The 110347-nt window shown below is 60.5% G+C and carries 110 protein-coding genes, 5 tRNA genes, 1 pseudogene and 1 riboswitch (2 of these 117 running past the window's edge); of the genes and pseudogenes, 43 read left to right on the forward strand and 73 right to left on the reverse strand.

The genetic code is table 11. From position 1 onward, the window contains the following. The 3 genes in view from ACDZ94_RS22400 to ACDZ94_RS22410 are tightly spaced (at most 39 nt apart) and all read right to left on the reverse strand, a layout consistent with a single transcriptional unit that may run on beyond the window. Window positions 1-188, reverse strand: partial view of an acyl-CoA thioesterase gene (locus ACDZ94_RS22400; protein WP_221295254.1) — the start only. It extends 247 nt beyond the left edge of the window; 188 of the gene's 435 nt are visible here — the first part of the coding sequence; it begins with the start codon at window positions 186-188; the stop codon falls past the left edge of the window. A gap of 39 nt (window positions 189-227) precedes the next feature. Next, the gene (locus tag ACDZ94_RS22405; RefSeq protein ID WP_064453258.1) at window positions 228-1061 is read right to left on the reverse strand and encodes an alpha/beta hydrolase; all 834 of its coding nucleotides are present in this window, start codon (window positions 1059-1061) and stop codon (window positions 228-230) included. Window positions 1062-1077: 16 nt separating this feature from the next. Then, window positions 1078-1617, reverse strand: a complete 540-nt coding sequence (locus ACDZ94_RS22410) for a TetR/AcrR family transcriptional regulator (protein WP_064453259.1) — start codon at window positions 1615-1617, stop codon at window positions 1078-1080. Between the two features lie 63 nt (window positions 1618-1680). Between ACDZ94_RS22410 and ACDZ94_RS22415 the strand changes: the two genes are divergently transcribed. Beyond that, on the forward strand, window positions 1681-1875 hold the full coding sequence (locus ACDZ94_RS22415; protein WP_432750847.1) for a hypothetical protein: 195 nt from the start codon (window positions 1681-1683) through the stop codon (window positions 1873-1875). Window positions 1876-1905: 30 nt separating this feature from the next. Here the strand turns inward: ACDZ94_RS22415 and ACDZ94_RS22420 are convergent. From ACDZ94_RS22420 to uvrB, 6 genes are all read right to left on the reverse strand, one after another. After that, window positions 1906-1981: transfer RNA gene (locus ACDZ94_RS22420), tRNA-Glu, on the reverse strand. Window positions 1982-2060: 79 nt separating this feature from the next. After that, window positions 2061-2136, reverse strand: a tRNA-Ala gene (locus tag ACDZ94_RS22425). Between the two features lie 50 nt (window positions 2137-2186). Further along, window positions 2187-2262 (reverse strand) — tRNA-Glu (locus ACDZ94_RS22430). A 77-nt stretch (window positions 2263-2339) separates the two neighbouring features. Next, window positions 2340-2415, reverse strand: a tRNA-Ala gene (locus tag ACDZ94_RS22435). A gap of 147 nt (window positions 2416-2562) precedes the next feature. Then, on the reverse strand, window positions 2563-4044 hold the full coding sequence (gene gltX / locus ACDZ94_RS22440; protein ID WP_064453260.1) for a glutamate--tRNA ligase: 1482 nt from the start codon (window positions 4042-4044) through the stop codon (window positions 2563-2565). Window positions 4045-4262: 218 nt separating this feature from the next. Next, window positions 4263-6278 (reverse strand): excinuclease ABC subunit UvrB, encoded by a 2016-nt coding sequence (gene uvrB / locus ACDZ94_RS22445; RefSeq protein ID WP_064453261.1) that lies wholly within the window; start codon window positions 6276-6278, stop codon window positions 4263-4265. A 343-nt stretch (window positions 6279-6621) separates the two neighbouring features. Between uvrB and ACDZ94_RS22450 the strand changes: the two genes are divergently transcribed. Together ACDZ94_RS22450 and ACDZ94_RS22455 are read left to right on the forward strand one after the other, a co-directional pair. Beyond that, window positions 6622-7818: an amino acid aminotransferase gene (locus tag ACDZ94_RS22450; protein WP_432750848.1), complete on the forward strand. Its 1197-nt coding sequence runs from the start codon at window positions 6622-6624 to the stop codon at window positions 7816-7818. A gap of 112 nt (window positions 7819-7930) precedes the next feature. Continuing rightward, entirely contained in the window at window positions 7931-8140 is a 210-nt protein-coding gene (locus ACDZ94_RS22455; protein ID WP_016970937.1) for a hypothetical protein, read from the forward strand. Between the two features lie 105 nt (window positions 8141-8245). Here the strand turns inward: ACDZ94_RS22455 and ptrR are convergent, their stop codons facing one another. Next, window positions 8246-9118: a putrescine utilization regulator PtrR gene (ptrR, locus tag ACDZ94_RS22460; protein WP_064453263.1), complete on the reverse strand. Its 873-nt coding sequence runs from the start codon at window positions 9116-9118 to the stop codon at window positions 8246-8248. Window positions 9119-9221: 103 nt separating this feature from the next. Between ptrR and ACDZ94_RS22465 the strand changes: the two genes are divergently transcribed. Beyond that, window positions 9222-10613: an aldehyde dehydrogenase family protein gene (locus ACDZ94_RS22465; protein WP_432750849.1), complete on the forward strand. Its 1392-nt coding sequence runs from the start codon at window positions 9222-9224 to the stop codon at window positions 10611-10613. A 306-nt stretch (window positions 10614-10919) separates the two neighbouring features. Here ACDZ94_RS22465 and ACDZ94_RS22470 read toward each other — a convergent pair whose 3' ends face one another. Genes ACDZ94_RS22470 through ACDZ94_RS22480 form a run of 3 tightly spaced genes read right to left on the reverse strand, consistent with a single transcriptional unit; the run spans window position 10920 to window position 13841 of the window. Continuing rightward, window positions 10920-11936 carry a sensor histidine kinase gene (locus tag ACDZ94_RS22470; RefSeq protein ID WP_221295256.1) on the reverse strand — a complete coding sequence of 339 codons (1017 nt, stop codon included), beginning with the start codon at window positions 11934-11936 and terminating at the stop codon, window positions 10920-10922. After that, the gene (locus ACDZ94_RS22475) at window positions 11929-13410 is read right to left on the reverse strand and encodes an RAD55 family ATPase (RefSeq protein ID WP_432750850.1); all 1482 of its coding nucleotides are present in this window, start codon (window positions 13408-13410) and stop codon (window positions 11929-11931) included. The genes ACDZ94_RS22470 and ACDZ94_RS22475 overlap by 8 nt, the downstream gene beginning before the upstream one ends. Next, window positions 13407-13841 carry a hypothetical protein gene (locus tag ACDZ94_RS22480; RefSeq protein WP_259746347.1) on the reverse strand — a complete coding sequence of 145 codons (435 nt, stop codon included), beginning with the start codon at window positions 13839-13841 and terminating at the stop codon, window positions 13407-13409. The genes ACDZ94_RS22475 and ACDZ94_RS22480 overlap by 4 nt, the downstream gene beginning before the upstream one ends. A gap of 118 nt (window positions 13842-13959) precedes the next feature. After that, a riboswitch (cobalamin riboswitch) is annotated at window positions 13960-14153 on the forward strand. Window positions 14154-14267: 114 nt separating this feature from the next. Here ACDZ94_RS22480 and ACDZ94_RS22485 point away from each other — a divergent pair. The 3 genes from ACDZ94_RS22485 to ACDZ94_RS22495 are packed head-to-tail and all read left to right on the forward strand — an operon-like array spanning window position 14268 to window position 17040. Further along, a complete protein-coding gene (locus ACDZ94_RS22485; RefSeq protein WP_432750851.1) occupies window positions 14268-15278 on the forward strand; it encodes an ABC transporter substrate-binding protein in 1011 nt (336 codons plus the stop codon). Further along, window positions 15275-16279: a FecCD family ABC transporter permease gene (locus ACDZ94_RS22490; protein ID WP_221295259.1), complete on the forward strand. Its 1005-nt coding sequence runs from the start codon at window positions 15275-15277 to the stop codon at window positions 16277-16279. The genes ACDZ94_RS22485 and ACDZ94_RS22490 overlap by 4 nt, the downstream gene beginning before the upstream one ends. Next, complete coding sequence (locus tag ACDZ94_RS22495) at window positions 16276-17040, forward strand: ABC transporter ATP-binding protein (RefSeq protein WP_064453270.1); 765 nt, start codon at window positions 16276-16278, stop codon at window positions 17038-17040. The genes ACDZ94_RS22490 and ACDZ94_RS22495 overlap by 4 nt, the downstream gene beginning before the upstream one ends. A 63-nt stretch (window positions 17041-17103) precedes the next feature. Here the strand turns inward: ACDZ94_RS22495 and ACDZ94_RS22500 are convergent, their stop codons facing one another. From ACDZ94_RS22500 to tspO, 4 genes are read right to left on the reverse strand one after another with little or no spacing between them, the layout of a single operon-like run. Continuing rightward, window positions 17104-17601 (reverse strand): GNAT family N-acetyltransferase, encoded by a 498-nt coding sequence (locus ACDZ94_RS22500; RefSeq protein ID WP_064453271.1) that lies wholly within the window; start codon window positions 17599-17601, stop codon window positions 17104-17106. Continuing rightward, window positions 17598-17822, reverse strand: a complete 225-nt coding sequence (locus ACDZ94_RS22505) for a hypothetical protein (RefSeq protein ID WP_221295260.1) — start codon at window positions 17820-17822, stop codon at window positions 17598-17600. Before ACDZ94_RS22505 ends, ACDZ94_RS22500 begins: the two co-directional genes overlap by 4 nt. A 57-nt stretch (window positions 17823-17879) precedes the next feature. Beyond that, the gene (locus ACDZ94_RS22510) at window positions 17880-18818 is read right to left on the reverse strand and encodes an alpha/beta hydrolase (RefSeq protein ID WP_221295261.1); all 939 of its coding nucleotides are present in this window, start codon (window positions 18816-18818) and stop codon (window positions 17880-17882) included. After that, window positions 18818-19258, reverse strand: coding sequence for a tryptophan-rich sensory protein TspO (tspO, locus tag ACDZ94_RS22515; RefSeq protein ID WP_064453274.1), 441 nt, complete (start codon window positions 19256-19258; stop codon window positions 18818-18820). The genes ACDZ94_RS22510 and tspO overlap by 1 nt, the downstream gene beginning before the upstream one ends. Window positions 19259-19455: 197 nt before the next feature. On the opposite strand from tspO, the gene chrA reads away from it, so the two are divergent. Next, on the forward strand, window positions 19456-20667 hold the full coding sequence (chrA, locus tag ACDZ94_RS22520) for a chromate efflux transporter (protein WP_432750852.1): 1212 nt from the start codon (window positions 19456-19458) through the stop codon (window positions 20665-20667). Here chrA and ACDZ94_RS22525 read toward each other — a convergent pair. Continuing rightward, a complete protein-coding gene (locus ACDZ94_RS22525) occupies window positions 20654-21229 on the reverse strand; it encodes a nucleotidyltransferase family protein (protein ID WP_262665604.1) in 576 nt (191 codons plus the stop codon). The genes chrA and ACDZ94_RS22525 overlap by 14 nt on opposite strands. Window positions 21230-21644: 415 nt before the next feature. Here ACDZ94_RS22525 and ACDZ94_RS22530 point away from each other — a divergent pair, with 415 nt between their 5' ends. Beyond that, window positions 21645-21884 (forward strand): DUF6124 family protein, encoded by a 240-nt coding sequence (locus tag ACDZ94_RS22530; RefSeq protein ID WP_064453277.1) that lies wholly within the window; start codon window positions 21645-21647, stop codon window positions 21882-21884. Window positions 21885-21961: 77 nt separating this feature from the next. On the opposite strand, the gene ACDZ94_RS22535 is transcribed toward ACDZ94_RS22530, so the two are convergent. Together ACDZ94_RS22535 and ACDZ94_RS22540 are read right to left on the reverse strand one after the other, a co-directional pair. Next, complete coding sequence (locus tag ACDZ94_RS22535) at window positions 21962-22261, reverse strand: hypothetical protein (protein ID WP_053257115.1); 300 nt, start codon at window positions 22259-22261, stop codon at window positions 21962-21964. An 88-nt stretch (window positions 22262-22349) separates the two neighbouring features. Continuing rightward, entirely contained in the window at window positions 22350-22583 is a 234-nt protein-coding gene (locus ACDZ94_RS22540; protein ID WP_221295263.1) for a hypothetical protein, read from the reverse strand. 162 nt (window positions 22584-22745) lie between these two features. Between ACDZ94_RS22540 and ACDZ94_RS22545 the strand changes: the two genes are divergently transcribed. From ACDZ94_RS22545 to ACDZ94_RS22555, 3 genes are all read left to right on the forward strand, one after another. After that, on the forward strand, window positions 22746-23477 hold the full coding sequence (locus ACDZ94_RS22545) for a hypothetical protein (protein ID WP_432750853.1): 732 nt from the start codon (window positions 22746-22748) through the stop codon (window positions 23475-23477). Between the two features lie 376 nt (window positions 23478-23853). Next, window positions 23854-24264, forward strand: a complete 411-nt coding sequence (locus ACDZ94_RS22550; RefSeq protein ID WP_064451907.1) for a hypothetical protein — start codon at window positions 23854-23856, stop codon at window positions 24262-24264. A 734-nt stretch (window positions 24265-24998) separates the two neighbouring features. Further along, entirely contained in the window at window positions 24999-26654 is a 1656-nt protein-coding gene (locus ACDZ94_RS22555) for a methyl-accepting chemotaxis protein (RefSeq protein WP_432751531.1), read from the forward strand. Between the two features lie 392 nt (window positions 26655-27046). Here the strand turns inward: ACDZ94_RS22555 and ACDZ94_RS22560 are convergent, their stop codons facing one another. Beyond that, on the reverse strand, window positions 27047-27496 hold the full coding sequence (locus tag ACDZ94_RS22560) for a hypothetical protein (RefSeq protein WP_432750854.1): 450 nt from the start codon (window positions 27494-27496) through the stop codon (window positions 27047-27049). 358 nt (window positions 27497-27854) lie between these two features. Continuing rightward, on the reverse strand, window positions 27855-28598 hold the full coding sequence (locus ACDZ94_RS22565) for a BPL-N domain-containing protein (protein WP_432750855.1): 744 nt from the start codon (window positions 28596-28598) through the stop codon (window positions 27855-27857). A gap of 131 nt (window positions 28599-28729) precedes the next feature. Between ACDZ94_RS22565 and ACDZ94_RS22570 the strand changes: the two genes are divergently transcribed. The 5 genes from ACDZ94_RS22570 (at window position 28730) to solA (ending at window position 32299) form a co-directional block, all read left to right on the forward strand. Further along, entirely contained in the window at window positions 28730-29185 is a 456-nt protein-coding gene (locus ACDZ94_RS22570; protein ID WP_221295266.1) for a VOC family protein, read from the forward strand. Between the two features lie 68 nt (window positions 29186-29253). Further along, window positions 29254-29880 carry a LysE family translocator gene (locus tag ACDZ94_RS22575; protein ID WP_064453284.1) on the forward strand — a complete coding sequence of 209 codons (627 nt, stop codon included), beginning with the start codon at window positions 29254-29256 and terminating at the stop codon, window positions 29878-29880. 11 nt (window positions 29881-29891) lie between these two features. Further along, window positions 29892-30431: an NADPH-dependent FMN reductase gene (locus ACDZ94_RS22580; protein ID WP_082895926.1), complete on the forward strand. Its 540-nt coding sequence runs from the start codon at window positions 29892-29894 to the stop codon at window positions 30429-30431. Window positions 30432-30477: 46 nt separating this feature from the next. After that, the gene (locus ACDZ94_RS22585) at window positions 30478-30828 is read left to right on the forward strand and encodes a hypothetical protein (RefSeq protein ID WP_432750856.1); all 351 of its coding nucleotides are present in this window, start codon (window positions 30478-30480) and stop codon (window positions 30826-30828) included. A 301-nt stretch (window positions 30829-31129) separates the two neighbouring features. Then, the gene (gene solA / locus ACDZ94_RS22590) at window positions 31130-32299 is read left to right on the forward strand and encodes an N-methyl-L-tryptophan oxidase (protein ID WP_432750857.1); all 1170 of its coding nucleotides are present in this window, start codon (window positions 31130-31132) and stop codon (window positions 32297-32299) included. A 38-nt stretch (window positions 32300-32337) separates the two neighbouring features. Here solA and ACDZ94_RS22595 read toward each other — a convergent pair whose 3' ends face one another. The 6 genes from ACDZ94_RS22595 to ACDZ94_RS22620 all read right to left on the reverse strand — a co-directional run bounded on the left by ACDZ94_RS22595 (window position 32338) and on the right by ACDZ94_RS22620 (window position 38062). Then, window positions 32338-32964 (reverse strand): glutathione S-transferase family protein, encoded by a 627-nt coding sequence (locus ACDZ94_RS22595; RefSeq protein ID WP_064453286.1) that lies wholly within the window; start codon window positions 32962-32964, stop codon window positions 32338-32340. Between the two features lie 162 nt (window positions 32965-33126). Then, window positions 33127-35184, reverse strand: a complete 2058-nt coding sequence (locus tag ACDZ94_RS22600) for a methyl-accepting chemotaxis protein (protein ID WP_221295268.1) — start codon at window positions 35182-35184, stop codon at window positions 33127-33129. A gap of 230 nt (window positions 35185-35414) precedes the next feature. Then, a complete protein-coding gene (locus ACDZ94_RS22605) occupies window positions 35415-35714 on the reverse strand; it encodes a DUF3144 domain-containing protein (protein ID WP_064453288.1) in 300 nt (99 codons plus the stop codon). A gap of 89 nt (window positions 35715-35803) precedes the next feature. After that, window positions 35804-36376 carry an ATP phosphoribosyltransferase regulatory subunit gene (locus ACDZ94_RS22610; RefSeq protein WP_221295269.1) on the reverse strand — a complete coding sequence of 191 codons (573 nt, stop codon included), beginning with the start codon at window positions 36374-36376 and terminating at the stop codon, window positions 35804-35806. 219 nt (window positions 36377-36595) lie between these two features. After that, entirely contained in the window at window positions 36596-37327 is a 732-nt protein-coding gene (locus ACDZ94_RS22615) for a tRNA (adenine(22)-N(1))-methyltransferase (protein WP_432750858.1), read from the reverse strand. Between the two features lie 24 nt (window positions 37328-37351). Continuing rightward, entirely contained in the window at window positions 37352-38062 is a 711-nt protein-coding gene (locus tag ACDZ94_RS22620) for a FadR/GntR family transcriptional regulator (RefSeq protein ID WP_064453291.1), read from the reverse strand. Window positions 38063-38400: 338 nt separating this feature from the next. Here ACDZ94_RS22620 and ACDZ94_RS22625 point away from each other — a divergent pair, with 338 nt between their 5' ends. Further along, a complete protein-coding gene (locus ACDZ94_RS22625; RefSeq protein ID WP_221295271.1) occupies window positions 38401-39762 on the forward strand; it encodes an MFS transporter in 1362 nt (453 codons plus the stop codon). A 19-nt stretch (window positions 39763-39781) separates the two neighbouring features. Then, window positions 39782-41116 carry a glucarate dehydratase gene (gudD, locus tag ACDZ94_RS22630; protein ID WP_221295272.1) on the forward strand — a complete coding sequence of 445 codons (1335 nt, stop codon included), beginning with the start codon at window positions 39782-39784 and terminating at the stop codon, window positions 41114-41116. On the opposite strand, the gene ACDZ94_RS22635 is transcribed toward gudD, so the two are convergent. The 4 genes from ACDZ94_RS22635 to ACDZ94_RS22650 all read right to left on the reverse strand — a co-directional run bounded on the left by ACDZ94_RS22635 (window position 41085) and on the right by ACDZ94_RS22650 (window position 43910). Further along, window positions 41085-42035 (reverse strand): DHH family phosphoesterase, encoded by a 951-nt coding sequence (locus ACDZ94_RS22635; RefSeq protein WP_432750859.1) that lies wholly within the window; start codon window positions 42033-42035, stop codon window positions 41085-41087. The genes gudD and ACDZ94_RS22635 overlap by 32 nt on opposite strands. Before the next feature lie 135 nt (window positions 42036-42170). Continuing rightward, window positions 42171-42515, reverse strand: a complete 345-nt coding sequence (locus ACDZ94_RS22640) for an addiction module antidote protein (protein ID WP_432750860.1) — start codon at window positions 42513-42515, stop codon at window positions 42171-42173. Window positions 42516-42546: 31 nt separating this feature from the next. Then, window positions 42547-42849: a type II toxin-antitoxin system RelE/ParE family toxin gene (locus ACDZ94_RS22645; RefSeq protein WP_221295274.1), complete on the reverse strand. Its 303-nt coding sequence runs from the start codon at window positions 42847-42849 to the stop codon at window positions 42547-42549. Window positions 42850-42986: 137 nt separating this feature from the next. Beyond that, window positions 42987-43910: an ABC transporter substrate-binding protein gene (locus tag ACDZ94_RS22650; RefSeq protein WP_064453297.1), complete on the reverse strand. Its 924-nt coding sequence runs from the start codon at window positions 43908-43910 to the stop codon at window positions 42987-42989. Between the two features lie 271 nt (window positions 43911-44181). Here ACDZ94_RS22650 and ACDZ94_RS22655 point away from each other — a divergent pair, with 271 nt between their 5' ends. Further along, a complete protein-coding gene (locus ACDZ94_RS22655) occupies window positions 44182-45420 on the forward strand; it encodes an acyl-CoA dehydrogenase family protein (RefSeq protein ID WP_064453298.1) in 1239 nt (412 codons plus the stop codon). Window positions 45421-45580: 160 nt separating this feature from the next. On the opposite strand, the gene argE is transcribed toward ACDZ94_RS22655, so the two are convergent. From argE to ACDZ94_RS22690, 7 genes are all read right to left on the reverse strand, one after another. Further along, a complete protein-coding gene (gene argE, locus ACDZ94_RS22660; RefSeq protein ID WP_262665633.1) occupies window positions 45581-46732 on the reverse strand; it encodes an acetylornithine deacetylase in 1152 nt (383 codons plus the stop codon). Next, window positions 46729-47406 (reverse strand): DUF1028 domain-containing protein, encoded by a 678-nt coding sequence (locus ACDZ94_RS22665; protein ID WP_221295275.1) that lies wholly within the window; start codon window positions 47404-47406, stop codon window positions 46729-46731. The genes argE and ACDZ94_RS22665 overlap by 4 nt, the downstream gene beginning before the upstream one ends. 9 nt (window positions 47407-47415) lie before the next feature. After that, window positions 47416-48147, reverse strand: coding sequence for a class II aldolase and adducin N-terminal domain-containing protein (locus ACDZ94_RS22670; protein ID WP_064453301.1), 732 nt, complete (start codon window positions 48145-48147; stop codon window positions 47416-47418). Between the two features lie 50 nt (window positions 48148-48197). After that, window positions 48198-49028 (reverse strand): ABC transporter substrate-binding protein, encoded by an 831-nt coding sequence (locus tag ACDZ94_RS22675; protein ID WP_064453302.1) that lies wholly within the window; start codon window positions 49026-49028, stop codon window positions 48198-48200. Window positions 49029-49056: 28 nt separating this feature from the next. Next, window positions 49057-49929, reverse strand: a complete 873-nt coding sequence (locus tag ACDZ94_RS22680) for a phytanoyl-CoA dioxygenase family protein (RefSeq protein ID WP_221295276.1) — start codon at window positions 49927-49929, stop codon at window positions 49057-49059. Between the two features lie 27 nt (window positions 49930-49956). Beyond that, entirely contained in the window at window positions 49957-51474 is a 1518-nt protein-coding gene (locus tag ACDZ94_RS22685) for an amino acid ABC transporter permease/ATP-binding protein (protein WP_432750861.1), read from the reverse strand. Window positions 51475-51794: 320 nt separating this feature from the next. Continuing rightward, a complete protein-coding gene (locus ACDZ94_RS22690) occupies window positions 51795-52769 on the reverse strand; it encodes a LysR family transcriptional regulator (RefSeq protein WP_064453304.1) in 975 nt (324 codons plus the stop codon). 194 nt (window positions 52770-52963) lie between these two features. Between ACDZ94_RS22690 and ACDZ94_RS22695 the strand changes: the two genes are divergently transcribed. From ACDZ94_RS22695 to ACDZ94_RS22715, 5 genes are all read left to right on the forward strand, one after another. Further along, on the forward strand, window positions 52964-53386 hold the full coding sequence (locus ACDZ94_RS22695) for a RidA family protein (protein ID WP_064453305.1): 423 nt from the start codon (window positions 52964-52966) through the stop codon (window positions 53384-53386). Next, entirely contained in the window at window positions 53383-54363 is a 981-nt protein-coding gene (locus ACDZ94_RS22700) for an NAD(P)H-quinone oxidoreductase (RefSeq protein ID WP_221295277.1), read from the forward strand. The genes ACDZ94_RS22695 and ACDZ94_RS22700 overlap by 4 nt, the downstream gene beginning before the upstream one ends. Before the next feature lie 12 nt (window positions 54364-54375). After that, a complete protein-coding gene (locus ACDZ94_RS22705; RefSeq protein ID WP_221295278.1) occupies window positions 54376-54816 on the forward strand; it encodes a type II 3-dehydroquinate dehydratase in 441 nt (146 codons plus the stop codon). Window positions 54817-54920: 104 nt separating this feature from the next. Next, entirely contained in the window at window positions 54921-56171 is a 1251-nt protein-coding gene (locus ACDZ94_RS22710) for a flavin-containing monooxygenase (protein ID WP_432750862.1), read from the forward strand. A 326-nt stretch (window positions 56172-56497) separates the two neighbouring features. After that, window positions 56498-56830, forward strand: a complete 333-nt coding sequence (locus tag ACDZ94_RS22715) for a DUF6124 family protein (protein ID WP_221296118.1) — start codon at window positions 56498-56500, stop codon at window positions 56828-56830. A 504-nt stretch (window positions 56831-57334) separates the two neighbouring features. Here ACDZ94_RS22715 and ACDZ94_RS22720 read toward each other — a convergent pair. Beyond that, window positions 57335-57850: a hypothetical protein gene (locus ACDZ94_RS22720; protein WP_221295279.1), complete on the reverse strand. Its 516-nt coding sequence runs from the start codon at window positions 57848-57850 to the stop codon at window positions 57335-57337. A gap of 169 nt (window positions 57851-58019) precedes the next feature. Then, window positions 58020-58931: a LysR family transcriptional regulator gene (locus ACDZ94_RS22725; protein ID WP_432750863.1), complete on the reverse strand. Its 912-nt coding sequence runs from the start codon at window positions 58929-58931 to the stop codon at window positions 58020-58022. A 142-nt stretch (window positions 58932-59073) separates the two neighbouring features. Here ACDZ94_RS22725 and ACDZ94_RS22730 point away from each other — a divergent pair, with 142 nt between their 5' ends. Together ACDZ94_RS22730 and ACDZ94_RS22735 are read left to right on the forward strand one after the other, a co-directional pair. Beyond that, the gene (locus ACDZ94_RS22730) at window positions 59074-60471 is read left to right on the forward strand and encodes an amidohydrolase family protein (RefSeq protein ID WP_432750864.1); all 1398 of its coding nucleotides are present in this window, start codon (window positions 59074-59076) and stop codon (window positions 60469-60471) included. Window positions 60472-60482: 11 nt separating this feature from the next. Continuing rightward, window positions 60483-60956: a DMT family transporter gene (locus ACDZ94_RS22735; RefSeq protein WP_221295280.1), complete on the forward strand. Its 474-nt coding sequence runs from the start codon at window positions 60483-60485 to the stop codon at window positions 60954-60956. A 114-nt stretch (window positions 60957-61070) separates the two neighbouring features. Here the strand turns inward: ACDZ94_RS22735 and ACDZ94_RS22740 are convergent, their stop codons facing one another. The 3 genes from ACDZ94_RS22740 to msrA all read right to left on the reverse strand — a co-directional run bounded on the left by ACDZ94_RS22740 (window position 61071) and on the right by msrA (window position 62636). Further along, window positions 61071-61472: an ASCH domain-containing protein gene (locus ACDZ94_RS22740; protein WP_432750865.1), complete on the reverse strand. Its 402-nt coding sequence runs from the start codon at window positions 61470-61472 to the stop codon at window positions 61071-61073. Window positions 61473-61536: 64 nt separating this feature from the next. Beyond that, window positions 61537-62013, reverse strand: coding sequence for a GNAT family N-acetyltransferase (locus tag ACDZ94_RS22745; protein ID WP_221295281.1), 477 nt, complete (start codon window positions 62011-62013; stop codon window positions 61537-61539). A 116-nt stretch (window positions 62014-62129) separates the two neighbouring features. Next, window positions 62130-62636 carry a peptide-methionine (S)-S-oxide reductase MsrA gene (gene msrA, locus ACDZ94_RS22750; protein WP_064453318.1) on the reverse strand — a complete coding sequence of 169 codons (507 nt, stop codon included), beginning with the start codon at window positions 62634-62636 and terminating at the stop codon, window positions 62130-62132. A gap of 150 nt (window positions 62637-62786) precedes the next feature. On the opposite strand from msrA, the gene ACDZ94_RS22755 reads away from it, so the two are divergent. Beyond that, entirely contained in the window at window positions 62787-63194 is a 408-nt protein-coding gene (locus ACDZ94_RS22755) for a hypothetical protein (RefSeq protein WP_064453319.1), read from the forward strand. Between the two features lie 109 nt (window positions 63195-63303). Then, window positions 63304-64365, forward strand: a complete 1062-nt coding sequence (locus ACDZ94_RS22760) for an alpha/beta hydrolase family protein (RefSeq protein WP_432750866.1) — start codon at window positions 63304-63306, stop codon at window positions 64363-64365. On the opposite strand, the gene ACDZ94_RS22765 is transcribed toward ACDZ94_RS22760, so the two are convergent. From ACDZ94_RS22765 to ACDZ94_RS22780, 4 genes are all read right to left on the reverse strand, one after another. Then, window positions 64344-65567 carry an amidohydrolase family protein gene (locus ACDZ94_RS22765; protein ID WP_432750867.1) on the reverse strand — a complete coding sequence of 408 codons (1224 nt, stop codon included), beginning with the start codon at window positions 65565-65567 and terminating at the stop codon, window positions 64344-64346. The two genes, ACDZ94_RS22760 and ACDZ94_RS22765, sit on opposite strands and share 22 nt — an antisense overlap. Window positions 65568-65637: 70 nt before the next feature. Beyond that, the gene (locus ACDZ94_RS22770; protein ID WP_407016071.1) at window positions 65638-65877 is read right to left on the reverse strand and encodes a DUF2790 domain-containing protein; all 240 of its coding nucleotides are present in this window, start codon (window positions 65875-65877) and stop codon (window positions 65638-65640) included. Between the two features lie 77 nt (window positions 65878-65954). After that, window positions 65955-66425: a cyanase gene (cynS, locus tag ACDZ94_RS22775; protein WP_221295285.1), complete on the reverse strand. Its 471-nt coding sequence runs from the start codon at window positions 66423-66425 to the stop codon at window positions 65955-65957. Between the two features lie 181 nt (window positions 66426-66606). Next, window positions 66607-67248, reverse strand: a complete 642-nt coding sequence (locus tag ACDZ94_RS22780) for a carbonic anhydrase (RefSeq protein WP_064453324.1) — start codon at window positions 67246-67248, stop codon at window positions 66607-66609. A gap of 111 nt (window positions 67249-67359) precedes the next feature. Between ACDZ94_RS22780 and cynR the strand changes: the two genes are divergently transcribed. Continuing rightward, window positions 67360-68247, forward strand: coding sequence for a transcriptional regulator CynR (cynR, locus tag ACDZ94_RS22785; RefSeq protein WP_221295286.1), 888 nt, complete (start codon window positions 67360-67362; stop codon window positions 68245-68247). Window positions 68248-68296: 49 nt separating this feature from the next. Here the strand turns inward: cynR and ACDZ94_RS22790 are convergent, their stop codons facing one another. Next, the gene (locus ACDZ94_RS22790) at window positions 68297-68485 is read right to left on the reverse strand and encodes a DUF1737 domain-containing protein (RefSeq protein ID WP_064453326.1); all 189 of its coding nucleotides are present in this window, start codon (window positions 68483-68485) and stop codon (window positions 68297-68299) included. Between the two features lie 222 nt (window positions 68486-68707). On the opposite strand from ACDZ94_RS22790, the gene ACDZ94_RS22795 reads away from it, so the two are divergent. Beyond that, on the forward strand, window positions 68708-68875 hold the full coding sequence (locus tag ACDZ94_RS22795) for a DUF2986 domain-containing protein (protein ID WP_432750868.1): 168 nt from the start codon (window positions 68708-68710) through the stop codon (window positions 68873-68875). On the opposite strand, the gene ACDZ94_RS22800 is transcribed toward ACDZ94_RS22795, so the two are convergent. From ACDZ94_RS22800 to ACDZ94_RS22820, 5 genes are all read right to left on the reverse strand, one after another. After that, on the reverse strand, window positions 68846-69829 hold the full coding sequence (locus ACDZ94_RS22800) for a GlxA family transcriptional regulator (protein WP_064453327.1): 984 nt from the start codon (window positions 69827-69829) through the stop codon (window positions 68846-68848). The genes ACDZ94_RS22795 and ACDZ94_RS22800 overlap by 30 nt on opposite strands. A 4-nt stretch (window positions 69830-69833) precedes the next feature. Further along, window positions 69834-70376 (reverse strand): cysteine hydrolase family protein, encoded by a 543-nt coding sequence (locus ACDZ94_RS22805; protein WP_064453328.1) that lies wholly within the window; start codon window positions 70374-70376, stop codon window positions 69834-69836. A gap of 135 nt (window positions 70377-70511) precedes the next feature. Next, window positions 70512-70937: a VOC family protein gene (locus tag ACDZ94_RS22810; protein ID WP_432750869.1), complete on the reverse strand. Its 426-nt coding sequence runs from the start codon at window positions 70935-70937 to the stop codon at window positions 70512-70514. Between the two features lie 110 nt (window positions 70938-71047). Further along, complete coding sequence (locus ACDZ94_RS22815; protein WP_432750870.1) at window positions 71048-71923, reverse strand: LysR family transcriptional regulator; 876 nt, start codon at window positions 71921-71923, stop codon at window positions 71048-71050. A 27-nt stretch (window positions 71924-71950) separates the two neighbouring features. Then, a complete protein-coding gene (locus ACDZ94_RS22820; RefSeq protein ID WP_064453331.1) occupies window positions 71951-73162 on the reverse strand; it encodes a YeeE/YedE family protein in 1212 nt (403 codons plus the stop codon). A gap of 199 nt (window positions 73163-73361) precedes the next feature. Here ACDZ94_RS22820 and ACDZ94_RS22825 point away from each other — a divergent pair, with 199 nt between their 5' ends. The 5 genes from ACDZ94_RS22825 to ACDZ94_RS22845 all read left to right on the forward strand — a co-directional run bounded on the left by ACDZ94_RS22825 (window position 73362) and on the right by ACDZ94_RS22845 (window position 76217). After that, on the forward strand, window positions 73362-73502 hold the full coding sequence (locus ACDZ94_RS22825) for a hypothetical protein (protein WP_259763587.1): 141 nt from the start codon (window positions 73362-73364) through the stop codon (window positions 73500-73502). Window positions 73503-73509: 7 nt separating this feature from the next. Then, window positions 73510-74727, forward strand: coding sequence for an MFS transporter (locus tag ACDZ94_RS22830; RefSeq protein ID WP_064453332.1), 1218 nt, complete (start codon window positions 73510-73512; stop codon window positions 74725-74727). A gap of 90 nt (window positions 74728-74817) precedes the next feature. After that, a complete protein-coding gene (locus ACDZ94_RS22835; protein WP_064453333.1) occupies window positions 74818-75093 on the forward strand; it encodes a metal/formaldehyde-sensitive transcriptional repressor in 276 nt (91 codons plus the stop codon). Continuing rightward, window positions 75090-76004, forward strand: coding sequence for a CDF family Co(II)/Ni(II) efflux transporter DmeF (dmeF, locus tag ACDZ94_RS22840; protein ID WP_221295290.1), 915 nt, complete (start codon window positions 75090-75092; stop codon window positions 76002-76004). The genes ACDZ94_RS22835 and dmeF overlap by 4 nt, the downstream gene beginning before the upstream one ends. Window positions 76005-76037: 33 nt before the next feature. Then, window positions 76038-76217, forward strand: coding sequence for a DUF1289 domain-containing protein (locus ACDZ94_RS22845; protein WP_064453335.1), 180 nt, complete (start codon window positions 76038-76040; stop codon window positions 76215-76217). 34 nt (window positions 76218-76251) lie between these two features. Here ACDZ94_RS22845 and ACDZ94_RS22850 read toward each other — a convergent pair whose 3' ends face one another. Then, window positions 76252-77118 (reverse strand): DNA/RNA non-specific endonuclease, encoded by an 867-nt coding sequence (locus ACDZ94_RS22850; protein WP_432750871.1) that lies wholly within the window; start codon window positions 77116-77118, stop codon window positions 76252-76254. 94 nt (window positions 77119-77212) lie between these two features. Next, entirely contained in the window at window positions 77213-78430 is a 1218-nt protein-coding gene (locus tag ACDZ94_RS22855; RefSeq protein WP_262665677.1) for an MFS transporter, read from the reverse strand. Between the two features lie 121 nt (window positions 78431-78551). Here ACDZ94_RS22855 and ACDZ94_RS22860 point away from each other — a divergent pair, with 121 nt between their 5' ends. Next, the gene (locus tag ACDZ94_RS22860) at window positions 78552-79211 is read left to right on the forward strand and encodes a TetR/AcrR family transcriptional regulator (protein ID WP_432750872.1); all 660 of its coding nucleotides are present in this window, start codon (window positions 78552-78554) and stop codon (window positions 79209-79211) included. Here the strand turns inward: ACDZ94_RS22860 and ACDZ94_RS22865 are convergent. Then, window positions 79123-79407: pseudogene (locus tag ACDZ94_RS22865) on the reverse strand (hypothetical protein); the annotation flags it as partial. The gene ACDZ94_RS22860 and the pseudogene ACDZ94_RS22865 overlap by 89 nt on opposite strands. A 161-nt stretch (window positions 79408-79568) precedes the next feature. Here ACDZ94_RS22865 and ACDZ94_RS22870 point away from each other — a divergent pair. Next, a complete protein-coding gene (locus ACDZ94_RS22870) occupies window positions 79569-81431 on the forward strand; it encodes a DUF3857 domain-containing transglutaminase family protein (protein ID WP_432750873.1) in 1863 nt (620 codons plus the stop codon). A 53-nt stretch (window positions 81432-81484) separates the two neighbouring features. On the opposite strand, the gene ACDZ94_RS22875 is transcribed toward ACDZ94_RS22870, so the two are convergent. The 5 genes from ACDZ94_RS22875 to ACDZ94_RS22895 form a co-directional block, all read right to left on the reverse strand. Then, window positions 81485-84322: a TonB-dependent receptor domain-containing protein gene (locus ACDZ94_RS22875; RefSeq protein WP_432750874.1), complete on the reverse strand. Its 2838-nt coding sequence runs from the start codon at window positions 84320-84322 to the stop codon at window positions 81485-81487. A gap of 96 nt (window positions 84323-84418) precedes the next feature. Continuing rightward, complete coding sequence (locus ACDZ94_RS22880) at window positions 84419-85384, reverse strand: DUF4880 domain-containing protein (protein WP_432750875.1); 966 nt, start codon at window positions 85382-85384, stop codon at window positions 84419-84421. Continuing rightward, on the reverse strand, window positions 85381-85887 hold the full coding sequence (locus ACDZ94_RS22885) for a sigma-70 family RNA polymerase sigma factor (RefSeq protein ID WP_432750876.1): 507 nt from the start codon (window positions 85885-85887) through the stop codon (window positions 85381-85383). The genes ACDZ94_RS22880 and ACDZ94_RS22885 overlap by 4 nt, the downstream gene beginning before the upstream one ends. Before the next feature lie 134 nt (window positions 85888-86021). Next, a tRNA-Asn gene (locus ACDZ94_RS22890) sits at window positions 86022-86097 on the reverse strand. 82 nt (window positions 86098-86179) lie between these two features. Beyond that, the gene (locus tag ACDZ94_RS22895) at window positions 86180-87067 is read right to left on the reverse strand and encodes a LysR family transcriptional regulator (protein ID WP_432750877.1); all 888 of its coding nucleotides are present in this window, start codon (window positions 87065-87067) and stop codon (window positions 86180-86182) included. A gap of 101 nt (window positions 87068-87168) precedes the next feature. Here ACDZ94_RS22895 and lldD point away from each other — a divergent pair, with 101 nt between their 5' ends. Together lldD and ACDZ94_RS22905 are read left to right on the forward strand one after the other, a co-directional pair. Next, window positions 87169-88311 (forward strand): FMN-dependent L-lactate dehydrogenase LldD, encoded by a 1143-nt coding sequence (gene lldD / locus ACDZ94_RS22900; protein WP_064453351.1) that lies wholly within the window; start codon window positions 87169-87171, stop codon window positions 88309-88311. Window positions 88312-88592: 281 nt separating this feature from the next. Further along, window positions 88593-89519: a GGDEF domain-containing protein gene (locus tag ACDZ94_RS22905; protein WP_221295300.1), complete on the forward strand. Its 927-nt coding sequence runs from the start codon at window positions 88593-88595 to the stop codon at window positions 89517-89519. 22 nt (window positions 89520-89541) lie between these two features. On the opposite strand, the gene ACDZ94_RS22910 is transcribed toward ACDZ94_RS22905, so the two are convergent. The 7 genes from ACDZ94_RS22910 to ACDZ94_RS22940 all read right to left on the reverse strand — a co-directional run bounded on the left by ACDZ94_RS22910 (window position 89542) and on the right by ACDZ94_RS22940 (window position 97261). After that, window positions 89542-90315, reverse strand: coding sequence for an iron-containing redox enzyme family protein (locus tag ACDZ94_RS22910; protein WP_259746921.1), 774 nt, complete (start codon window positions 90313-90315; stop codon window positions 89542-89544). A gap of 79 nt (window positions 90316-90394) precedes the next feature. Next, a complete protein-coding gene (locus tag ACDZ94_RS22915) occupies window positions 90395-92857 on the reverse strand; it encodes an EAL domain-containing protein (protein WP_432750878.1) in 2463 nt (820 codons plus the stop codon). Between the two features lie 71 nt (window positions 92858-92928). Next, window positions 92929-94731, reverse strand: coding sequence for an ABC transporter ATP-binding protein (locus ACDZ94_RS22920; RefSeq protein ID WP_221296123.1), 1803 nt, complete (start codon window positions 94729-94731; stop codon window positions 92929-92931). A 10-nt stretch (window positions 94732-94741) separates the two neighbouring features. Further along, window positions 94742-95344, reverse strand: coding sequence for a DsbA family protein (locus ACDZ94_RS22925; protein ID WP_208604477.1), 603 nt, complete (start codon window positions 95342-95344; stop codon window positions 94742-94744). 36 nt (window positions 95345-95380) lie between these two features. After that, entirely contained in the window at window positions 95381-96322 is a 942-nt protein-coding gene (locus ACDZ94_RS22930; RefSeq protein WP_064453356.1) for a rhodanese-related sulfurtransferase, read from the reverse strand. Between the two features lie 117 nt (window positions 96323-96439). Next, window positions 96440-96736, reverse strand: a complete 297-nt coding sequence (locus ACDZ94_RS22935; protein WP_432750879.1) for a BolA family protein — start codon at window positions 96734-96736, stop codon at window positions 96440-96442. A 6-nt stretch (window positions 96737-96742) separates the two neighbouring features. Beyond that, window positions 96743-97261: a DUF2059 domain-containing protein gene (locus tag ACDZ94_RS22940; RefSeq protein WP_003236690.1), complete on the reverse strand. Its 519-nt coding sequence runs from the start codon at window positions 97259-97261 to the stop codon at window positions 96743-96745. Between the two features lie 193 nt (window positions 97262-97454). Here ACDZ94_RS22940 and ACDZ94_RS22945 point away from each other — a divergent pair, with 193 nt between their 5' ends. Continuing rightward, the gene (locus ACDZ94_RS22945; RefSeq protein WP_064453357.1) at window positions 97455-98843 is read left to right on the forward strand and encodes a class II fumarate hydratase; all 1389 of its coding nucleotides are present in this window, start codon (window positions 97455-97457) and stop codon (window positions 98841-98843) included. On the opposite strand, the gene ACDZ94_RS22950 is transcribed toward ACDZ94_RS22945, so the two are convergent. From ACDZ94_RS22950 to ACDZ94_RS22965, 4 genes are all read right to left on the reverse strand, one after another. Continuing rightward, a complete protein-coding gene (locus ACDZ94_RS22950) occupies window positions 98840-99796 on the reverse strand; it encodes a DMT family transporter (protein WP_432750880.1) in 957 nt (318 codons plus the stop codon). The genes ACDZ94_RS22945 and ACDZ94_RS22950 overlap by 4 nt on opposite strands. Before the next feature lie 234 nt (window positions 99797-100030). Next, window positions 100031-101215, reverse strand: a complete 1185-nt coding sequence (locus ACDZ94_RS22955) for a thiolase family protein (protein WP_432750881.1) — start codon at window positions 101213-101215, stop codon at window positions 100031-100033. A gap of 91 nt (window positions 101216-101306) precedes the next feature. Further along, the gene (pap, locus tag ACDZ94_RS22960) at window positions 101307-102824 is read right to left on the reverse strand and encodes a polyphosphate:AMP phosphotransferase (RefSeq protein WP_432750882.1); all 1518 of its coding nucleotides are present in this window, start codon (window positions 102822-102824) and stop codon (window positions 101307-101309) included. A 101-nt stretch (window positions 102825-102925) separates the two neighbouring features. After that, window positions 102926-107773: an NEL-type E3 ubiquitin ligase domain-containing protein gene (locus tag ACDZ94_RS22965; protein ID WP_432750883.1), complete on the reverse strand. Its 4848-nt coding sequence runs from the start codon at window positions 107771-107773 to the stop codon at window positions 102926-102928. Between the two features lie 189 nt (window positions 107774-107962). Here ACDZ94_RS22965 and mnmC point away from each other — a divergent pair, with 189 nt between their 5' ends. Together mnmC and ACDZ94_RS22975 are read left to right on the forward strand one after the other, a co-directional pair. Beyond that, entirely contained in the window at window positions 107963-109963 is a 2001-nt protein-coding gene (gene mnmC, locus ACDZ94_RS22970) for a bifunctional tRNA (5-methylaminomethyl-2-thiouridine)(34)-methyltransferase MnmD/FAD-dependent 5-carboxymethylaminomethyl-2-thiouridine(34) oxidoreductase MnmC (RefSeq protein ID WP_432750884.1), read from the forward strand. A 135-nt stretch (window positions 109964-110098) separates the two neighbouring features. Further along, window positions 110099-110347, forward strand: partial view of an N-acetylglutaminylglutamine amidotransferase gene (locus ACDZ94_RS22975; protein ID WP_432750885.1) — the beginning only. 1524 nt of this gene lie beyond the right edge of the window; the window shows 249 of its 1773 coding nt (coding positions 1-249); the start codon lies at window positions 110099-110101; its stop codon lies off the right edge, out of view.

Raw genomic sequence — 110347 nt, forward strand, 5'->3', positions numbered from 1 at the left:
ACCACGGCCATGGCGCGGTCCAGGCGGCGGTACTCGGTGAGGTCCAGCCCCAAGCGCTGTGAGTGGCGCCAGGCGCAGCGCTCCAGCCAGGACACGTACACCGCGTTATTGGCGTGCCCCAGGCCGTCGATGTCTTCAGCGGCGACCTGCAGATCAATGATAAACGGCGTTGCCAAATCCCAGCTCATGCCTTGCTCCCGTCGATTAATGTCGGCGGGAGCAGTGTATCAGGCGGTTTGCCGCGCCTGTAAACGGCGGCCGGCCAGGAGCGTCAGTACGCCGTCGATCACCCGCGGGTCGGCCAGCACTTTCTGGTGGCCGCCTTGCTCCAGGCGTAGTAGACGGCTGTCGAACCAGGCGTCATGAATGGCTTGAGAGGCTTTGACCGGAACAAAGGTGTCGTCTTCGGCGTGCACGATCAGCCCCGGAATGTTCATCTGGTAGTGAGCGACATCCAAGTGCTTGAGCGGCATGCCGAAGGTCAATTCGACTTCGCGGATGAATGCTGCGCGCGCACGCGCCGGCAACCCCACCCTACCGGCAAAACCACGTAGCACATCGAGGAAACGCGACGGCGCCGCAATGCTGACCAACGCCTCGGTACGCAACCCCAACTGAACCGCCAGCATCGCACTGGCGCCGCCCATGGAATGCCCCACCACTGCATGCAGCGGCGGCAACTCAGCGGCGGCTTCGAGCATGGCGCGAGCAAACAGCAGCACATGCGCTTCACGCCCAGGCGAACGGCCATGGGCCGGCCCATCCAGGGCAATCACCGAATAACCGTTATCCACCAGCGCGGTGATCAGGCTGGCGAACTGCGTGGGGCGCCCTTCCCAACCGTGCATCAGCAACACGGCGGGCCCTTGCCCCCAGCGCAGCGCCGACAGACCGAAACGCAAGGTCATGCGCTCCGATTGCGCCAGCAGCGGCAACTCCCAATCACGCGGCGGCAGGTTGCGAGGCGTCATGAAAGCGCGGCGCAACTTGCTCGCCACCGTGCGCGGCGCCAAGCGACCGACAGTGCCATTGAAACCACGAATCCAGGTTAATGCGCCCACCGTGCGATTCCTCTTTTTAACGTACCGCCGACTTGGCAGCGCGTAAGACGCGGTCCGACAATTCGCCCGGGCCAAGGGCTCGCGCCAACGCCAGGCCGCCGATCATCAGGGCCATATCCGCCAGGGCTTTGTCGGTGTCTTCCGGGCTGGCAGCCAACTGGGCGGCCATCAACTCCGTATGCTCGTTGAGCGCCAGGCGAAACTCATCCGGCAGGCGGCTCATCTCGCCCACCGTTGCCGGGATCGGGCAGGCCTGCTCCGTCGAGTCGCGGTGTTTGCGCGACAGATAGAATGCTGCCACCAGGCCTCTACGCTCCTCGCCGGTCAGTCGTGCGTCCATATCGTCAATGGAGGCACGGCGCCGGGCCAGCAACTGCGTGAAGGCTTCCAGCATCAGCGCATCCTTGCTTTCAAAGTGCGCGTAGAACCCCCCGACCGTGAGCCCGGCCGCCCCCATGACTTCACCGACACTCGGCTCGGCCGGGCCGCGCTGGATCAACGCCGCGCTGGCAGCCTGCAAAATGCGTTCGCGGGTTTGCGCTTTTTTATCGCTCATCGTTGCCTCCGTCGCTCATGGGTTAAATATTATTACCATAATAATATTTCGCAAGCCACCCGCATGACCGCTGGTCCGAGCAGGACAGATGAAAACAATGGAATAAAGCACCTGCCGCAGCCGTTCGCGATGCAGCGAGCCGAAGCCAGCTCGCTGGAAGCCTTGCGCGCCAATGACTGGGTATTCGATGCGGGGTATTGGAGGGGCGTAAAAACCCAAACGCCAGACAAACAAAAGGGCCATTCAATAATTGAATGACCCTTAAAAATCCCGCAGAGCGGGTAATCGTGGCGTCCCCTAGGGGACTCGAACCCCTGTTACCGCCGTGAAAGGGCGGTGTCCTAGGCCACTAGACGAAGGGGACACAAACCTTCTATACAACGTGATCAGGCTGAGTCTGATCAGTTCAAGGACGGTGTGGCCGGAACCTTGAACGTGTAAATTGGTGGAGCTAAACGGGATCGAACCGTTGACCTCTTGCATGCCATGCAAGCGCTCTCCCAGCTGAGCTATAGCCCCGGATTTTTCGCCTCGCGGCGCAGCAGACCTTGCGAGCTGCTTGTTGAAACTGGCGTCCCCTAGGGGACTCGAACCCCTGTTACCGCCGTGAAAGGGCGGTGTCCTAGGCCACTAGACGAAGGGGACAAAACCTTCTGTACAACCTGATCAAGCTAGGCCTGATCAATTCAAGGACGGTGTGGCCAGACCTTGAACCTGTAAATTGGTGGAGCTAAACGGGATCGAACCGTTGACCTCTTGCATGCCATGCAAGCGCTCTCCCAGCTGAGCTATAGCCCCTCATCGGTGAGGACGGGGCGAATCTTAATGGCGGTTTGGAAGTGTGTCAAATTTATTTTCAACAATTTCCAAAATTTTTTGCCGGGATAACAATCACTTACCGCCCAAACCCCGGAAAACCGGGGTTTGACCGTTACAACCCGTTGCTTAGCCGATAGCGCCCAGCAACTTTTCCCACTCTTTGTTTTCTTTCTTCGACACACCCCCAAGCAAATCAAGGGCTTGGCGCAGACGGAAACGCGTGAGGTCCGGGCCGAGAATTTCCATCGCATCGAGTACCGATACCGAACTGGCCTGCCCGGTAATGGCGGCAAACATCAGCGGCATGGCATCGCGCAACTTCAGCTCAAGGGACTCGACCACCGCCTGGATCGTCGCGGTGATCGCCTCTTTTTCCCACTGACGCAGGCTTTCGAGCTTCCACAGGATCAACTGCATCAACTGGCGAACCTGGTCACCCGAGAGCTTTTTGGATTCAAACAGCTTGGCATCCGGGTTCACGCCACCGGCAAAGAAGAAACTGGCCAACGGTGCGACCTGGCTGAACGTCTCCACCCTGCCCTGCACCAGCGGTGCGATCTTCATCATGTACTCGGGATTCAATGCCCACTGCTGCACGCGACTGGCGAACTCTTCCACCGGCAGGTCACGCAGCCACTGGCCATTGAGCCACGACAGCTTCTCGATATCGAAGATCGGCCCGCCCAGCGAGACGCGTGACAGGTCGAAGTTATCGACCATTTCCTGCAGCGAGAACTTCTCGCGCTCGTCCGGCATCGACCAGCCCATACGGCCCAGGTAGTTGAGCATCGCCTCAGGCATGAAGCCCATGCGCTCGTAGAACGTCACCGACGTCGGGTTCTTGCGCTTGGACAACTTGCTCTTGTCCGGGTTACGCAGCAGCGGCATGTAGCACAACTGCGGTTGTTCCCAGCCGAAGTACTCGTACAGCAGAATCAGTTTAGGCGCCGACGGCAGCCATTCTTCGCCGCGCAGCACGTGGGTGATGCCCATCAGGTGGTCGTCGACCACGTTGGCCAGGAAGTACGTCGGCAGGCCGTCGGTCTTCATCAGCACCTGCATGTCCATGCGGTCCCACGGGATCTCGACGTCCCCGCGCAGCATGTCCGGCACCACGCACACACCTTCGCTCGGTACTTTCATGCGGATAACGTGAGGCTCGCCGGCAGCCAGGCGCTGGGCCACTTCTTCTTTCGAGAGCAGCAGCGCGCGGCCGTCGTAGCGCGGGGTTTCGCCACGGGCCTGTTGCTCGGCGCGCATCTGGTCCAGCTCTTCGGCGGTGCAGAAGCACGGGAACGCATGGCCCATGTCGACCAATTGCTGGGTGTACTGCTTGTAGATCTCGCTGCGCTCGCTTTGGCGATACGGGCCGTGCGGGCCACCGACGTCCGGGCCTTCCGCCCAAGTAATGCCCAACCAGCGCAGGGCATCGAAAATCTGCTGTTCCGACTCACGGGTCGAACGCACTTGATCGGTGTCTTCGATCCGCAAGATGAATTCACCACCGTGCTGCTTGGCAAAGCAGTAGTTGAACAGGGCGATGTAAGCAGTACCGACGTGGGGATCCCCAGTAGGCGATGGCGCAATGCGCGTGCGGACGGTGGTCATGGCAGGTCTCGAATGGGCGATAAAACTGAAAATTGAAACAAGGGGGGAATGGTAACAGCCTGGGGTGGTTGGGCTCCAGCGTGGGTGATTCTGGTGGACCGCGGTGCCGCCATTCGCGAGCAAGCCCGCTACCACATTCGACCGCATTCTCATGCTGGAAATCGGTCAACTGTGGGAGCTGGCTTGCCTGCGATGAGGCCACCACCGTCACCGCAAAATCAAACAGCCAACAACCGCTCCCGCAACTTGCCGATCTCATCCCGCGTCTGCGCGGCCGCTTCGAACTCAAGATCCCGTGCCAGCTGGTACATCTTCTCTTCCAACTGCCGAATCCGCTTGGTGATCTCACTCGGCGAGCGCAGTTCGTTTTCGTACTTGGCGCTTTCTTCGGCAGCCTTGGCCATACCCTTGCGCTTCTTGCTGCGCGAACCGGGCACGGTGGCGCCTTCCATGATGTCGGCGACGTCCTTGAACACGCCTCTCGGGATGATGCCATTCTCCAGGTTGAAGGCAATCTGCTTGTCACGGCGGCGCTCGGTCTCGCCAATTGCCCGCTCCATGGAGCCGGTGATGCGATCCGCGTAAAGAATCGCCCGGCCATTGAGGTTGCGCGCCGCACGGCCGATGGTCTGGATCAACGAGCGCTCGGAACGCAGGAAGCCTTCCTTGTCGGCATCGAGGATCGCCACCAGTGACACTTCCGGCATGTCCAGGCCTTCGCGCAGCAGGTTGATCCCCACCAGCACGTCAAAGGTGCCCAGGCGCAGGTCGCGGATAATCTCGACGCGCTCCACGGTGTCGATGTCCGAGTGCAAATAGCGCACGCGTACGCCGTGGTCGGCCAGGTAGTCAGTCAAGTCTTCGGACATGCGCTTGGTCAGCGTGGTGACCAGCACCCGCTCTTCCAGGGCCACGCGCTTGGTGATCTCCGAGAGCAAGTCATCGACCTGGGTCAGCGCCGGGCGGATCTCGATTTGCGGGTCCACCAGGCCGGTCGGGCGCACCAGTTGCTCAATCACGCGCCCCGCATGCTCGGCTTCGTAGTTACCCGGCGTGGCCGAGACAAAGATCGTCTGCGGGCTGATGCTTTCAAACTCGTCAAAACGCATCGGCCGGTTATCCAGCGCCGAAGGCAGGCGGAAGCCGTACTCCACCAAGGTTTCCTTACGCGAACGGTCACCTTTGTACATCGCCCCCACCTGCGGCACGCTGACGTGGGACTCGTCGATCACCAGCAAGGCGTCGTCCGGCAGGTAATCAAACAGGGTCGGCGGCGCCTGCCCGGATTCGCGCCCCGAGAGGTAGCGCGAGTAGTTTTCGATGCCGTTGCAGTAACCCAGCTCGAGGATCATCTCCAGGTCAAACCGAGTGCGCTGCTCCAGGCGCTGGGCTTCCACCAGCTTGTTGTTGGCACGCAGGTATTCCAGGCGCTCGGCCAACTCGACCTTGATACCCTCGATGGCGCCCATCAGGGTTTCGCGCGGGGTCACATAGTGGCTTTTCGGGTAGAAGGTAAAGCGCGGCAGCTTGCGGATCACCTCGCCAGTCAACGGGTCGAAGGCCGACAGGCTCTCGACTTCATCGTCGAACAGCTCGATGCGGATCGCTTCCAGGTCGGACTCCGCCGGGTAGATGTCGATCACATCACCGCGTACGCGGAAGGTGGCGCGGGCAAAGTCCATGTCGTTGCGGGTGTATTGCAAGCTCGTCAGGCGCCGCAGCAGCTCGCGCTGGTCGAGTTTGTCGCCCCGATCAACGTGCAACACCATCTTCAAATAAGCTTCCGGGCTGCCCAGGCCGTAGATGCACGACACCGTGGTGACGATGATCGCGTCCTTGCGCTCCAGCAGCGCCTTGGTCGCCGACAGCCGCATCTGCTCGATGTGGTCGTTGATCGACGCATCCTTCTCGATAAAGGTATCGGAGGACGGCACATACGCTTCGGGCTGGTAGTAGTCGTAGTAGGAAACGAAGTATTCCACTGCGTTATTCGGGAAAAACGCCTTGAACTCGCCGTAGAGCTGCGCGGCCAGGGTCTTGTTCGGCGCCAGCACCAAGGTGGGCCGATTGGTCTGCGCAATCACGTTGGCGATGCTGAAGGTCTTGCCTGAACCGGTCACCCCGAGCAGCGTCTGGTGCGCCAGGCCGGCTTCGATGCCTTCAACCATCAGGCGAATGGCTTCGGGTTGGTCGCCGGCGGGTTCAAAACGGGTGACGAGCTGGAAATCCGACATAACGTACCTCGTGAAGTCACCCCAGACTCAATACCGCCAGGGACGAAATAGCTCAGCAACCCGCGAATAGTCATCGCAGGTTGCAGGAAAAAACCATGATAGCTGTAGAAGTGGTGGCGAATGTGACGGGTTTCAAGGCAATCGTCCTACCTGCCGTCGCTGGCCAATGTTGCAATAAGACTAACGGTCGGCAAATAAACCGAAAAACATGGCCGAAAAGCCGTTTCGGTTGTCGCCCTCAGCCGGGATGGCCTCTATACTAGCTCCCCGTTTGTGCACCGCTCTAGTGCATTCGGCTGGAGCGCGACACGTCCCTCCATTCCCCCATAGAGCTGCCGCAAAAATGAGCCTGTTCTCCGCTGTCGAAATGGCACCACGCGATCCAATCCTGGGCCTCAACGAAGCATTCAACGCCGACACCCGAACCACCAAGGTCAACCTTGGCGTGGGCGTTTATTGCAACGAGGAGGGGAAGATTCCACTCTTGCGTGCCGTTGCCGAAGCGGAAGCCGTTCGCGTGGCGCAACACGCCGCCCGTGGCTACTTGCCGATCGATGGCATCGTGGCGTACGACCAGGCCGTGCAAAAGCTGCTGTTCGGCGCTGAATCGCCGCTGCTGAGCGCCGGCCGTGTCATCACCGCACAAGCGGTCGGCGGCACCGGCGCGCTGAAAATCGGTGCCGACTTCCTCAAGCAACTGCTGCCCAACGCCGTCGTCGCCATCAGCGACCCGAGCTGGGAAAACCACCAGGCGCTGTTCGAAAAAGCCGGCTTCCCGGTGCAAACCTATCGCTACTACGACGCCGCCACCCACGACGTGAACCGTGCAGGTCTGCTCGATGACCTCAACGCCCTGCCGCCGCAGTCCATCGTGGTGCTGCACGCCTGCTGCCACAACCCGACCGGCGTCGACCTGAGCCCGGCCGACTGGCAAAACGTGCTGGATGTGGTCAAGGCCAAGAACCTGGTGCCGTTCCTCGACATGGCCTACCAGGGCTTCGGCGACGGCATCCACGAAGACGCCGCAGCGGTGCGCCTGTTCGCTGAATCGGGCCTGACCTTCTTTGTGTCCAGCTCGTTCTCCAAGTCGTTCTCGCTGTACGGCGAGCGCGTGGGCGCGCTGTCGATCGTCAGCGAATCCAAGGAAGAAAGCGCGCGCATCCTGTCCCAGGTCAAGCGTGTGATCCGCACCAACTACTCCAACCCGCCAACCCACGGCGCGGCGATCGTTGCGGCAGTGCTGAACAACCCTGAGCTGCGCGCCCAGTGGGAAGCCGAACTGGCTGAAATGCGCCTGCGCATCCGTGGCATGCGTGAACAGATGGTCGCTGAACTGGCCAAGGCAGCGCCAGGCCACGACTTCAGCTTCGTCGGCCGCCAGCGCGGGATGTTCTCCTACTCCGGCCTGACGGTTGAGCAAGTCACCCGTTTGCGCACCGAATTTGGTATCTACGCGCTGGACACTGGCCGCATCTGCGTAGCAGCGCTGAACCAGTCCAACATTGATGCGGTAACCAAGGCGATTGTTCAGGTTCTATAAACCTGACGGTGCTGAACGAAGGGAAGCCGCGGCTTCCCTTTTTTAATGCCTGTCGCAAAACACCCCGCTCCCCTAGACTGAACGTCGACTGCCCCTTTGCTGTGAGAGCCTTATGAGAAACGACGACCTGGACCTGCGCGCCGACCGCGACGAATTGCATGACTACACGCCCCGCGCCCCGCAAGCCAAGCGCCAGAAAAGCCTGGTACTGCAAGTGGCCCTCGGCGTGTTCCTCGGTGGACTGGCCTTGTGGCTGGTGCAGTTGGGTGCGACGGCGATCATGGCCAAACTGGCGATGGGCACCTTCCAGTTCGGCGGCTAACAAAGATCACCTGGGGAGCTGGCTAGCCTGCGATTGCGTCAGGCCTGCCGATACCTCTATCACTGATACCCCGTTATCGCAGGCAAGCCAGCTCCCACACTGGATCTACTTCGCTTGCAGAGCGCGCTCTTCCAACAGCTTCACAAAACTGTTCAAACTCTGCGACACCGTGCCCCGGCGCCAGATCAGCCAGGTATGCAGAATGCGGAACGCGTCGCTCAACGGCCACACACTCACCGCCGTAAACCCTGGCATGCTCTCCAACATGCTGCGCGGCATCAGCGCCAGGCCGGCGCCGGCGCTGACGCAGGCGAGCATGCCGTGGTAGGACTCCATCTCGAAAATCTTGCCCGGCACCGCGCCATCCTGTGAGAACCAACGTTCGAAGTGATGGCGATACGAGCAGTTCGAGCGAAAGGTGTAGATGCTCTCCCCCGCCACATCCTGGCCGCGGGTGATCGGCGCGTGATGCAGCGGCGCAATCACCACCATTTCTTCTTCAAACACCGCCACGCCCTCCAGCGTGGCATGCAGCACCGGGCCGTCGACAAACGCCGCCGCCAGGCGCCCCGACAACACGCCCTCGATCATCGTGCCCGACGGTCCGGTGCTCAGGTCCAGCTCGACCTTGGTGTGCTTCTGGTTATACGCCGCGAGCAACGCCGGGATACGCACGGCGGCCGTGCTCTCCAGCGAGCCGAGGGCAAACGCGCCCTGGGGCTCCTCGCCCGCCACCGTCGCGCGGGCTTCTTGCACCAGGTCGAGAATACGCCGCGTGTAGCCGAGGAAATTCCACCCGGCCGGTGACAGACGCAGGCGGCTTTTCTCGCGGATAAACAGCTCCACACCCAAGTCCTGCTCCAGTTGCTTGATACGCGTGGTCAGGTTCGACGGCACGCGATGAATCAACTGCGCGGCGGCGCTGATGCTGCCTTGCTCGGCAACGGCCTTGAAGATTTCCAGCTGCACCAGATCCAAATCATTCTCCAATCGTGAACGTATCGCTTAATATTATTCAGTTTCCATAAAACATGCATCCCCGTAGGCTGAACCCATTCCACTCATTCAGCCGGACGGTGCCATGAACGCGATTACTCAGCAGACTCACGCCTTGTCGATCAACCCCGCCAACGGCGAAACGGTCGGCAGCTACCCTTACGAAACCGAGGCGCAGCTGGACGCTGCTCTCAACCGCGCCACCGGCGCCTTCCGCACCTGGCGCCGCCAGCCAGTCAGCCAACGCGCCGAACGGCTGCTGGCCCTGGCCAGCGTCCTGCGTGACCAAGCCGAAGACATGGCGCAGATGATCACCCTGGAAATGGGCAAACCCATCGCCCAGGCTCGCGCCGAAATTGAAAAATGCGCACAACTCAGCGAATGGTATGCCGCCCACGGCCCGGCCATGCTCGCGCCGGAGCCAACGCTGGTAGACAACGGCAGTGCCCAGATCGAATACCGCCCGCTGGGCCCGATCCTCGCGGTGATGCCGTGGAACTTCCCGGTCTGGCAAGTGCTGCGCGGCGCCGTGCCGACGATGCTCGCCGGCAACACCTACGTGCTCAAACACGCGCCAAACGTGATGGGCAGCGCCTACCTGATGAAAGCGGCATTCCAAAAAGCCGGTTTCGCTGAAGGCCTGTTCGAAGTGATCAACGTGACCCAGGACGGCGTCTCCACCGCCATCGCCGACCCACGCATCGCCGCCGTCACGCTCACCGGCAGCGTACGCGCCGGCATGGCCATCGGCTCCCAGGCCGGTGCCGCGCTGAAAAAATGCGTGCTGGAACTGGGCGGCTCCGACCCGTTTATCGTGCTCAACGACGCCGACCTCGACGCCGCCGTTCAGGCCGCCGTGATCGGGCGCTTCCAGAACAGCGGCCAAGTCTGCGCCGCCGCCAAGCGCTTGATCATCGAAGACGGCGTGGTAGAAGCGTTCACCGCTAAATTCCTCGAAGCCAGCCGCGCACTGGTCATGGGCGACCCCACATTGACCAGCACCTACGTCGGCCCGATGGCGCGCTTCGATCTGCGCGACGAGCTGCACGGCCAGGTCCAGGCCACCTTGGACGAAGGCGCGACCCTGCTACTGGGCGGCCACAAAGTACCCGGCGACGGCAACTACTATGCGCCCACCGTACTGGCCAACGTCACCGACCAGATGACCTCGTTCAAACAGGAACTGTTCGGCCCCGTGGCCTCGATCATCACCGCCCGCGATGCCGACCACGCCGTGGCCCTGGCCAACGACAGCGAGTTCGGCCTGACGGCGAGCATCTTCACCACCGACTCAACAAAGGCACGCGACATCGCCAACCAACTGGAAACCGGCGGGATCTTCGTCAACGCCTTCAGCGTCTCGGACCCTCGGGTAGCCTTTGGCGGCATCAAGAAAAGTGGGTTTGGGCGGGAGTTGTCGCACTTTGGCGTGCGCGAATTCTGCAACGCGCAGACGGTGTGGCTGGATCGCAAATAAGCCTCTTAGGCAGGCCTTTATATTGGGGGCAAGCAAACGACCTGTGGCGAGCGGGCTTGCCCTAATGCCGTTCAGTTAAGCGAACGCAATGCTAAAAGCAGCGAAGATCAAATGTGGGAGCGGCGTTGCGACGATTCGACTTGCCCGCGAAGACGTCTGCCCAGCAAACATTGATGTTGGCTGACCCACCGCTTTCGCGGGCAAGCCCGCTCCCACAGGGGATCTGCGCTTAACAAAACGGCATTGGGGCAAGCCTGCTCTCCACAACAGGCCTGCTCGCCACAGCGACTGTGGCGAGCAGGCAGGTCAGTGAGACAAGGGCAACGTCACCACAAACTCGCTGCCACGGCCCTTGCCTTCGCTTTTGGCGGTGACCTTGCCGCCATGCGCTTCAACCAGCTCGCGAACCACCGTCAACCCGATCCCCAACCCCGAACCGTTGAAACCAATGGCGTGCTCGTCCTGCACGTAAGGGTCAAAGATGAGCGGCAGCGCCTTGGCCGATACGCCGATGCCATTGTCACAAATGCTGATCCTCAACTCGTCCGCCACGCTGACCGACAGCACGATCCGGCCGCCCACCGGCGTGTACTTGGCCGCGTTGGCCAGCAGGTTATGCAGGATTTGCGAAAGGCGCCCAGGGTCGCCACTGAACATCAAGCTGCCGTCAGGCAGATGCGCATCGAATTGCTGCTGTTTTGCCCGCATCACCGGGCCGCACGCATCAATCGCGCTTCTGAGGATCTGCAGCATGTCGACATCACTTCGCTCGATACGCAGCTTGCCCGTGCTCACGCGGGACACGTCCAGCAAGTCGTCAACCAACTGTGAAATATGCTGCACCTGCCCCTCGATCAGCTCACGCATGCGTGGTAACTGGTCGCTCGGCAGGCGCACCATGCGCTCGGCGATCATGCTGATCGGCGTCAATGGGTTGCGCAGCTCATGCGCCACCATCGCCAGGATACTTTTCTGCTGGCCCAGCGCACGCTCGGCTGTCGCCTGCAGGTCTTGCGCGCTGAGCGCCGCGATGACTAACTGCGCGTTCGCCTCGCGAAGCTCCTGGTACAAACGCTGCTCCTCCAGGGGCGGCGGCCTTGCAGCGTCGGATTGCGCCAGGAGGATAGCCAGTACCAGTTGCTGATTGGCCTCGATCACCTGCTCGACGTGCTGGGTATCCACCAGACGGCTGCTGGCATCAGTCAGTTGCTGCTGCAGAGCGGCGAGCACGGCACGCGCCTCAACGGTTTTTTGGCCGAGCAGGAACAGTTCGTGAGCGGCACTGGTCAGCTCACGTTCGTTCTTGCCGCCGCTTTCACTCATGAGTCGGGCTCACACATGTTTGTCTCGCTGAAGTCTTTTTGGTCGGCCGGCCGCCCAGCAACCCCTCCTGCTCAGGCAACATGTCGCGAATCTGCAGGCCGTGATCGTCGATGTGGTACTGGCGTAGCTGATCGGAGTGAGCACTGGCGCGCACCTTGACCACCGCCATGATGCGCAACAAACGGCTCTCGACTTCGATATACCGCTGCACGATGATCGCGTCGGTCAGGAACGCCGTGCCGTAGGGGCTGAAACGCAGGTCGGTGTAGCGGTCTTCCAACTCGGAGGTCATCAAGACGCTGACCCCGGCAGCCGTCAGTGCGGTGACCATGCGTGACAACGATTCGCGAAAGTCCGCGCGAAAGGTTGGCGCCAACGCCAGCTCAAAGCCCGACAGCGAATCAATCACCACGCGGGTGGCGTTCAAACGACTGATTTCGCCCAGCAGCAATTGCACGATTTCATCGATGGACAGGTCCGGCGAGCGGCTGTCCACCAGGCCAACCTGCCCGCTCTTGATCAACTCGGCCAACTTCGGGTTTTGCGAATGGTTGGGCCGTTGCTCGAACACCGCAATCACCCCGGTTTCACCGTTGCGTGCGCCTTCGGCCAGGAAGGTCGCCGCCAGAATGCTCTTGCCCGAGCCCGAAGGCCCGGCCACCAGCAGCGAATAGCCGCGAGGCAGGCCGCCACCGAGCATCTCATCGAGGGCCGGCACGCCCATTTTCAGACGCGTGATCGGGAACGTCGACGGCGCGTCAACCGAACGATTGATGGCGGCCGGTGGGAACACCCTGATCCCCGAGGTGGCGATACGGAAGGTGTGCAGGCCCGGCAACGTCGGCTGGCCGCGCATCTTCATGATCTCCATCTTGCGCACCATCGAGTTGCGCTCGACGCTTTGGCGCAGCCAGATCAGGCCGTCGGCCACGGTAAAGATCGGGTTGGAGTCGGTTTCGGTGAAATATTCGCCGATCAGGAAAGTCGTCGCCTGCCACGTGGTCATCAACATACCCAGTTGCTGGACGAACTGCGGCAGGTTGTTATTCGGGTTGTGCTGGGTCTGGCTGGCCAGCACCACGGAGCGGAACGAATCGACAAACACCAGCGACGGCGAATGTGCCTCGACCTCGCTGACAATTCGCCGCAACACCTCGTCCAGATCGCCGGCTAGGGTGTGGTCGGCCAAATTGATATAGCGAATCGACTGGTTAATCGCTTCGTTATCGAAAAAATCGAATTGCTGCTGATAGCGCAGCATCTTCAGCGGCGGCTCACCGAGCACGGTAAAGAACAGCGCCGGGCGCTCCGGCGTGGCCAGGGCAAACATCATCTGGTGCGCCAGGGTGGTTTTGCCACAGCCCGGCGGGCCTGCAATCAGGTTGAACGAAAACTCCGGCAGGCCTCCGCCCAGGACCTCGTCCAGTCCTGGCACACCCGTGGCCAGACGGTTGATAGTCACTTTGGTGCTCATGGCGAAATTTCCTGCGCAGAGGTGTCGCTCGAAGAAGGCTGCCACACGTCAACCAGCAGACGTGCAGTGAGTGAGGGCCCGATCAGCGTAGTCAGAAGCTCGTAGAGGGTTGTCAACAACACCTCACCGAAGAACAACGCGTCGGTTTCGTTCTGCTCGACGAGTACGGATTTGAGGGCAATCAGATCCATCGCAGCCGGCACACTGTCATAGGTGCCGGCCAGGCGTGGGTGGGTCGAGACGCACAGGTGGAAGCTGCGGCGGTACAGCGCGACAACGCCCTGCTGGCCAATAATGGGCGTCAATGCTGCGCCCATATCCTGCAAAATCGACACAATCGCCTCGGCGATGCTTGCAGTGTCAGCGTGCGGGCCAACACGGTGCGCCAGAGAAGCTACGATCCGGCGGCTCTCTTCGCTATGCGTGGGCATGTCTGACTAATATCTGATGAACAGAAGCTGATGGTACATCCTATATCGGCAGATAGAGACCCCACCGGCTGCGGCTGGCCAATTGCGCGCGGATCAGGCTCCCGCTGCCCGCCACGATCGACTACCATACCGCGCCGGTTCCCAAATGGGACTAATAGGGAATTCGACGCGCGGCACATCGCGCCAATCGAAACTGCCCCCGCAACTGTAGGTGCCGAGCCTGCTCCACATCGCCACTGGGCATTGCCCGGGAAGGCCGGAGCGTGGCGACGACGCATCAGTCAGGAGACCTGCCGGCCCAGTAACTCACTAACCGGCGGGGTGTCCGGGAAGGACGTCCTCGCCTGCCTGAACCGCAGCCTTCGAGGGGGTGTTTCCGAACCGTACCGCTCCAGTTCCACGTACGGTCCATACGGAGATAGCCCCATGCTGCCACGCGTCACCGCCCTGCTCACCGGCTTGGGCTTCTGCGCCCTGGCCCACGCGGCCCCCACTCATTACCCGCTGACGGTGCAGAACTGCGGTAGCACGCTGACCTTCGCGCAGGCACCTGCGCGCAGCGTGACCATCGGCCAGGCAGCCACTGAAATGCTCTATGCACTGGGCGTGGCCGACACGGTGGTCGGCACCTCGCTGTGGTTCAACCGCGTATTGCCCACGTTCAAGGCGCAGAACGACACCATCGAGCGCCTGGCCGATAACGAGCCAAGCTTCGAAGCCGTGATCGCCAAGCGCCCGCAACTGGTGGCCGCCGAGCTGGAATGGGTGGTCGGCCCGCAGGGCGTGGTTGGCACCCGCGAGCAATTCCACGAGCTGAAGATTCCCACCTACCTGCTGCCCTCCGACTGCGAAGGCAAGGACAACCTGGTGGGTGCCGACGGCACGCGGCTGGAGCCGTTCCGCATCGACACAATTTACAAAAGCATCCTCCAACTGGCCGAGATCTTCGATGTACAGGATCGCGGCCAGCAACTGAACGACGAGCTCAAGGCGCGCCTGGCCAACTCCGTCGCCACAGCGCAGAGCAAAGGCCTCAAGCAGGCCAGTGCGCTGGTCTGGTTCTCCAGCGCCGAGATGGCCAGCGACCCGTACGTCGCCGGCCACAAAGGTGTCCCCGAGTTCATGCTGGAAACCCTGGGCCTGCACAACGTCGTGCAGTCCGATGAAGAGTGGCCCGCCGTCGGCTGGGAAACCCTCGCCAAGGCCAACCCGACCTTCCTCGTGATCGCCCGCATGGACCGCCGCCGCTACCCGGCCGACGACCATGAAAAGAAACTCGCCTTCCTGCGCAGCGACCCGGTAACCCGCAACATGGACGCGGTGAAACACAACCGCATCATCGTCCTCGACGCCCTGGCCTTGCAGGCCAGCATCCGCACGTTCGATGGCCTGGAACAACTGGCCCACGCCATCGACGGCTACGACCTGCCCAAATGATACGCACCCTGCTCGCCCTCGCCCTGTTACTGCTCGCCGTGCTCGCCGGTGTGGCCATCGGCGAAACCGCCATCTCGCCGCAGGTCGTGCTCCAGGTGCTCGCCAATAAACTGTGGGCGGCGGGTTACGTGCTGGACCCGATCGACGAAGGGGTGGTGTGGAACTACCGCCTGACCCGCGCCCTGGTCGCCGCGGCGTGCGGTGCCGGGCTGGCCACGTGCGGGGTGATTTTGCAGTCGTTGCTGCGTAACCCGTTGGCTGACCCGTACCTGCTGGGCATCAGCGCCGGCGCGTCCACCGGCGCGGTATTGGTAGCGCTGATCGGCGTGGGCGGCGGGCTGATTTCGCTGTCGGCGGGTGCATTTGTCGGGGCCATGGCGGCCTTTGCACTGGTGATCCTGCTGGCGCGGGCCAGCGGCTCGTCCAGCGGCACAGGGCAGATCATCCTCGCAGGCATCGCCGGCTCGCAGCTGTTCAATGCCCTCACCGCGTTCCTGATTACCAAATCCGCCAGTTCCGAGCAGGCGCGCGGCATTCTGTTCTGGCTGCTGGGCAACCTCAGCGGCGTGCGCTGGCCATCGGTGTGGCTGGTGGTGCCGGTGGCGGTCGCAGGCCTGGCGGTGTGCCTGTGGCACCGTCGCGCGCTGGATGCGTTTACCTTTGGCACGGACTCCGCAGCGTCCCTGGGCATCCCGGTGCGGCGCGTGCAGTTTGTGCTGGTGGGCTGTGCCGCGCTGGTCACGGCGGTGATGGTGTCGATTGTCGGCTCTATCGGCTTTGTCGGGCTGGTGATTCCCCACGCCGTGCGCCTGCTGGTCGGCACCGGGCATTCGCGGTTGCTGCCGGCCAGCGCCTTGGGCGGCGCGCTGTTTTTGATTGCGGCAGATGTGCTGTCGCGCACGCTGATCAAGGGGCAGGTGATTCCGGTCGGCGTGGTGACCGCTTTGGTCGGCGCCCCGGTGTTTGCGCTGATTTTGATCGGCCGGAGGAATGCGCGATGAGCGTGCTCAGTTGCACCGGCCTGGGCTTCAAGGTGCGCGAGGCCGAGTTGCTGCGCGATATTCATCTTGAGGTTCGGTTGGGCGAAACCTTAGGCATCGTCGGCCCGAACGGCTCCGGCAAATCCACCCTGCTCAAACTGCTCGCCGGTTTGCGTGTACCCGCCAGCGGCGAAGTGCGCTTGAGCGGCCAACGCTTGAGCGGCCTGTCCCGCCGCGCCATCGCACAGCAGTTGGCCGTGGTGGAGCAACAAGCCGACACCGACGACGCGATCCGCGTGTTCGATGCCGTGGCGCTGGGCCGCACACCGTGGCTGTCGGCATTGAGCCCGTGGTCCGCGGAAGACCACGCCATCGTCAACCAGGCCTTGCATGACGTCGACGCCACCCACCTGAGCACACGCGCCTGGCGCAGCCTCTCCGGTGGTGAACGCCAACGCGTGCACATCGCCCGCGCCCTGGCGCAACGGCCGCAGATTCTGTTGCTGGACGAGCCGACCAATCACCTGGATATCCAGCATCAGTTGGCGATTTTAAAGGGCGTGCAGGCGCTGCCGGTAACCACGCTGATTGCGTTGCACGATCTGAATCAGGCGCTGACGTGTGATCGTTTGGCGGTGCTGGATCGCGGGCGGTTGGTCGCGCTGGGCAAGCCGCTGGAGGTGCTCACGCCGCAGCGCTTGCAGGACACGTTTGGCGTGCAGGCGCATTACCTGACGGACCCGTTTGATGGTGCGCAGATTCTGCGGCTGCGCTCAAACTGACAGGCGACTCACCGCTAAAAAGGGGGAAGCTGGCTTGCCTGCTCCCACATCAGGTCGGCGGCGTTAGAGGTGCCGCTGCATATGCGTCGTCCGCCACACCGGGTCCGCCTCGACATCCACCACCTCAAACCCCTGGCGCACCCAAAAATCAATCGCCCCCGGCAGAAACGGATGGGTATGCAGGTAAACCACCTCCACACCTTCCGCCCGAGCCTTCGCCTCCAGTACGCGGTACAACTCGCCTGCCAGACCAGAACGGCGAAAGGATGGCAGTACGAACAGGCGCACCACTTCCACCGTTTTAAGGCCTTGGTAATTCAGTTGGGGGAAACGGCCGTCGTAGGGCAAGTAGCCGATGGCGGCGACGATTTGGCCTTCAGCGCGGGCGATCAGGAACTGGCCGTCGCCATGAAGGTAGACCGCTTCAAATCGCGCCAGATCGTCCGGCATGCCGGTTGCGCTTAGCGTGGGGAAAAGCTCGGCGCGGGCCTCCAGGACGAAGGCCAGTACTGCTGGAACATCGGCGCCGGTGACGAACTGAAGGATGGGACTCTCGTTCATATAACCTTGATCTGGCGGATGCCTACCACCTCTGCCTGTTCCAGAATCTCCTCGGGGGCTGCGTCCGCAGTGGGCATGATCAACCCGTTTTCTGCATCGCCAAAATGCAACGCCAGCAAGTGCATTGCCGCTTCATGCCGGGGCAACTCGGACTGTTTCAATTCAAACACGTGGGTGCGGGGCTCGTCGTTGAACAGGTAGTTCAGGGTGTATTCGCGCATGGTGGGGTCCTGTGATGGGAGAGGAGTGACTGTTTATCCTGACCAAGCGATCAGGTTTTAAGTTCCTACTGCTGCCAGTCGCTGGGTTATCCAGGCCTTGGTGTGCATCAGCACATGGCCCGCCATCGCCACCGGAAAATGAATAAACCCATGGGCAGATTCCGCTAACAGGTGCGCTTCAACCTGCGTCTGCGCGCCCCACCGCTCGGCGATCAACAGCGTGTCATCCTTGAGCGGGTCCAATTCCCCGACAAACATCAATGCCGGCGGCAACCCGCTAAAATCGCCATACAACGGTGACAACGGTGGCTGTCGGCGCTCTTCATCACTCAGCCCCGGCGTGAGCATGCGCAACGCCTCGACCATACCCGGCCCGTCCAGCAACAACGTGTCCGGCCCGGCTGCGCGCACGCTGGGCGTGCCAGTCAAGTCATAAACCCCGTAATACAACACCGCCCCGCTCACGCGCTTGAGCAGATCCGGCCATTGCTTGAGCGCCAGCAACGTCGCCACTGCCAGGTGCCCACCGGCGGATTCACCCACCACAAACACCGGCAAGTCGGCAAACTCCGGGCAGTCGCCCAGCAGCCAGCGCGCGGCCGCCAGGCAGTCCTCCATCAGCCCTTCAACCGGCGTGTCGACCGCCAGCCGATAGTCCACCGACACCACCGCCACATCACAGGCCCGCACCATGCCCAGGTTCAGGTCGTCATCCATCTGTGCATTGCCGATCACCCAGCCGCCGCCGTGGATATCCAGCACCACGCCCTTGGCCTTGCCCTCGGGCCGCAGGATGCGCACGGGTACGCCAGCCACGCGCCGAGTTTCAGCCGCAGGTGCCTTTTTGACCCGTTGACTGGCCACCAGCAGCGCCTGGATCAGGCGCGGGGTAATGCGGTTGCGGATTTTGAAGCGCGGCAGCCAGGCGAGCTTTTTATTGAAACGGCGCATCTCGGCCAGCTCTGGCGCGCTGGCAGGCCACAGTGAATGAGCCATCAGCGGTTATTACGCAAAATCGAGAAATTCAATGCCGCCGCCACACTCAACCACGCCAGGTAGGGGAACAGGATCAACCCGGTGATCAAGTCCAAACGCAACGCCATCACCACCAGCGCCGCCACCACCAGCCACAACAGCACGATCACCACCATCCCGGCGAAAAGCTGATGCGCACCAAAAAACACTGGCGTCCACAGCGTGTTCAAGGCGATCTGCGCCGCCCACAGGCCCAAGGCCAATTGGCTGCCGGGGATCAGGGTGAGGCGATAGCCCGCCCAGGCGAGCAGCAAATAGATGACCGTCCAGGCCACCGGAAACAGCCAGTTGGGCGGTGTGAAGCCGGGCTTGACGAGGGACTCGTACCACTGACCGGGTTTAAAAATAATGCCTGTGCTCGCGGCGGCGCCGCAGGCAATCAGGAAAATAAGGAAGATCATGGTCTGTCCTTAGCTGAAATCAGCTGTGAGGGGTGAGAGGGCCTTTTTCCATGCTCCTTAAATGACTCAAACGCGCGCGTATAAATTCAATCCAGCGGAGCAGTTTTCGCCAACAACCGCCTCTTCTTCGCGTCATCGAAATCCGCTAGGGTGCCTCTACACTTTAGCCCGTTTTGCCTTCATCGAGACCCTGCGCCTTGGCCACTGCCTCCGCTGATCACCGCGCCAACCCCTGGTCGGTATTCCTGATCTTCCTGCGCCTGGGGCTCACCTCCTTCGGCGGCCCGGTGGCGCACCTGGGTTACTTTCGCGACGAGTTCGTCACCCGGCGGCGCTGGCTGAGTGAGCGCAGCTACGTCGACCTGGTGGCGCTGTGCCAATTCCTGCCCGGCCCGGCCAGCAGCCAGGTGGGCATTGCCCTCGGGCTATCGCGCGCGGGCTACGGCGGCGCGCTGGCGGCGTGGCTCGGGTTTACCTTGCCGTCGGCCCTGCTGCTGATTCTGTTCGCGCTGGGCCTTGCGCAACACAGCAGCGCCATCCCGCCCGGCGTGCTGCACGGCCTAAAAGTGGTGGCCGTCGCCGTGGTCGCCCAGGCCGTGTGGGGCATGGCGCGCAACCTGTGCACCGATGCTCCGCGCATCACCTTGATGCTGATCGCCGCCTGCGTGGCCCTGCTGCAAACCTCGGCCTGGGGCCAGGTCGGCGTGATCGGCGCCGCAGCGGTGGCGGGCCTGTTGTGGCTCAATACTCCGCCGTCCGCGCCCCATGACGCCCTGCCTATCACGCTAAGCCGCCGCGCGGGGGCGATGTGGTTGGCGTTGTTCCTGCTGTTGCTGGCGGGTTTGCCGCTACTGGCCGAGCTGGCGCCCGGCCAAGGCCTGGCGCTGATCGACGCGTTCTACCGCACCGGTTCGTTGGTGTTTGGCGGCGGCCACGTGGTGCTGCCCCTGCTGCAAGCCGAGGTCGTGCCGACTCACTGGGTGAGCAACGATGTATTCCTCGCCGGCTACGGCGCCGCCCAAGCCATGCCCGGCCCGTTGTTCACCTTCGCGGCGTTCCTCGGCGCGTCCATGCAGCAGGCCCCGACGGGCTGGCTCGGCGGCCTGCTGTGCCTGCTGGCGATCTTCGCGCCATCGTTTTTCCTGGTGATGGGCGCACTGCCCTTCTGGGAAACCCTGCGCCGCAGCCCCCGCACCCAGGCCGCGTTGGCGGGTGTGAACGCGGCGGTGGTCGGCCTGTTGCTGGCCGCGTTGTACCAACCGGTGTGGACCAGCGCGATCTTCAACGCGCGGGATTTCGGCCTGGCACTGGTCGCACTGGTGGCGTTGATGGTGTGGAAGTTGCCGCCGTGGCTGGTGGTGATCGGCAGTGGCGGGCTGGGGTGGCTATTGAGCGTTACGCTGGGATAGGGCCAGGCGCGACGATTTTGAGCCACGGCCAGCGCGCCTGATAACTGAGCGCCTTTTGCGCAAACAACTCGGGCTCGCGGTGCTGCGGATTAATCCGCAGTACGCCCTGCTCCACATCCGCCACCCCATAGGGCGCGTACACCTCGCCCGTCGCAATCTCCAGCCCGATGCACGTGCCCGCCACCAGGTAGCGATCCACGCCTTGTCTGGCCGTGTGCAATTGCGGATACGGCCGGCCAAAGCGCTCGCCATACCAGAGGTGAACCCGCGCCTGGTTCTTGACCTCGACGTTGACACCCAAGTCCTGAAACAGCCGCTCGGCCGCGCGTATGACCCTGTCCTCTGCTTCGTAGGACAGGTCCGTATCGAAGTAAAAAACGTCGTAGTCCTTCACGTCTTGAGCGACCGGACGGTTGGATTGATGGTTCCACACCGCCTGGAACAGGCAGCCCGCGGTCAGCATGCACTGATCCACACCGAGGTCAGGCAGGCGCGCGGTAATTTCGGCGTTGATCGGGTTGGCCATGGCGATTTCGAGCAGGGTTTTGACGGTCAATGTCATGTTGAATCCTTAAGAAGCGGGCCGGTTGCAGAGGCCGACTTTACAACAGCGCGGCGTCTGATTGATGAATCGCAGCGTAGGCAAAGGCTCTGGTGTGCGCAACGAAACGTCGCCGCCTTGCTCCATTGCCTACGCTTACGTCAGAATCCGCCGGCTTGTGCGCTGGGGTGGCCGTCTCTAAGGTTGCTCGGTCGCTGAATTGTTCAGTGATCGGGTTTAGTAGCCCAAGGTTTAACCTAACAAGTGCATAAGCTTCATCTATCAGACGTTCCTGTCTGTGCTTGATGGTGGCTGTGCGTAGGGCACCCTTGGGTGCGCCGGTTTTGTTAGGTTCCACCGGTCTACTAACCTGCGTACAGCTACCGCCTTTTCGTTTAGTAGCGATGAGGTTGTGGCCCAAGCAAGGAACTTAACAATGGTTAACGTCAAACCGGATTCAACTGCTCTCTTCACCGTCGTTCCCGACGCCAGCACCGAAACCCTCATCACCAACAGCTACGAAACCTTCGCCTGCGTCAGCACGCTATTGCTCGACCTGTCCGAAGACCTGTGCGGCAAACACCGTGACATCGCGCTGGCCATCCACCAACTGAGCGAACTGGGCGTGCTGCTCACGGCCAAATTGCTCGACCGCGAAGCACCCTGCCCTGGCTGATGGTTAGCCCTTCACCTCACCCGCCGAATTGGCGAGTGATGGCCGTGTGAGCGGCAGCGCCGCCGATGGCGCTGCCTTCAATTAGCGCCAGGGTAGTGATCTACGTACTGAATGGTGAAGTCGGGGTAGTGATCGACAATCTGGATCTTGTAGTCCGGGTAGTGATCGACGGTTTTCCATTTGCCGGCTGAGTCAGGGTAATGATCGACCTTCTGAACCTTGAGATCGGGGTAGTGATCGACAACCTGAACCTTGTAGTCAGGGTAGCTATCGACGAACTGGATATTGCCGTAAATCTTCGACACATCAACACTCGTACCCGCCGAAGCGCAGAAGGTACAGGTCAGCAACACTGACGCCAGAGCAACTTTAAACATGACAGCCTCATCCTGAGAAATCAAAGGCGCCATTCTAACGACCCTCGCGCAAAAAATCGCAGAGAGAAACGCGCTGCCTGGCGAATGATCAGCCCTTCAACTCACCCGCCCGATTACTCGCCGCATCGTCATAAGCCACATACAGCGACTCGGCGATTTGGCTTTTGATGGCTTTGGCGGATTCCAGACCCAACACAAAACCCTCAGCCTTACCGCCAGCGCGGTTGAGTTCTTCATGGGTGGAGGCGCCGGTGATAGCGTCAAGCAGCTTGGCGGCGTGAGGGCCTACGCCTTTTGGAAGGGAGATTTGGTCGATGGACATTGCGATACCTTTAAGAAGAGTGGTCGGTAGCGCGTGGAATCACTGCCGGGGGTGGCATGGTAGACCGGTTGGCAAAGAAAGGGGGGCTTTCGGCCAAAAGCACACACTCAAGTATCGACTATGCTTGGAGCGATTCAGCCCTGTACCTGAAGGATCTAAACAATGGGGTACCTTGTCGTTGCTCACGCGATGAATGTGAAGCCGGAGTTAGAACCACTTTCTACTTTGCCGATGAGCATTGGTTGGTCATTGCACCAGGATGAAAACGCCACGTCGTTCTATTTAGACACGTTCAAGGCTGGCGAAGAACGGAAATGGCCCTTTACGTCTATGCCACCCATCAAGGATGTACCGCTTGAGCTCCCTCAAGAATTGGCAGCGCTATCGCGGATATACAAAGTGCTTAAGGATGCTCAGCTAGCTGACTACTTCAAGAGAGCTTTCCTGAATGTGAATTTAGCGCTAAGCAAAAGCCTTCAATTACACGTTTGCAGCTTTTGCACGGATGACGACGGGCTCGATTTTGTATGCGTATCGTCGAATGGTGAACTGCAAAGGCTGCGTTGCGTTTGCGGTGATCTGGATATCACCTATGAGCTTGGGACGGTCATGATCCAGCCGCTTCTGATAGATGGCGTTGAAGGCACCGACGCAAGTAGTCTGCATGACCCAGAGAGCGGCATTCACGTCTTGAGTCGGAATATAGCGCCTTCGTCGTTACTGCATGCGGTGGCTTCAGCAGAAACCACTTGCTTTCTACAAGCAGAAAGCCCCCCTCTGGGTCTAGGTAGCTTCGATGGGATGGACGTCGTACCGATAAAGATTGCAGGCTCTAAGATCGCCTCGCTGAAGCCTGAGGTGGTTGCTCAGAAGGCGTGGTGGGGGCGGTGGTAGCTGTATCGACGACTTCGACACAAGCCAGGAGGTTTTTTCGGGGAAAAGTAGCCAATTATCAGCATCGAAAAATTGTGTCCGATAATGGGGTGCCCATTTTCAAAAAGCTACCCGTCACGATGGTCTGCAATCGGCCATTTTATTGCGTAGCGCCACCGACCGCTATGGGTCGATTTCTGCCTGTAGCCGCCGTCAGCTTTGGGCCGCTTGCTGCCCGTCACGTACGGCAGAAATCGGCCAAGAGCTGTCGCCCACGCATGGCCTTTTCCAGCCCAAAACGATAATAATCGGAGTGGAGACGGCCTATTGAAAATTGGCAACATGGCTGAATCCGTCTCTTCTTCAGCATTCCATTATCGAAATCAGAGTAAGACTCATGGGCGCGCCCATCATTATCGGCAACAGCTATGGCCTCTGGGTCAGCAACAGCATGAAAGATACTTTTTGCGAGGTGCTAACCGCTGTCGCGACCTTGGAAGGCCATGATGTGAAGGCCATATATGAGGAGGCACCAGGTGTGGCCGGCACCTATGGTGTTCCAGGCGTGGGTATCCTTCTCGACGAGTTCTATATCTATCTTGGCGGATTTTCAGGCGTTCGACGCCACCTCGATGTTTGCCGAGTACGACTAGACGAAGTCAGAGAGTCTTGCGGGCTGTCGCCAGTTGCTGCCGAACGCATGGCTCACCTACTGGCATGGGCCGCATACCATATGGATGGTAACCCGATCCCTGTAGGCGGCTCTTTCTATGAGAGCTGGCCTCCTGACGCAGCTGAAACAAGGTAATACCCGCCTGCTTTCGGCCAAAAGTAGACATTAACGTCGGAGATAACTGGCGGCTGATAAGCTGGCAAAATCGACCAATCAGACGTTCATGTCGATCAATCCGCTAGTCCCTCTCATGCTCACCAGCCGGCATGAATGTCCCGCAAGTGGTCAGTCAACGCCATGGCTCGCCATTTGCCTAACCCCCTCGCCGCACGTTGGGCAAACCTGCCCCGCCATCTCGCATGCAGATCCGAGAATGAACTCGCCCCCCATAACCGGGAGCCATTTCTCGCAGCAACGCGGCTCGCGATGAAACGGCAACAGCCCCTAGCGCAGCGCATGCTCACAATTAGCGCGCCCTAGCTCCCCCCCTACAAAATACTTGTACAGAAATAGCGCTACGCATTTTTACAGCGCTCGCAGGATTCTATCGGCCCAAGGATGGCCTTGGGCTGTATCGCCGCCAAACACCAGTCAGCCCGATAGCCAGACCTCTATTTCTCGCGCCTGCCAGAAACAGGAGGTCACTGACCGTTCATCTGGATTAGATGATGTCATGACGACATCACCCCAATATAGTTGTACAAGACTTGTACAAGTATCAGCGCCTGTACAAGTTTTACCCAGACAGGAAATAACGCCGCTACTCGTTGCCGTCGAACAAAAGAATACCTGCGCAGGATGCGGACAAAGGGCGAATACATACCCTTGCAGGTGTCCCTAAATTGCTCCTCCCATTACGCAGGTACGCCATGCCATCGCACACTCCCCGGCTCTCTACACGGACCAGTCTCTATGCCGGCTATGCCAGCCTGCTCGCGTTTATGTTGCTGATCGCCGCTATCTCGCTGTACGCCCTGGCAAACAGCAATAAGGACTTTTTTCTCTACGTTAATGGCATTGATGCACGCACCCGCCTGGCCAACACACTAAACGACGCCGCCGCCCAGCGCGCGATTGCCCTGCGTAACATCGCCTTGAACAGCAATGTCACCGCGAGAGGACAGCAGCGGGGCGCGATTGCCGCCAACGAACAAATGGTGGCCAGCAGCCTCGCCGCGCTACGCCAGGCAATTGATAACCATGATGATGTGTCGCCCAAAGCACGTGAGCTGTTCTCAACCATCGAGCAGGTCGAGAGCCGCTACGAACCGGTAGCGCACACCATTGCCGAACACCTGTTCAAGGGTGAAAACGACGAGGCCCTGCGCATGGTCAGCGAGCAGTGCACACCATTACTGGCCGAGCTGACCCAGGCAATTGGCCAATACCTGCGCTACACCAACCAGAAGGCAGACCTGCAGGTCAGCGAAAATGACGCACACTATCTTTCTCAACGCAACCTGCTGCTCGTCATTACTGCGCTGGCCGTCTTACTAGCAGCGGTACTGGGCTACGTCATCAGCCGCAACCTGCTGCGCGCGCTGGGTGCCGAACCGAGTGAACTCAACCAGCTCGCCCAACGGGTTGCCCAGGGCGATCTGCGCGCTAGCGAGCGCACGATTGAGCCACCACAAGCCAGCATCATGGCCGCCCTGCTGAGCATGCAGGAGAACCTGCGGGACATGACCAAGGGCATAAACCTGTCCTCACAGACCGTGGCCGATTCCAGCCAGGAGCTTAGCCAATCGAGCCTGAGAAACGCCGAAAGCGTGGCCATGGCACAGGGCGAGGTCGAGCAGATCGTCACCGCCGTTCACCAAATGGCCGCCACCGTGCAGGATGTCGCGCGCAATGCGGAATCCGCCGCCAGTGCCGCCAGCGAGGCCGATAGCGCGGCCCTGTACAGCCAGCAGAAGGCCAAAGATGCCGTCAACATGATCGGCGAGCTGGCCGAGACAATAGAACAGTCCAACATGGCCATGGTCCGGCTGAAGGATGAAACCGGCAATATCGGCGGCGTACTTGAAGTGATCAAGTCGGTGGCCGACCAGACCAACCTGCTGGCCCTCAATGCAGCCATCGAAGCTGCCCGTGCTGGCGAGGCCGGACGCGGCTTCGCAGTGGTAGCCGACGAGGTGCGCAGCCTGGCAAAGCGTACCCAGAAGGCCACCTCAGAGATTGAGGGACTGATCGCCAGTCTGCAGAAAATTGCCGACGAGACCTCGCAGCATATGCAACGCTGCAAACGCTCCAGTGCGCAGTCGGTGTCCGGCGTTTCCGAGGCCGGTGACGCGGTAAGCACAATCGTAACCATGATCGAGCGAATCAACGGCATGAACCACCAAATCGCCGCTGCCGCCGAGCAGCAGAGTACCGTTGCCGAGCAGATCAGCCGGGGCATCGTCACCGTCAGCGAAAGCGCCGAGCAATCCGCTGCAGCCTTCCGCAGCGCTCAGCAGGAAAGCGAAGGACTGGCACGCACCAGCGTGACATTGCGAGAGAACATCTCGCGCTTTCAGCTTTAGGGTCTGTTGCCGTTTCATCGCGAGCCGCGTTGCTGCGAGAAATGGCCCCCGGTTAGGCGCAGGACGCATAATGGTCCGAGTCCTGCAACAACAGCGGGGCCATATCCCTCGCAACCCTACGGGCCGGGCCAGCGTTTTGCGCGATGCGGTGTTACTCGATGGCTCATTTAGCCTGCCAAACTTCGCATCTCGTGCCTTGCCTCGCGCAAAAACTGGCTTCGGCGTGGCCGCGAGTGAAACGGCAACAGCCCCTACTGCTAGCAGGCCGTAGGCATTAGGTGACAGACGACTAACAGGAGAGATTAACCGTGGTCTGTCCCGGATTATTTTCGGATTATTTTCTTATCCGCATGCTTGGCCAAAAGGGCGTTCGAAAGTCAGGCTTTCTTAGCCTAGTCGCTGCTACTACCCATCAGAATCCATCTTTTCCCGTGGCCCTGGATATCGAAAGAGAAGTCCCAGAACACAGGGTACGCCGGATGGCCTTTTGTTAGCCAAAATGATGTTATGGCGCTGGCTTGGTCGAGCTGCACGTAAGTGAATAGGGCCTCAAGGAGGGTCAGGATTTCTGAGCGCTTTGCCGTTAGATCCAGTGGACCATAACCGCCATCCCCCACGTGCAGCAGTTGCTCAGTAATCTCGCTGCGGGCTTCGCTCGCAGTCACGCAGGACTGGCCACCGATGATTACTTCGTTACCAATGGAATGGAACAGTTGCTCCTCAAGCGTTCTACTTAGGTCAAAAGGTCCGTAGGTGTTAACCCAGACGGTATAGTTGAAGCCCTCCAAGAGATGCTCAAGCCTGAGGATTTCGTCTGAGCGGAAATCTTGGGCGATACGCATGTTGGCTCCATTGACCAGCGTTTAGGCCTATATCGTGATCTAAAACCTAAAGAAACGGTAGGGCGTCACAAATCTTGCTACGGTCTCAACCGCTGAGGAGCCCGATAGGTTATTCAAAAAAATTCCACTTCTGGCCCGATAGCAGCAGACTTTGACAGGTCGCCGCTGATGTCTCAAAGCTGGGCAATCCGGTGACAGCACAGCGGTAAAAAGGAGTGGTCATGTTGGAAGTTGGCATTGATCGAGAGACCGTTCATGCAGGAGATGATCTGGGAAGCCTTGCTACGTCGATCTGACTCGATCCTCTAGATTTCTAAGGGTCAGACCACGACAACAAATCGCAGCCTCTCCAAAAACGCTACTCCTCCTCCACTCCACGCATCAGCGACCCAAACAACTCCCCCCGCGGCATCTCACTCACCGCTATCCCCGCATCCTCAAACCACTTTTTCCCCGCCTCCGGATGCGGCCCGCTCAGCACCACCACGCCCTTCTCATACGTATACCGCGCCGCCGCCACGTCACCGTTGCGATAGGTCGCAATGGTTGTGTAAGGCGACGCCCCATCCGCTTTGGGAAAGTACGGCCCGTCCTGATAAAACACACTATCGGCCTTCCCCTCCCACACAACCCGCACCGCCGCATCCGCAATGCCCGCCACTTCAAACCCAGGCCTGCCCGCTTCGGAATCAAGGTCCTGGGGTATCAGGCCAAGGTTGCTGTTATCCGCCAGGTACGCGCCCATGCACAGCCCCAAATAGCGCCCGCCCTTGGCGACGTAGTCGCGAATGGCTTCAGCGCGCGCCTTACCCAGGCTGTCGAGGGCGGCGGGGATATCCTGGCCGCCGCCCGGTTGCACATAGAGGTCATAGCGCGCGAGGTTGTGTGGCGTGATGTCGACGGACTCATCGGCGCCCACAAAGTCGATCTGATAAGTCGGGCTGAGCCGCTGCAATGCTCTTTTCACGCTCTCGGAACAGTCATCGCAGCCTGCCGGGCCACGGTAGATGGCGACATGGGTGATGGGCGTGGCGGCATGTACGAAAGGCACTTGCAGCGTGGCAAACGCAAGAAGCGCAGCGGCGGTGGCGGGCAGGTGCATGGTAGTGGGCTCATTAAACAGGGCTGATCCAGACGTGCCCGCCAGAGCCTATCTCGAATGCTGTTTTGAATACGTTAACAGTTGTAAATCGGCTACTGTCGCGTGTACCCACATCCGCCAGAGGGCAAGCAATGGATCTGAAATTCAGTCACGTCGACGTGCTGGTCGAGAACCTAGAAGCGACGTGCGCCTACTACGCGAAGATTCTCAACGCCAAAATCTCCAGCACCCAGGTGTGGGAGCGCGGCGGCCTGCATGTGCGTTTTGCGATTGCGTTGATGGGCCAGGAGCGGTTCATGTTGGTTCAGCCGTTGGCGGGCAACCTGCGAGAGCTGTTGGACGCCCACGGCGAAGGGATGATTTATCGGCATTGCTACACGACGCCGGACATCGAGGTGGCCTATGCCGAATTGATCGCCTCCGGTGTGCAACCGGAGGATGAAAACGGCAGGCCATTGAGCCTTGAGGACCTGCGCTCGCCCTCCGGCAAACGCATCATCTGGTTGCCCAAGCGCTTTGGGCATTTCTCTATCGAGATTCTGGAGGAGAAGGGGCTGGAGGCGTTTATCGTCGCGGCGTTTGCCTGAAATGACGTTGCATTGCCCCAAGACATGAGGATAACTGTACGCCGAGCCCTATTTCGAGATAGCCCGCCATGTTTGAACTCGCCTCCCTCGTCACTTACGTCGCCGTGGTGATTGGCCTTTTCCTGATCCCTGGCCCCTCTGTGTTGCTGGTGCTCACCCGCACGATTCAAGGCGGGCGCAGGGTCGGCATCGCGACCGGGCTGGGGGTGGCTTCGGGCGATCTGATTCACACCCTGTGTGCGGCGCTGGGTTTATCGGCGATTCTGATGACTTCGGCGGCGGCGTTTAACGCGGTAAAATGGGCGGGTGCGGCTTATTTAATCTACCTGGGCGTGCGGGCGTTCATGGCCAAAACCGGCACACATGCACGGCTTGAGTTGCCTGCGGTGACACCGCGTCAGGCGTATTTCCAGGCCGTGGGCGCAGAGGTGCTGAACCCGAAAACCGCGATCTTCTTTCTGGCGTTCCTGCCGCAATTCGTTCATCCGGAATCAGGCTCGTCGCTGGTACAGTTTGCGCTACTGGGCTTGATCTTTTCGGGGCTCAGCGCGGTTTACACCAGTTTGCTTGCCATCGCCGTCCGCCCGTTGAGCCGAGGGTTCAAAGGGCTTTCCAGGCTGCGCCAGTGGGAAGGCAAAATCATCGGCACGCTGTTTATGGGCCTGGGGCTGAAAATTGCGCTCCAGCAGCGATAAGGACACCTTGGATGATTCATCTTCTCGCACTCTCGGGAAGCCTGAGAGAGGCTTCCTCCAACTCGATGCTGTTGTCCGCCGCTGTCCGGCTTTGCCCACAGGGTGTTTCGATCACGTCCTACGACAGCATCGGCCAGTTACCGCACTTCAATCCCGACCTGCTGAATACGCCGGGCGCGGCTGTTCTGGATCTGTACGACCAAATCAGCCGGGCCGATGGCCTGCTGATCTCTTGCCCGGAATACGCACGGGGAATACCCGGGTCGTTCAAGAACATGCTGGACTGGCTGGTGAGCCTGGAGGCGTTTGCGGGCATGCCCGTTGCGCTGTACAACGCCTCCCCCAGGGCCAGCGCTGCACAGGCGGCTTTACGCCTGGTGCTGGAAACCCTGTCAGCCGTGATCGTGGATGACGCGTCATTCACGGTGAATTTGCTGGCATCAAAAGCCTCGCTTGATCAGTTGGTGCAAGATCACGAAGTCAGTGAGTGCATCCGGCTGTCCCTGGAAAACATGGCGACGCATATTGATTCACGGATGAGCGTTCTTTAGAACACGCTCAGAACACTCTTCAATCATTGCCCTCACCCGAGTTCCTATGCCCTCAACCAAACGCGACAACGCCCGTATCGAACGCCGCCTGGTCGCCACCCTCACCGAAGCCTGTGAAATCGCCAAAGCCGAAATTCCAGGCTTCGACTGGCTGACGCACACCGTGGACTACGCCATCTTCCCTCAAAGCCTGCGGGTGATTTGGGTGTTCGACACGCGGGCCAACCTGGACCACGCCCTGGCAACCGGAGCCGAGCAACGCATGCGGGAACTGACCGCTGCTGCGTTGCACGACGCCGAAGTGGCTCCGGTGCCAATGGAGCGCTGCGTACGCTTCGATTCAGAAGAGGCCTGCAGCGCCCAGCATGGCGGCGATTGGCGCCGACGCCTGGCCTGAGCCTCCACTCATCCATGAAAGAGCACGCACATGCTCAAGCGCAGTGCGACGATGAAACTGCATACCGAATCAGCGTAACTATTGCGAAGATGAGCCGACAAACGATTCGACTTAGCAAGCCCGGGCGATTCTGGAAAGTATTCGTGTTGCATCACGAACGACGCAGGTGAGGCCGCTTCGATGTTTCCACACCTTGAGTGTCTATTAGGAAAATCCAGCCCCTCAAGGCCAGCCCCAATTTTCATTGTTTTTCTTGCACATTCCCCTCAACTGTTCGCCTCCCCCTACGCGAGGATCAACCTTGGAACGCTATGAATCATTGGTCATCGGCCTGGGCGCCATGGGTGCCGCCACGGTCTACCAACTGGCGAAAGCCGGTGTAAACGTCGCGGGTATCGACCGTCATCACCCGCCCCATACGTTTGGCTCAAGCCACGGCGACACTCGCATCACGCGGCTGTCAGTCGGCGAAGGCGCGCAATACGTGCCCATCGTGCGCAATTCGCACCGTATATGGCGCGAGCTGGAAGCGGCGTCGGGAGAAGCACTGTTTGAGCAGTCTGGGTTGCTGGTGCTGACGTCCAGCGATGACGTTGACCCCCACGATAAAACCGACTTCACCCTGCGTACGATTGGCCTGGCGCAAACCTATGGCATCGACCATGAAGTGCTGGATGCCGCGCAGATTCGCCAACGTTTCCCCCAATTCGCCAAGGTGGCGGACAGCGCCATCGGCTACTACGAGCCGGGCGGCGGGTTTGTGCGCCCGGAGCGCTGTATTGAGGTGCAACTCAAGCTGGCCGAGCAACACGGCGCCACGCTGTACAAGGGCGAGACGGTGACTCACATCAGCTCCGACGCGCACGGCGTGACGGTGACCACCGACCGGCGCACGCTACAGGCCGACAAGCTGGTGGTGAGTGCGGGCAACTGGGCGGGAGGTTTGCTCGGGGCGCCGTTTGATCGGCTGCTCAGCGTCTATCGGCAACAGTTGTTCTGGTTTGAGCTTGAGCCGGACGCGGATCTGGTGGGGAAATCACCCACGTACATCCTCACTCACGGCCGGCGCGAGGATCAGTGCCACTATGGCTTTCCCGCGCAGCCCGGCGAAGGCAGCTTGAAACTTGCCACGGCGCAATATCACACCACGTCCACCCCCGAGACACTGGACCGCACGGTCTCGGCGGCGCAAGGGCAGGAAATGTACGAACAGCAGGTACGAGGTCGTATCGCCGGGGTCACGGCCAACGTGGTCAAGTCGGCGGTGTGCGCCTACACCGTGACACCGGATCATCATTTCATCATCGACGAACACCCTTCGCTGCAGCACACCCTGGTGGTCTCGCCATGTTCGGGGCACGGCTTCAAGCATTCGGCGGCGCTGGGCGAGGCGTTTGCGCAATGGTGCATACGCGGCTCGAGTGACCTCGACCTGTCGTCGTTTTCGTTGAAGCGCTTCGACAGTCAGTAGGCACAGGGAATGGGGGCACACCGGCCCCCTGACCTGCTTTATTTGGCGAACGCGTATTCCCCACCTTGCTCCACTGCCTTCTGGTAAGCGGGGCGTGCCTGGAAGCGTTGCACCCAGGCTGCCAGGTTCGGATAGGCTTGCAACTTGCCTTGCGCCTTGGCGATTTCGCCGATAAAGCTCATCTGGACATCCGCGCCACTCAGCTCGTCACCGACCAGGTAGGGCGTATCCGCCAGCACGTCGTTCAGATAGCCCAGGTAATTGGCCAACTCCGATTCGATACGCGGATGCAACGGTGCGCCCGCCTCACCCAATCGGCCGACGTAGAGGTTAAGCATCAGCGGCAGCATGGCCGAGCCTTCGGCGAAGTGCAGCCATTGCACATATTTGTCGTAGGTGGCGGTAGCAGGATCAGGTTGCAGGCGACCTTGGCCGTGGCGACGAATCAGGTAGTCGATGATGGCGGCAGATTCGATCAAGACGAGGGAACCGTCTTCGATGACCGGGGATTTGCCCAGTGGGTTAATCGCCTTGAGCTCAGGCGGCGCGAGGTTGGTTTTCGGGTCGCGCTGGTAGCGCTTGACCTCGTAAGGCAGGCCGAGCTCTTCGAGCAACCAGAGGATACGTTGCGAGCGTGAGTTGTTGAGATGGTGAACAGTGATCATGAGGGGCTCCGTTGGGCAAAAACCAGGGTGTGTAAGAGCAGACTACACTGGCAGCAGGGAGTGCCCTCAAGAGAATGTATAACCGGGATCAACGCCGACGCGGTGACGAGCGGGTTTGCCCCGCTCGCCCCAATAAATACACCGTCAGCTCGGGATGGGGGATCAGACCAGCCGGAACCGCGCGGTATTTTCACTCAACGCCTTGCTGCCTTTGCTCAGCGTATCGGCCGCTTGGTTGACTGCACGTGCGCCGTCAAGCAAACGCCCTGCGGCCTGATCGACTTGCTGGATATTGCCGCTCACTTCATCCGCCGTCGCCGCCTGTTCTTCCACCGCCGCCGCAATCTGCGCCAGGGTGTCGGTGACGTTTTGCACCGCGCCGGCGATCTCGCCCAGGCGTGTGCCCAGCCCGGTGACCGACTCAGCGTCGGTCAGCGCCTGTTCGCACGCGGCGCTCATCAGGCTCACGGCCTGGCTCACGGTCGCGCGCAGGCTGTCCACCGTGCCGGCGATCTGCGCCGTGGAGGCCTGAGTGCGTTGCGACAGGCTGCGCACCTCATCTGCCACGACGGCAAAACCACGGCCTTGTTCGCCGGCGCGCGCAGCCTCAATCGCGGCGTTGAGCGCCAGCAGGTTGGTCTGTTCAGCAATGCCGCGAATGGTGTCGACCACTGATTGAATCTGCTGGCCCTGCTGGCTCACTTGTTCCAACGCGTTGGCCGTGTCGGTCAGGCGCTGGTTGAGTTGCTGGATGCTGGCCGTGGTGCGCTGGCTGTCACGGCTGCTGTCTTCGGCAATGCGCCGAGTCTGCTGCGCGCTGCCCGACGCCTGTTCGCAGCTTTTGGCGACCCCCATCGAGGTGGCTGCCAGTTGCGTCGCGGCGGCCGCAATCTGGCTGATTTGGTGCTGCTGGTCTTCGACCTCGGTGAGCGTGCTGCCCGATTGCGAATTAAGGGTGAGTACGGTTGAACCCAGTTGCTGGGTCTCGTGGTTAACGCCCAGCAGGCTGGTGCGCAGTTGCATCACCGCGACGTTGAGCGCGGTGCTGATCGCCGCCAGTTCGTCACGCCCTTCTACCGCCACCTCGACGCACAAGTTGCCGTCGCGCAACGACTCGGCAAGCGTGGTGATGCCACTGGCGCTGCGCCGGATCGAGGCTTGCAGGCAGCTGAACAAGTACAGCGCCGCCAAGGCCAGCAGGCTGAACGTGGCCACCACTGGAATAAACTGCTTGAGTGAACGGTCGTGGTAATAACTCAAGCGCTCATCCAGTGAGTGCAGCGACTGGCTGCGCAACGCACCCAACGCGCCCAGCATGCCGTCGACACTGCGATCAAAGGCGGCGGTGTCGAGCTTGATCGTGCCGCCAAATACGCCGTCGTCCAGGGACTTGAGTTCGTTATCCAGCAACTGCAGGCTGTTTTCGTATTGCGCCGTCCACGGCTCAAGCCCCGGGTATTGCTTGGCTTTGAGCGAAGCGGCGGCCTTGACCAACTGGTCCCGTGCATCGCCGATACGGCCACGCAGGTCACGCATCTGCAAACGGCTTTGCAAGGTGAACTGGCCGGACGCGATGGACGACTGCCCGACGCTTGCCGTGCGACCGATGCGCTCGATCAAGTCCGGCGTGTGCTGGCTGGAAATCTGCATCAGCAGGTAGGTTTCCAGCCAGGGATCGAGGATCAGGCCCGTGTCCAGGGTGATCTGCTCGCGCAGGGTTTGCATGGCGGTCAGGGCAGCGGTGAAACGGTCGTAACCGTCCGGCCACCAGCCCACGGTGCGCAGTGACTGAGTGTCCATCCCCTTGACCGTCGCCTGCAACGCCTCGAAACGCGCCAACGTATCGACACTGGCGTTCTGGGCCTTGAGCGCATCACCCAGGGTTTGCAGGCTTTGCATAATGACGGGATTGCCGGCATCCACCTTGTCCATCGCCGCCTGGGCGGCGGGCGTCGGGGTGTGCAGGATGTCCAGGGCTTTCCAGCGGGCCGCCTGGTTGCGTTGCGCGGTCAGTTGGCCATCGAGTGCATCGAGCGCCAACAGTTGGCGAACGCCGGACTGCTCGCTGGAAATCACCGCGAGTTTGTCGCGGTAGTCCTGGCCGATCATCCACAGGCTCCCGGCCAGGGGCAGCATGAACAGGAAGAACAGCACCTGGAACTTGCGCGCGAAACCGAAACGGCCGAGCAAGCGGATACCGGGTGATAGAAGAGTGTGCATGACTGACCGCTCCCGAAAACAACCTGGAAATGACTAGAAGCAAAATGCCATGTCATTGATTAAGTTGGCTCAAGCAAGATACGGGCCGTTGGTGCAGAGGCCGCAGATAGGCCGTGCGGCGAGGAGAATATGCGCGGGCGTGCGCGAAAATGGGGCGAAAGCACTCAATGGGAGAGTGAAACGGTAACTCGACCCGCCATCACCCAACGCTCGCCCCCCTTACGCGTCATTCAATCCGTTGCTTTAACCAGCATGTACTGACTGAAATTATTAATGTGATCGTCCAGATTATCCTCGAGCATCATCCGGTACTGATCGCAGAAATACTTCAGCATCGCTTCCCGTGCCTCGGCCATTTCGGCGCCGGACTTGAAATTGCGTGCGCTGGCCCAGGCGTTGAAGCGGGTGGTGCCGAACATCATTGAGGCGCTGACCTCGCCGAGGTTTTCGCAGGTTTTGAGCTGTTCGTTCGACAGTTCGATATGGGCGTCTGCACGGTCGTAGAAGGCTTGGTCGGTGGCGTCGGCCATGATCGGGTTCCTGGAGGGCAAATTAGGCCGCTATTGGAGCATATCCGGCCGCCGCCGAGGAGACGCCTCCGGGGAGGCGTCTTTGACTATCACGCCAAGGCGAGCACCAACCGCTCGAGGCCGATGCCGAAACCGGCGCCCTCTCGATAAGCGCCGCCGCCCACGACTTGCTGTTGCGCACCCAATGTCGGGCAGCGCACTTCGAAGCCATTGCCTTGCAGGTAGTAACTCAACCCGCGCTTCACCGCCAGGTTCAGCTCATAGTCGAGCCCGAGCGTATTCAGAAACCCGGTGCAAAGGGCTTGGCTGCGCTGCAACGCCAACGCAGGGTCGGGGCTGAGAATCTCCAACCCCAGCTGGGTGAATTCGCGATAGCGACCGGCTTGAGGCCGCTCATATCGGTAACACCGCGCCACGTAGAAAAACATCGCCTCTGCTCGCCCATCAAGCAAAACGGCGCTGCGTTCCTGGAACAGTGCGGTGGCTTCCGGGATCAGGCAGCACTGGCGGCCCGCCTTGTCGTCGAAAGCCCACATCTGCCCGATGATTTCACTGCCGCCAGCTTTTTCGATAAACGTGTCCTGGCCCCACAGTGCCGGCAAGATGGCTTCTTCAGCACCCGCTTCGATGAAGATAGCTCCGGAAACGGCCCTCTGTTTCACGCATCATTTGCGCTTCTTTACCCGTCACAATTCGCGTTCCGCGCAGCATGGTCATGTGTTGAATCTCCATTTTTTCAAGGCAATAAAAAAGGCGCCGTGGGCGCCTTGGGGGTGGTTCATTGAATGATCAGAGGTTCTGGTCAATCAGTGAGCGCAAGCAACCGCGGCACCTGAGGGAAGGTCCGTGGTGGTGATGGCGGTTGCTTTGCGAAAATTCAGTCATGGGCTGATCTTTGCACAGCCCTGGGAAGGGTTACAAGCCAGCAGCTCAGTAATCCATCGCGTGTGCTGGGCGATCTCTTGCCGCTTTTGCTCCGGCACGGTCTGGCGCGCCTGCTCAAAGCCGGCCAAGGTCTTCTGCTTCTGGCGCAGCATGCGTTGCCATTTGGCCAGGAACACCGGGCTGCGGGCCTGCATTTGCAGCGGGCCGAAGTACAGCTGCTCGGCGGTATAGGTAACCGGCTCGGCGCGCTCGGCGACAATAATCTCGTAGTAAAAACGGTTTTCCCGCAGCAGCTCTTCGTGCAGGATCTGGTAGCCGTTGTCCATCAGCCACTGGCGCAAGGGTTGTTCGCCGCCGTTGGGTTGCAGGACCAGGCGTTCGCGGCCACTCAAGTGCGAAGTGCCGCTGTCGAGGATGTCGCGAATGGTCTCGCCGCCCATGCCGCAGAGGCTGATCGCCGTGATGCCGTCACTGGGTTCGATGGCCGCCAAACCATCGGCCAGGCGCACGCTGATGTGCTGTTCCTGGCCGTTGTCGCGCACCGTGCGTTCGGCCGCGTAAAACGGTGTGGTCGCGACCTCCCCCGCCACCGCCGCCGTGATCACGCCACGGCGCATCAGCGCCACCGGCAGGTAGCCGTGATCCGAGCCGATATCGGCCAGGCGCGCACCCACCGGCACCTGCGCCGCCACGCGCTCCAGGCGCATGGACAATGTGTGTTCGTTCAACGGTTGTTCCTTATCACCACAAGTTTACTCACCCGAAAACCGGTCCCGGCTGTTGGTCAGGTGCAACACCATGGCAGCCCGCGCCGCGTCGGGGTCCTGACGCTTGATCGCATTGAAGATCGCCTCATGCTCCAGGTTTGCCAACTGCCCCAGCTTGGCGAAATCGGCCCCGCCGCGTTCGACGCCCTTGACCTGAGTGCGCGGGATCATCGCATTGCCCAGGTGCAGCATGATCTCGGTAAAGAAGGTGTTGCCGGTGGCCTCGGCGATCAGTTGATGAAAGCGTTTGTCCTCCTCCACGCAACTATCGTTGTTGGCGAGCGAGGCCTGGTAGTCGTTCAGCGCCTCGCGCATGCGCGCAAGTTGCTCGTCACTCCTGCGCAGGGCGGCCAGCGCCACGGCCTGCACCTCAAGGCCCAGGCGCAGCTCGAGCATGTTACGCACGCTGGCGACGGTGTCCACATGCAAACGCAAACCCTGCTGGGCATGCGGCTCCAGCACAAAGGTGCCGATGCCGTGACGCGTCTCTACCAGCCCGGAAGCCTGCAGCTTGGAAATCGCCTCGCGCACCACCGTTCGGCTCACGCCGTGCTCAAGCACGATGGTGGATTCCGACGGCAGTTTTTCACCGGGTTTGAGTTGCCCGAGCAGGATGCGCTGGGTCAGCGCGTCGACCACGCCCTGGGCCAGGTTATTGGGACGTTTACGCACAAGGCTTGGGTTTTCAATGGGCATCATCAGGGTCCACGGGGTTGGGCTGATGGGAGCTTAACACCCTGTTTGGCGGCGACGCTGGGTTGATTAACGAACCACCCAACTTGTATGACAACCAACCTTTTCGAGTCACACCCCACTTTCTGTACTTGAAGGTACCAGCGGACATAAACCCTCTCAAAAAAGGCGGTTCAGCCCTTTATATATAGGCTAATAACCAATAAACCCAGTTGACTGGCGGCCTTATAAGAACAAATACATCACCCACCGGATTGCGAAGCCAAGAAATCAACTTGTATGATGTCTATCAACAAAACACGCAAACCCGCATAAAAATAAATCAGGGGGAGTTTTGAATTGTGAACAATTCAAGCCATGCATCTGTCGCTTCAGAACGTGATTCGGTCCTCGCGCGCGCCGTGAGTAAAGTGAAGGGCCATGTGCTCCCGCTGTTCGTGATCATGTTCATCCTCAACTACATCGACCGGGTCAATATCGGCTTCGTGCGTACGCACATGGAGCATGACCTGGGTATTGGCGCGGCCGCCTACGGCCTGGGCGCCGGGCTGTTTTTCATCGGCTACGCGCTGTTTGAAGTGCCCTCCAACATGCTGCTGCAAAAGGTCGGCGCGCGAATCTGGCTAACCCGCATCATGTTCACCTGGGGCATCGTCGCCACGCTGATGGCGTTCATCCAGAACGAAACCCAGTTCTATGTCCTGCGCTTTCTGCTGGGCGTGGCCGAGGCCGGCTTTTTCCCTGGGGTGATCTACTACTTCACCCGCTGGTTGCCCGGTGTGGAGCGCGGCAAAGCCATTGCGATCTTCCTCAGCGGCTCGGCGGTTGCGTCGCTGATCTCCGGCCCATTGTCGGGCGCCTTATTGCAAATCGAAGGGTTCGGCTTTCACGGCTGGCAGTGGATGTTCGCCCTTGAAGGCCTGGCCTCCGTCGCACTGGGGTTCTTCGTGTGGTTCTGGCTGGACTCCAAACCCCACGACGCCAAATGGCTGACCCGCGAAGAGCAAGACACGCTGGTGGGCGCCATCGACCAGGAACAGCGCGAGCGTGAAGCGCTGACCAGCGTCAAACCGACCCTCGGCAAGCTGCTCAAGGACCGCCAGATCCTGCTGTTCTGCGCCTTGTATTTCTGCATCCAACTGACGATTTACGCCGCCACCTTCTGGCTGCCGAGCATCATCAAGAAGATGGGCGACCTGAGTGACGTGCAGGTCGGCCTCTTCAACTCGATCCCCTGGCTGATCTCGATCATCGCCATGTACGCCTTCGCTGCGCTGTCGGGCAAGTTCAAGTTCCAGCAAGCCTGGGTGGCCGCCGCGTTGTTGATTGCCGCAGTCGGCATGTTCATGTCCACCACCGGCGGGCCGATCTTTGCCTTTATCGCGATTTGCTTTGCGGCCATCGGTTTCAAATCCGCTTCGTCGCTGTTCTGGCCGATCCCCCAGGGCTACCTGGATGTGCGCATCGCCGCCGCCGTGATTGCGCTGATCAACTCCATCGGCAACCTGGGCGGCTTCGTAGCACCCACCACTTTCGGCTTTCTGGAACAGACCACGGGTTCGATTCAGGGCGGCCTTTACGGCCTGGCCGGCACCTCGGTGCTCGCCGCAATCCTGGTGTTCTTTGCCAAGACGTCGCCCTCTGCGGTGTTGACGCCACATAGCGGCGTGCCCACGGGCGCCCCGCTCAGCAAACCTCTTTAAGCTTATTCAGGAATTTGCCATGACCACGTCCAAATCACCCGTCGTCACCCACTTCCACGTCATCCCGGTGGCAGGCCACGACAGCATGCTGCTGAACCTGAGCGGCGCACACGGACCGTTTTTTACGCGCAATATCGTGATTCTCAAAGACAGTTCCGGCAATACCGGTGTCGGTGAAGTGCCCGGTGGCGAGCGCATTCGCGAAACGCTGGAAGACGCGCGCAGCCTGGTGATCGGCCAACCCATCGGCCAGTACCAGCGCATCCTGAACCAGATGCGTACCACCTTTGCCTCAAGGGATGCCGCCGGCCGTGGCCTGCAAACCTTTGACCTGCGCATCACCATTCATGCCGTCACCGCCATGGAAGCCGCCTTGCTCGACCTGCTGGGTCAATTCCTCGAAGTGCCGGTGGCCGCCCTGCTCGGCGAAGGCCAGCAGCGCGACGCGGTAAAAATGCTTGGCTACCTGTTCTACGTGGGTGATCGCACCGCCACCGACCTGGCCTACCGCAACGAGGCCGACGCGGATGACGCGTGGTTTCGCTTGCGTCACGAAAAAGCCATGACCGCCGAAGCGGTAGTGCGCCTGGCCGAAGCCGCCAAAGACAAATACGGCTTCAACGACTTCAAGCTCAAGGGCGGCGTATTGAGCGGCGATGAAGAAATCGAAGCCGTGACGGCACTGGCCGAACGCTTCCCGGATGCACGCATCACCCTCGACCCGAACGGCGCGTGGTCATTGAAAGAAGCCATCCGCCTGTGCCGCGATCAACACCACGTGCTGGCCTACGCCGAAGACCCGTGCGGCGCGGAAAATGGCTACTCGGGCCGCGAAGTCATGGCTGAATTTCGCCGTGCCACGGGTTTGAAAACCGCGACCAACATGATCGCCACCGACTGGCGCGAAATGGGCCACGCCATCCAGCTGCAATCGGTGGATATCCCGCTCGCCGACCCGCACTTCTGGACGATGCAAGGCTCGGTGCGCGTGGCGCAGATGTGCAATGACTGGGGCCTGACCTGGGGTTCGCACTCCAACAACCACTTCGATATTTCCCTGGCGATGTTCACCCAGGTGGCGGCGGCGGCGCCGGGCGACATCACTGCCATCGACACTCACTGGATCTGGCAGGACGGCCAGCGCCTGACCAGGGAGCCACTGAAAATCGAAGGCGGCTACGTGAAGGTGCCGGCCAAGCCGGGCCTGGGCGTGGAGATCGACATGGACGCGGTGGCCAAGGCCCATGAGCTGTACAAAGGCATGGGCCTTGGGGCACGGAATGACAGCGTGGCGATGCAGTTTTTGATTCCAGGCTGGGTCTTCAACAACAAACAGCCTTGCCTGGTACGTTGAGCCCTTCGTTCATGGCAGCCAAGGCCAGCTTCACCAGCTCCTTGCGCTGCATGGCGCGCCCCAGCACCGCCTGGGCACCTTGCCAGTTGAGCGACAGCAGCAGACTCAGCTTTTGCTGGCTGAGCAACGGCCCTGCCAGCCAATAGCTTTTGCGCTCGCGAATGCTGATGGCGTTCAACAGCCAGTCCTCACCTTGCGCCGCCAGCCATTGTTCAATGGCTGCGCGATGCCGCTGGACCAACGCCTGCGCATCCCACACCGTCATTTGCGCGATAAGCCGCGGCAAGTTGCGTGTGGCACTCATCTGTTTCATATCGGCCGCCAGAGCGTTCAGCAGGTCGGCCTCGATCGCGGCCTGACATTCGCTGAAATAGCGCACCGGCCAGTCTGCAGACAAGCCCGCCCGCTTCGCGAGCACCTCGTATGCCCAGATATCCAGGGCTGTGGTCATTTTCCCGGTGAAATTCAGGGTATTGTCCAGAATCGCCGTGGCCAACAATGCCGCGCTGTGTCGGCTGATCTGCGGCATCAGGCCGGATTTTTCCCAACGCTGGAAGACCAGCGTCGCCGCTGCGCCGATTGGGCGGATATCGGCACCCGCGCCAAGCTTTTGCGACCAATGGATTTCAAAGCCGGGATGATGGTCGATGACTTCCCGCACCTGATCGAGCACCACGCTCGGGTCGAAGTGATGGTAGTCGGAGACGTCCACCAACACGAACTCATCGCCGGCCATGGGCAGGTAATCGTCCAGCGAAGCGTTCCAGTCGAGCACGCTCCTGCAAATACTGAAATTCAACAGTGCGCTGCTCACGGCACGCGCCTCAATGCCCTGGTGATTAAGCAGTTCGGCGTACGCAATGCAGCAGGCGTACGCATCGATGTCCAGATAGGCCGAGCCGGAGGTCACTACCCTCATGATTGAATCTCCTTGAAGTGCGGCTCAAGCGCAGTCAGTTGCTTTGTTTTTTCGGGGGTGAGGGAAAATCGCATGAGCGCGTGACAAGAACATGACGGCAGGCAGAAAGATACGGTGACCCTTGCCTTTTGCTGGCTATTGCCCGTTTTGCCGTGGCAATTTTTTAAGTGCGCTCGTTGCAACAGGTTGCACAGTGAGCTCCACGCCCAACGCCAGCATCAGCTTCTTGATGGTTTCAAAGCGCGTTTTTGAGCCGCCCTTGAGGGTTTTATACAGACTCTCCCGATTAACCCCTGCCGCCTCGGCAACCTTGTTAACGCCTTGGGCCTTGGCCACTTCGGCGAGCGCCTTCATGAGTATCTGCGGGTCTTGGGACTTAAGGCTTTGCGCAAGGTAAGCACTGATGATTTCGGGGCTGTCCAGGAAGCGCGAAGCCTCATAGACATGAGTGCCTGATGTGTCGAGATCGAGGATCGGCATGTCCTCGGGTTTGAATGTCGATTTGCTCATTTCATTGACCTCTCAGGGCATCGAGTATCTCTTTTGCCCGCTTGATTCCTCGCTTCTGATCGGTTTTATCGCTTCCCCACAGCATCAGGTAAGCGGTGATTCCCGTGCGCACAAAGTACACCCTGTAGCCGGGCCCGACGAAGACACGCATTTCACTCAATCCATCGCCTACAGGTTCGCAATCGCCAAAATTGTTTTCCTCGGCTCGATCCAGCCGGGTCAGAATTGCAGTTTTTCCCCAGACATCCCTCATACCGTCGAGCCATGTATCAAACTCCGGCGTCCTGCCGATCAAATTAGTCACGTTTCACCTGTAGCCTACTGGCTACTCCTTGCTGATGCCAGTGATTTTTTATCCCGGCGCTAACCGGAATAAAAAACCCTAGCCCAGCCCCCGTGCCATCAGGCGGTCAATACTATTAGCGCTTGTTTCCCTCGCGTTTAAAGGGCCCGATCAAACAACGGCGTCACGTCATACCGCTGTTTGAGCATCTGCGCATCCACCAGGAAATCCGCCGTGGCCTGGGCCTCGCTGACAATCGTCGGCGAGATCGGCAGCACCTTGATCGCGTCACGCTTGAACCACACCTTGGCAATGTCCGGCGAGGACTGGTTGGCCTTCGACCACGCCTCGGCATACTCATCAACGTGCGTGTTGCTCCAGACCCGAGCACGCGTCAGGCGCGCGACAAAGTCTTTGATGATCGCGCTTTTTTGCGCCAGCGCCGGTTCATACGCAACGATGTAGGTCGGCGCGCTCATCAAGCCCTTGGCATTGCGGATCAGCGTGCTGCCTTCTTTCTCTTGCAACGACACATAGGGTTCCCAGGTGCCGAAGGCATCAATGTCGCCTTGGGTCAGTGCCAGGCTGGCTTCGGCCGGCAACAGGAATTTGAAGGTCACGCTGTTGCGCGGTACGCCGGCTTCATCCAGTGCTTTATAGGCCAGTTGCTGGCTCCACGAGCCGTTCCAGATCGCGACGGTTTTGCCTTTCAGGTCGGCCACCGAATGGATGCCTTTACGCGCGACGATGCCTACACCGTCAAGACTGGTCTGGGTGCTGGCCACCACTTTCACCGGCGCCCCATTGGCGGCAAGGCTGATCACCGGCGTGTCGCCGACAATGCCCACGTCGAGCGCACCACTGGCAACCGCCGAGGCCACCGGCGAACCGGTGTTAAAGCGCTTGAAGTCGATTTTGTACGGCAAGTCTTTGAGCTCGCCCGACAGTTCCAGGACGATGCGATTGGAGAAAAACTGGTCGCCCACCGTCAGGGTCTGGGGCTCTGCCGCCCACGCCGAAGGGCCGTGCAGCGTTAGCGAAGCCAGGCCCAGCAGGGCGAGCATTGTTTGACGATTGATCATGAAAGGCATCCACACGGTTAATGGCTGACTCAACCATCTGTGGGCATGCAGTCTGGTGATGAGGGAGGGTTTGATCGGTCGCCAAGTGTGGCGCCCCTAGAAGCTAACGCAATAAAGGCGCAGTGATTAATACTGTTGAGCACTATCGATAGAACTGCGGCGCAGCTCGATAGGTTTTTTCCGTATTAAAAACTTTGCCCTCCCTGAGTTAGGGTGACGCCACCAGACCACTGGACCCCGCGCCTGAATCCCTTTCTGCAAGGTCCATTGCATGTCGACTCCCGCTTTGAATATCTGGGGCTGCGCGCCCTCCGCCCGTTACGAACAACTGGCCGCACCGTTTCGCCCACTGTTTGCGCAGATCCTTGCCCAAGCCGCCGAGGCTGATCAAACCCGCGCCAGCCTCACTAACGTTATCCAGCAGCTGAATAAACTGGGCTTGCCCCGTTGGCGCTTACCCGTGAGTGAGGGCGGCCAGGACGCGACACTGGTTGAACTGCTCGCGCTGCTCACCGAGTTATCCGCCGCCGACTCCAACATCACCCAGGCCCTGCGCGGGCATTTTGGTTTTTGCGAAGACGTACTCTGCGCCAAAGACCTCGACTGGCGCGCCAAATGGCTGCACCGACTCGGCCAGGGCGCGCTGCTCTCCCCCGGCAGCACGGAAGTCGGCAACCAGACCCGGGGTGATTTCGACACCCGCCTTCACCGTGATGCACAGGGCACGTTGCGCATCAGCGGCAAAAAGTTCTACACCACCGGCGCGCTCTACAGTGACCTGATCAACACCATCGCCACGGGCGAAGACGGCACGGTGTACAGCGTGGTGGTCGACCTCAAAGCCCCTGGCGTTCAGATCATCGACGACTGGAACGGCTTCGGCCAACGCCTCACCGCCAGCGGTACATGCGTCTTTGACAATGCGCCGGTGGAAGACGACCTGCGCCCCACACACCAGCGCTTCGGCTACGGCCAATCCTTCTTCCAGATCTACCACCTCAGCACCCTCGCCGGCATCGCCCGCCGCGCTGCGTTGAGTGGTGCGCAAGAACTCAGCCAGCGCGCCCGGACCTTCACCACCGGCAATGCCGACACCGCCGCGCACGACGTGCAACTGCTGCAAGTGATCGGCGAAGTCGCCAGCCAGGCGTATGCCGCGCAAGCCATCAGCCAGCAAGCGGCGCAGCGCCTGGAGCAGACCGCGCAGTATGTGATCGCCCACGAGCAGCCGTTGCATGACGATGACCCACACGTGGCATTGGCGGAATTGGAGGTGTGCCTGGCAGTCAACCCAGTGGTGGATGCCACACTCGCGGCGACCACCGCGCTGTTTGACGCGCTGGGCGCCAGTGCAACGGCGAGCAACAAGGCGCTGGACCGGCTATGGCGCAATGCGCGCACGTTGGCGAACCATAATCCACGGGTGTACAAGTCGCGGATTGTGGGTAATTACCTGGTGAACGGTTTGCTGCCACCGGCGCAGTGGCGAGTGGGCGTGGCCAAGGGCTGAGCATTGTCCGGTTGAAGCCACAACACCGGGCAAAGGCGGGAGCGGGCGTGCTCGCGAATTCGATGGGCCAGTCAATAGAGTGGGTGACTGACACGACGCCTTCGCGAGCACGCCCGCTCCCACAGGGTTGCCCGCGCATGGCTTGGGACAGGTGTCGGTGTCACCGCCTCACAAACTCCACCACCCGCGCCAGCATCCGATCACATGCCGCCAACTGTTCCAGGCTGATGAACTCATCCGGCTTGTGCCCCTGCTCCATACTGCCCGGCCCGCACACCACCGTCGGGATACCGGCCTGATCAAACAACCCGCCTTCAGTGCCGAAGGCCACCGTGCCGTAAGCCGGCGAACCACAGAACTCGGCAACCCAGGCAGCCGCCTGGCTTTCGGCCGAAGTGGCCAGGCCCGGGTAGCTCGACAGTTCGCTGAAGCTGATCGCGCACTGCTCGCTCACGGCCTGCATTGCCGGCAACAAGGTGTGTTCAGCGTAGCCGCGTAACGCGTCCGCCACTTGCCAGGGGTCCTGGGCCGGCAGCGAGCGCACTTCAAAATCAAACGTGCAATTTTGCGGGACGATATTCAGCGCCTTGCCGCCGCTTATCACGCCGGTTTGAACCGTGGAAAACGGCGGGTCAAATCGCCCGTCAAGCTGCTGCGGCGCCCTGAGCGTTTCACCGAGCCGCACCAGTTCACTGATCAACCGGGCGGCGTATTCGATGGCGTTGACACCGGAAGGCGCATAGGCCGAATGGCACGCCGCGCCATGCACTTCGCAGCGCATCGCCAGCTTGCCCTTGTGACCCAGCACCGGCTTGAGTTCGGTCGGCTCACCGATCACACACAGCAGCGGCTTGACCGGTTGCGCGTGAAACCTCTCGATCAACGAACGCACGCCCAGGCAGCCGACCTCTTCGTCATAGGACAGCGCGATATGCACCGGCATCCGCAACGGCGCTCGCACCAGCGACGGCACGCTGGCCAGTACACACGCGATGTAGCCCTTCATATCGGCGGTGCCACGGCCATACAACTTGCCGTCCTGTTCCGTGAGGTCGAACGGCGCGACCGTCCAACGCTGGCCATCCACCGGCACCACATCCGTGTGGCCGGACAACACAATGCCGGGCAGCCCGGCCGGGCCAATGCTCGCCAGCAGGTTGGCCTTGCTCTTGTGCGCGTTGAACACCAGCTCACAGGCCACCCCGTGGCCTTGCAAATAGGTGCGCACGAAGTCGATCAAGGCCAGGTTGGATTCACGGCTGGTGGTATCAAAGCGCACCAGTTGCGCGAGTAACTCACGGCTGTTGCTCATCGGTCATCTCCCGGCACCGCATAGCCCGGTGCGTGTTGCGGGTTGATGGCGCGGTCGATGTAATCCTGCAGTTGGCCGCGATAGGCCTGCCAGAGTTGGTCGAGGGCGCCGATCGGGTCTTCATCGGCCCAGTCCACCCGCAAATTGACGATGGGCCACAGCAGGTCATCGACCACCACCAAGGCGGCCGAATGCACCGGGCCTGCCTCGCCGCCCCTGGACTGCCCGGCGTGCAGCGCGGCCAGCAAGCGTTCGGCAAGCTGCCCCGGCGCACGTTCGAAAGCACGCACCATGGCTTCGATCACACTGGCGTCAGCCAGCATATTGCCCGCCGCCACGCACTGCTCACCGCTCTGCGCCGCATGAATGCCGAGGGTCTGTGCGCCACTGAAATGTGCGGTGCGGCCCTGATGATCAATCACGGTCACCTGGCGATATTGGCTATGCGCCTGACCGGCTAATACCTCTGCCAGCGCCTCACTCGGCGCCACGCCCTGCCCGAGCACGTCGAGGATCTGCGGGCCCAGGCTCGGCAAGGTGATGTTCTGCGACGCCACCGCGCCCACACCGGGGCGCAGCCACGGGCAACGCGCGCCAACGGCAATGCTTGAAGAGCTGATCGCAATACCCAACTGGCCCGTCTCGGCGCAGCGAGCCACAACGGAAAACGTCATAAAAAGCCCTCAGTCGAGCACCGAAGGATCGGCGTCGATCATCATTTGCTTCATTTCTTCAAAGTGCTGCTGCGAAAAATCCGCGATGCCTTCCCAGCCCCGCGCGGTTTTTTCCGCCACCTCATCCGACAGCACCCGCAGCGGCTGGCCGGTGGACCACGCCGTCACCAGAATCTGGCAGGCGCGCTCCAGGGTCCAGATGTCGTCAAAGGCTTCACCGATGGACGCCGCCGTCACCATCACACCGTGGTTCCCCATCAACAAGCGACGCTTGCCATCAAGCAACCCGGCCAGGCGCGCGCCTTCGGCTTCGGTGTCCGCCATACCGCCATACAGTTCGTCCACGGCCACACGGTTGAAGTACCGCGCGGTGTTCTGGTCGATCGGCGGCACATGCGGTGTGGCCAGGCAGGCCACTGCCGTGGTGTACACCGGGTGCAAGTGCAACACCGCGCGGGTTTGTGGCAACAGGCGGTGAATCTGCCCGTGGATTGACCAGGCGGTGGCGTCCACATTCGGGTGGTCGGCGCTGGCGGGGTCGTCGGCGTTCAACAGCAACAGGTCACTGGCGCGGATACGCGAAAAGTGCTTCCACTTCGGGTTGAGCAAAAACTGTTTGCCATCGGCCGACACGGCGGCGCTGAAGTGGTTGGCCACCGCTTCGTGCATGCCCACATGCGCAATGATACGAAAGGTCGCCGCCAGGTCGATGCGCGTCTGTTCTTCAAGGGATAACGCCATGAATCGGTCTCCGCAAGGCGCGACCGCAGGGATGCGGCCGCGCGATAGGCTTACTGGGGCATCAGCGCTGCGATGTCGGCGTCGGTCGGGGCCTCAAAGTTGTACTTCTTGAGCAAGGCGGCGTATTCCGGGGTGGCGCGGTATTTTTCCAGCCCGTCGAGCAGGGCTTTCTTCACCGTGTCATTGCCCTTCTTCACGCCAAAGCCGTTAAGCACCGGGTAGATCAGGGTGTCGGAAGAAATCACCACGCGGCTGCCCAGCTTGTCGACCACACCACGGGCCACGGCGGCGTCGGTGATCTGCGCTTCCACGGCGTGTGCGAGCAAGGCCTGAGTGGTTTGCGGGTCGGTGCTGTATTCGCTGATCTGAATCGGCTTCAACCCCTTGGCCACGCAATAATCAGCCGACAGTTTGTTCATCTGCGCCAGCCAGGAAGTGGCGCCCATGGAGCCGATCTTGTGGCCGCAGAATTCTTCCGGAGTCTTGGGCTGGAAGGCGCTGTCCTTGAGGGTGAGGATCGACTCGCCGCTTTTCAGGTAAGGGATCATATCGATGACTTTGACCCGCTCTGCAGTGATGTACATCGACGAGTTGGTCAGGTCGAACCGCCCGGCCTGCAGGCCGGTGATCAGGTTGGGAAAGCGTGTATCGAGGGTCTCGACCTTGCGGCCCATGACCTTGCCCAGGCCGTCCATGAACTCGATATCAAAGCCTGCGGGCTTGTTGTTATCCATGTACTCATAGGGAAAAAACGTCACATCGGAACCGGCGATGAGCTTGCCTTCCTGCTGGAACGCCGAAGCCGCCAACGAGGTCAGTGCAACCGCAGCGCCCAGCAGGCACACGGCAAGAGGGCGAACACTTTTTTTAGACGCTGTCATGGTCATTACCTGCAAGGGTTTTAGGGGGTTAGGCAGTCGCGGAATCTTGGCCGGCCTGTTGCACGAAAAAGGACGCGCCACGGGGTTTCTGCGGCAAGCGCAGATGGTTGTCCGTGGAGCGCACCAAGCCACTTTCTTCACCGGCCACCAACACGCCGGCGTGTGCACTGGGCAACGGGTTTTCACCGAATGGCAGCGCGTCTTCAGCGGCGTATACGCTGATAAAAAGAGTGCGCGGCAGTTCGGTCTCGTTAGGGCTCGATGCATGTAACAGGCGCGTGTGCATGAAGCACACGGAGCCGGCCGGGCCGTAACAGGCGACCGGTTGCTGGCAGTGTTCTTCGACCACCGCCTCCTCTACCGAACCGGTGAACCGCTGGTTCTGCCAGTGCGACCACAGCGGGCCTTTGTGGCTGCCGGGGATCACATTCAGAGGGCCGTTTTGCGGGGTCACTTCACTGACCATCAGCAAGGCCGTCACGATGTCGTCGTTGCTGTGGGGCGTGAACAGAAAGTCCTGGTGCCACTTCACCTGGGTCGCGGTGTGCGGCAGTTTCGAATTGATTTTGCTGTGATGAAAACGCGCGCCACCAGCGCCGATCAACTGCGCAGAAATCGCCGCCATCCGTGAGTGCAACGCCACGCGCTCGTACACCGGGGAAATCTCGGTGGGCGAACTCACCCGGCGCAACGACGGGTGATCCGGGCGGTGGTCGCCCTCCAGGTCAAAGCGTGCGCGCCCGTCCACCGTGGCACCCCAACCCTGGTCGTGGCGGCGGCTCTCTTCCACCCACTGGTCGAAGTCGTGTTGCAGCGCGGCCACTTCGTCCAGCGACAGCACGCCTTCTACCACCAGGAATCCGTCGCGCTGGAACTGTTCGATTTGAGCTTGCTCGATCATATTGTTGTGTCCTGAACGTAAAAGAGATCACGCCAGCGAGACGTCCTTGAGGAACGCCTCCACGCGTGGGTTGTAGCCGCTGCGCAAAGCCTGCGGGGTGTCGTCGCACACCACACGGCCCTTCTCCATGAACACGATGCGGTCGGAGACCTTGAAGGCGAAGTTCATCTCGTGAGTGACGATCACCATGGTGATGCCCTCCCCGGCCAGGGCTTCGATGACCTGCAGCACTTCGTTGACTTTTTCTGGGTCGAGCGCCGAGGTGGGCTCGTCGAACAGCATGATTTGCGGGCGCATCATCAAGGCGCGGGCGATGGCCACGCGCTGTTGCTGGCCGCCGGACAACTGGTGCGGGTACTTCCAGGCGTGGTCGAGCATGCCCACCTTGTGCAACAGCGCGTAGGCCTGTTGCTTGAGCGCGTCAGTACGGCCGAGGCGATGGTATTTCGGCGCCATCAGCAGGTTGTCGAGCACACTCAAATGCGGGAACAGGTTGAAGCTCTGGAACACCATGCCGATGTTCAGGCGATGCTCGGCGTGCTCGACGTACTGCGGTTTCTGCGCGCCGACCTTGTTGAGATGTATGAACGGCTGGCCGTTGATCGTGATCTCGCCGTTGTCCAGCTGTTCAAGGCCATTGAGCAGGCGGATCAGCGTGGTCTTGCCTGAGCCGGACGGCCCGATCACCGACACCACTTCACCCGGCTGAATCTGCAAATTGACCGAGCCCAGCACTTCAATATCGTTGTAAGCCTTGTGCAACCGCGTGGCTTGCAGCGCCGATGCACCGGTGCTCGCCGGGCGCTGCAACGCCGTGCGCTGTTGCGTGGCCAGGGCCAGCACCGCCGCGTCCGGCACGCGGGACACGTTGCGTTGGTTGACGTCGAGAAAGCGCTCCAGGCGCTTGAGCAAAAAATCGAACACGGTGACGATCAACACATAGAAGAACGCCACCGCCGCCATGGTTTCGATCACCAGGAAGTTCTGCGAATACAGGCGCTGGCCGACCATCAGGATTTCGGTCAGCGAGATCACCGACACCAGCGAGGTGAGCTTGACGATCGAGATGTATTCGTTGGCCAGCGACGGCAACGCCACGCGCAAGGCCTGGGGAATGACCACGCGCCACTGGGTGCCGAAGAACTTCAAGCCCAGTGCCCGCGCCGCTTCGCCCTGCCCTTTGGGAATTGAGAGCAAACCGCCGCGATGGATCTCGGCCACATAGGCCGTTTCGCAAATCACCAGCGCCAACAGGCCGGACCAGAACGGGTCGGCCAGCACCGCCGACGTGCCCGGCAGCGCCTGGGGCAAGTTGTAGATAAAGATCAGCAGCACCAGCAGCGGCAAGCTGCGGAACAACCAGATATAGCCACGGGCCGGCAAGCTGAGCAGCGGCTGTTTGGATTGCTTGGCCAGCGCCAGCAGAAAGCCCAGGGCAATGCTCAAGAGCCAGGTCAGGGTGCTGAGTTTGATCACCGTCCATGTGGCTCGCCAGAACTCGGCGTCGCCGAGCAAACCAAACATGTAGTTCCAGTCGAATGTCATCGTCGCGGTGCCCTGAACAAAAAAGAAGTTGATCTGCATCGATGGGATGAGAGTCGTGGCGGGAGGCACTTGGGGTCAATTCGTAAAACCCGGCCCACTGGGTAGGCAGAACCTATGCAGCCAGGAAACACTGAAATTCCAATGTGGGAGCTGGCTTGCCTGCGATGGCATCACCTGGGTGGACCTGCCACACCGCGGTGCCTGTCTCGCAGGCAAGCCCGCTCCCACACTGAACAGGTGGTGCTGGAAGCTTTACGCCCTGACCGAAACAGTGCACGCCTTGATGCGCCACACCGAACCCGCCACCTTTTGGTGCAAGCTCAGCTCACACCACTCAGCACCCGCACCGCATGCGGGTCAAAAAAGCTCGGCGGGGCCATGCCGGGGATGTACTGGTCGGACACAAACATCCGGCAGCGCTCGGCAAACGCCGACACCACGCGCGACAGCTGAGTGTTGCTCGCCGTGGCGTAGCCCAGCCGCATCGGCCGATGGGCGCCGGCCAGGCGCAGGCGAATCACGCGCTTGCCATCCTGCGACATGTTCGATTTGGGCCGTGCATTGGCGAAGGAATAGCCAATGCCATTGCCCACCATCGCACGCACCGTTTCGAGGTTGGTGGAGCGCATGATGATGTTCGGCGTGGTGCCCGCCTGCATGAACAGGCTGAGGAAATAGTCGCGGCTCCACGGCGTGTCGAGCAGCACCACCGGGTACGCCTCAAGGTCCTGCATGCTCACCGCAGGCAGGTTCGCCAGCGGGTGATACTCGCCGACCATCACATACGGCGGCAGGTGCGCCAGGGGTTGGAAGTCGATATCCGGGCTGGTCACCAGGTCGTAGGTCAGGGCGATATCCAGCTCGCCGCTGCGCAGTTTTTCCAGCAGTTCCTCATGGTTGCCTTCGGCCTGCGTCAGCCGCACACCTGGAAACGCGCGGCCAAACCCGAACACCAATTCCGGCGTGATCATCGGCGCCAGCGACTCCAGGCAGCCCACCCGCAACGGCCCGCGCACGGTGTTCAACGACTCCGAGGCAATGGTGTAGAGGTTGGTCATCTGCTCCAGAATCAGCTTGGCCTCCTGCATCACCTGGCGCCCCACCGCCGTGAGGGAAATGCCCTGCGCGTGGTGCCGAATAAACAGCTGAATGCCCAGCTCGGCCTCCATATGGGTGATGGCCGCCGAGATGGAAGGCGATGACACGTGAATGCGTTCAGCCGCAGCACTGATGCTGCCTGCCTCTCCCGACGCCACAAAATACTCCAGTTGACGCTGAGTAATACGACTGAGCATTACGCCTGCCCCTCAACAATGACTGTGTGGGTCGCGTTGCAGGGTTCGTGCCGGGTCATCGCCGGCCCTGCGCTGTGCCGATGAGGGGCACAGGCTTCGGTTTTTCCTAAGCACTACCCCGCGCAAATGCTGGTTTCGCGAGAACGAGGGCGATGTGAAGCTTGTTTCATCCCGCTTGCGATGAGTAACCCGCCATGCCCACCCACACCCGCATCCGCATGTTCAACACCCGACAGACCTACCCCAACCAGGCGCTGGACAACGACCTGTGCCAGGCCGTGCGCGCCGGCAACACCGTCTATGTGCGCGGCCAGATCGGCACCGATTTCGACGGCAACCTGGTCGGCCTCGGCGACCCACGCGCCCAAGCCGAACAGGCGATGAAAAACGTCAAGCAACTGCTTGAAGAGGCAGGCTCCGACCTGTCGCATATCGTGAAAACCACCACCTACCTGATCGACCCGCGCTATCGCGAGCCGGTGTATCAGGAGGTGGGTAAATGGCTCAAAGGCGTGTTCCCGATCTCTACCGGCCTGGTGATTTCCGGCCTGGGCCAGCCGGAATGGTTGATGGAAATCGATGTGATCGCCGTCGTGCCGGATGACTGGACCGTATGAAAGCGGTGATTGCCCGCGAGCCGGGCGGGCCTGATGTGTTGCACCTGGTAGAGCGCCCGGTGCCGACGCCCCAGGCAGGCGAGGTGCTGATTCGCGTGGCGGCCGCTGGCGTGAATCGCCCGGACCTGATGCAACGCAGCGGCGCGCCGATTCCCCCTGGCGCCACCGATGTGCTCGGCCTGGAAGCGGCGGGCACCGTGGTTGCGGTGGGCAGCGGTGTGGACGAGTTCGCACCCGGCGACGCCGTGATGGCGTTGCTTAACGGCGGTGGCTACGCCGAGTATTGCCTGGCCCACGCGGCGCATTGCCTGCCGGTACCGGCGGGATTATCGCTGCAACACGCCGCCGGGGTGCCGGAAGCAGCCTTTACCGTGTGGCACAACCTGTTTGAACTGGGCCGCCTGCGCACGGGCGACACGCTGTTGATCCACGGCGCCGCCAGTGGCGTCGGCAGTTTTGCCGTGCAGTGTGCGCAGGCGGCCGGCGCACGGGTGATCGCCACCGCGGGCGGCCCGCAGAAAGTCGCGATGCTGCAAACGCTGGGCGTGTGGCGAGCGGTGGACCGTCACAGCGAAGACTTCGTCGACGTGGTGAACCACCTCACCGAAGGGCGTGGCGTGGACGTGGTGCTGGATAACGTCGGCGGCGCTTACGTCGCGCGCAACCTCGCCGCCCTGGCAATGGGTGGGCGACACGTCAGCCTGGCGTTCCTGCAGGGCGCCCACATCGAGTTGGACTTGCAGGTGCTGATGCGCAAAAACCTCAGCCTCACCTCCTCCACCTTGCGCCCCAAAAGCCACGCCGAAAAAGCCCGGTTGGCGGTGTGCATCCGCTCGCGCTTTTTACCCTGGCTGGCCTGCGGTGCGGTGCGCCCGCAGATCCACGCGCAGCTACCGCTGCTTCAAGCAGCCGAGGCCCACCGACTGCTGGAAGCCAACGCCAACGTCGGCAAAGTCCTGCTGACCGTCGCTAAATAACGGGAGAGCCCCATGCCCCACCGCGTGTTTTTCCTCAATGGGCCCAACGCCAACCTCTACGGGCTGGATAAAAACGGCACCTACGGCAGCGAGAGTTTCGCCAGCATCGAAGCCCGCTGCCAGCACCACGCCACCGGGCTCGGCCTGGCCCTGGACTTTCGCCAAAGCAACCACGAAGGCGTGCTGGTGGACTGGATTCAAGAGGCCCGACTGAACGCCGACGCCATCGTGATCAACGCCGCCGGGCTCACCTACAGCTCCGTGCCGATCCTCGACGCACTGCTGGCGTTCGACGGCCCGATCATCGAAGCGCACATGAGCAACATCTGGAAGCGCGAGAGCTTCAGGCATCACTCCTACGTGTCCAAGGCCGCCACCGGCGTGATCGCCGGGTTGGGAGCGTTGGGTTATGAACTGGCACTGACGGCGGTGGCCGCGTTGCTCAAACCTTAAATACAGGCTCGAAAACACAGCCACTCGAATGTGGGAGATGGCTTGCCTGCTCCCACACTGGATCTTCGGTGTTACAGACAACCTCTTACTCTCAGGAAACGCCAATGACCGTCGAAACAATCAACACCCTGGTAGTCGGCGCAGGCCAGGCCGGCGTCGCCATGAGCGAACACCTGTCCCTGATGGGCGTGCCGCACATCGTGCTGGAGCGCCACCGCATCGCCGAACGTTGGCGCTCGGAGCGTTGGGATTCGCTGGTCGCCAACGGCCCGGCCTGGCACGACCGCTTTCCGGGGCTGAAATTCGAAGGCATCTCCCCCGAAGCCTTCCCGCCCAAAGAGCGCATGGCCGACTACTTCGAAGCCTACGTTCAAAAATTGCAGGCCCCTGTGCGCACCGGTGTGGAAGTCCAGCAAGTGGAACGCCACGTGGGCCGCCCCGGCTTCAAAGTCACCACCTCCGCAGGCGTGATCGAGGCCAATAATGTCGTGGCCGCCACCGGCCCGTTCCAACGCCCGTCGATGCCGACTATCGTTCCCGCCACTGCGCCGTTGCATCAACTGCATTCATCCTCCTACAAAAATCCTGCTCAGTTGCCCGAAGGCGCGGTACTGGTTGTAGGCGCCGGCGCCTCCGGTTCGCAAATCGCCGAAGAACTGCAAAAGGCCGGCAAGACCGTGTACCTCTCCGTGGGCGAACACTACCGCCCGCCCCGCGCCTACCGCAGCCGTGACTATTGCTGGTGGCTTGGCGCCCTGGGCTTGTGGGACGAAGTCAAAATACAGCCGAAGAAAAAGCACGTGGCCTTTGCCGTCAGCGGCTACGAAGGCGGTAAGACCGTCGACTTCCGCCGCCTGGCACACCAAGGCATCAACCTGGTAGGCGTGACCCGCAGCTGGGACGACGGCGTGATGACGTTTGCAGCGGGCCTGGCCGACAACGTGGCCGAAGGCGACCGCGCCTACTTTGATGTACTGCGCGACGCCGACGCCTATATCGAAGCCAACGGTTTACCGTTCCCCCTCGAACCCGACGCCTGGGAACTGCTGCCAGACCCGGAGTGCCTGGTTAACCCGATCCTCAGCCTGGACCTGGCCGTAGCGGGCGTGACCACCATTCTCTGGGCCACCGGCTTCACGTTCGATTTCAGCTGGTTGAAGGTCGATGCGTTTGACGAAAAAGGCGAGCCGTTCCACAAGCGCGGGATCTCGGCACAGAGCGGGATTTACTTCCTCGGCCTGCCGAACCTGGTGAACCGCGCGTCGTCGTTTATCTATGGGGTTTGGCACGATGCGAAGTACGTGGCCGATCATATTGTTTTGCAGAATGAGTACATGTCCTACAACAAGCCCTGAAACAGCAAAGTCCGAGGCGACAGCGCCTTGCTCCCTTGCCTACGCTTGCGTCAGAATCCGCCGGCTTGTGCGCTTGAGTGGGCGTCTCTAAGGTTGCTCGGTCGCTGAACACTCAGTGATCGGGTTTAGTAGCCTGGGGTTATTCCAGTCAGTGCATGAGCATCATCTGTCGGACGGTCTAGTCCGTGCTTGATGGTGGCTGTGTGCAGGGCGTCCTCGGGCGCGCCGGCTTTCTTGGAATTCCCCGGTCTACTAACCTGCGCACAGCTGCCACCCCTTTGTTTAGTAGCTCAGAGGTGGCGGCCCTAAAGTGGGAAATTCCAAGTATGTTCAAAGTTACGCCCAACCCTCCGAACGAACCGGACCTGAAACTCAATCAGGCTGCGCATCGTGCGATTGATCGCTATCTCAATCCAGAAACCGCCCCGCCTTCATCACCGCCGGGTTTATTCAGCGTTGCCGTCGACGCCAGCAGCGAAACCCTGATCACCAACAGCTATGAAACCTTTTCCTCAGTCACCGCCTTGCTGCTCGACCTATCGGAGGATTTGACGGGAAAACAGCGCGATGTGGCGCTGGCGATTCACCAGTTGAGTGAATTGGGGGTTTTATTGATCGATAGACTGATGGAGCGCGAGGCCGCTGTAACAGGCGGCTAAGCGTTCAACAGCACGACCCGAAAAATCGCCGATTCGTCGCAATGCCCTTGATGACGAATCGGCGCTTTTTTGTGGCTTTGCTGGGTTAGTGTCCGAGGGCGTCTAATACACATGCCCTGCTGACAGTCGCGGGGTGAAAGACATGAAAAAACAGGACTGTATTGGGTCATTCATTTATGGCGGTGAAAGGTCGATGTTGGCCGAGAGTTGCCGGTCGCGAACGGCAGCAACCGGCCCAGAGTGTGTAAAAACGCTTCGCCAAAATTGAAGTGTGCGCGTCTACGTTAAATCTGAAATTTATCGGCACGTCTGCAGATGTGGATTTCGCTTAGAAACGCGATTTCCAGTCCGGTTTTGAGCACTTGGCGCGCTCAAAAACGTTTTTACACAGCCTCGGCCGATTGCTGCCGGTCATGTCTCCACTCATCTTGCCGGTCAAAAATGATGCACATAAAGGGTTAAGTCGAACGCACATGGGAGCGTCAGGCAGGGTGAAATTTCCCACTAGAGCGTCGGTAGCCGATCCTGCGCACAATTGCTCTCCATTTTCGGCTCATTGGCCATGGGGACACGCGCGCCCGAATCGACATTGAATATGTCAATGTAACAACGGCTTAGCGAGCCCGGGATGTCGACAATCCCGCCTTTGATCACGTAACGTGCGCCCGGTGCAAATTCGCTGACAAACGATATGCTGCACGAGCGATTGGCATTGGCCGCGCCGCGCAACTCCAAGTGCAGAGGCTTGCCGGCTTCAATCGGAAAAAAGCCCTCCGGCGTCGATACATTCTTGTGAACGGAAACCAGCTGCTTGCCCTCCCCCGACGCAGTCGCCACGGGTTTGCCGTATTTGCAGCCGATGGCATCCGCCTCGACCAGCGACACACCGTTTCGATAATTCTCCATCGACACCAATTCACTGCGGATAAGCGCGTGAGGCGCCCCCGCAGGCACAAGGTATTTCGGCGCAGGGGCGCAGCCTGCCAGCAGCAGAATTGAACACAGGTAAAGAGGCTTCATAATTTCCTTATTCTGGACTGGGGGGCCGTAGAGCTCCGCTATTAATCACTTCAGCACTCGCCGTTGCCAGCGCATTCACCGGCATGCTGGTCGGGCGAAACGTCCACCTTGAATTTGTTTCATCGTCGAACTGACTGGGTCTGAGCCAGGGGAAAAGACAGCCTTCCCCTTATTCGCAAATTGCCGAATTGCCGTCGCGGATAAGTTCGGTTACCCAATCAGCAAATGCGCTCACGGCTGGCGAGAGAAAACGTTGATGCGGATAGAGCAAGGTGACAGGTACGGACGCAGGCTGCCAGTCCGTGAGCACCTCGATCAGCCGCCCCTCCTGCAGATGCTCCGAGACCACCCTCTCCGCAAGCTGCACCAGCCCGAAACCTTCAAGACACAGTTTTATGTAGAGTCCTGTCTCATTCACCGCCGCAGTACCGTTGACCGGGACTGAGATTTTTTGAGTGCCGCTTAAGAAGCACATTTCACCCGTTCGCCTGGAGTTGCCTGAAAAATAATGAATGGCCCGGTGGTGAGACAAGTCGTCCGGGGTCTGGGGAATACCGTTATCGTTGAGATAGGCCGCAGAAGCACATGTCACCCAGCGAAACTGTCCGAGGGGGCGTGCAACGAGCGTTGAGTCATTGAGTTCGCCTGTGCGAATGACGCAATCAATCCCCTCCTGAACGAGATCCACCTGCCGATCATTAACGCCTATCATCAGGTAGATATCCGGGTATCGCCGGTAAAAGTCTTTCAGGTTCGGCATGACAATAAAATGTGCAATGCCGCCCGGCATATCAACCCGCAAACGCCCCTGCGGTCGTTTTGCAGAATCCGTCAGGCCGGACTCCGTCTGCTCAATCAGTTCGAGTATTTCCCGGCATTGCGCCAGGTAACGTGCCCCCTCGGATGTGAGGCTGACCTGCCGCGTTGTTCTGTTGAGCAGGCGCACCTGCAGGTACTTTTCCAGAGTTTTAATACTGCTGGTCACCGTTGACGCCGGCAAAGAGAGCGTTTGCGCCGCGTGAATAAAGCTCCCCGCCTCTGCCACACGGACGAAAACCTGCATTGCCTGGATACGGTCCATTTTTTTTCCATGAGCCACAACGGAATCAACCGCCTGAACACTATTGTTCGTGATTGCTGAATAATCAAAACAGTTTAGCCCTCTTTTTCGGGAGTATCACATTCCGTATCTTTTCTTCACGACATTCAAAACGTGAAGCGAAATGACTGAATATAGCCGCAACATCGTGCAGGCCCCTGCCTCACCGGCCGGCCGCACCCTTATCCGCGGAGCCACTGTGCTCAGCATGGACGCTGATATAGGCAATCTGGTGCGCGGCGATATCCTCATCGACGACAGCACCATCACGGCCATACATGAAAACATCGAGGCCGACGACGCCATGGTTATTGAGGCATCCGGCATGATTGCCATGCCGGGCATGGTCGATACGCATCGCCACGCCTGGGAGGGGCAACTGCGCCGGCTGAATCCGAATGCCGAAACGCTTGAAGACTACTGCAACGCAACGCATTACTCGTTTGCCAAATACTATCGTCCGGCCGACATGTATATCGGCAACCTGCTGACCGCCTTGGGCTGCATCGATGCTGGCATCACCACCGTGGTTGATAACTCGCACAACAGCCGCACCGGCGCGCACTCCGACGCAGCGGTCGAGGCCCTGCTTGACGCTGGAATCCGGTCCATACACGCCTCCGGCGCGCCGGTTTCTGGGGAGTGGGACAAAGCCCACTGGCCCGGCAACCTGGAGCGCCTGCAGGAAAAATATTTCAAACCCGGGGACAACGAGCTGGTCTCGCTGGCGGTGATGGCACAGCTGGAACCTGAGCTGTGGGCTGAAGCCCGGCGGCTGGGCCTGCCGATTATCACCGAGTTTTTTGGCGGAGAAATGGCCGCTGAGCTGCAAGGGCTGCACCGGGAAGGACTGCTGCGCCCCGATAACATCTTTAACCACTGCACCGCGCTGCCGGACGCAGGATGGCAAATCCTTCGCGAAGCTGGCGTACGGGTCAACGTATGCCCGCGCTCCGATGCCCACTACGGCATCGAGGATGGCATGTTCGCCATGCAGTCAGCCCTGCGTCACGGTATCCGCCCGGGGCTGAGCGTGGATAACGAAACGTCCTACAGTGGCGACATGTTTATGGAGATGCGCGTGGCGTTTTACCTGCAACGCGTCATGGGCATGCACCAGCAACGTTGCTGCGGGTTAGAACATCATCCGGTGACACTGCCTGCCCATAACCTGCTGAAAGCCGCCACTGCCGACGGCGCTGCCTGTGCAGGACTGCAGGACAAAATCGGCAGCCTCACCCCCGGAAAACAGGCTGATCTGATCCTTATCAATGCACAGGACCTCAACCTCTACCCGTCGGGCAATGCATTCGGCACCGTGGTACACGCGGCCGAACGCAGCAATGTTGACACGGTCATGATTGGCGGACGCATCGTCAAGCGCAACGGCAAGGTACTGGGCGTGGGCAGCGAGCGGCTGCGTGCGGCGATCGACGAATCCCGTGAGCATCTATTTGCCGCTGCTGGCTACCAACCTGACATTTTTTCCGAAACGTTCGTGCCGCTTGAAACGGCCCGGTAAGGAGGCGCGAGATGAGTGCAGTCTATTACCTGTTAGCCATCGGCGCAGGACTGGGCATAACCCTGCAGACCACGCTGAACGGTCAACTCGCTAAAGGTGTAGGGGGCGATTCGGTAGCGGCAGCTCTATTCTCCTTTACCGCCGGTGCGGTGTGCCTCGGCATATGTTCACTGATGCGGGGCGGAACATTAACCTCACTGGCAGCCATACCGACCCAGCCCTGGTGGAGCCTGCTGGGCGGACTGCTCGGTGCCGGTGCGCTGCTCAGTTACGTGGTGCTTGCGCCCAAAATCGGCTTGTCAGCATTGCTTGGGCTCGCTATCGCCGGGCAGATTACATCGTCGCTGGCTATCGATCATTTTGGGCTGATGGGGGCAGTTGAAAGACCGGTGTCTCCCGTCAAGTTGGTCGGCTCGATGGTGATGCTGGCAGGCCTGGGCATCGCCCTATTCGGCGATAGTTGGTCAGCGCTTTTCTCCAGATGACGGCTGCGGTTTACTCCACCACATCACGTAGGAAGAACAGTGGTCTACCCCAACTTCCTAGCCTTCTCAACCCTATATATAGGCTAGAGGCCGTTGGCTAGAGGACCTTGTCCTCTACAATACTTCCACCAACTCAAATTCTTCTGCCACAAGTTCCATAGCCTCGTCGAACGCCCCCTCTCGTTGGAAAAAATCTTTATGGCCCTGCTTCCAGTACCTGAGACTGAGATCCCCTTCGCCTTCCTTTCTGGCTAGGTCTTGATCGACGTCGCAGTAACGAATGATATGCATCGAAATAACTCGAATGACACATACCGGCTCGCCCTGACTGTTGAGGACGATGCTGTAACCGCCAATAGTGGATGATTCATCTTCATGTTTGAATGATGAGAGCGAGCAACAGGTGGCTGTTTTTATGCCTTTAGCAACCCGTTCGGCGAGTTCATCGGCCATTTCTGGAGTATCCCCAAATGACCATGCGGTGGCGCCGGGGTACCTGACCTTTAAATCATCCATTATGTTCACAGCTAAATCCCTTTAATTCATGTTATTGGCGATCGCCTTGGCACCTATTAAACCGTCACGATTGGGCCGCCGTAGCGCTCTGACGGACATAGTAATTATCAAATTCGCCGCTTTCGACGAATTGGAAACCATGGCGAGTATAAAAACGATTCGAGGCACTTTCCTTGAGGGCACCTACTTTAATAGGAAGCGCGGCCGCATCCGCCTCTTTGAAAATCTGCGTGAGCACAGCAGCACCTACTCCTGATCCTTGCGCACGGGGTATCACGTACAGGTGGTCGAGCATGAGTTCATCGCGGTGATGCTTGACCACTACAAAACCCACTCGGTCTCCAGCTACTTCAATGTAACGCGTGTTGCGCGCTTCAAAACTGCTAACAAACCGCTCGCGCGCGCGTACCGGATCGAATCGCCCGGCACGCTCCAGGCTGTCGCGCATAGCCTCAATTCGAATGGCGACGAGGTCGTCCATGTCGCTGTGTTGAGCGCGCACTAACGTGACAGGGGCGTTTTGACTGAGTGAAATTGGCATGTTTTGCGCTCTGCGCAGGCTCTCGGTTCGACCAATATGGGAAGCCGGGAAGCAGACCACGTTCAGGCGGTTTCCCGGACGTGGCCTACCCATTTCTTCTCTAACGCAACTCATCCTCAAGCCCGCTTCGGCAACTTCCAATTCGGCCGTATGAAATGGCAGGTATAGCCGTTGGGTATCCGCTCCAAATAATCCTGATGCTCCGGCTCCGCCTCCCAGAACGGCCCCGCGGGCTCAATCTCAGTCACCACACGGCCTGGCCATAACTTCGACGCATCAACATCCGCAGCGGTGTCTTCGGCGATGTCGCGTTGTTGTTCACTCAGGTAATAAATCGCCGACCGATAGCCCGGCCCGACGTCATTGCCCTGCCGGTTGGGCGTGCTGGGGTCGTGTATCTGGAAAAAGAACTCAAGGATCTGCCGGTACGTTATCACTGCGGGGTCAAACACGATTTCAATCGCTTCCGCATGATTGCCATGGTTGCGATAAGTGGCATTCGGCACATCGCCGCCGGTGTAGCCGACTCGGGTGCTCAGCACGCCGGGGTAGCGGCGCAGCAGGTCCTGCATGCCCCAGAAGCAGCCGCCGGCGAGGATGGCGGTTTCGGTTTGGTTGGTCATGGTGTGTCCTTGCGCTCAATGGATACACAATAGTTATGGGGCTGTGTTGGCCAATACCAAGGTTCAACGGCAGTTAGTTGTGGTTCTCTCCCAAAACTGTAGCGGCAAAAAGTTCTACACTCTCGCGCCTATCCTGCTCGGAACCGCGCCATGCGACGTCATATCCCCTTGCTGCTGTTATTTCTCCCCGGGCTGGTTTACGCCCTCCCCGCCCTCAAAGACACCACGCTCTACACCACCACCGCCCAAGACTGCCACGATGTGGACCTCGCCACCTGGCAGCACCCGACCCGCACGTTGTTGGAGAAAAACAACTTCCAGCTCGAACGCATCCAGCTGTGCAACGGCGGCCACTACCCGATTTTCCAGGTGCAAGCGCCCTACGATCCACGCGGTCAGACCAAGGACTTTTTCCTGCCGCTGTATGAGGATATGCGTAAGGCCAACGGTAAATGGCCCTACGCGCTGGTCGTCAGCAGCGACGCGGTGGTGGTGTATGTCAGTTACCCGAAGGCCGACCATATCTCCCTGGATTACGAGGGTTTCGCGGCGCCATAGGCGTGCGTTCCAACGCAGTCAGAACAGGTGGTGTGCTTCCCGGGAGGGGATGCATTGCGACAGGATTTCAGGTGATGATGCGCCACCCCAATCAAGGAAGATAAAAACAATGAAAACAGTGCTGCGTGCCCTGTTCCTGCTGTGCCTGGCGACACCCGCCTTGGCTGCCGAAAGCCCCGTCGGTTTCAAAACCGCCACCCTGCCGGATACAAAAAGCCAGCGCCCACTGGAACTGGCTGTCTGGTACCCCGCCGCCGCCACAGCCAAACCCGAGCTGATCGCCGACAACGCGGTCTTCATCGGCGCCCTCGCCGTGCCCGATGCAGCGCCGGCTGCCGGCGAGCATCCGCTGGTGGTGCTTTCCCACGGTTACGGTGGTAATTGGGGCAAGCAGGTGTGGCTGGCCAGCGCATTGGCGCACAAGGGTTACATCGTAGCGGCGGTCAACCACCCGGGCACCACCACCAAGGATCGCAGCCCAAAAGCCGCCGCCCAGTTATGGCTACGCCCGGCCGACCTGAGCCGCGCCATTGACGCGGTGCTGGCTCAGCCGAAACTATTTGGCGCGGTGGCGGAACATCAGATTGCGGCAGTGGGCCACTCCCTCGGCGGCTGGACCGTGCTGGAAATCGCTGGCGCGCGTTTCGACCCCGACCTGTTCAGCCGGGACTGCGCCGAACACCCTAAGTTGGGTGGCTGCATCGGCTACCAGGAGATGAACCCCGCCGGCACGCCAGCCGGCAAGGCACAACTGGCCGCTGATTTGAGCGACAAGCGCGTCACCGCGATTGTGTCTTTGGACCTGGGCCTGTCACGCGGCCTGACCAGTGCAAGCCTTGCCGCATTGCCGGTACCGGCGCTGGTGATTGCGGGTGGCGTGCACACGGAGGACATGTCCACCGAATTGGAATCAGCCGACATGGTCAAGCGTCTGCCAAACACATCGACGCAGTATGTGGAGATCAGCGACGCCACGCACTTCAGCTTTATGTCGATCTGCAAGCCGGGCGGGATGGCGTTGATTGAAGAGAGCTCACCCGGCGATGGCATGATTTGCCGGGACGGTGAAGGCGCTCGGCCACGGGCGGTGATTCAGCAGCAGGTGGTGGCGCAGATCAGCGAGTTTCTGGCCAGGACCAGCCTACCGGGTCAAAAAACCACCGAACGCTGACAGACCGACGTCGCCACGACCCTCCCGCGTTTAAGCACCATCAACCGCGCGGGCAAGTCGAGAATCACATCACCCACCGAACGCGTATCCAGCAACACCAAATCAGCAGCCTTACCCGGCGCCAACCCATAATCCTTCAGCCCCAGCGCTTTCGCCGGACTTGTGGTGAGCATCGACAACACCGTGGCCTGGTCATCCGCCCCGCCCAGGTGGCAGGCAGGAATGGCCAGTTGCGCAATATTGAGCAAATCGCCGGTGCCAAATGGGGTAAATGCGTTGCGGATATTGTTGGTGGCCAGGCACACATTTACACCGCCGTCACGCAGTGCCCGCACCGGCGTCAGGGTGCGGCGCACGTTATGGCCGTCGCCGCGCGCGCCCAGGTGCAAGTCGGTGGCGGGCAGGCACATGACGCTGATGCCGGCCTCGCGAATCAGCGCAATAATCTCGTGCTGTTTATGCGGCGGCACGGCGCCCAAGCTGGTCAGATGGCCGACACACACGCGGCCTTGGTAGCCTTCCTGAATCGTCTTGCGTGCCAGGTATTCAATGCTCATGTGGTCGGCGTCGTCGGCAAAATCCTGGTGGAAGTCGATGTCCTTGCCGTAACGCTTGGCCAGGCTGAACACGTAGTCGATATGTTCATGCGGCGAATCATCGTTGTAGGGAATGCCGCCCACTACATCGGCGCCTTTTTCCATGGCCTCGACCATCATTGCCTGCATGCCCGGTAGCTTGAGGATGCCTTCCTGTGGGAAAGCGACCACTTGAATATCAATCACGTCGCGAAATTTTTCGCGCAGTTCCAGCACCACATCGAACCCGGTGAAGCCTTGTACGGGGTCGAACTCGGCGTGGGCGCGCACGTGGGTGGTGCCCGACTGCACCAGTGCGCGCAGTACCTGGGTGGAACGCTCGAGAATGTCATCGCGGGTCAAAGTGGGTTTGAGTTCAGCGGTGACCGCTATAGCCTCTTTTAAGGTGCCGGAGCGGTTGGCTTTGCGGTGCATGACATGGGCTTTTTCCAGGTGCAGGTGCCCTTCGACAAAACCCGGTATCAGCACGTTGCCGTGGCCCTGGATTTCCTGCCGGGCCCGGGCTGCGATGTTCGGCGCAACCTCGACGATGTGGCCGTTGTGCACCGCCACGTCCATCAGCGGTTGTGCGTCATCAATGCGTACGTTGCGAAAGATTAAATCCATGAATCCGACCCTCAATGTTGCGGCCCTCAGGCGCACCGGGCGCAACGGTAAAAAACAAACAATGGACGGCTCAACCGTTGGAGCAGCCGTTACCCATCACGTGGTATTCGAGAATGTGCTGCTGGCCCTGGGAGTCTTCGTAGGTCATACGCACGGGCACCACCGCGCAGACGTCCGGCACTTCGCTGGTGGAAATCACGCGGGCGATGTCCAGGTGCTGGGCATAGCTGTATTGCTCGACCGGGAGTGGCTCTTCGGCCATCGCCGCGCCGCAAAACACGCCGAGTATCAGTACAAGTAACGCTTTCATTTTCAGATGACCTCTTCGGCATCGTGAGGAAAGTCGAACCCGGCGCCTGTGCAGCGCCGGGCTCATGGGTAGCGGGATCAGAACGGTTTGGTCGGCAGGTATTTGCCATCCAGGGTGATCACGGCGCGGGAGCCACCGTCCGGGTCGTCGACCTTTTTAATGTCGAGCTTGAAGTTGATGGCGCTGATGATGCCGTCGCCAAATTTCTCGTGAACCAGCGCCTTGAGCGTGGTGCCGTAGACCTGAATCATTTCGTAGAAGCGGTAGATGGTCGGGTCGGTCGGGATACCGTTGCCGATGCTGCCGCGCACCGGAATGGTTTGCAGCAGGAGCACGGCATCGGCGTCGAGACCCAGGGTGTCGGCAACCACTTGGGCGGCGTTGGCCGGCAGTGGGTGCTGGCCGAGCAAGGCGGCGGTGACGAAGGCTTCGTGCAGGCCGGTGCCTTCGGCGATCTGGGCGAACGACAGGTCTTTGCGGGCTTTGGCCAGGAGGATGACGTCGGCCAGGGCAAGGCGAGTGTTTTGGCTGATTTGTGACTGGATCATGGGGTTATCTCCGTGGGTAAACAGTAAGGGTGAAACGGCTAGTGCCAATCGGGACAGCGCCGAAGATCAAGTGTGGGAGCTGGCTTGCCTGCGATGCAGGCAACTGGGTGTGCCAGGCAGACCGGGGGGATGCCATCGCAGGCAAGGCCGCTGCCACCTTCAACTTTCTTCGCTTGCAGGGTCAGTACGAAACAGCGCGTACGGTCGGGTTGTCGGCCAGGGCCACGAACTTGCCGGTGCGGCCATCGAAGGCCTGGATGCAGCCGCTTTCGATGTCGTAGACCCAGCCATGCAGCGTCACGCGCTTCTCTTCGAGGGCCAGGCGTACCGAAGGGTGCGTCTGGATGTTGGCCAACTGCGCGATGACGTTTTCGCGGACCATGGAGGCGACCTTGGCGTGCTGGTCGACATGCTGGCGGGCCTCGTTCACGACTCGGCCGGAGTCGGCGTAGCGCAACCAGCCAGCCACGGCGGGCATGTGGTCCAGGCATTTGCAGGTAGCGATGGCGGTCATCGCGCCGCAGTCGGAGTGCCCGCAAATCACGATGTCGCTGACTTGCAAGGCGGCGACGGCGTATTCCACCGAGGCCGACACGCCGCCCGGCTCGGGGCCGTAGGACGGCACGATGTTGCCGGCGTTGCGGATGACGAACAGGTCACCGGGCTCACGCTGCGTGACCAGCTCTGGCACCAGGCGGCTGTCGGAGCAGGAGATGAACAGCGCCCGTGGACTCTGTTGGTTGGCCAGGTCTTTGAACAGGCCGGCACGCTCGGGGAAGGCGTTACGTTGAAATTTCAGGAAACCGTCGATGATGTCTTGCATGGGTGACTCCATTGGTTCGCGATGCGATGGAGCAAAGGTTACGTAGCCCGTGCAATAAGGTAAAAGTCTCATATATGATCCAGCACATTAGATAATCTTATGGATGCAAACATGCTGGCACGACACATCCAGTACTTTCTCGCCGTCGCGCAACATCAAGGTTTCACCAAAGCCGCAGCGGCCCTGCATGTCTCGCAGCCGGCGCTGTCGCAGCAAGTGCGGCAGCTGGAGGAAAGCCTTGGCGCGCAGTTGTTTGATCGCTCAGGACGCAAGACGCGCCTGACCGATGCCGGGGAGGTTTACCTGCGCTACGCGCTGCGGGCGGCGCAGGAACTGCAAGAAGGCAAACGTGCGATCCATGACGTCGGCGACTTGAGCCGGGGGACGCTGCGGATTGCAGTCACGCCGACCTTCACCACGTACCTGGTCGGGCCACTGGTCGAGGCGTTTCACCGCCGTTACCCGAACATCACGCTGAACGTGCGCGAGGTCGCCCAGGAACAGATGGAGCTGCAACTGCTGGCCGATGAGCTGGATGTGGGCATCGCGTTTGATGAGGTGCATGCCCAGGATATCGACGCCTATCCCCTGCTGGTCGAAACACTTGCGCTGGTTGTGGGTAATCAGCACCCGCTGGCCGAGGCGCAGGCTATCGGGCTGGAGGCGTTGAATGCAGAAGCACTGATTCTGCTGAGCGCCGAGTTCGCCACGCGTGAGCAGATCGACCGCTATTGCAACCAACACGGCATCCGCCCGCGCGTGGTGATGGAGGCGAATGTGATTGGGGCGCTGACTGAGGTGGTGCGCAGGACCACGTTGTCGACGCTGCTGCCGGCGGCCATTGCGCGGGCGCATCCTGAGTTGGTGGCGATTGAGCTTGGGCCGGAGCGGCTGCAACGGACGGCGGTGCTGATGCAGCGCAAAGGGGTTTATCAGTCTTCAGCGTCTCGGGCGTTTGTGCAGGTGGCTAAGGAGGTCGCTGTGGCGCTGGGGGAATGAACCGCGCCTGGCCTGCCTTCGCTGTCGTCTCGAAGTGGAAATCCCCAGCCTACTTGGCGGGGTTCCAAACGATAGCCTGAGCCACCACGACGTGTTCGCCATTGAAGGTGGCCGCGGGCGAGCCATACAGCTGGTAGCCCAGCGCGAGGGCTTCGGAGACTCGATGACAGAACGATGCGTCATCTTTACCGGTTAGTAACCGGTAAACAGGTAAACCTTCGGGAGGAGTGGTTTGCATGGGCGTGCCTTCCTGAATCGACATGAAAATGATGAGGCCCACGCTCGCCTTAAGGCCACCGGGCGAATCGACTGTAGCATCCTTGCAATGTCAACGAGCGGCACGACAATGTAGGGCGACGACAAGGGTGAACGTGTGCAGGTATCGACGCCCTAACGCCGAGACCTGAGTCAGTGACTTAAGCTGATATCATTCAAGCAATTACCCGCTGAGTAGCACGTCATGAATCGCCAGAAAAAACTCAAGCAGCTCTTTAAGGCCAAAGCCAAAAAAGCCAGCGCCAAATTGGCGCCGAAAAGCAAAGATAAGTACATCAGCAAAGCCGACCGCGCGAAACTGGACGCTGAGGCTGATCAAGCCTCAACCAGCGCCGGCAACACGCCCAGCTGAAGGCGTCCCCGCTTCATATTTGCCCCAGATGCGCCGCAGATGGCGCGCCGAACCAAAGCCTGCGCGCTCGGCGACGGTTTCAATGTCCAGGGTCGACTCAACCAGTAACTCACGGGCCACGGTTAACCGCAGCGTGTGCAGATAGTCCAGCGGACTGATGCCGACATGCTCGTGGAACAAACGCGCCAGGTGCCGGCTACTGGTGCAGGCCAGGCTGGCCATGCGCGTGACGGTCCACACCTCACACGGCGCAGCGGCGATTGCGTCCTGCACCCGGTGCACGGCCGGGTGCAGGTGGTTGCGCCCGGCTATCCACGGCGAAAGCTGCGGATCGGCGCCGCTGCGACGCATGTACACCACCATATCCCGCGCGACGGCGCAGGCCAGCCGGGGCCCGGCCAACTGAGCGACGAGGTGCAGCATCAGGTCGATGCCCGCTGTCACACCGGCGCTGCAACTGACCGGGCCGTCGGTGACGTACAGGCGGTTTTCCAACACCCGGGCCTTGGGGGCCAGGGCTTGTAACGTCGGGCATAGCGCGTGGTGCGTGGTGCATTGGCGTCCGTCGAGCAGGCCTGCACGGGCGGCACTCAAGGCACCTGCGCAAACGCACACCAGCCGCTCACCCGACGGCGCGAATACATTTTGCAGCCACTGGGTCAGCGTATTGCTGGCCGACTCGAACGCCTGCCGGCGCTGCGGCGTAACCTTCGAGGTCGAGCCCACCAACACCACCAGCGTGCCCGGCGCCAGGGTTGACGGAAGCGGCGCCAGTCCCGTCAGGGGCAAGCCGATGGACGTTTGCAGGGATTGCACCGGGCTGACGTACTGTAAATCGAAGTCGATGGCCGCCGGGTCCTCGACTTGAGCGGCAAGGCGCAGCACCTCGGCAGGGCCCGCCAGGTCCAGCATCAGCACGTTGGGCAAGAGTACGAACAGCACCGGCACCGTCATGGATTCACCCCTCCAACGCCTGGGCCACCGTCACGATGCGGGCAAAACGCCCTTCCAGTACCAGTTCAGTGCGCTCGCGAATCTGTGCCGGGGTGTAAACCCGACCGCTGCGGGCGTGGGTCATGGGGAAGGTCAACGTCGCCTCGCTGACGAAATCCACACTGAGGCCGCTGTCCGACGCCTGGCGCGTAGTGGTTTCACAGCACTGTTCGGTCCGAATGCCACTGATGATCACCGTGGTAACTCCCATCTCCGTGAGCCGGGCCGCCAGCGGCGTTCCGGCGAAGGCGCTGTGGTAGCGCTTGTGGATGATCAAGTCGGGGTTGATCGACAACTCGCTCAACGCCCTGACATTGCCCGACGCCAGCGAGAAATGCCCCTGGTCTTCGACATGGAAGACTTGTATCACCGGGATGCCTTGTTGAACACACCCGTCGATGAGCGCCTGTTGTTTTTCAAGGTAATCCGGCAGGTCATTTTCGGACCAGTAGGTTGAATGGCGAAACGAATGTTGCGCATCGATTACGACAAGGGCTTTGCGGCTCATGATGTGTCCTCTGGGCTTGCATTACGGTGAGTGATGCAAGCCATGGTAGGCACACAAGCGAATGAGCAACAGACGCGTGCCGGACCACTTAAGGACCGATTCGGACATCAATGACAAACGGCAACGCATGCGCAATTACTTGGCGAAGAGCTGGCTCATGTCCTTGAACGCCTTGAACTCCAGCGCGTTGCCGCAAGGGTCGAACAAGAACATGGTGGCCTGCTCACCCACCTGGCCCTGGAAACGAATGTAGGGCTCGATCACAAACCGGGTTTCACGCGCTCTGAGCCGATCCGCCAAGGCTTCCCACTGGTCCCAGTGCAGGATGATGCCGAAATGCGGGACCGGTACGTCGTGGCCGTCGACCGAGTTGGCGTGCACCGATGCCTGGGATTCAGTCTTGGGGTGTTGGTGGATAACCAGCTGGTGGCCGTAGAAGTCGAAATCGACCCATTGGGCGCTGGAACGGCCTTCGGAGAGCCCGAACACGTCGCCGTAGAAGTGGCGAGCGGCGGCGAGGTCGTAGACGGGAATCGCTAAATGAAAGGGCGAAAGGCTCACGGTGGCTACCTGCAGGTTCTGTGGGTTAGAACACGATTCTTCACCAGAACGACGAGGTGATAAAGCGGATATCTTTCACCCTGACCCTCAATTTTTTCGATGCTCGCGCCCTACTTCGCAGCGTCCAGCACTTCCATGACGCACGCCCTGAATAACTCGAAGAGTGGCAGTTGGCGCTGGGTGTACTTGGTCAGCAGCACGATTTCACGAAAGAACGTGAGGTTGTCCAGGCGCAACACCCGCACGTCGCTGACATGCTCCAGCCACATGCCGGCCATGGGCACCAGGGAAACACCAAGGCCGCTGCGGACCATCTTGACGATGGCATCCAGCTCGTCGAGTTCGAGGGTTGGTTGCGTGTGTAGCTTTTGCTCCTTGAGAAACTGCGTGACCTGGCGCCCGCCGAACGAGCCGCGGTCGTAACGCACAAAGGGCTGCTCGCGAAGGATTTGCAACGGGTCCTCGCCCTGCACGTCCCTGGCGGTGATCAGTACGAAGGGCTCGCGGGCAATGACTTCGACACTCAGGTCTTTGGGCAGGTTGAACGGCGGGCGGATCATGATCGCCAGGTCCAGCTCGCCGGCGTCGACCTGGCTGAGCAAGTTCAGCGAAACGCCGGGCACCAGGTTGACCTCAATGAACGGCGCACGACGCTTGAGGGCCACCAGCGCCTGGGGCAGGAGGCCGGTTTGTACACTGCCGATGGCACCGATACGCAACGAACCCTGAAAGTTGTTCGCGCTGTCGGGGGTGCCCATACGCGAGAAGATATCGAGGATCTCCTCCGCCAGCGGCACCGCACGCTGCCCTGCGGAGTTGAGCGTGGCAGAGCGGCCGGTGCGATCGAACAGCTTGACCCCGAGCGCGTCCTCAAGGTGCTTGATCTGCGCGCTCACGGCCGATTGCGTCAGCCCCACGTGCTGGCCGGCAGCGGCAAAGGTGCCGCGCCGCGCAGCGCTCACAAAGGTCCTTAGTTCTCGAATCATGCGGGTACCCTACTGGTTGTTTTGCGCTCAGCAACCGCTCAACGCCACCTGCGGCCGCTCGCCCGCAAAGAACCATGGCCGCAACCGCACGCCCACGCTGTTACCGATAAACGCCGCCACCAACCATACCCAGCCATGCAGGCTGCCCGAGGCGATGCCGCTGAAGTACGCGCCGATATTGCAACCGTACGCCAGCCGCGACCCGTAACCCAGCAACAAGCCACCGATCACCGCCGCCACCAGCGAGCGCGCCGGGATGTTCAGGCTGGGGGCGAAACGCCCGGCCAGGCCTGCAGCCAACAGCGCACCAAGAACGATGCCGATGTCCATCACGCTGGTGATGTCTTCCCATACCGGCGCGGCGAGGGCCTTGGCGTTGCCCGGCATCTGCCAGAACGCCCAACTGGCCACATCAACCCCCAACCCGCTCGCCACCTTGGCCCCCCACAGCGCGAACGCCGAAGTAATGCCCCACGGCCGCCCGGCCAATGCCAGGGTCGCGTAGTTGAGCAGTGCCAGGCCAATCGCGCCCCACACCAATGGCCATGGCCCGCGCAGGAAGCGGCGCAGACCAATGTGTTCGCTGGTTACGCCCGCCTCAAGCTGGCCATGCCGGCGTTTTTCCAGGCGTACGGTGATGGCGGCGATAAGGCCGAACGCAGCCAGGCTGACGACCAATGCCGGCAACACGCCGAAGCTTTTGACAATTGAAACCGCCGGGAACGCGGGCAACGCAAACCACCAATCAACATGGTGCGTAGCGATCAACGAACCGCAAATAAAGAACAACAGTGTCACCAGCATGCGCGCATTCCCGCCACCCACGGTGAACAGCGTGCCCGACGCACAACCGCCGCCCAACTGCATGCCGATGCCGAAAATAAACGCCCCAAATACCACCGACACGCCGGCCGGCGCCACCAGCCCAACCACCGGCTGACCGAACAATGTGCCGGCCCCCAGCGCCGGGAAAAACAACAGCACCGCCACGGCCAGCATCACCATCTGCGCACGCAAACCGGCGCCGCGCCGATCATTGATAAACACACGCCAGGCCGAAGTGAAGCCGAAGGCGGCGTGGTACAAGGTCAAGCCCAGCGCGGCACCGACCACCAGCAACAACACTTGGCGCGGGCCAACGCTGTTTTGCAGGAATACGGCGCCGACTACCAGGACGATAAAGGCCACCAGCGGCGCGAAGGGCTTGCGCGCGGGCGTCAGGGGAAGCGAGGTGCTCATGGCGAATCTCAGTCTGTTTGAATCGGGAGGGTTGGATGACGGCAAGTATAAACCCAGACTGGTACCATTCAGGGCATGGCTCCTAAGCTTGCAACGTTGAATAAACACCTGTCGCCCCAGGCACACGACGAACTCGCCGCTGCGATGAAATGGCTGGAGCGCTTCGCTGATTTTTGAACGACCTGATTGAGGAAATAGCATGGCTGCCACCTCGCTGGACGCAACAATTGCTCGGATCATCGAAGCGCACGCCTACAGCCTGCAACACGTATTGCCCACGCCGGGCGAATCGGGCACGGCGCAGACCCTCCTCGGGCTGCTCAAAAAAAGGGGGAACTGAAGCCGTCATGAGTTTCCTCGGTACTTTCCGCTCCCTGCGCAGCCCCAACTACCGCATCTGGGCCGCTGGCGCATTGGTGTCCAACGTCGGCACCTGGATGCAGCGCACCGCCCAGGACTGGCTGGTGCTCACCCAGCTCACCCCGCACAACGCCGCCGCCGTGGGCATCGTCATGGCGTTGCAGTTCGGGCCGCAGCTGTTGTTGCTGCCCTGGACCGGTTTTGCGGCCGACCACTACGACCAACGCAAGCTGCTGATTACCACCCAGGCGGTCATGGGCGTACTGGCGCTGACACTGGGGGTGTTTACCATCACCGGCTTCGTGCAGCTCTGGCACGTGTACGTGTTTGCGTTTTTATCAGGGTGTGCCTCGGCATTCGATGCACCGGTGCGGCAGATTTTCGTGGCGGAGCTGGTGGGCGAGAAGGACTTGTCCAATGCCATCGCACTCAACTCAACGTCATTCAATATGGCGCGCATGATCGGCCCGGCGGTAGCGGGCGTGACCATCGCCTCGGTCGGCACCGGCTGGGCGTTCCTGCTCAATGGCTCGAGCTTTTTTGCGGTGCTGGCGTCACTGTTTTTCCTGCGGGTATCGGGCCTGCATGCCAAGGCGCGAGCCCCACGAACCAAAGGCAGCCTTACCGAGGGCATGCGTTATGTGTGGGCGCGGCCGGACCTGAAGGCGATCTTGCTGATGCTGTTTCTAATCGGCACCTTCGGCATGAACTTCCCGATTTTTATCTCGACCATGGCCGTCAGCGTGTTCAATGCCGATGCGCGTGGCTACGGCCTGCTGACGTCGACCCTGGCCATCGGCACCATCGCCGGGGCGTTGATTGCCGCGGGCAGTGAACGACCGCAGTTCAAGTCACTGTTGACCGGTGCAGCGGTGTTCGGGTTTGGCTGTTTCCTGGCGGCCCTGGCGCCCAATTACTGGATGTTCGCGATTGCGCTGGTGATCATCGGCGTGGGTGCGATGACGTTCAGCAACACCACCAACAGCTTGATGCAACTCACCACTGAGCCGGCCATGCGCGGCCGGGTGATCGCCCTGCGCGTCGCCGTTGCACTGGGTGGCACGCCGATTGGCGCGCCCATCGTCGGCTGGGTGGCCGACCACCTGGGCCCGCGCTGGGCACTGGTGGTCGGCGCGGTGTCCGGCATTCTGGCGGTTGGCGTGGCGCTTTACACCCTCAGGCGCCAGTTGGATAAGCCCAAGTAGCCGCCTTGAGAACTTCGCCGCAGCCACCACGTTGCATAGGGGGGCGGGGTATGCAATGATCCGCCCCCTCATAGGTAGGGGGGGTATATTGTGGGCCACATCGCCGCAAACAAAGACAGCTTGATCAAGCGCGTCAAACGCATCGCCGGGCAGATCCAGGCGGTTGAAAGAGCGCTGGAGTCGGACCTCGACTGCGCCAAGACGCTGCACCTGGTCGCCGCCACACGCGGCGCCATCAACGGTTTGATGGAAGAAATTATCGAAGACCATGCCAGGGCGCATGTGGCCGATCCCGCCCTCAGCGAGGAAGCCCGCGCACGCGGCGTTGAAGAACTGCTGGAAGCCATTCGCCGGTACTCCAAATGAACGCCCTCCCTAGTGCTCACACGCACGAACATGTCTTCCTCGGTTCGGCCCATGACGAAAACGCCAAACGCACCCTGTGGGTGGTGATGCTGACGGTGGTGATGATGGTCGCGGAAATTGCCGCCGGGGCCTTGACCGGTTCCATGGCGCTAATGGCGGACGGCTTTCACATGGCTACCCATGCGGCGGCGCTGGGCATTGCCGCTGCGGCCTACGCCTACGCCAGGCGCAATGCGAGTAACTCACGCTACAGCTTCGGCACCGGCAAAGTCGGCGACCTGGGTGGCTTCGCCTCGGCGCTTATCCTGGCGCTGGTGTCCTTGGGCATTGGTGTCGAGTCGGTGATGCGCTTGCTGCAGCCGGCTGAAGTGCAGTTTGGTACAGCCACGCTGATTGCGGTGGTGGGGCTGGCAGTAAATGTCATCAGCGCGCTGTTGCTGGGCCACGGTCACAGCCACGGGCATGATCATGACCACGACCACGACCATCATGGTCACGACAACAACATGCGCTCAGCCTACGTGCATGTGCTCGCCGATGCGCTGACCTCTGTGCTCGCCATCGCCGCCTTGCTGGCCGGCCGTTATCTGGGCTGGGTGTGGCTGGACCCGGCGATGGGTATCGTCGGCGCGGTGGTGATTGCGCGGTGGTCCTGGAGTTTGATGCGCACGACCGCTGGCGTATTGCTGGATCAAACCGATGAACACGTCGCCGCAGAAATTCGTGAACTCGTCGAACAACCCGGTGATGCGACGATTACCGATCTGCACGTGTGGCGCGTCGGCCCCGACGCGCACGCGGCCATCGTCAGCGTGGTGGGCCGCTCGACCACCGATGCCGAAAGCATTCGCGAGCGCCTCAAACCGGTGCATGAAGTGAGCCACCTCACCGTTGAATTTCGTGCGGCCTAGCCGCGCGCCCCACTAGCAAACCCAGGTGAACCTTTGGCTAAAGATATCGAGAACCCCTGCATCTCCACCTGCCAGCTCAGTGGCGATCTATGCGTCAGCTGTGGACGGAGCAAGGACGACATCCGTAAGTGGAAGCGCATGAAACGCCCGGAGAAAATGGCCGCCGTACAACGCGCGACGTTGCGGTTGAAGGCGCTGAAGAAGGCCAAGTAAGGCTGGCGGTTCTGCCAGCCTTGGGGGTGTCACATCACGTGCGCCCCACCGAGCCTGTGACCGGAAGATTACCCAGCAACTTGAGCCCGGTGCTTTTCACGAAGGTGTCGTAGTCCATCGGCTTTTGGATACGGGTTTCAGCATTGGGCAGCACGTAGGCCCAGGCGCGTTTCGACGAAGCGTCGTAGACCAGTTTGAACAGGCGCGTCGGTACCCAGACCTTGTTGTCACCGACGGTGCTGTAGCCCGCGTCAAACAGCGGCCCGGTAAACACAAACACATCGCCGCCGGCTCGCACGGCAAACTTGCGCACGTCCGCCTCGACCTTGCTCCAGATCTTGCGGTTGTTGGTGGGGTCTTGCGGCACCATGTTCGACAGCGCGAAAGACTGGGCCATGGCATTGGCGTTCGGCGCATCCGCAGCCGGGGACTGGTGGCCACGATCCACAGCCGGTTGCTGGCCACGGTAGTCGCTCAATTCCGCGCGTGCGCCTTTGGGAATGCGCGGGTCCGGGTAGAACTGGTTGGTGCGCTCCTCGCCTTTGGCCTCCTTCAACTGGGCGGCATTCAAGCGTTCGACCACCACCAGCGGCGTCTTGCTGGTTTGCGAGTAGAGCACCGCAAAGTTGTCGGAACACAGGGCCAGGGGTTTCATCGTGGCGGACACGGTGGCCGTGTTGATGGGCGTGGCGCCTGGGAACAGGTCGACGCAGCCGTCGAATGAAGGCTGTTTTTCTTTGCTGGAATAAAGGTCGAGGGCCGCGTGCTGGCTGATCGAGCCGGAGCGAGAGGCGTGTTCCGGGGCGGGTAGCTTGATAAGGTCCAGCAGGCCACGGGCTTGTACCCCAGTGGAAAGCAAAACAAGGGCCGACAGCCCAACTGCAATTTTGCGCAGGTGCATGCATTACTTCTTCGAAAGGGAGTGAGGCGGCAGGATCCGAAAAACGGAGCCAAGTGAATGATATTGCGAGGATTATTGACCCAATCAAGTCACATTAGTGCCCGGCCACGGGCGGTTTTTCTGTGTCACGTGCACCCGGTTTGAACCCGTGGGCATGAGCGCCCCAGGCGATCACAAACGATACCGCTATTAATACCACCATCGCCCAGGGAAACGAGGCGACGCCCCAGGTATCCAGCAGCACGCCGCCGACCACACCGCTGCCGGCAATCGCACTGTTCCACGCCACCACGTTCAGCGACAGCGCCACATCCGCGCCATCCCCGGCGGCATCCGCCAGCGCGGTTTGCAGCAGTGTTGCCGCGCCACCGAAACTCAGCCCCCACACGGCTACGCCGAGGTAAATGACTTCAGGCACCTTGCCCAAGAAGCCGAACACCACGCAGACAGCCGCGAATGTCGCCAGGCTCACCAGTACGGTCTTGCGCAATAGCGGCTCGACCGCTTTTGCCGTCAGCCAAATCCCCACCAACGCAGCGATGCCAAATACCAGCAGCACCAGATCGACCCGATCGGCCAATCCCGCAGGCGCCACGAACGGAGCGATGTAGGTGTACAGAATGTTGTGCGCCAGCATCCAACTGATCACTACCGCCAGCACCGGCCGCACGCCGGGCGTGCTCAGCACTTTACCCAGCGACAAACGCTGATGCGCCGCCTGCGGCGGATAGTCCGGGACTTTCGCCAGCACCCACACAATCAGCACCAAGGTTAGCGCCGACATGAGGCCGAACGTGGTGCGCCAGCCCACCAGGCCACCCAGCCACGTGCCGAGCGGTACGCCCAACGACAGCGCAATCGGTGTGCCGACCATGGCCAATGCGAGCGCCCTGCCCTGTTGCTCCGGCGCGACCATACGCCGGGCATAACCCGCCAGCAGGCTCCAGGCCAAGCCCGCCGCCACACCGGCGAAGAAACGCGCCACCAGGGTGACGCCGTAGTGGGACGACAGCGCAGTGATGGAGTTGAACAGCAGGAAGCCGACAATGGTCAGCAACAGCACATTACGCCGACGCCAGCCCCGGGTGGCAATCGTCATGGGGATCACCGCCAGTACGGAGCCCAATGCGTAGGCGGTGACCATCTGCCCAGCTGCCGAAGGGGAAATCGACAGGCCTTCGCTGATCAACGGCAACAGGCCGGCGGGCAGGGTTTCAGTGACGATGCAGATAAAGCCCGTCATGGCCAGGGCGAGCAAGGCGCCAATGGGCAGGCGCTCGGACGACGCGGATAAGCTGAGTGAGGGGGTCACGGGAAACTCCTTTTGAGCCACTTAAATACTGATCGATACAAATGTTGCGGGTAGGCGTGATGCATTGTCAACGACTTATGTATCGACTAGTATTTATCTCGTAATCCAGAGGACTCTTGAAATGGCACAGATGGGCCGCCCGCGTAATTTTGACCGTGACCAGGCCGTGGAGCAGGCCCTGCACTTGTTCTGGGAGCACGGCTACGACGCCACCTCACTCGCCCAGCTCAAGGCCGGCCTGGGCGGCGGTATCTCCGCGCCGAGCTTTTACGCGGCGTTCGGCTCCAAAGAGGCACTGTTCGATGAATGCGTGCAGCGCTACCTCGCGACCTACGCCCAGGTCACCGAATGCCTGTGGGACGAAAACCTGGCTCCACGCCAGGCCATCGAAACCGCGCTGCGCCAGTCGGCACGCATGCAGTGTGAGGACGGGCACCCCAAGGGCTGCATGGTGGCGCTGGGCGTGATGAGCGCACCCAGCCCTGAAAATGCGCGGGTGGCGGATGCCTTGACGCAATCGCGCGCACGAACGCGGGCGGGCATCGTGGCGTGTGTTGAGCGCGGAATCCGCGCCGGGCAACTCCCGGACACGCTTGAAGCACCGGTGATGGCGACGGTGTTTGACAGCTTCCTGCAAGGCGTTTCGATCCTGGCGCGCGATAATGTGCCGCATAAGGTGATCGACGCGGCGATCAGCCAACTCCTGCTGACATGGGACATTGCCGCGTCAACGCTCGCCCCCGTTGCGGAACATATCGGCCATGGGGATATAGCAACGTAAACGGACGCGAGCGCCCCCGCCAAACGGTTCCGACACTTCCGTGAGCGTGCCGCCAGCCAGCTCGTGCTCGACGATACACTTGCAGGCCTGAAACAACCGCGCCCCAGACTTGGTCAGCATATCGTCGGCACAAACGTGCCCTGCCTCCCCCAAACTCATGCGCCTTGCAGTCCTCTTGAAACAGCCAGGAAATGCGCGTGCAGCGGCAAACGTCCAGAGCCGTCCTACACGTGTTTAAGCAACAAAAATGAGCAGCCTCATTGCCATCTATATATAGTAACGTTTCGCATTTGGCGGCTTATCAAGGAACGCGCGCCCTCCTCCAGACGGTGCGCGTCATCGTTTAGAAGGATCTTTATGCAAAGCGCTACTCTCTTCCCGACGCGCCTGTTCGGTGCGCTGGCAGTGGTCATCGGCGGGCTGTTCAGCGTGCCGGCAAGTGCCGATTACACCGACCGCTCCCTGACTGTCGAAAAAAATAGCCAATCCTACGTGGTGAATGCCGACGGCAGTTTCGTGCTCGACTTCGAGCGGGTCTCGCGCATCAACGAGGAGCGCGCGATCAAGCCCAACGCGCAGCACTCGGTGAGTTTCAACCGCACGTTGGAAACCGTGGACATCGTGGACGCCTACACCCAAAAAGCCGATGGCCGTAAAGTGCCGGTCGCCGCCGACCAGATCAAGGAACAGCAGGAACAGGCCTCAGCCGAAGCGCCGATATTTCAGGACTCGCGCGTCAAGGTGGTGATCTTCCCGGACTTAGCCGTAGGTGACCGCATGGTGTTGCACTACCAGCGCCATCGCACCACCCCACTGTTTCCCGGGCAGTTTGAAGACCTGTATGCACCGAATTTCTACGAGAACCAACAGATCCACCTCTCCTACGACATGCCGGCCGACATGCCCTTGTTCGCTGACGTGAGAGGGTTCCAGGCCGCTGAAGCCACCATTGCCAATGGCCGGAAAGTCTACCGTTGGGACCTTGAGCCCACCGAGAAAAATCGCGTTGAAGTCGGCTCCGTCGCCTATACCGATTACGGGCAACGCCTGGCCGTGTCGACGTTCACCGACTACAAACAGTTTGCCCAGGCGTATGCCGCCAGGGCGCAGGTAGAGGTGACACCGGCCATCACCGAACTGGCCAATAAACTCACCGCCAACCTGGACACGCCGCGCAGCAAAGCGTTGGTATTGAGTGACTGGGTGCGCAAGAACATTCGTTACGTCGCGGTGTACGTCGGCAATGGCGGCGTCGTGCCGCATTCGGCGCAGGCAGTGCTGGATAACCGTTATGGCGACTGCAAGGACCATGTTGCCCTGCTCGAAGCGCTGCTCAAGGCGGTTGCCATCGAAAGCTCGCCAGCGCTGATCAACCTGGGTGACGCCTATGTACTGCCCAAGGTGCCGACGCTGGGTGTGCTGAACCATACAATCACTTACATCCCCACCCTCGACCTTTATCTGGACTCCACCGCTACTCCCATCGCAGCGGGTTACTTGCTGATTTCGGAATTGGGCAAAACCGTGTTGCTGACCCAGAGCGGCGAACTGGCTCGGACACCCTCAAACCAATTGGGCAAGGTAGACGGCACGCTGCACTTCATGATCGACCCGAGCGGCGCGGCGGACTTCACGAACGGGACCACGGTGGAGGGCTGGGGTACGGAACTCAATCGTTTCCTGTTCAGATCCATGCCCATTGCCGACCGTAACCTGCTGGCCGAGAAGGTCCTCAGCCTGTACGGGCAAACCGGCAGCGGCAAAATCGAAACCGACGCGCTTGAAGGCAACGCCGCCACCTTCAAGTCCACGGTCAAGGGGCGTACCAACAACCTGGTCAACCTGCCTGGGCCTACCGGCGTGCCCGCGCTTAGCAGCCTGGCGGGCGGTATTGGCCATAACGTGTTCAGCTTCCTCTCGGAAAAGGACCGCACTCAGAACTTCACCTGTGCTTCCGGCACGATCGAAGAAAAGGCGCGCTTCGATTTCCCCAAAGAAGTGAACATCCTGGCGGTGCCCAAGGCCGTCGTCCTGAACACCGGCGGTTTCAACTATCAGACCACTTACGTCAAGGAAGGCAACAGCGTACTGATCACCCGCAGCTACGCGTTTAACCACCACGACGTGCTGTGCAGCCCGCAGGACTTCGTCGCCATGAAGCCGGCCATTGAAGGCATGCTCAACGACCTGAAAAGCCAGATTATCGTGCAGACGCTTTAACGCTTCGGTTCGCGCGCGACCGGCCAATGCGCCGGCGCGCGAGAATTGCGCCCTTAGAACTTCGCCTGCACCCCCACTCGTAACGTGCGCCCCGGCGCCGGCATGAAACTCTGCGCCAGCGGGTCGAGGTAGTAACGGTCAGTCAGGTTCTGCAGCGACACATTGAGGCTGGCGTGTTCCTGCAACCTGTAGGTGAGGAACAGATCGACCAGGGCCACTTCGCGGTAATTCAATTGCGGCGTGGTGGCGCCCGTCTGCCAGGGCTCGTCGGCGGTGACAGTGGGGCCTGAGGTGTAAGTGATGCGCGTGCCGAGCGTAAGGCTCTGGTCGAAGAAACGCAGGCCGGTGGTCAAGTTGCCCGCAAATCGCGGCGGGTTTTGGGTGTTGGTGTAGGAACCCATGAAGCTGCCCGGCGTGCAATTCGGGGTGTCGCTCGTTTGCTGATAGCGGTTGCTGGTGGCGCGCAGTGTGGCGGCGAAGGCTGCATCGCAGGTTTCGGTCTTCAGGTAGTAGGTGGACGACAGGTCGGCAAACACCCGGCCGGCATCGTAACGGGTCTGCAACTCCAGGCCGCTGGTCTTGTAACTGTCGGTGTTGCTGAAGCGCATCAAGCCCCACAGGCCCGGGCTCGGGTCGTAGTAACGGGTGATGTAGTTCTTGATGGTGTTGTTGAAGTAGGCCAGCTTGATCGCCGCCGAGTCGTCATCGAACAACAGCCCCTTGTGCAGCGTGCTGGCACCGATCTCCCAGTTGCTCGAACGCTCGGGTTTCAGGCCTTTGCCGGGCATGGTCTGCAACACACCCTGGCTGGTTTCAAACAGCGAAGGCATACGAAAGCCCTGGGTGTAGGAGGCGTAGACGAAGGTGTCCGGCAGCACTTCGATATTAACGCCAAAAGCCGGAGCGAAGGCGCCCCCACTGTTGCTCGCCTTACCCGAATATTCATAGCCGGTGACGACGCTGCCGACCTCGGATGGGAAGACCCTCGAATCGACCGCGCCAAAGTCGTTGTAGCGAATGCCCTCGAAGGGATAGTTAGTGTTCTGGAAGACGATGCCATTATTCAGGCGCGGATCGGTGGCGTCGGTGTACTGGCCGTTCTGGTTCGGGAACCACATCATGTTGCCGGAGCCGCCGCCGTTGTAAACCCGCAGGTAGCGCAGGGCGCGATCCTCACGCAGCCCCGTGGCATTGGCGATGTGGTCCTTGCTGCGATAGTGGGTGTAACGCCCGCCGCCCCATAACGTGAGGCTGTCCACTGGTTTGTACTCCAGCTTGCCATTGAAACTGAATTCTTGCCGCGACCCTTCGCGCAGCATGCGGTTGGCGTTGATATCGTCCTGGTGGGTGACCACGCCTTTTTGCGGGCGCAGCTCCTCAAGCTGGAAGGAGCCGCCGAGGTCCAACTTCAAGTCGCCGTAGCCGGTTTCCCAGCGTGAGGTATTGGCCAGGCCGCCGCCAATGCGTTGGTTAGCCTGGCGACTCCAGGCCCGGTCCGAGCGATACGCCTGGGACGCCGGGGCTCGTACCGAAGTGAGTTGGCTGGTTTGCGCATCGGTCAGCCACAGGTCGGCGGTCAGGTCTACCAGCGGATTGCCCGAAGGCAGGTAGTTGTAACGCGCGGTGTAGGTATCGATCTTGGTATGACCAAGGGGGTACTGATAGATGCCACCGGTGCCGAAGCGGAAGATATCCGAGGGCATGATCTCGCCGATACGCCCGTCGTAGCGGCGATAACCCAAGTCGAACGTATGCCCGTCCGCCGGACGCAGGGTAGTCTTGAGCAGAAACGAGTCGGTCCTCGACGAAGAGTTCAGCACTTCTTCGCCGGCGTTGTAGGTGGTTGCCACACTGGTTTCTTCATCGCCCCAACGGTCGTAGGTACGGTAGCGGTCCTGGCCCTTTTTGCCGGCGAAATAGTTGCCCTGGTTGCGCTTGGCGTAAGCCGCCACGACGTCGAAAAACTCATGGGTATAGGCAAACGCAACGCTGCCAGCCTGTGCCTCTGAGCCGAACAGCCCACCGCGGCTCTGGTGCGGTTCCGAGTACAGGTCTTCGGCCTTGGAATGCGGGTCTCGCGAGGCTGGAGCGACGCCGTTGTTCCACAGGTCGCCCTTGAGGCGCAGGCCGATGTTCTGGCCGTCCTTGAGGATGTCGTCGACTGTGAGGGTGCGCATCCTCACCGTGCCGCCGATGGCGCTGGAGGTCAGGCTGGGGCCCTTGTCGATCGTGATGTCGCTGATCAGGTCCGGGTCGATGTAACTGCGCTGCTGGGTACCGGCGTAACCGCGATATACATCCAGTGCCTGCTGTGAGCCGTCCACGGTGACCGCCACCCGGCTCTGGCCCTGGATGCCACGGATATTCACATCCAAGCCGCCGCCATTGCGGCTGTCGCCGACCTGCACGCCAGGCTGGCCCTTGAGCACATCACCCACCGAGACCACGCCGAAGCGCTGCATGTCTTCGCCGGAGATATACACCGAAGAGCGCGGCGCCCGGTAGACCTCCACCTCATCGAGGTTTTCGCCAATCACCTTTTGCGTCGGTAGGGAAATGGCCTGTTGGTGCGGGCGCAAGACATAGCCTCCGTCTGCCTGGCGCTGATAACCGAGGCCCGTGCCAGAGAGCAACTGGGTCAGGCCCGACTCATTATTAAAATCGCCCTGCAAACCCTGACTGGTCTTGCCGACGGTGAGCAGCGAACTGCCCGCCATGCTGATCCCGGCTTCGGCACCAAAGCGCGACAGCACTTTGTCCAGCGGGCCGGCACTGATGCTATAGGCACGCTCGCCGGCCGCAAAAACCAGCTCGCCGTAGAGCGGCTGGAGACTGAGAAACAGCAAGCTGAATGTATGATGGGTACGCAAGACACGAGCGGGGGAAATCATGCAAGGCTCCTAAGGGTCGACACCCACCTGTGCCGGTGGGTAATACCTAAAGGCCAAGCCAGATCGAAAAAACTATCGCGTTGCTGAAAAAAAATTTCACGCGGGTACCACTGTCACCCAATAACGCGTTCTTCGTTCGATACGCACCGGCAAGGTATTGGCGACCAGCGCCAACGCCGCATCGGTATCGTCCAGCTGGAAACTGCCGGTGATGCGCAGGCCCGCCACCGCTTCGCTGCAACGCAGAAAACCTGGGCGATAACGCGAAAGCTCAGCCAGCAATTGATCGAGGCGCATGCGCTCGGCGGGCAGGATGCCGCGCATCCAGGCTTGGGCCAGCAACACATCGATAGCGGTCGGGCGCCCCGCTCCGCGCTCATCAACCTGTAGTTGCCAGCCAGCCTGCAACGGCACCGGTGTTGGCTGAAGCCGCGTGCTCACCTGCGCCAGACCGCGCAAGACCGTAACCTGTGTGCCTTGGCGATCATGGCGCACCAGCAGATTGGCGCCATGGCTATAGAGCACCGCGTTTGGGGTCAGCCATTCCAGCGACGCAGAACCCGCCGGCGTATCCAGGGCCAGTTCGCCCTCGACCAACTGCACGCTGCGCTGCCCTGCACTCAAGTCCAGGTTCACCGCACTGGCGGTGTTCAGCCACAGCGAATAACCGCCCGCCAAGGCCCACTGGCGGCGCTCGCCAACGCGAGTGCGATAACTCGCCAACGCCGAACGCACCAATGTGGAATCCGCCGCTTGCCAGGACATTCCACCAAGCAGCCCCAACGCCAGCAGGCACTTGAGCACCTGGCGACGACGCTGCGGATCCGCCCCGGCCGACTGCAACGCCCGGCGCGCCGTGGCATCGGCCAACAGGTTGGCGCCCGGTTGCAGCAACAGCGGCAAGCTACTGACCCGCTGCCACGCGTACTCATGCTCGGCACTTGCCTGGCGCCACCGCTGCAAGGCTTGATGGTCGCCGGCACTCATCAACCCGGACTGCATTCGCACCAGCCAATCGATGGCACTGTCGCGCACGCGCGGGTCGACAGCGGTGCCACTCATTCGAACCGACTCGCATAGCAAACACTGAAAGCCTTGCCCATGGCGCGCTGCACCTGAGCCACCGTCAGGCTCAACTGCGCGGCGATCTGCGGATAGGTCAAGCCATCGAGCTGGGACAAAAAGAAAATCTGCCGCACCCGTGCCGACAGCCCGACCAGCAGCGAGTCCAACTGCAACAAGGTCTCGATCATCAGGTGGCGCTCTTCCGGCGAGGGTTCCTCGGCCACCGGTCGCGCTGCCAGCGCTTCCAGGTACGCCCGCTCGATCGCCTGGCGACGCCAGCGATTGATCAGCAAGCCATTGGCGATGGTGACGAGAAACGCCATGGGCTGGCGCAGCTCGCGCACATCCTCCTTGGAGCGCAATACCCGGATAAAGGTGTCGTGTGCGAGGTCTTCGGCATCGGCACTGTGCCCCAACCGCCGATGCAGCCAGCCCCGAAGCCAGCCATGGTGATTCGCATACAGGTTGGCGACGGGCGAGGCGATGCTGTCGTCGTGCATGTCAGATCCACATCAAATGATAATGCTTCTCATCTTATGACTTTGGGATGGGGGTTGTATAGGGGATGGGGTCGCTGCCTTCGGCCAAATCCAACGCAAAAAAAAGCCTGCATCTCTGCAGGCTTTTCTCTATCTGGCTCCACGACCTGGACTCGAACCAGGGACCCAATGATTAACAGTCATTTGCTCTACCAACTGAGCTATCGCGGAATGCGCCGTATGTTACTGATTAAAAAGAAGAAGTCAAGCATTACGATGTAATTCGGCCGAAAACCCGCACAGAAGGTGTCCTTCACTGCACAGGGCTGGCCATTTCTTTGGCCAGGTCCAGCCATGCGCGGGCTGCGGGTGGCAGGTGGGCACTGGCACGCCAAGCCAGGGCGATGTGCCAATCGGTGTACGGCTCGTCCAGGGGGATCAAGGCAATGCCGGCGTGCTGATGTTTGAGCGCGAGCATGCGCGGCAAAAAGGCGACGCCCAATCCGGCGGAAACCAGGTCGACGATAAAGTCGATTTGCCCGCTACGCGCCGTTACTCGTGGCGTGACGCCCTTGCGCTCACAGGCGGCGAGGATCTTGGCGTTCAACGCGAAGCCGGCTTCGAACAAGATGAACGGGGAGTCGGCGAGGTCAGTGAAGTCGATGCGTTTGCGTCGGGCCAGTGGGTGGCTCATGGGTAACACAGCCATCAGCGGTTCATTGCGCACGGGCTGGTAGTCGAACCCTTCATCCGCTGGCAGCAGCAGGGCTGCGAGGTCGACCTCCCCGGCTTCCAGGCATTCGCGCAGCCTTTTGCTGCCGTACTCGGTGAGTTCGATTTCGATGTCGGGGTAGCGCGTGCGGTAGGCAGCGAACATCGCCGCAAACAGTACCCCGCAGCCTACCGGCGGCAAGCCTATGCGCAGTACACCGCGCTTGAGACCACGCAAATCATTGATCTCAGCCACCAGGTCGTTTTGCTCGGCGAGCAACACCAAGGCGCGGCGGTAAGCAATTTCCCCGGCGGCTGTCAGTTCATTCTTGTGACCCAGGCGGTTAAGCAGCGGCGTGCCCAATTCATCCTCCAGCGTCTTGACCGCCTTGCTCACGGTGGATTGAGTCAATGCCACCACGTCAGCCGCCTGGGAGAAGCCGCCCTGGCGCACCACTTCAACAAAGGCACGCAATGTTCGCAGGTTCATTGGTATTCCTTTAGCGACTGGATGCTAGTGATAAAAGTTGTTTTTATCATGCCAGCTTTTTGCTTATGGTGGGGTGACCAAGCTCTGTGGAGAACCCGTTCATGATCATCTCGTCCGCCTCCGACTACCGCGCAGCCGCCAAACGCAAGCTGCCGCGCTTCCTGTTCGACTATATCGACGGCGGCGCTTACGCCGAGCACACGATGCGCGCCAACGGTTCGGACCTGGCCGAGATCAGCCTGCGCCAGCGCATCCTGCGCAATGTCGACAACCTGAGCCTCAAGACCACGTTGTTCGGCAAGGAACAGGACATGCCGATTATCCTCAGCCCGGTTGGCCTGACCGGCATGTATGCGCGTCGTGGTGAAGTGCAGGCCGCCAAGGCCGCGGCCAACAAGGGCATACCGTTCTGCCTGTCGACCGTGTCGGTGTGCCCGATAGAAGAAGTGGCGTCGCAAAGCCCGCAGTCGATCTGGTTCCAGCTCTATGTGCTCAAGGACCGCGGTTTCATGCGTAACGCGCTGGAGCGGGCCCAGGCTGCCGGGGTGACGACACTGGTGTTCACCGTGGACATGCCGACGCCAGGTGCACGCTATCGTGATGCTCACTCCGGCATGTCCGGGCCGTACGCGGCGTCACGCCGGATGCTGCAAGCCATCACCAAGCCACAATGGGCATTCGATGTGGGATTGATGGGCCGCCCCCACGACTTGGGCAATATCTCCAAGTACCTCGGCAAACCTACCCACCTGGAAGATTACATCGGCTGGTTGGCGAACAATTTCGACCCTTCGATCAGCTGGAAAGACCTGGAGTGGATCCGCGAGTTCTGGAAGGGCCCGATGATCATCAAGGGCATCCTTGACCCACAGGACGCCAAGGACGCGGTAAGTTTCGGTGCCGATGGCATCGTGGTCTCCAACCACGGCGGCCGTCAGCTCGACGGCGTGTTGTCTACCGCCAAAGCGTTGCCGCCGATTGCCGAGGCGGTGGGCGATGACCTGACAGTGCTCGTGGACTCAGGCATTCGCTCCGGGCTCGACGTGGTGCGCATGCTCGCCCTCGGTGCCAAGGGCTGCCTGCTAGGGCGCTCGACGGTGTATGCCTTGGCCGCCGCCGGCCAACACGGCGTGGAAAACCTCTTGGATATTTTCGCCAAGGAAATGCGCGTAGCCATGACCTTGACTGGCGTTACGTCGATTGACCAAATTGACCACACCACGTTGGTTCAAGCAGCCAAATAACTGACGCAGTTATTCAGCGACCGATTTTGCCTTTAAAAACGGTCGTTGATTTATAAGGCTTTTTATTAAGTTGAGCAAAGTGGCATGAATCTCGCTCTATTACCATTGAAGCAGGTAAAGCGATGACAAGACGTGTGGCACGGTCCAGGGGTTATAACCCATGGTAAAGCGGTTTAAACTGTTTCCAATGTTTTACGGAACTGAAGGAACAGTAAGACGCTTGGCATTTGCCACTCTCGTGCAGCCTGTAGGACAGTTATGTGCTTAGAGGCCGTCAGCTTATGAAATCACCTACCCAGACCAACGCAATTGACTTCGACAGTGCCAAATTGCAACGCCTGGGGTTTGGTCAGCCAGCTCTCCTTCCACGCCGTCCAGCCACCCTTGCCCAGCTTCATCAGCAACTGAGCCAGCAATTGCAAACCAGCCTGGAGCCGCAGCGTATCCTGGCCTTGTTCTTTCGTGAAGTTCAGCGCCTGGTCCCTCTGGATGCTCTGCAATATTGCCATGAAGCCAGCGACTTGCGCCTCGAGTTCGGCCACCGCGGCCACCACTCGGTGAGCTATACCTTGAGCCATGAAGGCGAACACTTGGGCGAGCTGATATTCCGTCGCAACCAACGCTTGATGGAAGATGAGCTGGGCCAACTGGAGTCCCTGCTTTCAACCTTGCTTTACCCGATGCGCAACGCCCTGCTCTATCGCGCCGCCACTCGCAGCGCCCTGCGTGACCCATTGACCGATACCGGTAATCGCATTGCGATGGACCAGACCCTGCAACGGGAAATCGACATGGCCCGGCGACACCTGAGCCCGCTGTCCCTGTTGATGCTGGACATCGATCACTTCAAGAAAATCAACGACACCCACGGCCATGCAGCAGGCGATATCGTACTGCGCGCCGTGGCCGGTTCGATCAAAAGCCAGTTGCGCAACGTAGACATGGTGTTTCGATTTGGCGGGGAAGAGTTTCTGATTTTGCTGTCGAACACCGGCCGGGACGCGGCTGGCATGGTCGGCGAACGCCTGCGCCGGGCTGCGCAGGTTCAGGATTATTGGGCCGATGGCAAGCGGATCGAGCTGACGGTGAGCCTGGGCTGCTCGACCTTGCTGGCTGCCGAGTCTGCCGAAAGCCTGTTGCGCCGGGCCGACAACGCCTTGTATGTGGCAAAGCGCGAAGGTCGCAACCGCTTGGCAATGGCGGGGTAATCACCCCGCCATCACGCTTACATCACGCCTCGCTGGCGACGCGAACCGGGCGTTCGCGAACGGCAGCTGACGCCTTTGCTTTTTCATTTTCCAACTGCATGCAACTTTCCAAAAACAGGTACATGTAGTCATAGCTCTTGCACACGGCCTGGCGCAGCTCTACCTGCAGCGCTTTGCTCGGGTTCATCCCGGCCAGGGTGCAGATGATTTCCAGGGCTTCCCAAGGGTGTGCGTCGTCGTACTGGGCGTGCATCTTCAACCACTTCATCGCGCGCTTGCGGTCTTCTTCAGGGAAGGCTACCGCGTACACACCGGTCGAACACACCACGGCAGACCACTCCCCAGTCGCCCCCTCGATCGCGTAGTTGGTCGCGGCAATCGCCACGATCAACGCATCGGCCGAGCTGGTGTGCCAGCACCAGTGACTCAGTGCGTGCAATTCAGGCGGTACGTTTTGCGCTTGCAGCTCTTCCAGGCTAACGCCATGCGCGCGAGCCCAATGTACCCAGTAATCGGCGTGGTTGAGCTCCACACGAATATTGCGCATCAGCCACCGACGCGCCATATCCTCCCCAGGATGGCGGGCAAACTTGGTCTTGGTGAGGTTCTGTGCCATGTACAAGGCAAACTGCTCCACCACTGGCCAGCCACCGATCAGGTAGTGGCGCATGGTTTTGGCGCTGAGCGTGTTATCACGCATGCGCTGGTACAGTTCGTGTTCGACAACTCGGCGCTTGCTCTCGCTACAGTCCTGGATCAATTGCTGCGCCCAGGCTGGGTAACTTGAGGCTTCCATAAGCGGGCCGGTTCGATTGAATGTGTCGATCACTGTAGGGCTCCTTTTTTAAGTGTGATTGTACAGACCAGCAAATGTTTCAGCGGAATGTGCCGGGCGCCTTGAATAACAGAGGCTGCGGCCGCACAGGTCGACACTGCAAGCTATCAAAGGTAAACAGTTGCGGGCGTTCAATCAGGTAGCCCTGAGCGTAATCCACACCGATCTCAAGTAAAGCCTGTTCGATCTGCGGTGTTTCAACAAACTCGGCAATGGTGCGTTTACCCATGACGTGGCCGATGTGATTGATCACTTCGACCATGGCGCGGTTAATCGGGTCGTCCAGCATATCCTTTACGAAACTTCCATCGATCTTCAGGAAGTCTACAGGTAAATGTTTCAGATAAGCGAATGAGGACATTCCGGCGCAAAAGTCATCAAGGGAAAAATGGCAACCTAACGCTTTGAGTTCATTAATAAAGCGAATTGCACTGCCCAAATTGGCTATAGCGCTTGTCTCGGTTATTTCAAAACAAATCATTTCCGGCGGAATGCTGTAAGCCTCGAATTTCTCACGTAAAAAACCGAGAAAATCATCATCTCCAATAGTTATGCCTGACAGATTAATCGCACACATGGCCATAGCTCGCCCCGCACGCTCGTGCATACAACGGGCGATGATCTTGAATACGTTTTCCACAACCCAGCGATCCAGCGACGTCATCAATCCATAACGTTCGGCTGCTGGAATAAAACTGTCGGGCAGAATGATGCGGCCCGCCTCATCGTGCAGGCGCAACAGGATTTCAATATGGCCATTACCGCCATCAGTGTGGCCCAGCGGGGAGATTTCCTGGGAGTAGAGGCAGAAACGATTCTCCTCCAATGCCATGTGCAAACGCTGTACCCAGGCCATTTCGCCAAAACGCAGGGACAATTCCGAATCATCGGTATGGTAGACCTGCACACGGTTACGGCCCTTTTCCTTGGCCATGTAGCACGCCATATCGGCAGCGCGCAGCGACGTTTCCAGGGTGGTCGGGGACTGCGAGATATGCACCAGGCCAATACTGACGGTGGTCATGAACGGTCGGCCCTTCCACACGAAATGCAGGTTTTGCACCGTATGGCGCAGGTTCTCGGCAATCTTTTCCGCCACCGGCGCCGGGCAGTTTTCCAACAGGATGCCGAACTCGTCGCCCCCAAGGCGCGCCAGGGTGTCGCCTTCGCGCAGGTCCGACTGCAGCAGCGCGCAGATATGCCGTAACAGTTCATCACCCGCCGCATGCCCGCAGGTGTCGTTGACCAGCTTGAATTGGTCCAGGTCGAGAAACATCAAGGCATGGCGTCCGCCTTTCTGGCGCCCCACGTTATGCAGCACCTGTTCCAGGCGGAATTCGAACTCGCGGCGATTGGCCAAACCGGTCAAGGCATCGTGGGTGGCTTGCCACGACAGATTGGCAATGTACTGACGCTCCTGCGTCATGTCGTGCAGCACCAGCACCGCGCCGCTGACCTTGCCGGCGCTGCGGATCGGCGCGCCTACCAGGGTGACCGAGACCGTGCTGCCATCCAGGCGCTGGATCAGCTTGGAATGCTCGCTGCCACCACTGAGCCGGCCTTTGATGATGTGCTCGAGCAGGGTGAATCCGTCGGGTTCGGCAGCCTCATCAAGCAGATTGAATAACGCCGCCAAGGGCAAGCCTTGGGCCTGGGCACTCTTCCAGTGGGTGAGTGCCTCGGCGGCCGGGTTCATGTAGGCGATGGCTCCGTCGACGTCAGTGGTAATCACGCCGTCGCCAATCGACTCCAGGGTGATTTGTGCCCGCTCCCTCTCGGCTTGCAAGGCCGTGGCGAACGCGTGGCGCTGACTCAGCAGCTTGTGGGTACGCAGCAACGCCAGGGCAATCAGGCCCAGGGCGGTGGCCAGGTTAGTGACCAGCAACAGCCGCAGAATCATCCGTGAACCTTCGCCCAAAGCATCGCTGAACGCTTTGGCAGACGGCGTGACGCCGTCATTGATGGCAATGATGCGTTCTTTCCACTCGTTTATATCGCCAGGGCTGACGTGATCACTGCGGATCGCCCGGTGCATTGCCTGGGCCAGGTCATCGAGTTGCACCAGGTAGCCATCGCCCACGGTCCACAGTTCGATAGCTTTTTCCAGGTAACTGAAATGGCGGAAGTTGAGGTACAGCCAAATCAGGCTGGAAACGTCATCGGGGTGGTTGCCGCCCTTGAGGATACCCAGGCGCGCAGCAGTGAGGTCGGGGCTGGAACGGTCCAGGGCGACACGCAGTTCGTGCCCGCCCTGCGGGACGGCAATGGCTTGCTGGTACTTGAGGAAAGTGGTTTCGTCGCGGTTATCGGCGTAAAGCGTCAGGTAGTAGATAGCGTCTTTCTGGCCTTTGGACCAAAGACTCTCGCCAGCCACATAGCCCCGCACCGCCGACAGCACATAGAGACTGACGCAGCCTAACAATGCCTGGAACAATACGACGGCGATAAAGGGCCAAACGATGCCCAACAGCCGTGGCGTTCCGAGAGTCCGCTTTTGCTTCATGAAGTCCCTTACACATGCACAGCTGAATACGCACGCGAAAATCCAATCCCGATAGCACAGACCAAGCTAAATCAACGCACTTGTTGCAGGTGTCCGTACAACTTGGCGTACAGCCCACCGTCAGCAATCAACTGCTGATGGTCGCCATCTTCGGCGATACGCCCGCCATCGAACACCAGCACCCGGTCAGCCTGCTTAACTGCCGAAAGCCTGTGGGCGATGATCAGTGTAGTACGCCCACTGAGAAACCGCGCCAATGCCTGGTGCAAGTTGTACTCGGTGGCGGCGTCGAGGGCGGAGGTGGCCTCATCCAGAATCACCACCTTCGGTTCGGCCAATACCATCCGGGCGATGGCCAGGCGCTGGCGCTGGCCGCCGGAGAAGCGCACACCAGAGCGCCCCACTACGCTGTCCAGGCCCAAAGGCAGTGCCTTGACGGTAGCATCCAGCTGCGCAATTTCCAATGCCTGCCAGCAGGCCTGGTCCGTGCGTGTGCGGCCCATGGTCAGGTTGGCGCGCACGGTGTCATTGAACAGCGCCGGGTGTTGCAGCACCACGGCGACGTTCTCGCGAATGGTCGCAAGACCGATTTCCTGCTGGGTTGCACCACCGAAACGAATGCTGCCAGCCTGCGGCGTGTAGAGCCCCAACAGCAGTTGCACCAAGGTACTTTTGCCGCCGCCACTGGCGCCAACGATCGCGACCTTCTCGCCCGGCGCAATGGTCAGGTTCAGTTGGTCGAGCACCAAGTCTTCGCCGTAGCCGAAGTTGAGCCCGCGCACCTCGATGCCAACGGTCTCATGCCCGGTGAACGGGTCTTCGCCCCCGGCATATTGCGGCTCATCGGCACGCGCCAGCAGCTCGTTGATCCGCGTCAGCGCGCCGCCGGCCGCGTAGTAGGCATATTGCAGATTCAGCAGTTGCTCCACTGGGCCGATCATGAACCACAGGTAGCTGAACACCGCGAGCATCTGACCGATGGACAGGTCGGAAAACAACACGGTGAGCATCGCCGCCGCGCGAAAGATATCGATACCGAACTGGAACAACAGGCCACTGGCACGGCTGGAGGCGTCGGTTTTCCATTGGGAATGAATGGCGTAGTCGCGCACTTCCTGGGCACGCTGGCCAAGGCGCCCAAGGAAAAACCCCTGGCGATTGCCGGCACGCACTTCCTGGATGGCGTCGAGGGTTTCGGTCAGGGCCTGGGTGAAGCGCGAAGTGCTGTCGTTCTCAAGCTTCTTCAAGTGTTTGACGCGCTTGCCCAGCTGTACCGTGGCGTAGATCACCAACGGGTTGAACAGCAGGATCAGCAACGCCAATTGCCAGTGCATCCACACCAGAATTGCCGAGGTGCCGACCAAAGTCAGCATGGCCACCAGGAAACGGCTGAGGGTTTCGCCGACAAACTTATCCAGCGTATCCAGGTCCGTGACCAGGTGCGTGGTGACTGTGCCGCTGCCCAGGCTCTCGTATTCGCCGAGGGAAATACGCTTGAGGCGTTCAATCAGGCGCACGCGGATGCGATAGACAATGTCCTTGGCCAGCCGCGCAAACAGCCGCGCCTGCACGACGTTGAACACCAACGCGCCGCAACGCAAACACAGGGTCACCAGCAGCATCAGGCCGATATACCCGGCGGCCTTCTGCCAACCCAGGGGCAATGCGTTATTCATCACTTTGAGCGCGGCGTCGCCGTGGCCCAGCAGCACTTCGTCTACCAGCAAGGGCAACAGCAAAGGGATGGGCACGCTGCACAGGGTCGCCAGCACGGCAACGCCGTTGGCGATCCACAGGGATTTCTTGTGACGCAGGGCCAGGCGGCGAATTTCCGCCCAGGTCAGGCGATCTGTGCGTTTGGTCGGTTCGGTAATGTCGGGCTGATCATACACAGGTGGCTCGCTCCAACCAGCGGGCAAGCAACGGCGACAGCTCGGACAGCGGCTGGTAGCCGTTGGTCAGCAAAGCCAACTGGCCATTACGTTCGGCCAGCAAGGTCGGGAAACCGGCAATCCCCAAATCCTGCACCCAGGTGAAATCGGCGGCCGTCGCGGCGTGCTGCTCGGCACGGTCGAAGGCACCGGCAAACTCGATACGCGGTATGCCGGCTTCTTCAGCCAGCTCTACCAACACGCTGGCGAGGGTCACGTCCCGGCCTTCGACATAAAACGCGCGCTGGATCAACCCCAGCAACGTCCAGGCGCAGTCCGGCGCCAGGCTGCGTGCAGTGACGATGGCGCGGCACGCCGGCTCTGTGTCGTAGACGAAACCGTCGGGCAATGCACCTTCACGCTTGAACGGCTGGCCGGTGGCCTCGGTGACTGCCTGCCAATGCTCCAGAATGTAGCGCCGGGTCGTTGGCTCCAACGCCGCGCCGCTGCCGGTGCGCAAACCGCCCACCACCAGGTGCAGCTCCACGCCGGCCGCCTGGGCCTGCTCAACCAGCGCCTGCGCCACCGGGGCAAAGCCCCAGCACCAGGAACACATCGGGTCCATCACATAGAGCAGGCGCGCGGGCATGGGTCAGGCCTCGGAGGGGGTTTGCTTGTAGTTGAAGCCAATCGGGTGCGGCAAATTGCGGGCCTTGGCCAGCTCGATCTGCTTTTGCCGGTCAATCGCGCTGCGGCGGGTCTTCTCCGGCAGCTTATCCCAGCAATGCGGGCAACTGATGCCAGCCACATAATGCTCGGACGCGCGGTCTTCTACGCTCACCGGTGTACGGCAGGCATGACATTGATCGTAGTCGCCTTCGCTCAAGTCGTGGCGCACGGTGACGCGATTGTCGAACACAAAACAGTCGCCCTGCCATTTGGTCTCTGCCTGCGGCACCTCTTCGAGGTACTTCAGGATGCCACCCTTGAGGTGGTAGACCTCATCGAAACCTTCGCTAAGCATAAAGCTGGAAGCCTTCTCGCAACGAATGCCGCCGGTGCAGAACATCGCGACTTTCTTGTGCCTGGCCGGGTCGAAGTTGGCTTTGATGTAGTCGGGGAATTCGCGAAAACTGGTGGTCTTCGGGTCGATCGCGCCTTCAAACGTGCCGATGGACACTTCGTAGTCGTTGCGCGTGTCGATCAACAGCACTTCCGGGTCGCTGATCAGTGCGTTCCAGTCTTGTGGGTTGACGTAGGTGCCGACCTTTTTATTCGGGTCGACGCCTTCGACGCCCAGAGTCACGATCTCTTTCTTGAGCTTGACCTTGGTGCGGTAGAACGGCTGGTCGTCGCAGTACGACTCTTTGTGATCGATGTCGACCATGCGTGGGTCGTTCTTCAGCCAGGCCATCAGGCCATCAATGCCTTCGCGGCTGCCGGAAACGGTGCCGTTGATGCCTTCTTCGGCGATCAGCAAGGTGCCTTTGATGCCGTTGTCGACCATTGCCTGCAGCAGGGGCTCGCGCAGGGCGACGTAATCTTCGAGGGTGACGAACTTATACAGTGCCGCCACGACAATCGGTTGGGTCATGGGTATTCTCTCCAGGTGGCTACCCTCGTAAGGGGTGAACCGGATGCAAAAAAACGCGCCGGCTAAGCGGCGCGTTGCGGATTCTAGCAAATGCGAGGTGTCAGAGACACCCGTGCGTCAGCTATGCCCGCCGGCGCAGGTCGGCGAGGCCGGGGCTGCGTCGATTTTCGCCCATTCTTCGGGCGTGTAGGTATGCAGCGCCAGCGCATGAAATTCGCTCATCAGGTCACCCAGGGTGGCATAGACCGTCTGGTGGCGCTTGACGCGGTTAAGCCCCTCGAACTGCTGGCTGACCAGCACGGCCTTGAAGTGGGTCTGCAACCCACGGCTGTGCATGTGGCTTTCATCCAGCACGCCCAAGTGTTGCGGGCTCAGGGCGGCGAGCGCCGTTTCGATACGCTGTTGCATGGTCATTCCTGCTTACTTCTTCTTGGCCGGTGCGGCGGCTTTAGGCGTCAGCTCGTTGGTCATGTCTTCCAACAGCTTGTTCACCACCGGTACGGCGCTTTCCAGTTTGGCCTGGGTCATCTGGGCCGATTGCTGGGTCAGTTGCGGCATTTTTTCCAGGACTTTCTTGCCCAGTGGGGACTGGTAGAACGCAACCAGGTCCTTGAGCTCGGATTCGCTGAAGTTGGTGGTGTAGAGCTTGACCATGTCCGGCTTCAGCTTCGGCCAGCCAATGGCTTGGTCCAGAGCAGCGTTGGCCTTGGCCTGGTAACTGTCCAGTACGGACTGCTTGGCGGCAGGCGCCTTGGTCTGTTCGAAACGCTGGGCGAACATTTGCTGCACTTGCATGTACACCGGGGTACCCAGCTTGTCAGCGTGGGCCAGGGTAAGGAAGGCTTCGGCACTGGCGTTATGGCTGGCGGTATCGGCAAACACTTGGCCGCTGGCGCAAACCAGAGCAACCGCGGTACAGATGGCACGAAGACGAGTCATCGAGTTTCCTTTTCTAGCAGGCGAGGTAAGACCCCAAGGGCGACCATTCTGCGCCTAAAAAACCTCGCGGCTCAACCCCGGGCCTTGTTCGGCCGGGATTTGCGGGACTTGCATCCGATGAAAAGTCTTTTATGGAACCCCACAGGCCCATCACGGCCTAAACTGCGCAAACGAACCTGAAGGAGTGTGCCCGATGAGCCGTATCGAAACCGACAGCCTGGGAGACGTTCAAGTCCCGGATGACGCTTACTGGGGCGCGCAGACCCAACGTTCACTGGTGAATTTCGCCATCGGCGAGCAACGCATGCCCCTGGCGGTACTGCACGCCCTGGCGCTGATCAAGAAAGCCGCCGCCCGGGTCAACGACCGCAATGGCGACCTCCCCGCCGACATCGCCCGCCTGATCGAACAGGCTGCCGATGAAGTGCTCGACGGCCAGCATGACGACCAATTCCCCCTGGTGGTCTGGCAGACCGGCAGCGGCACCCAAAGCAATATGAACGCCAATGAAGTCATCGCCGGCCGTGCCAACGAGCTGTCGGGCAAACCCCGTGGCGGCAAGAGCCCGGTGCACCCCAACGATCACGTCAACCGCTCCCAGAGCTCCAACGACTGCTTTCCCACCGCCATGAGCATCGCGGCCGTGCAAGCCGTGACCAAGCAACTGCTGCCGGCGATCACTTATCTGTCCGGTGGCCTGGCGGAACTGTCGGCACGGCATATGAAGCTGGTGAAGACCGGCCGCACTCACATGATGGACGCCACGCCCATCACCTTCGGCCAGGAACTCTCGGCGTTTATCGCCCAACTGGATTACGCCGAACGCGCGATCCGCAGCGCCCTGCCCCCGGTGTGCGAACTGGCCCAGGGCGGCACCGCCGTCGGCACCGGGCTCAATTCGCCCCATGGTTTTGGCGAAGCGATTGCTGCTGAATTGGCAGCCCTGTCGGGGTTGCCGTTTGTCACCGCGCCGAATAAATTCGCCGCCCTCTCGGGCCATGAGCCGCTGGTGACCCTGCACGGCGCGCTGAAAACCCTGGCGGTGGCCTTGATGAAAATCGCCAATGACCTGCGCCTGCTGGGCTCCGGCCCGCGTGCCGGGCTGGCGGAAGTCAAGTTGCCGGCCAACGAGCCAGGCAGCTCGATCATGCCCGGCAAGGTCAACCCTACCCAATGTGAAGCGCTGTCGATGCTGGCCTGCCAGGTGCTGGGCAACGACGTGACCATCGGCATTGCCGCCAGCCAGGGGCACTTGCAGTTGAACGTGTACAAACCCGTGATCATCCACAACTTGCTGGAGTCGATCCGCCTGCTGGCCGATGGCTGCAATAATTTCCAGGAGCATTGCGTGGCAGGCCTGGAGCCCGACGCCGGGAAAATGGCCGAGCACCTGGAGCGCGGACTGATGCTGGTGACGGCGCTCAACCCGCATATCGGCTACGACAAGTCGGCGCAGATCGCCAAGAAGGCTTACGCCGAAGGGCTGACGCTAAGGGAGGCCGCGTTGGACCTGGGCTACCTGACCGACGCGGAGTTCGATCAGTGGGTTCGCCCGGAAAACATGCTCGAAGCCGGACATTAAGAAGCCAACCGCAGCCGCCGGGCCTTGAGCCCGGCGAGCAATGACGGCGCCAAGGCAACCATCGCCGAGCCCAGCACGACTACCAACGCCCCGGCATAACCGATGGCGTTGATCTCTTCGGCCTGCACAAAGTCCGGCCATAGCCACGCCGCCAGCGCCACGGCCACAAAGGTCACCAACGGCGTCAGCGCCAGGGTCGCACTGACCCGCGAGGCTTCCCAGTGCGCCAGCGCCTCGGCAAACGCCCCATAAGCCACCAGCGTATTCATGCAACACGCCAGCAACAGCCAGCCTTGCAGCGGGCTCAGTTGCAGCGCCTCCAGCGGATGTGCCCACGGCGTGAGCAGCACGGCGCACGACAGGTAGATCACCATCATCACTTGCAGCGAGTTCCACACCGTCAGCAACTGCTTCTGGCCCAGGGCATAGAACACCCAGATAGTGGTGGCGAGCAGGATCGTCAGCACACCGGCCGTGTAAGTACCCAGCGACGTCAACAGTTCCACCAGACGCTGATTGAAGAACAGGCCGAAGCCGATGATCAACACCACCAGGCCCATGCCCTGCCCCAGGCTGAAGCGCTCCTTGAACACAAATACACTGGCGACCATCAGAAAGATCGGGCCCATCTGCACGACCAATTGTGCGGTGCCGGGGCTGAGCATTTTCAGGCCGACCAGGTACAGCACATAGTTGCCCACCAGGCCACACACGGCCATGGCTACCAGCCAGCCGCCCTTGGGGCCGAGCACTTTGCGGCTAGGCAGGCGCCTGGTCGCGGCGAGGTAGAGGAACAGGCAACCGCCGGCAACGGTCAGGCGAAACCAGGTGACGGTGATCGGGTCCATCACCTGCAGCACCTGCTTGAGCTTGATCGGCAGAATGCCCCAAAGAAACGCGGTCAACAGGGTCAAGCCGAAGCCATAGACCCAGCGACCGGAAGAGATGTGCATGAGTGCCCCGAATGCCTGAGGAAGTGGAACAGCCATTCTAGGGGGACCAAGGGGTGCCTTGGCGAGCGATATTTTCCAGCACACACAAATCAAAGCTGGGGCGTGTGTGGGAGCTGGCTTGCCTGCGATTGCATCACTGCGGTGTGACTGACACACCGCAGTGCCTGCATCGCGGGCAAGCCCGGCTCCCACACAAGCCAGCGCCCACGTTGATCCAGTATTCCCAATAAAAACCTAGCGCACGGCTTCGAATAATCCGGTAGCGCCCATACCGCCGCCCACGCACATGGTGACGATGCCGTAACGCAGGTTGCGCCGCTGCAGCTCCCGCACCAAATGCCCGACTTGTCGCGAGCCGGTCATGCCAAACGGGTGCCCGATGGAAATCGAACCGCCGTTGACGTTGTACCGGGCATTGTCGATTTCCAGGCGGTTGCGCGCGTACAAGCACTGGGACGCAAACGCTTCGTTGAGTTCCCACAGGTCGATATCAGCCACCTGCAAGCCCTTGGCCTTGAGCAGCTTGGGCACCGAAAACACCGGGCCGATGCCCATCTCGTCAGGCGCACAACCGGCCACGGTAAAGCCTCGGAAAAACGCCTTGGGCTTGAGCCCCAGTTCGAGGGCTTTTTCCAGGCTCATCACCAGTGTCATAGAGGCGCCATCGGAGAGCTGCGAGGAGTTGCCCGCCGTCACCGAACCGTCTTCGGCAAACACCGGCTTCAACCCGCTGAGGCTGGCCAGGGTGGTGTCAGGGCGGTTGCAGTCGTCGCGCTCAACCACACCCTCCAGCACCTGCACCTCGCCGGTGTGCTTGTCCTCGACCCTGTACTTGACCGCCATCGGCACAATTTCATCGTCGAACAAACCGTCGGCCTGAGCCTGGGCAGTGCGCTGCTGGCTTTGCAAGGCGTACAGGTCCTGTTCTTCGCGGCTCACGTGATAGCGGCGGGCAACAATTTCGGCAGTCTGGCCCATGGGGAAGTAGATGCCCGGCACCTGCTCTTTAAGCAGCGGGTTGATCAGGTTGTCGGTGTTCACGCTTTTCAGGGTCAGGCTGATGGACTCGACGCCCCCGGCGATGATGATGTCGCTGCAGCCCGACGCGATCTGGTTGGCGGCAATCGCGATCGCTTGCAAGCCCGAGGAGCAGAAGCGGTTGAGGGTCATGCCGGCCGTACCGGTGCCCAGTTGCGAGAGCACCGCCACATTGCGCCCGATGTTGTAACCCTGGGCACCTTCGTTGGAGCCGGCGCCGACAATGCAGTCCTCGACAGTCGCCGGGTCGATACCATTGCGGGTCAGCAGCGCATTCACACAATGGGCCGCCATGTCATCGGGGCGGGTCTGGTTGAACTTGCCACGAAAGGATTTGGCCAGGCCGGTTCGCACGCTGTCGACGATCACTACTTCACGCATGGGCTACCTCGATCTTGTCGTTGTTGGGAGATGGATCGAGGATAGATCCAGGCCCTCCCAACCGCGACGATCATTCACCCCATAGATAGGCCTACTTCTTCTTGCCTTTCTTGTCGTGCTTGTCGGACTTGGCGAACGCCTCTTCCAACGCGAGGTTGATGGTGCGCAGCACCTTGACCCGCGCCCAGCGTTTGTCATTGGCTTCCACCAGGGTCCATGGCGCAACTTCGGTACTGGTGCGGTCGACCATGTCGCCCACGGCGGCGCGGTAGTCATCCCACTTGTCGCGGTTACGCCAGTCGTCTTCGGTAATCTTGAAGCGCTTGAACGGGATTTCCTCGCGGGCCTGGAAACGCTCCAACTGGGTCTGCTTGTCGATGGCCAGCCAGAACTTGACCACGATCACACCCGCATCGCGCAGTTGCTCTTCAAAGTCATTGATCTCGCCGTAGGCTCGCATCCAGTCCGCCGGAGTGCAGAAGCCTTCGATGCGTTCCACCAGGACGCGGCCGTACCACGAACGGTCAAACACCGTGAACATGCCGCGCGCCGGGATCTTTTGCCAGAACCGCCACAGGTAAGGCTGGGCGCGCTCGTCTTCACTCGGCGCAGCTATCGGCACGATATGGTACTGGCGCGGGTCCAGCGCCGCCGCGACACGCCGGATTGCCCCGCCCTTGCCCGCCGCGTCATTGCCTTCGAATACGGTGACCAGCGCGTGTTTGCGCATGCGCTTATCGCGCATCAGCCCGGAGAAGCGTGCCTGTTCGGTGATCAGTTGTTCTTCGTAATCGTCCTTTTCCAGGCGCAAGGTCATGTCGAGGCTGTCGAGCAGGCTCTTGTGATCCACCGACGCCAACAACGGCGCCGGGTTCATGCCGCTGGCCTTGCCCTTGGGCAGTTTCAAGGCGTTTTGCAGGCCTTCGAGCAGAATCTTGCCTACCGTGAGGCTACGGTAATTGCTGTCGACCCCTTCAATCACATGCCACGGCGCGTAGTCACGACTGGTGCGGCGCAGGATGCGCTCACCAAAATGCACAAACTTGTCGTAGGTCTTGGACTGCTGCCAGTCCAAAGGGCTGATGCGCCAGCTGTGCAGCGGGTCGTCGGCCAGCGCCTTGAGCCGCGCCTTCATTTGCTTCTTGGACAGGTGGAACCAGAACTTGAAGATCAGCGCGCCTTCGTCGCAGAACATCTTCTCCAGGCGTTCGGCACCGGCGATAGCCTGGTCCAGGCGCGCATCCTTGATGTCGCCGTGCACCCGGCCTTGCAGCATCTGGCTGTACCAGTTGCCAAAAAAGATACCCATGCGGCCTTTGGCAGGCAGTTGCCGCCAGTAACGCCACGCCGGCGGGCGCGCCAATTCTTCGTCGGTCTGCTGGTCGAAGGTGCGCACCTCGATCAGGCGTGGGTCCATCCATTCATTGAGCAGCTTGACGGTCTCGCCCTTGCCGGCCCCTTCGATGCCGTTGATCAGGATGATCACCGGGAAGCGCTTCTGCTGTTGCAGCTCGTACTGCACCTCCAGCAAGGCTTCGCGCAAGGCCGGCACTTCGGCGTCATAGGTGTCTTTGTCGATGGCGTGACCGATTTCGGCGGATTCGAACATGGGCAGCTCCGTTTCAAGATGGCTCAAGACTAGCGGATTGGGCAGCATGCCGGTCAAGGAATTCCAGCCGGCTTGCCGTGGATCAATCAGCGGGCCGATGGCTAATTCCCGGGAACATGGCAAATGCCCAGGTCCTGCTGTTTCAACATCTGCTGTGTCAGGCGTTCCACTACGTCAGTGATTGCCTGCCCGCGAGGCGATCGCAGGGCTTCCATTTGCTTGAGGTACTCGCCGTCGGTGAGGTTCTGGCTGTTCTCGAAGAGTGTTTGTTGCTGCGCATCAAAGGGCGCCGTCGCGGACTGGAATGCCCCGGGAAATTGCTGTTCCAGGTGGATTCGCCAGAACGCCAATTGGGTAATAAAGCGCAAGAATGCGGGGGACAACTCTGCCGTGCGCACTTGGGACTGCGCCACCTCCAGCCCATCGCTGGTCACATTGGCAAAAAATGCAAAATTCATGTGCTTGGGCTGCCCCGGTAGTTCCAGGGCCTGGGCCAACCCGACCCGGAATGCCAGGCTGACTTCCAGGGGGTCCAGGGAGAAGTGCTCGACAGCGTAAGTCGCGGCAATCTTTTCCAGTTCACTGAGGCGAAACAAACCACGGCCCAGGTTCAACAACGCGCCGGAGTTGCTGTGTGAGCGACCGGCCTGAAGAGTCGCTTTCTCGACCTCCTTCAAGACCTCTATCTGACTGAATATCTGTGCCGTCCCATCTGAACAGTTCGTCGGATGAGCCGCCAGTTGAAACACCCGCTCGCGCAGCCCGACGCTGTCATGGGTCGCCTGCAACACCTCCCAGACGCGCCGGGTCAAGTCCTCGCGCACGTATTGACTGTCCGCAGTCCCGGTCAATTGAGCCAGCAACTCGAACAACGGTGTCGATTCCGGATCATCGCGCAGGTTGGCCCAAACCGTACGCTTGTGAATATCCCGGGTGGCCGTTTCCTGCGGCAACCATAATGCCCTGGCCCTCAACTCGGTCCTGCGTGGTTGATCGTCCCTCACGTAGCCCATGCCAATACCGACATCGTCGCGATAACGAAGGAGTGCCGTTACCGTCGAACTGGATAACGGGTTACCGCCCAGGTTAATCGACTGACTGAAACTACGCGGCGTCGCAAACAACCACTCGGGCAACACGGTAATCGCGTTGTCGCGCAAATCCATTTGCTCAAGCCGGGCCAGCCGCCCCAGACCTACGGGCAGGTCGGTGATTTTTGTGTCCTGCAATAACAGCGTATGCAAGTCACGCATCTTGCCGATATCCACCAGCTTTTCCAGCGGGTTATGGCTCAGGTCCAGCAGGCGCAACGCACTCAGGTCCGCCAGTTTCAGCCGCGTGTAGTCAGTCAGCGCCAACCGGTTATGGGGCATCGACAAACTCTCAAGTTCAAACATGCGTGAGAGCACTTCCGGTAACCGGGTCAGGTGGTTTCGGTCCAGGTCCAGACGCCTCAGCCCCTTGAAACACTTCAGGAAATAAGCGACGTCATCACCCAGCTGCATATTTTTGAGTGACAACTGTTGGACATGGTCGAAACGAATCTCGGCCGGCAGCGTCGGCAACGAACCAATGCGCATCCCGTCCAGGTTCAAACTGGCGATGGAGGTCTGGTGCTCGTCCAGAGCAAAGCTTTGACGCCGCCAGCAGGCTTCAATGCGCTCTGCCACTTGCTGGCGGCTAATACGAATGTCACTCAGGCCCGGCTGTTTCTCCAGGTCCTGGACATCGTTCTTCCAATGCTTGAGCAGCGCTCGCAGATGCCCCAGCTCGGCCTTCAAACGGTTTACCGCCCTGGCCCGCGAAAGAGGCTCAGCGCCCAGCGACATCAGCAGTGAAGACACTTGCGCGTCACTGAACAAGGGGTACAAGCGCTTCACCTTACGCACCAGCGCGCGCGGATGCACCAACGGCCCCGTCGGCGAATCGGCCATTTCACAGGAAACCCCCTCTGCCAGAGGTTCACTGACCCTGCTGGAAAACGCCTCGCCAGCCAGCTCCCGCTCCCCCTTGGCCTGCGAGCCGCTCATGTAGCGCAGGCGCCAAATGTTACTAGGCTCCTTCAGAGGTAATCCCAGTGCTACTCGCTGGCTGGCCGTCAGCGCTGAATCGATCGCCTCGAACAGCCCGTCCGGTCCGGCATAAGGCCCACCGAGGCTCAGGCCATGGTCATCAAACGCTTCGAACCCGGCGTTCGACCTGACCACTGCGCGCCGCACCCCAGCCCCGTTGAACGCGCCCAAGGCCAATAAGTCGCCCTGTGGCGAATCCTGGCGCAACTCGAGGCGCAGCGCCCTGCCCCACCCCGCCACGCGCGGCATGACTCGAACCGCGACCCGCGCGGTATCGAGGCTGGCCAATTCTGGCTGATCAAACCCCATCAAGGCGCGGTCCAGACGTTGTTCCCCAAGGGCACGCTGCACTGACTCGGCCAATGCCATGGGAATTCGTTGGTTATCGCGCAGGGACTCACGCTGCACGGTTGATGTCTCGGCCATCAATTCGCGCATCAACGTGCAGGGCAAGTGGGGATAGGTGCGCCTGAGCAACGCCCATTCGGGTGGTACGGGTCCGTCATAAGACTGATACAACTGCTCAAACAACGGCTTGCGATCGGCCTTCAGATACGCGAGCAACTGACGCTCCAGAACAGCGCGCTCCTGATCGGCCGCAATGCCCTCTCCCAACAGCCCAGTCTTCTGTGCCTCATCCAACCCGGACAACAGCGCATCAAACACTTTCCCGTCACTGAGCATCTGCTCGGTGACCGTCAAACGCTGGCCTGCAGCGTTAACCGTTGCGCTGGCGGGGTAGCGTGCCTTGACGTTGCGCCGGGCATCCAGCACCTCAAAATAGCGTCCTACGGGCCAACCTTTTAACAGGGGCAAGGCGTGCATCTGCAAGGTCGAGTTTTCGACGCTGGGGGCGGCACCGCTTTCCAACTGCCAGATAAAATCGCGAATGGACTGATCCAGCTTGAAACGCTCGTACAGATCGCGAAAACGTGCGGGAAAGGGCAAGCACTCCTGCGCCTGATAAACGCCCCAATCATGGGGCTTATCCATAATGGCCTTGATCTGTACAAGCTTCCTGGGATGGAGCGAGGAACCGGCATCCGCCGGCTTCAACCGTGAAAACAGATACTCCGGACTCTCCCACTCGTCAGGCTTTTCGAACGCAAAACGCCAACATCCTTCGCCGTTATGCAGCAATTGCGGGCGATAAGCCGTGTGCCGCGACAGGTGACTGGCCCGCCATTGATCCAGTTTTGAGTCGAAGGAAACCCGATGGACACGATCATTGACCTTGACGTAGGAATGACCACCCACCTTGTAGATTCCCGAATCATCCGCGACTTCGTCGTCGACAACGCTCTGATCATGGACGTACGGCGTGATATCCGGGCGCCACAGCCGCAGGTTGCCATCCGTGGCGCGTACCACTTCAAACTTGCTAAAGAAACTATCCAGGTTAAGACCGCTACGGCTCATTGCCGAACCGACAACCTTGCTGCCTGCCGCGAACACCACCATCGAGGTGATATTTTCCGCTACCACCGCCAACTGCTTGAACGCCTCTTCCGTGTCACCACGGCGCCAGTCTTCAATGCCCTCATAGAGTTCACCGAGCATCTGGCCCACCGCCACGCCGGTCATCAATAGCCCCAACTCGGGGACGACCAACCCGGCGAGGTTGAGCACCGTCAACCCGGCGTCCAAATACGCCTGCAAGCGCTGCTCGCGAACCTCCTCATCCACATCGGCCACCGGCACCGCCAGGGTCCGCGCGTCGGCTTGCAGCTTTGCTGCGTAGGTATCAAAAAAATGCCTCGCGAGGCTGACCGTAAGCAGGTTGGCGTCCAGCATCCCCAGGGTACGGGCTTGATCAAAACTGCTGAAGAACGCGACCCGGTCGCCCTGGCTCAGGTACCGGGTAAAGAAGGCCCGATACGCGGCCACTTCAAGCTTGCCCTTGAGGTAGACCTGAAAGTCATCCAGCGAGGAATACTCAAAAAATGGCCGTTCCGGCTCATTGGGCATGTAAACCACACAGGGTTCCTGCGGGTATTGCGCAATCGACCGGCTGGAAAACACCAGGATGCTCCACAGGCAGCCGCCCTGTGTGTTCAGCCCTTGCCAAGTGACCGGCCGCCCTTGAAACACCACCCCTGCGGCCTGAGCCTGGGACGGTGTCAGCTGGCGGTCCAGCAGCGTGCACACCATCTTGTAGGTGTCCTGTGAAATATCTCCCCGCATCAAGGCAATGTGGGCGTCGATTTTCACGTCCAGGGTTTTCATCCGACCGATATCGCTCGCAACAGCATTGACGTAGGGCTTATCGCTTGTGAGGTTACTGTCCAGTTTGAGCACTTCACTGAGGTGCTGCTGATACAAGCGGCCAAGGTCCAGGGCGCGACAGCCTTGGGCAAACTCGAGGGGCGTAATGCCCATCACCCCACGAGCGCCGGACCCCGACTGCAACAGCGAGCCGGCCGGAAAGTATTGCGATCGAGCTTCATCCTCGGAGAAATTCTGCATCGCCACCTGCAGCAGGCTGTCCTGCACCAGCCTCACGGTTTTCACGTACTTCAATGGCAAGACTTCTTTCTCGTATTCGTTGACCGCACGAATAAAAAGATCTTTTTTCGGCTCCACGGTCAGTTGCCATCGTGTCAGGCAATAGTCCTTGAGCCGCTCATTGCAAAACTCATCCAGCGCCCGCAATGGCTTCAAGCACTCGGCGACGGTTGCCTGGGCATCTGCCACCTGTGCGGCATCTCGGGTCAGTGCATCCAACACACCCGGCGGCGCGTTGACCATCCAGCCCGGCAGCTTCTTTTGCAGTACCTGGGCCTTGTCCAGATCACCCGTCATTTCCAGTAAGGCCGCTTGCAGCTGGCTCTGGGTCAACTGGTTCAGCTTGTTGTTCAAATCATCCTGGGTGCGCATCAGCAATATCCTTTATTGCCTATAAATCAAGGCATTACGATACCGCGGCCGCCTGCACGGAATTAACGCTGATTGTTGATGGGTGGAAGGACGCGCGCAGCAGTTTTTTCCATGTAAAAACTATGGGGCTACCCCCTTCGGCTAGAATGGCCACCTTGCCTTTGCCCGCTTTTATTTTATGAGCCGCCCATGAACCCCGTAACCCACGCCCAGCTCGACTGGGATGACCAAGGTCGCCCGCACTCGCGGGTCTTCGACGACGTGTATTTCTCCGACAAGTCGGGCCTTGAAGAAACCCGCTACGTGTTCCTTGAGCAGAACCGCTTGCAGGAGCGTTTTGCCGCCCTGCCCGAGGGTGGCAGGCTGGTGATCGGAGAAACCGGGTTCGGCACCGGCTTGAACTTCCTCTGCGCCTGGCAGCTGTTCGAGCAACACGCAGTGGCCGGTGCGCGCCTGCATTTTGTGAGCGTGGAAAAGTACCCACTGAGCCCCACCGACCTGCAACGCGCCCTGGCCCTCTGGCCGGAACTCAGTGCCTTCGCCGAGCCCCTGTTGGCGCAGTACATCGCGATCCATCAAGGCTTCCAGCGCCTGGTACTGGATAACGGCCGTGTCACCCTGACCCTGCTGGTCGGCGACGCCCTGGAGCAATTGCCGCAACTGGATGCACAGATCGACGCCTGGTTTCTCGACGGCTTCGCCCCGGCGAAAAACCCCGACATGTGGACCGCCGAGCTGTTTGCCGAACTGGCGCGCCTGGCGGCTCCGGGCTCGACCATCAGCACCTTCACCAGCACCGGTTGGGTGCGCCGCCTGATCAATGCCGCCGGGTTCAAGATGAAACGCACGCCGGGCATCGGCCACAAGTGGGAGATCCTGCGCGGTGAGTTCCTCGGTTGGCCCGAAGACACGCCGCCGCCCGCCAAAGCCAAACCCTGGTTCGCCCGCCCGGCGACTATCGAGGGCGAACGCCATGCGATGGTCATTGGTGCCGGCCTGGCCGGTTGCGCCACCGCTGCGAGCCTGGCCGCACGTGGTTGGCGTGTCAGCCTGCTGGAGCGCCACGCCGCCCTGGCCCAGGAAGCGTCGGGCAACCCGCAGGGCGTGCTGTACCTCAAGCTCTCGGCGCATGGAACGGCACTGTCGCAGCTGATACTCAGCGGTTTCGGTCACACCCGGCGCCTGCTGGAACACTTGCATCGAGGTGTTGATTGGGATGGCTGTGGCGTGCTGCAACTGGCATTTGACGCCAAGGAAGCTCAGCGCCAGGCGCAACTGGCCGAGGCCTTTGCGCCCCAATTGTTGCACCTGCTGGACCGTGAGCAGGCGCAACAACGGGCCGGAATCGACCTGGCTCAGGGCGGCCTGTTTTTCCCGGAAGGCGGCTGGGTGCATCCACCGGCGCTGTGCCAATGGCAGGCGGCACATCCACTGATTGAAGTGCTCACCCATCACGACGCCCTTGAGCTGCGCCGGGTCGATGATCAGTGGCAGGCGCGCGACGCCGACCGCGTGCTGGCCAGCGCGAGTGTGGTGGTGCTCGCCGGCGCCGCCGAGATCAAGCGATTCCCCCCCAGCGCCGACTTGCCGCTCAAGCGAATTCGCGGGCAAATCACCCGACTGGCGCAAACGGCAGCGAGTGAGGGGCTGGCCACGGTGGTCTGCGCCGAGGGTTATGTCGCACCCGCCCGGCTGGGTGAACACACCCTGGGCGCGAGTTTTGATTTCACCAATGAAGACCTCACGCCCACCGTCACCGAACATGCCGGCAACCTTGCGATGCTGCGGGAGATTTCCGAAGATTTATTGCAACGCCTGGGCGCCGATCACCTGGCCCCCGAGGAACTGGAGGGTCGGGCGGCGTTTCGTTGCACCAGCCCTGACTACCTGCCGATCGTCGGGCCGTTGGCCGACCACGAAGCATTCCAACAGGCGTATGCGGTACTCGGCAAAGACGCCCGGCAAGTACCGGATACGCCTTGCCCCTGGCTGCCGGGTCTGTACATCAACAGCGGCCACGGCTCACGCGGACTGATCACCGCGCCCCTGTGCGGCGAGCTGATTGCGGCCTGGCTGAATGCTGAGCCGTTGCCGGTTCCAGCGAGTGTGGCCGAGGCCTGCCACCCGAATCGGTTTGCGCTGCGCGCGTTGGTGAAAGGCAAGTCAGCGGCAAGCAAAGGGCGGCTTTAAAGCCATCACGGCTATTTGCCTTATAACTTATCGGTCTAAAACTCCACGGATAGCACTGGGTCAGTTTCTGGGTACGCGCCCTTTTGGCGCATTGAATATTGACCCCTCCCCAACGGAAAAACCGGTAAGGAATTTATGTGCGGATTAGCTGGAGAATTACGTTTCGATGCCCAACCTGCCGACTTGGCGGCCATTGAGCGCATCACCCATCACTTGGCCCCACGCGGTCCAGACGCCTGGGGCTTCCACGCCCAAGGGCCGATTGCCCTGGGCCACCGGCGCCTGAAGATCATGGACCTGTCGGACGGCTCGGCCCAACCGATGGTCGACGCCCAGCTTGGGCTGTCGCTGGCGTTCAACGGTGCCATCTACAATTTCCCGGAA

The sequence above is a fragment of the Pseudomonas sp. UBT genome (assembly GCF_050915955.1).
GTDB classification, from domain to species: domain Bacteria; phylum Pseudomonadota; class Gammaproteobacteria; order Pseudomonadales; family Pseudomonadaceae; genus Aquipseudomonas; species Aquipseudomonas antarctica_A.

Excerpts from the sequence above, each read along its gene's own strand:
- ACDZ94_RS22825 (WP_259763587.1), top strand. The coding sequence starts at position 73,362 with ATGGCTGCCACCTCGCTGGACGCAACAATTGCTCGGATCATCGAAGCG.
- cynR (WP_221295286.1), top strand. The coding sequence starts at position 67,360 with ATGCTGGCACGACACATCCAGTACTTTCTCGCCGTCGCGCAACATCAA.
- ACDZ94_RS22735 (WP_221295280.1), top strand. The coding sequence starts at position 60,483 with ATGAGTGCAGTCTATTACCTGTTAGCCATCGGCGCAGGACTGGGCATA.
- ACDZ94_RS22670 (WP_064453301.1), bottom strand. The coding sequence starts at position 48,147 with ATGGCGTTATCCCTTGAAGAACAGACGCGCATCGACCTGGCGGCGACC.
- ACDZ94_RS22535 (WP_053257115.1), bottom strand. The coding sequence starts at position 22,261 with ATGTTTAAAGTTGCTCTGGCGTCAGTGTTGCTGACCTGTACCTTCTGC.
- ACDZ94_RS22895 (WP_432750877.1), bottom strand. The coding sequence starts at position 87,067 with ATGAACCTGCGAACATTGCGTGCCTTTGTTGAAGTGGTGCGCCAGGGC.
- ACDZ94_RS22540 (WP_221295263.1), bottom strand. The coding sequence starts at position 22,583 with ATGTCCATCGACCAAATCTCCCTTCCAAAAGGCGTAGGCCCTCACGCC.
- ACDZ94_RS22415 (WP_432750847.1), top strand. The coding sequence starts at position 1,681 with ATGACCGCTGGTCCGAGCAGGACAGATGAAAACAATGGAATAAAGCAC.
- ACDZ94_RS22495 (WP_064453270.1), top strand. The coding sequence starts at position 16,276 with ATGAGCGTGCTCAGTTGCACCGGCCTGGGCTTCAAGGTGCGCGAGGCC.
- ACDZ94_RS22760 (WP_432750866.1), top strand. The coding sequence starts at position 63,304 with ATGAAAACAGTGCTGCGTGCCCTGTTCCTGCTGTGCCTGGCGACACCC.
- ACDZ94_RS22410 (WP_064453259.1), bottom strand. The coding sequence starts at position 1,617 with ATGAGCGATAAAAAAGCGCAAACCCGCGAACGCATTTTGCAGGCTGCC.
- ACDZ94_RS22470 (WP_221295256.1), bottom strand. The coding sequence starts at position 11,936 with ATGAGTGAAAGCGGCGGCAAGAACGAACGTGAGCTGACCAGTGCCGCT.
- ACDZ94_RS22910 (WP_259746921.1), bottom strand. The coding sequence starts at position 90,315 with ATGGAAGCCTCAAGTTACCCAGCCTGGGCGCAGCAATTGATCCAGGAC.
- ACDZ94_RS22605 (WP_064453288.1), bottom strand. The coding sequence starts at position 35,714 with ATGGCCGACGCCACCGACCAAGCCTTCTACGACCGTGCAGACGCCCAT.
- ACDZ94_RS22600 (WP_221295268.1), bottom strand. The coding sequence starts at position 35,184 with ATGCACACTCTTCTATCACCCGGTATCCGCTTGCTCGGCCGTTTCGGT.
- ACDZ94_RS22575 (WP_064453284.1), top strand. The coding sequence starts at position 29,254 with ATGTTTGAACTCGCCTCCCTCGTCACTTACGTCGCCGTGGTGATTGGC.
- ACDZ94_RS22820 (WP_064453331.1), bottom strand. The coding sequence starts at position 73,162 with ATGAGCACCTCGCTTCCCCTGACGCCCGCGCGCAAGCCCTTCGCGCCG.
- ACDZ94_RS22550 (WP_064451907.1), top strand. The coding sequence starts at position 23,854 with ATGGGCGCGCCCATCATTATCGGCAACAGCTATGGCCTCTGGGTCAGC.
- lldD (WP_064453351.1), top strand. The coding sequence starts at position 87,169 with ATGATCATCTCGTCCGCCTCCGACTACCGCGCAGCCGCCAAACGCAAG.
- ACDZ94_RS22955 (WP_432750881.1), bottom strand. The coding sequence starts at position 101,215 with ATGCGTGAAGTAGTGATCGTCGACAGCGTGCGAACCGGCCTGGCCAAA.
- ACDZ94_RS22665 (WP_221295275.1), bottom strand. The coding sequence starts at position 47,406 with ATGACGTTTTCCGTTGTGGCTCGCTGCGCCGAGACGGGCCAGTTGGGT.
- ACDZ94_RS22695 (WP_064453305.1), top strand. The coding sequence starts at position 52,964 with ATGCCCACCCACACCCGCATCCGCATGTTCAACACCCGACAGACCTAC.
- ACDZ94_RS22950 (WP_432750880.1), bottom strand. The coding sequence starts at position 99,796 with ATGCACATCTCTTCCGGTCGCTGGGTCTATGGCTTCGGCTTGACCCTG.
- ACDZ94_RS22525 (WP_262665604.1), bottom strand. The coding sequence starts at position 21,229 with ATGACATTGACCGTCAAAACCCTGCTCGAAATCGCCATGGCCAACCCG.
- ACDZ94_RS22555 (WP_432751531.1), top strand. The coding sequence starts at position 24,999 with ATGCCATCGCACACTCCCCGGCTCTCTACACGGACCAGTCTCTATGCC.
- tspO (WP_064453274.1), bottom strand. The coding sequence starts at position 19,258 with ATGATCTTCCTTATTTTCCTGATTGCCTGCGGCGCCGCCGCGAGCACA.
- ACDZ94_RS22505 (WP_221295260.1), bottom strand. The coding sequence starts at position 17,822 with ATGCGCGAATACACCCTGAACTACCTGTTCAACGACGAGCCCCGCACC.
- ACDZ94_RS22805 (WP_064453328.1), bottom strand. The coding sequence starts at position 70,376 with ATGAGCCGCAAAGCCCTTGTCGTAATCGATGCGCAACATTCGTTTCGC.
- ACDZ94_RS22565 (WP_432750855.1), bottom strand. The coding sequence starts at position 28,598 with ATGCACCTGCCCGCCACCGCCGCTGCGCTTCTTGCGTTTGCCACGCTG.
- ACDZ94_RS22710 (WP_432750862.1), top strand. The coding sequence starts at position 54,921 with ATGACCGTCGAAACAATCAACACCCTGGTAGTCGGCGCAGGCCAGGCC.
- ACDZ94_RS22685 (WP_432750861.1), bottom strand. The coding sequence starts at position 51,474 with ATGACATTCGACTGGAACTACATGTTTGGTTTGCTCGGCGACGCCGAG.
- ACDZ94_RS22570 (WP_221295266.1), top strand. The coding sequence starts at position 28,730 with ATGGATCTGAAATTCAGTCACGTCGACGTGCTGGTCGAGAACCTAGAA.
- ACDZ94_RS22655 (WP_064453298.1), top strand. The coding sequence starts at position 44,182 with ATGTCGACTCCCGCTTTGAATATCTGGGGCTGCGCGCCCTCCGCCCGT.
- ACDZ94_RS22475 (WP_432750850.1), bottom strand. The coding sequence starts at position 13,410 with ATGAGCACCAAAGTGACTATCAACCGTCTGGCCACGGGTGTGCCAGGA.
- ACDZ94_RS22770 (WP_407016071.1), bottom strand. The coding sequence starts at position 65,877 with ATGAAAGCGTTACTTGTACTGATACTCGGCGTGTTTTGCGGCGCGGCG.
- ACDZ94_RS22755 (WP_064453319.1), top strand. The coding sequence starts at position 62,787 with ATGCGACGTCATATCCCCTTGCTGCTGTTATTTCTCCCCGGGCTGGTT.
- ACDZ94_RS22880 (WP_432750875.1), bottom strand. The coding sequence starts at position 85,384 with ATGAGTGGCACCGCTGTCGACCCGCGCGTGCGCGACAGTGCCATCGAT.
- ACDZ94_RS22815 (WP_432750870.1), bottom strand. The coding sequence starts at position 71,923 with ATGATTCGAGAACTAAGGACCTTTGTGAGCGCTGCGCGGCGCGGCACC.
- ACDZ94_RS22715 (WP_221296118.1), top strand. The coding sequence starts at position 56,498 with ATGTTCAAAGTTACGCCCAACCCTCCGAACGAACCGGACCTGAAACTC.
- ACDZ94_RS22725 (WP_432750863.1), bottom strand. The coding sequence starts at position 58,931 with ATGGACCGTATCCAGGCAATGCAGGTTTTCGTCCGTGTGGCAGAGGCG.
- ACDZ94_RS22830 (WP_064453332.1), top strand. The coding sequence starts at position 73,510 with ATGAGTTTCCTCGGTACTTTCCGCTCCCTGCGCAGCCCCAACTACCGC.
- ACDZ94_RS22860 (WP_432750872.1), top strand. The coding sequence starts at position 78,552 with ATGGCACAGATGGGCCGCCCGCGTAATTTTGACCGTGACCAGGCCGTG.
- gudD (WP_221295272.1), top strand. The coding sequence starts at position 39,782 with ATGACCACGTCCAAATCACCCGTCGTCACCCACTTCCACGTCATCCCG.
- ACDZ94_RS22935 (WP_432750879.1), bottom strand. The coding sequence starts at position 96,736 with ATGACCATGCAACAGCGTATCGAAACGGCGCTCGCCGCCCTGAGCCCG.
- ACDZ94_RS22580 (WP_082895926.1), top strand. The coding sequence starts at position 29,892 with ATGATTCATCTTCTCGCACTCTCGGGAAGCCTGAGAGAGGCTTCCTCC.
- ACDZ94_RS22940 (WP_003236690.1), bottom strand. The coding sequence starts at position 97,261 with ATGACTCGTCTTCGTGCCATCTGTACCGCGGTTGCTCTGGTTTGCGCC.
- ACDZ94_RS22635 (WP_432750859.1), bottom strand. The coding sequence starts at position 42,035 with ATGAGGGTAGTGACCTCCGGCTCGGCCTATCTGGACATCGATGCGTAC.
- dmeF (WP_221295290.1), top strand. The coding sequence starts at position 75,090 with ATGAACGCCCTCCCTAGTGCTCACACGCACGAACATGTCTTCCTCGGT.
- msrA (WP_064453318.1), bottom strand. The coding sequence starts at position 62,636 with ATGACCAACCAAACCGAAACCGCCATCCTCGCCGGCGGCTGCTTCTGG.
- ACDZ94_RS22745 (WP_221295281.1), bottom strand. The coding sequence starts at position 62,013 with ATGCCAATTTCACTCAGTCAAAACGCCCCTGTCACGTTAGTGCGCGCT.
- ACDZ94_RS22800 (WP_064453327.1), bottom strand. The coding sequence starts at position 69,829 with ATGACGGTGCCGGTGCTGTTCGTACTCTTGCCCAACGTGCTGATGCTG.
- ACDZ94_RS22850 (WP_432750871.1), bottom strand. The coding sequence starts at position 77,118 with ATGCACCTGCGCAAAATTGCAGTTGGGCTGTCGGCCCTTGTTTTGCTT.
- ACDZ94_RS22640 (WP_432750860.1), bottom strand. The coding sequence starts at position 42,515 with ATGCCGATCCTCGATCTCGACACATCAGGCACTCATGTCTATGAGGCT.
- ACDZ94_RS22490 (WP_221295259.1), top strand. The coding sequence starts at position 15,275 with ATGATACGCACCCTGCTCGCCCTCGCCCTGTTACTGCTCGCCGTGCTC.
- ACDZ94_RS22795 (WP_432750868.1), top strand. The coding sequence starts at position 68,708 with ATGAATCGCCAGAAAAAACTCAAGCAGCTCTTTAAGGCCAAAGCCAAA.
- ACDZ94_RS22650 (WP_064453297.1), bottom strand. The coding sequence starts at position 43,910 with ATGATCAATCGTCAAACAATGCTCGCCCTGCTGGGCCTGGCTTCGCTA.
- ACDZ94_RS22595 (WP_064453286.1), bottom strand. The coding sequence starts at position 32,964 with ATGATCACTGTTCACCATCTCAACAACTCACGCTCGCAACGTATCCTC.
- ACDZ94_RS22450 (WP_432750848.1), top strand. The coding sequence starts at position 6,622 with ATGAGCCTGTTCTCCGCTGTCGAAATGGCACCACGCGATCCAATCCTG.
- pap (WP_432750882.1), bottom strand. The coding sequence starts at position 102,824 with ATGTTCGAATCCGCCGAAATCGGTCACGCCATCGACAAAGACACCTAT.
- argE (WP_262665633.1), bottom strand. The coding sequence starts at position 46,732 with ATGAGCAACAGCCGTGAGTTACTCGCGCAACTGGTGCGCTTTGATACC.
- cynS (WP_221295285.1), bottom strand. The coding sequence starts at position 66,425 with ATGATCCAGTCACAAATCAGCCAAAACACTCGCCTTGCCCTGGCCGAC.
- gltX (WP_064453260.1), bottom strand. The coding sequence starts at position 4,044 with ATGACCACCGTCCGCACGCGCATTGCGCCATCGCCTACTGGGGATCCC.
- ACDZ94_RS22705 (WP_221295278.1), top strand. The coding sequence starts at position 54,376 with ATGCCCCACCGCGTGTTTTTCCTCAATGGGCCCAACGCCAACCTCTAC.
- ACDZ94_RS22720 (WP_221295279.1), bottom strand. The coding sequence starts at position 57,850 with ATGAAGCCTCTTTACCTGTGTTCAATTCTGCTGCTGGCAGGCTGCGCC.
- ACDZ94_RS22690 (WP_064453304.1), bottom strand. The coding sequence starts at position 52,769 with ATGCTCAGTCGTATTACTCAGCGTCAACTGGAGTATTTTGTGGCGTCG.
- ACDZ94_RS22700 (WP_221295277.1), top strand. The coding sequence starts at position 53,383 with ATGAAAGCGGTGATTGCCCGCGAGCCGGGCGGGCCTGATGTGTTGCAC.
- ACDZ94_RS22870 (WP_432750873.1), top strand. The coding sequence starts at position 79,569 with ATGCAAAGCGCTACTCTCTTCCCGACGCGCCTGTTCGGTGCGCTGGCA.
- ACDZ94_RS22730 (WP_432750864.1), top strand. The coding sequence starts at position 59,074 with ATGACTGAATATAGCCGCAACATCGTGCAGGCCCCTGCCTCACCGGCC.
- ACDZ94_RS22765 (WP_432750867.1), bottom strand. The coding sequence starts at position 65,567 with ATGGATTTAATCTTTCGCAACGTACGCATTGATGACGCACAACCGCTG.
- ACDZ94_RS22925 (WP_208604477.1), bottom strand. The coding sequence starts at position 95,344 with ATGTGTTCCTGGTGCTGGGGCTTTGCCCCGGTGGCGCAGGCGCTGGTT.
- ACDZ94_RS22465 (WP_432750849.1), top strand. The coding sequence starts at position 9,222 with ATGAACGCGATTACTCAGCAGACTCACGCCTTGTCGATCAACCCCGCC.
- ACDZ94_RS22945 (WP_064453357.1), top strand. The coding sequence starts at position 97,455 with ATGAGCCGTATCGAAACCGACAGCCTGGGAGACGTTCAAGTCCCGGAT.
- ACDZ94_RS22560 (WP_432750854.1), bottom strand. The coding sequence starts at position 27,496 with ATGCGTATCGCCCAAGATTTCCGCTCAGACGAAATCCTCAGGCTTGAG.
- ACDZ94_RS22885 (WP_432750876.1), bottom strand. The coding sequence starts at position 85,887 with ATGCACGACGACAGCATCGCCTCGCCCGTCGCCAACCTGTATGCGAAT.
- uvrB (WP_064453261.1), bottom strand. The coding sequence starts at position 6,278 with ATGTCGGATTTCCAGCTCGTCACCCGTTTTGAACCCGCCGGCGACCAA.
- ACDZ94_RS22480 (WP_259746347.1), bottom strand. The coding sequence starts at position 13,841 with ATGCCCACGCATAGCGAAGAGAGCCGCCGGATCGTAGCTTCTCTGGCG.
- ACDZ94_RS22965 (WP_432750883.1), bottom strand. The coding sequence starts at position 107,773 with ATGCGCACCCAGGATGATTTGAACAACAAGCTGAACCAGTTGACCCAG.
- ACDZ94_RS22915 (WP_432750878.1), bottom strand. The coding sequence starts at position 92,857 with ATGAAGCAAAAGCGGACTCTCGGAACGCCACGGCTGTTGGGCATCGTT.
- ACDZ94_RS22500 (WP_064453271.1), bottom strand. The coding sequence starts at position 17,601 with ATGAACGAGAGTCCCATCCTTCAGTTCGTCACCGGCGCCGATGTTCCA.
- ACDZ94_RS22485 (WP_432750851.1), top strand. The coding sequence starts at position 14,268 with ATGCTGCCACGCGTCACCGCCCTGCTCACCGGCTTGGGCTTCTGCGCC.
- ACDZ94_RS22790 (WP_064453326.1), bottom strand. The coding sequence starts at position 68,485 with ATGCAAACCACTCCTCCCGAAGGTTTACCTGTTTACCGGTTACTAACC.
- ACDZ94_RS22675 (WP_064453302.1), bottom strand. The coding sequence starts at position 49,028 with ATGACAGCGTCTAAAAAAAGTGTTCGCCCTCTTGCCGTGTGCCTGCTG.
- ACDZ94_RS22620 (WP_064453291.1), bottom strand. The coding sequence starts at position 38,062 with ATGCCCATTGAAAACCCAAGCCTTGTGCGTAAACGTCCCAATAACCTG.
- ACDZ94_RS22545 (WP_432750853.1), top strand. The coding sequence starts at position 22,746 with ATGGGGTACCTTGTCGTTGCTCACGCGATGAATGTGAAGCCGGAGTTA.
- ACDZ94_RS22930 (WP_064453356.1), bottom strand. The coding sequence starts at position 96,322 with ATGACCCAACCGATTGTCGTGGCGGCACTGTATAAGTTCGTCACCCTC.
- mnmC (WP_432750884.1), top strand. The coding sequence starts at position 107,963 with ATGAACCCCGTAACCCACGCCCAGCTCGACTGGGATGACCAAGGTCGC.
- ACDZ94_RS22905 (WP_221295300.1), top strand. The coding sequence starts at position 88,593 with ATGAAATCACCTACCCAGACCAACGCAATTGACTTCGACAGTGCCAAA.
- ACDZ94_RS22680 (WP_221295276.1), bottom strand. The coding sequence starts at position 49,929 with ATGATCGAGCAAGCTCAAATCGAACAGTTCCAGCGCGACGGATTCCTG.
- ACDZ94_RS22455 (WP_016970937.1), top strand. The coding sequence starts at position 7,931 with ATGAGAAACGACGACCTGGACCTGCGCGCCGACCGCGACGAATTGCAT.
- ACDZ94_RS22510 (WP_221295261.1), bottom strand. The coding sequence starts at position 18,818 with ATGGCTCATTCACTGTGGCCTGCCAGCGCGCCAGAGCTGGCCGAGATG.
- ACDZ94_RS22780 (WP_064453324.1), bottom strand. The coding sequence starts at position 67,248 with ATGCAAGACATCATCGACGGTTTCCTGAAATTTCAACGTAACGCCTTC.
- ACDZ94_RS22740 (WP_432750865.1), bottom strand. The coding sequence starts at position 61,472 with ATGGATGATTTAAAGGTCAGGTACCCCGGCGCCACCGCATGGTCATTT.
- ACDZ94_RS22875 (WP_432750874.1), bottom strand. The coding sequence starts at position 84,322 with ATGATTTCCCCCGCTCGTGTCTTGCGTACCCATCATACATTCAGCTTG.
- ACDZ94_RS22585 (WP_432750856.1), top strand. The coding sequence starts at position 30,478 with ATGCCCTCAACCAAACGCGACAACGCCCGTATCGAACGCCGCCTGGTC.
- ACDZ94_RS22530 (WP_064453277.1), top strand. The coding sequence starts at position 21,645 with ATGGTTAACGTCAAACCGGATTCAACTGCTCTCTTCACCGTCGTTCCC.